82 protein-coding genes and 1 pseudogene (1 of these 83 cut by a window edge) are annotated in these 88,058 nt (G+C 71.1%); 49 read left to right on the forward strand and 34 right to left on the reverse strand.

Annotated features, from left to right (window positions below; genetic code table 11):
• Positions 1 to 904: the 3' portion of an acyltransferase domain-containing protein gene (locus tag ACZ63F_RS11725; RefSeq protein ID WP_469710248.1), read on the forward strand. Its footprint begins 11 nt before the window's first position; only the last 904 of its 915 coding nucleotides appear in the window; its start codon lies beyond the left edge, outside the window; the stop codon is at positions 902 to 904.
• Between the two features lie 127 nt (positions 905 to 1,031).
• A complete protein-coding gene (locus ACZ63F_RS11730) occupies positions 1,032 to 1,721 on the forward strand; it encodes a class I SAM-dependent methyltransferase (RefSeq protein ID WP_469710249.1) in 690 nt (229 codons plus the stop codon).
• A gap of 62 nt (positions 1,722 to 1,783) precedes the next feature.
• Here the strand turns inward: ACZ63F_RS11730 and ACZ63F_RS11735 are convergent, their stop codons facing one another.
• Entirely contained in the window at positions 1,784 to 2,374 is a 591-nt protein-coding gene (locus ACZ63F_RS11735) for an RNA-binding S4 domain-containing protein (RefSeq protein ID WP_469710250.1), read from the reverse strand.
• A gap of 246 nt (positions 2,375 to 2,620) precedes the next feature.
• Here ACZ63F_RS11735 and ACZ63F_RS11740 point away from each other — a divergent pair, with 246 nt between their 5' ends.
• Positions 2,621 to 3,322, forward strand: a complete 702-nt coding sequence (locus ACZ63F_RS11740; protein WP_469710251.1) for a uracil-DNA glycosylase — start codon at positions 2,621 to 2,623, stop codon at positions 3,320 to 3,322.
• A 34-nt stretch (positions 3,323 to 3,356) separates the two neighbouring features.
• Here ACZ63F_RS11740 and ACZ63F_RS11745 read toward each other — a convergent pair whose 3' ends face one another.
• Together ACZ63F_RS11745 and ACZ63F_RS11750 are read right to left on the reverse strand one after the other, a co-directional pair.
• The gene (locus ACZ63F_RS11745) at positions 3,357 to 4,829 is read right to left on the reverse strand and encodes a LamG domain-containing protein (protein WP_469710252.1); all 1,473 of its coding nucleotides are present in this window, start codon (positions 4,827 to 4,829) and stop codon (positions 3,357 to 3,359) included.
• 121 nt (positions 4,830 to 4,950) lie between these two features.
• Entirely contained in the window at positions 4,951 to 5,643 is a 693-nt protein-coding gene (locus ACZ63F_RS11750) for a GntR family transcriptional regulator (RefSeq protein ID WP_469710253.1), read from the reverse strand.
• Positions 5,644 to 5,781: 138 nt separating this feature from the next.
• Here ACZ63F_RS11750 and ACZ63F_RS11755 point away from each other — a divergent pair, with 138 nt between their 5' ends.
• Together ACZ63F_RS11755 and ACZ63F_RS11760 are read left to right on the forward strand one after the other, a co-directional pair.
• Positions 5,782 to 7,257 carry an NCS1 family nucleobase:cation symporter-1 gene (locus tag ACZ63F_RS11755; protein ID WP_469710254.1) on the forward strand — a complete coding sequence of 492 codons (1,476 nt, stop codon included), beginning with the start codon at positions 5,782 to 5,784 and terminating at the stop codon, positions 7,255 to 7,257.
• Between the two features lie 5 nt (positions 7,258 to 7,262).
• Positions 7,263 to 7,991 carry an aspartate/glutamate racemase family protein gene (locus ACZ63F_RS11760; RefSeq protein WP_469710255.1) on the forward strand — a complete coding sequence of 243 codons (729 nt, stop codon included), beginning with the start codon at positions 7,263 to 7,265 and terminating at the stop codon, positions 7,989 to 7,991.
• A 34-nt stretch (positions 7,992 to 8,025) separates the two neighbouring features.
• Here ACZ63F_RS11760 and ACZ63F_RS11765 read toward each other — a convergent pair whose 3' ends face one another.
• Together ACZ63F_RS11765 and ACZ63F_RS11770 are read right to left on the reverse strand one after the other, a co-directional pair.
• Positions 8,026 to 8,478, reverse strand: coding sequence for a GNAT family N-acetyltransferase (locus ACZ63F_RS11765; RefSeq protein WP_469710256.1), 453 nt, complete (start codon positions 8,476 to 8,478; stop codon positions 8,026 to 8,028).
• On the reverse strand, positions 8,475 to 8,888 hold the full coding sequence (locus ACZ63F_RS11770; protein ID WP_469710257.1) for a RidA family protein: 414 nt from the start codon (positions 8,886 to 8,888) through the stop codon (positions 8,475 to 8,477). The genes ACZ63F_RS11765 and ACZ63F_RS11770 overlap by 4 nt, the downstream gene beginning before the upstream one ends.
• A 176-nt stretch (positions 8,889 to 9,064) precedes the next feature.
• Between ACZ63F_RS11770 and ACZ63F_RS11775 the strand changes: the two genes are divergently transcribed.
• The 4 genes from ACZ63F_RS11775 to ACZ63F_RS11790 all read left to right on the forward strand — a co-directional run bounded on the left by ACZ63F_RS11775 (position 9,065) and on the right by ACZ63F_RS11790 (position 13,283).
• Positions 9,065 to 9,832 carry a nucleotidyltransferase domain-containing protein gene (locus tag ACZ63F_RS11775; RefSeq protein ID WP_469710258.1) on the forward strand — a complete coding sequence of 256 codons (768 nt, stop codon included), beginning with the start codon at positions 9,065 to 9,067 and terminating at the stop codon, positions 9,830 to 9,832.
• A gap of 426 nt (positions 9,833 to 10,258) precedes the next feature.
• Complete coding sequence (locus ACZ63F_RS11780) at positions 10,259 to 12,115, forward strand: FUSC family protein (RefSeq protein ID WP_469710259.1); 1,857 nt, start codon at positions 10,259 to 10,261, stop codon at positions 12,113 to 12,115.
• A gap of 166 nt (positions 12,116 to 12,281) precedes the next feature.
• The gene (locus ACZ63F_RS11785; RefSeq protein WP_469710260.1) at positions 12,282 to 12,938 is read left to right on the forward strand and encodes a DUF899 domain-containing protein; all 657 of its coding nucleotides are present in this window, start codon (positions 12,282 to 12,284) and stop codon (positions 12,936 to 12,938) included.
• 165 nt (positions 12,939 to 13,103) lie between these two features.
• Positions 13,104 to 13,283, forward strand: a complete 180-nt coding sequence (locus ACZ63F_RS11790) for a hypothetical protein (RefSeq protein WP_181808251.1) — start codon at positions 13,104 to 13,106, stop codon at positions 13,281 to 13,283.
• Between the two features lie 39 nt (positions 13,284 to 13,322).
• Here the strand turns inward: ACZ63F_RS11790 and ACZ63F_RS11795 are convergent, their stop codons facing one another.
• The 3 genes from ACZ63F_RS11795 to ACZ63F_RS11805 form a co-directional block, all read right to left on the reverse strand.
• A complete protein-coding gene (locus tag ACZ63F_RS11795) occupies positions 13,323 to 15,278 on the reverse strand; it encodes an ABC transporter ATP-binding protein (RefSeq protein ID WP_469710261.1) in 1,956 nt (651 codons plus the stop codon).
• Between the two features lie 300 nt (positions 15,279 to 15,578).
• Positions 15,579 to 16,016 carry a hypothetical protein gene (locus ACZ63F_RS11800; protein ID WP_469710262.1) on the reverse strand — a complete coding sequence of 146 codons (438 nt, stop codon included), beginning with the start codon at positions 16,014 to 16,016 and terminating at the stop codon, positions 15,579 to 15,581.
• On the reverse strand, positions 16,013 to 16,777 hold the full coding sequence (locus ACZ63F_RS11805; protein WP_469710263.1) for an ATP-binding protein: 765 nt from the start codon (positions 16,775 to 16,777) through the stop codon (positions 16,013 to 16,015). The genes ACZ63F_RS11800 and ACZ63F_RS11805 overlap by 4 nt, the downstream gene beginning before the upstream one ends.
• Positions 16,778 to 17,176: 399 nt before the next feature.
• Here ACZ63F_RS11805 and ACZ63F_RS11810 point away from each other — a divergent pair, with 399 nt between their 5' ends.
• Positions 17,177 to 18,037, forward strand: a complete 861-nt coding sequence (locus tag ACZ63F_RS11810; RefSeq protein WP_469710264.1) for a helix-turn-helix domain-containing protein — start codon at positions 17,177 to 17,179, stop codon at positions 18,035 to 18,037.
• Positions 18,038 to 18,313 (forward strand): DUF397 domain-containing protein, encoded by a 276-nt coding sequence (locus ACZ63F_RS11815; RefSeq protein WP_089100964.1) that lies wholly within the window; start codon positions 18,038 to 18,040, stop codon positions 18,311 to 18,313. It begins immediately after the preceding gene.
• A 191-nt stretch (positions 18,314 to 18,504) separates the two neighbouring features.
• Here ACZ63F_RS11815 and ACZ63F_RS11820 read toward each other — a convergent pair whose 3' ends face one another.
• From ACZ63F_RS11820 to ACZ63F_RS11830, 3 genes are all read right to left on the reverse strand, one after another.
• Positions 18,505 to 19,992 carry a glutamate synthase subunit beta gene (locus ACZ63F_RS11820; RefSeq protein ID WP_469710265.1) on the reverse strand — a complete coding sequence of 496 codons (1,488 nt, stop codon included), beginning with the start codon at positions 19,990 to 19,992 and terminating at the stop codon, positions 18,505 to 18,507.
• 233 nt (positions 19,993 to 20,225) lie between these two features.
• Positions 20,226 to 20,705 carry an anthrone oxygenase family protein gene (locus ACZ63F_RS11825; RefSeq protein ID WP_469710539.1) on the reverse strand — a complete coding sequence of 160 codons (480 nt, stop codon included), beginning with the start codon at positions 20,703 to 20,705 and terminating at the stop codon, positions 20,226 to 20,228.
• 192 nt (positions 20,706 to 20,897) lie between these two features.
• Positions 20,898 to 21,599, reverse strand: a complete 702-nt coding sequence (locus ACZ63F_RS11830; RefSeq protein ID WP_469710266.1) for a DUF2293 domain-containing protein — start codon at positions 21,597 to 21,599, stop codon at positions 20,898 to 20,900.
• 170 nt (positions 21,600 to 21,769) lie between these two features.
• On the opposite strand from ACZ63F_RS11830, the gene ACZ63F_RS11835 reads away from it, so the two are divergent.
• Positions 21,770 to 22,402: a nucleoside/nucleotide kinase family protein gene (locus ACZ63F_RS11835; protein ID WP_352355447.1), complete on the forward strand. Its 633-nt coding sequence runs from the start codon at positions 21,770 to 21,772 to the stop codon at positions 22,400 to 22,402.
• 58 nt (positions 22,403 to 22,460) lie between these two features.
• Here the strand turns inward: ACZ63F_RS11835 and ACZ63F_RS11840 are convergent, their stop codons facing one another.
• Positions 22,461 to 23,588 carry a magnesium and cobalt transport protein CorA gene (locus ACZ63F_RS11840; protein WP_469710267.1) on the reverse strand — a complete coding sequence of 376 codons (1,128 nt, stop codon included), beginning with the start codon at positions 23,586 to 23,588 and terminating at the stop codon, positions 22,461 to 22,463.
• Positions 23,589 to 23,828: 240 nt separating this feature from the next.
• Between ACZ63F_RS11840 and ACZ63F_RS11845 the strand changes: the two genes are divergently transcribed.
• Complete coding sequence (locus ACZ63F_RS11845) at positions 23,829 to 24,623, forward strand: methyltransferase domain-containing protein (protein ID WP_469710268.1); 795 nt, start codon at positions 23,829 to 23,831, stop codon at positions 24,621 to 24,623.
• A 34-nt stretch (positions 24,624 to 24,657) separates the two neighbouring features.
• Here ACZ63F_RS11845 and ACZ63F_RS11850 read toward each other — a convergent pair whose 3' ends face one another.
• Both ACZ63F_RS11850 and ACZ63F_RS11855 read right to left on the reverse strand, forming a co-directional pair.
• Complete coding sequence (locus tag ACZ63F_RS11850; protein ID WP_469710269.1) at positions 24,658 to 25,596, reverse strand: carbohydrate kinase family protein; 939 nt, start codon at positions 25,594 to 25,596, stop codon at positions 24,658 to 24,660.
• Positions 25,581 to 26,489 carry a pseudouridine-5'-phosphate glycosidase gene (locus ACZ63F_RS11855; RefSeq protein WP_469710270.1) on the reverse strand — a complete coding sequence of 303 codons (909 nt, stop codon included), beginning with the start codon at positions 26,487 to 26,489 and terminating at the stop codon, positions 25,581 to 25,583. The genes ACZ63F_RS11850 and ACZ63F_RS11855 overlap by 16 nt, the downstream gene beginning before the upstream one ends.
• Positions 26,490 to 26,586: 97 nt before the next feature.
• On the opposite strand from ACZ63F_RS11855, the gene ACZ63F_RS11860 reads away from it, so the two are divergent.
• Positions 26,587 to 27,015 (forward strand): VOC family protein, encoded by a 429-nt coding sequence (locus ACZ63F_RS11860; RefSeq protein WP_469710271.1) that lies wholly within the window; start codon positions 26,587 to 26,589, stop codon positions 27,013 to 27,015.
• Positions 27,016 to 27,060: 45 nt separating this feature from the next.
• On the opposite strand, the gene ACZ63F_RS11865 is transcribed toward ACZ63F_RS11860, so the two are convergent.
• Together ACZ63F_RS11865 and ACZ63F_RS11870 are read right to left on the reverse strand one after the other, a co-directional pair.
• Positions 27,061 to 27,615, reverse strand: coding sequence for a methylated-DNA--[protein]-cysteine S-methyltransferase (locus ACZ63F_RS11865; RefSeq protein WP_469710272.1), 555 nt, complete (start codon positions 27,613 to 27,615; stop codon positions 27,061 to 27,063).
• 51 nt (positions 27,616 to 27,666) lie between these two features.
• Positions 27,667 to 28,536: a glycerophosphodiester phosphodiesterase gene (locus ACZ63F_RS11870; protein ID WP_469710273.1), complete on the reverse strand. Its 870-nt coding sequence runs from the start codon at positions 28,534 to 28,536 to the stop codon at positions 27,667 to 27,669.
• Positions 28,537 to 28,813: 277 nt separating this feature from the next.
• Between ACZ63F_RS11870 and ACZ63F_RS11875 the strand changes: the two genes are divergently transcribed.
• From ACZ63F_RS11875 to ACZ63F_RS11905, 7 genes are all read left to right on the forward strand, one after another.
• On the forward strand, positions 28,814 to 29,680 hold the full coding sequence (locus ACZ63F_RS11875) for an MHYT domain-containing protein (RefSeq protein ID WP_469710274.1): 867 nt from the start codon (positions 28,814 to 28,816) through the stop codon (positions 29,678 to 29,680).
• Between the two features lie 40 nt (positions 29,681 to 29,720).
• On the forward strand, positions 29,721 to 31,868 hold the full coding sequence (gene uvrB, locus ACZ63F_RS11880; protein WP_469710275.1) for an excinuclease ABC subunit UvrB: 2,148 nt from the start codon (positions 29,721 to 29,723) through the stop codon (positions 31,866 to 31,868).
• A 157-nt stretch (positions 31,869 to 32,025) separates the two neighbouring features.
• Positions 32,026 to 32,604 (forward strand): TerD family protein, encoded by a 579-nt coding sequence (locus tag ACZ63F_RS11885; protein ID WP_093504447.1) that lies wholly within the window; start codon positions 32,026 to 32,028, stop codon positions 32,602 to 32,604.
• A 143-nt stretch (positions 32,605 to 32,747) separates the two neighbouring features.
• Entirely contained in the window at positions 32,748 to 34,847 is a 2,100-nt protein-coding gene (locus ACZ63F_RS11890; protein ID WP_469710276.1) for a TerD family protein, read from the forward strand.
• A gap of 223 nt (positions 34,848 to 35,070) precedes the next feature.
• Positions 35,071 to 36,072, forward strand: a complete 1,002-nt coding sequence (locus tag ACZ63F_RS11895; protein WP_469710277.1) for a TerC family protein — start codon at positions 35,071 to 35,073, stop codon at positions 36,070 to 36,072.
• A 128-nt stretch (positions 36,073 to 36,200) separates the two neighbouring features.
• The gene (locus ACZ63F_RS11900; protein ID WP_352355469.1) at positions 36,201 to 36,503 is read left to right on the forward strand and encodes a hypothetical protein; all 303 of its coding nucleotides are present in this window, start codon (positions 36,201 to 36,203) and stop codon (positions 36,501 to 36,503) included.
• Positions 36,504 to 36,618: 115 nt separating this feature from the next.
• Positions 36,619 to 37,719, forward strand: coding sequence for a calcium:cation antiporter (locus ACZ63F_RS11905; protein WP_469710278.1), 1,101 nt, complete (start codon positions 36,619 to 36,621; stop codon positions 37,717 to 37,719).
• A 35-nt stretch (positions 37,720 to 37,754) separates the two neighbouring features.
• Here the strand turns inward: ACZ63F_RS11905 and ACZ63F_RS11910 are convergent, their stop codons facing one another.
• Entirely contained in the window at positions 37,755 to 39,065 is a 1,311-nt protein-coding gene (locus ACZ63F_RS11910) for an MFS transporter (RefSeq protein WP_469710279.1), read from the reverse strand.
• 195 nt (positions 39,066 to 39,260) lie between these two features.
• On the opposite strand from ACZ63F_RS11910, the gene aroQ reads away from it, so the two are divergent.
• Positions 39,261 to 39,734, forward strand: coding sequence for a type II 3-dehydroquinate dehydratase (gene aroQ / locus ACZ63F_RS11915; RefSeq protein ID WP_352355474.1), 474 nt, complete (start codon positions 39,261 to 39,263; stop codon positions 39,732 to 39,734).
• A gap of 4 nt (positions 39,735 to 39,738) precedes the next feature.
• On the opposite strand, the gene ACZ63F_RS11920 is transcribed toward aroQ, so the two are convergent.
• The 5 genes from ACZ63F_RS11920 to ACZ63F_RS11940 all read right to left on the reverse strand — a co-directional run bounded on the left by ACZ63F_RS11920 (position 39,739) and on the right by ACZ63F_RS11940 (position 44,038).
• The gene (locus ACZ63F_RS11920) at positions 39,739 to 40,491 is read right to left on the reverse strand and encodes an amino acid ABC transporter ATP-binding protein (protein WP_352355476.1); all 753 of its coding nucleotides are present in this window, start codon (positions 40,489 to 40,491) and stop codon (positions 39,739 to 39,741) included.
• On the reverse strand, positions 40,488 to 41,417 hold the full coding sequence (locus ACZ63F_RS11925; RefSeq protein ID WP_457693646.1) for an amino acid ABC transporter permease: 930 nt from the start codon (positions 41,415 to 41,417) through the stop codon (positions 40,488 to 40,490). The genes ACZ63F_RS11920 and ACZ63F_RS11925 overlap by 4 nt, the downstream gene beginning before the upstream one ends.
• The gene (locus ACZ63F_RS11930; protein WP_469710280.1) at positions 41,414 to 42,298 is read right to left on the reverse strand and encodes an ABC transporter substrate-binding protein; all 885 of its coding nucleotides are present in this window, start codon (positions 42,296 to 42,298) and stop codon (positions 41,414 to 41,416) included. The genes ACZ63F_RS11925 and ACZ63F_RS11930 overlap by 4 nt, the downstream gene beginning before the upstream one ends.
• 338 nt (positions 42,299 to 42,636) lie before the next feature.
• Positions 42,637 to 43,293, reverse strand: a complete 657-nt coding sequence (locus ACZ63F_RS11935; protein ID WP_093504467.1) for an MBL fold metallo-hydrolase — start codon at positions 43,291 to 43,293, stop codon at positions 42,637 to 42,639.
• Between the two features lie 55 nt (positions 43,294 to 43,348).
• Entirely contained in the window at positions 43,349 to 44,038 is a 690-nt protein-coding gene (locus tag ACZ63F_RS11940; protein WP_469710281.1) for a maleylpyruvate isomerase family mycothiol-dependent enzyme, read from the reverse strand.
• Positions 44,039 to 44,262: 224 nt separating this feature from the next.
• Between ACZ63F_RS11940 and uvrA the strand changes: the two genes are divergently transcribed.
• Positions 44,263 to 47,310: an excinuclease ABC subunit UvrA gene (gene uvrA, locus ACZ63F_RS11945; protein WP_469710282.1), complete on the forward strand. Its 3,048-nt coding sequence runs from the start codon at positions 44,263 to 44,265 to the stop codon at positions 47,308 to 47,310.
• Between the two features lie 136 nt (positions 47,311 to 47,446).
• On the opposite strand, the gene ACZ63F_RS11950 is transcribed toward uvrA, so the two are convergent.
• Together ACZ63F_RS11950 and ACZ63F_RS11955 are read right to left on the reverse strand one after the other, a co-directional pair.
• Positions 47,447 to 48,364 carry a carbohydrate kinase family protein gene (locus ACZ63F_RS11950; protein WP_469710283.1) on the reverse strand — a complete coding sequence of 306 codons (918 nt, stop codon included), beginning with the start codon at positions 48,362 to 48,364 and terminating at the stop codon, positions 47,447 to 47,449.
• Positions 48,361 to 49,461 (reverse strand): LacI family DNA-binding transcriptional regulator, encoded by a 1,101-nt coding sequence (locus tag ACZ63F_RS11955; RefSeq protein ID WP_469710284.1) that lies wholly within the window; start codon positions 49,459 to 49,461, stop codon positions 48,361 to 48,363. The genes ACZ63F_RS11950 and ACZ63F_RS11955 overlap by 4 nt, the downstream gene beginning before the upstream one ends.
• A gap of 321 nt (positions 49,462 to 49,782) precedes the next feature.
• On the opposite strand from ACZ63F_RS11955, the gene ACZ63F_RS11960 reads away from it, so the two are divergent.
• Entirely contained in the window at positions 49,783 to 50,211 is a 429-nt protein-coding gene (locus ACZ63F_RS11960; protein ID WP_469710285.1) for a Rieske (2Fe-2S) protein, read from the forward strand.
• A 25-nt stretch (positions 50,212 to 50,236) separates the two neighbouring features.
• Here the strand turns inward: ACZ63F_RS11960 and ACZ63F_RS11965 are convergent, their stop codons facing one another.
• A complete protein-coding gene (locus ACZ63F_RS11965; protein ID WP_469710286.1) occupies positions 50,237 to 51,187 on the reverse strand; it encodes a hypothetical protein in 951 nt (316 codons plus the stop codon).
• A gap of 810 nt (positions 51,188 to 51,997) precedes the next feature.
• Here ACZ63F_RS11965 and uvrC point away from each other — a divergent pair.
• The 13 genes from uvrC to pgi all read left to right on the forward strand — a co-directional run bounded on the left by uvrC (position 51,998) and on the right by pgi (position 67,486).
• Entirely contained in the window at positions 51,998 to 54,214 is a 2,217-nt protein-coding gene (uvrC, locus tag ACZ63F_RS11970; protein ID WP_469710287.1) for an excinuclease ABC subunit UvrC, read from the forward strand.
• Positions 54,211 to 55,257 (forward strand): RNase adapter RapZ, encoded by a 1,047-nt coding sequence (rapZ, locus tag ACZ63F_RS11975; RefSeq protein ID WP_469710288.1) that lies wholly within the window; start codon positions 54,211 to 54,213, stop codon positions 55,255 to 55,257. Before uvrC ends, rapZ begins: the two co-directional genes overlap by 4 nt.
• Complete coding sequence (locus tag ACZ63F_RS11980; protein WP_469710289.1) at positions 55,254 to 56,321, forward strand: gluconeogenesis factor YvcK family protein; 1,068 nt, start codon at positions 55,254 to 55,256, stop codon at positions 56,319 to 56,321. The genes rapZ and ACZ63F_RS11980 overlap by 4 nt, the downstream gene beginning before the upstream one ends.
• Positions 56,312 to 57,301 carry a DNA-binding protein WhiA gene (gene whiA / locus ACZ63F_RS11985; protein ID WP_061919442.1) on the forward strand — a complete coding sequence of 330 codons (990 nt, stop codon included), beginning with the start codon at positions 56,312 to 56,314 and terminating at the stop codon, positions 57,299 to 57,301. Before ACZ63F_RS11980 ends, whiA begins: the two co-directional genes overlap by 10 nt.
• Before the next feature lie 168 nt (positions 57,302 to 57,469).
• Entirely contained in the window at positions 57,470 to 60,424 is a 2,955-nt protein-coding gene (locus tag ACZ63F_RS11990; protein ID WP_469710290.1) for a M14 family metallopeptidase, read from the forward strand.
• Positions 60,425 to 60,698: 274 nt separating this feature from the next.
• Entirely contained in the window at positions 60,699 to 61,709 is a 1,011-nt protein-coding gene (gene gap, locus ACZ63F_RS11995; RefSeq protein WP_351705280.1) for a type I glyceraldehyde-3-phosphate dehydrogenase, read from the forward strand.
• A 151-nt stretch (positions 61,710 to 61,860) separates the two neighbouring features.
• Positions 61,861 to 63,072, forward strand: a complete 1,212-nt coding sequence (locus tag ACZ63F_RS12000) for a phosphoglycerate kinase (RefSeq protein ID WP_469710291.1) — start codon at positions 61,861 to 61,863, stop codon at positions 63,070 to 63,072.
• A gap of 5 nt (positions 63,073 to 63,077) precedes the next feature.
• Complete coding sequence (tpiA, locus tag ACZ63F_RS12005) at positions 63,078 to 63,854, forward strand: triose-phosphate isomerase (protein WP_469710292.1); 777 nt, start codon at positions 63,078 to 63,080, stop codon at positions 63,852 to 63,854.
• 130 nt (positions 63,855 to 63,984) lie between these two features.
• Positions 63,985 to 64,215 carry a preprotein translocase subunit SecG gene (secG, locus tag ACZ63F_RS12010; RefSeq protein WP_177233337.1) on the forward strand — a complete coding sequence of 77 codons (231 nt, stop codon included), beginning with the start codon at positions 63,985 to 63,987 and terminating at the stop codon, positions 64,213 to 64,215.
• Between the two features lie 218 nt (positions 64,216 to 64,433).
• Positions 64,434 to 64,769 (forward strand): RNA polymerase-binding protein RbpA, encoded by a 336-nt coding sequence (locus tag ACZ63F_RS12015; protein WP_003976875.1) that lies wholly within the window; start codon positions 64,434 to 64,436, stop codon positions 64,767 to 64,769.
• Positions 64,770 to 64,917: 148 nt separating this feature from the next.
• Positions 64,918 to 65,418: a hypothetical protein gene (locus ACZ63F_RS12020; protein WP_469710293.1), complete on the forward strand. Its 501-nt coding sequence runs from the start codon at positions 64,918 to 64,920 to the stop codon at positions 65,416 to 65,418.
• Positions 65,418 to 65,762 (forward strand): hypothetical protein, encoded by a 345-nt coding sequence (locus tag ACZ63F_RS12025; protein ID WP_469710294.1) that lies wholly within the window; start codon positions 65,418 to 65,420, stop codon positions 65,760 to 65,762. Before ACZ63F_RS12020 ends, ACZ63F_RS12025 begins: the two co-directional genes overlap by 1 nt.
• 71 nt (positions 65,763 to 65,833) lie before the next feature.
• Complete coding sequence (gene pgi, locus ACZ63F_RS12030) at positions 65,834 to 67,486, forward strand: glucose-6-phosphate isomerase (protein WP_469710295.1); 1,653 nt, start codon at positions 65,834 to 65,836, stop codon at positions 67,484 to 67,486.
• Positions 67,487 to 67,558: 72 nt separating this feature from the next.
• Here pgi and pgl read toward each other — a convergent pair whose 3' ends face one another.
• Genes pgl through tkt form a run of 5 tightly spaced genes read right to left on the reverse strand, consistent with a single transcriptional unit; the run spans position 67,559 to position 74,199 of the window.
• Positions 67,559 to 68,341: a 6-phosphogluconolactonase gene (pgl, locus tag ACZ63F_RS12035; protein ID WP_469710296.1), complete on the reverse strand. Its 783-nt coding sequence runs from the start codon at positions 68,339 to 68,341 to the stop codon at positions 67,559 to 67,561.
• Positions 68,338 to 69,435, reverse strand: a complete 1,098-nt coding sequence (opcA, locus tag ACZ63F_RS12040; protein WP_469710297.1) for a glucose-6-phosphate dehydrogenase assembly protein OpcA — start codon at positions 69,433 to 69,435, stop codon at positions 68,338 to 68,340. The genes pgl and opcA overlap by 4 nt, the downstream gene beginning before the upstream one ends.
• Entirely contained in the window at positions 69,432 to 70,955 is a 1,524-nt protein-coding gene (gene zwf, locus ACZ63F_RS12045; RefSeq protein WP_469710298.1) for a glucose-6-phosphate dehydrogenase, read from the reverse strand. Before zwf ends, opcA begins: the two co-directional genes overlap by 4 nt.
• Before the next feature lie 4 nt (positions 70,956 to 70,959).
• On the reverse strand, positions 70,960 to 72,078 hold the full coding sequence (tal, locus tag ACZ63F_RS12050) for a transaldolase (protein WP_469710299.1): 1,119 nt from the start codon (positions 72,076 to 72,078) through the stop codon (positions 70,960 to 70,962).
• 33 nt (positions 72,079 to 72,111) lie between these two features.
• Positions 72,112 to 74,199: a transketolase gene (gene tkt, locus ACZ63F_RS12055; protein WP_469710300.1), complete on the reverse strand. Its 2,088-nt coding sequence runs from the start codon at positions 74,197 to 74,199 to the stop codon at positions 72,112 to 72,114.
• A 378-nt stretch (positions 74,200 to 74,577) separates the two neighbouring features.
• Between tkt and ACZ63F_RS12060 the strand changes: the two genes are divergently transcribed.
• The 4 genes and pseudogenes from ACZ63F_RS12060 to ACZ63F_RS12075 all read left to right on the forward strand — a co-directional run.
• The gene (locus ACZ63F_RS12060) at positions 74,578 to 75,534 is read left to right on the forward strand and encodes a heme o synthase (protein ID WP_469710301.1); all 957 of its coding nucleotides are present in this window, start codon (positions 74,578 to 74,580) and stop codon (positions 75,532 to 75,534) included.
• Between the two features lie 58 nt (positions 75,535 to 75,592).
• Positions 75,593 to 75,928 (forward strand): hypothetical protein, encoded by a 336-nt coding sequence (locus ACZ63F_RS12065; RefSeq protein WP_469710302.1) that lies wholly within the window; start codon positions 75,593 to 75,595, stop codon positions 75,926 to 75,928.
• Positions 75,929 to 76,096: 168 nt separating this feature from the next.
• Positions 76,097 to 77,203 carry an amidohydrolase family protein gene (locus ACZ63F_RS12070; RefSeq protein ID WP_469710303.1) on the forward strand — a complete coding sequence of 369 codons (1,107 nt, stop codon included), beginning with the start codon at positions 76,097 to 76,099 and terminating at the stop codon, positions 77,201 to 77,203.
• A gap of 156 nt (positions 77,204 to 77,359) precedes the next feature.
• A pseudogene (locus tag ACZ63F_RS12075) lies at positions 77,360 to 77,608 on the forward strand (nucleotidyltransferase); the annotation flags it as partial.
• Here the strand turns inward: ACZ63F_RS12075 and ACZ63F_RS12080 are convergent.
• The 4 genes from ACZ63F_RS12080 to ACZ63F_RS12095 form a co-directional block, all read right to left on the reverse strand.
• Positions 77,563 to 78,582, reverse strand: coding sequence for a COX15/CtaA family protein (locus ACZ63F_RS12080; protein ID WP_469710304.1), 1,020 nt, complete (start codon positions 78,580 to 78,582; stop codon positions 77,563 to 77,565). The pseudogene ACZ63F_RS12075 and the gene ACZ63F_RS12080 sit on opposite strands and share 46 nt — an antisense overlap.
• A 67-nt stretch (positions 78,583 to 78,649) precedes the next feature.
• Positions 78,650 to 79,426, reverse strand: a complete 777-nt coding sequence (locus ACZ63F_RS12085) for an ABC transporter permease (protein ID WP_469710305.1) — start codon at positions 79,424 to 79,426, stop codon at positions 78,650 to 78,652.
• Positions 79,423 to 80,346: an ABC transporter ATP-binding protein gene (locus ACZ63F_RS12090; RefSeq protein WP_093504525.1), complete on the reverse strand. Its 924-nt coding sequence runs from the start codon at positions 80,344 to 80,346 to the stop codon at positions 79,423 to 79,425. Before ACZ63F_RS12090 ends, ACZ63F_RS12085 begins: the two co-directional genes overlap by 4 nt.
• A gap of 46 nt (positions 80,347 to 80,392) precedes the next feature.
• On the reverse strand, positions 80,393 to 81,196 hold the full coding sequence (locus tag ACZ63F_RS12095) for an AAC(3) family N-acetyltransferase (protein ID WP_469710306.1): 804 nt from the start codon (positions 81,194 to 81,196) through the stop codon (positions 80,393 to 80,395).
• Positions 81,197 to 81,380: 184 nt separating this feature from the next.
• On the opposite strand from ACZ63F_RS12095, the gene ACZ63F_RS12100 reads away from it, so the two are divergent.
• From ACZ63F_RS12100 to ACZ63F_RS12135, 8 genes are read left to right on the forward strand one after another with little or no spacing between them, the layout of a single operon-like run.
• Positions 81,381 to 82,115 carry a helix-turn-helix transcriptional regulator gene (locus tag ACZ63F_RS12100; protein WP_351958415.1) on the forward strand — a complete coding sequence of 245 codons (735 nt, stop codon included), beginning with the start codon at positions 81,381 to 81,383 and terminating at the stop codon, positions 82,113 to 82,115.
• The gene (sufB, locus tag ACZ63F_RS12105; RefSeq protein WP_093504531.1) at positions 82,112 to 83,533 is read left to right on the forward strand and encodes a Fe-S cluster assembly protein SufB; all 1,422 of its coding nucleotides are present in this window, start codon (positions 82,112 to 82,114) and stop codon (positions 83,531 to 83,533) included. Before ACZ63F_RS12100 ends, sufB begins: the two co-directional genes overlap by 4 nt.
• A 55-nt stretch (positions 83,534 to 83,588) precedes the next feature.
• A complete protein-coding gene (gene sufD, locus ACZ63F_RS12110; protein WP_352355526.1) occupies positions 83,589 to 84,773 on the forward strand; it encodes a Fe-S cluster assembly protein SufD in 1,185 nt (394 codons plus the stop codon).
• Positions 84,770 to 85,096: a non-heme iron oxygenase ferredoxin subunit gene (locus ACZ63F_RS12115; protein WP_352355528.1), complete on the forward strand. Its 327-nt coding sequence runs from the start codon at positions 84,770 to 84,772 to the stop codon at positions 85,094 to 85,096. Before sufD ends, ACZ63F_RS12115 begins: the two co-directional genes overlap by 4 nt.
• Before the next feature lie 7 nt (positions 85,097 to 85,103).
• A complete protein-coding gene (sufC, locus tag ACZ63F_RS12120) occupies positions 85,104 to 85,868 on the forward strand; it encodes a Fe-S cluster assembly ATPase SufC (RefSeq protein ID WP_351958418.1) in 765 nt (254 codons plus the stop codon).
• Complete coding sequence (locus tag ACZ63F_RS12125; RefSeq protein ID WP_469710307.1) at positions 85,865 to 87,121, forward strand: cysteine desulfurase; 1,257 nt, start codon at positions 85,865 to 85,867, stop codon at positions 87,119 to 87,121. Before sufC ends, ACZ63F_RS12125 begins: the two co-directional genes overlap by 4 nt.
• 18 nt (positions 87,122 to 87,139) lie before the next feature.
• Complete coding sequence (sufU, locus tag ACZ63F_RS12130) at positions 87,140 to 87,607, forward strand: Fe-S cluster assembly sulfur transfer protein SufU (protein WP_093504541.1); 468 nt, start codon at positions 87,140 to 87,142, stop codon at positions 87,605 to 87,607.
• Complete coding sequence (locus tag ACZ63F_RS12135) at positions 87,604 to 87,936, forward strand: metal-sulfur cluster assembly factor (RefSeq protein ID WP_031166063.1); 333 nt, start codon at positions 87,604 to 87,606, stop codon at positions 87,934 to 87,936. The genes sufU and ACZ63F_RS12135 overlap by 4 nt, the downstream gene beginning before the upstream one ends.
• Positions 87,937 to 88,058 lie beyond the last annotated feature (122 nt).

Raw genomic sequence — 88,058 nt, forward strand, 5'->3', positions numbered from 1 at the left:
CGCCGCCGACCTGCCCGACCTGCTCCTCGACCTCGCCGTGCCGCACGAGGACATCAACGAGGTGGTGGCCCTGCGCCGGGCCGTGGCCGCCGACCCCGCGGTACGGCGGCTGGTGGAAGAGGGCGCCGAGGACGTGACCGGTGTCGTCCGGGAGGTGGACGACCCGTCCGGGCTCGCCGACCGGGTCGCCCGGGCCCCGGCCGCCCTGGGTGAGTACTTCCTCGTGTACGTCTTCGTCGCGGCGGTGCCGCACGTCCGCGCGGTGCACCGGGCGCGCGGCATCCCCGACGACGTCTCCCGCCACACGCTCGCCGACCTCGGCCGCAACATGGCGCTGCACCGTAGGCGGCACGGCAGGGGAGGGCTCGGAGCGCACCAGGGACACTGGCTCAGCCGGCACTTCGGCGGGCGGCTCTACCAGCTGGGACGGCTGCAGTACGAGCGGACGGGACTCGGCGAGCGCACGGCGCAGGCGATCAGATCGGCCGGTACCGAGGTGACCGGCGGCGAGCCCTCCCTGAACCTGCACATCCCCGACTTCCTCGGGCCGCTCACCCCGGCCGCCTGCGACCGTTCCGTGGACCACGCCCGGGAGTTCTTCGCCCGGCACTTCCCCGAGGAGCCCCACGCCGTCGCGACCTGCCACTCCTGGCTGCTCGATCCCCAGCTGCGCCGGCACCTCAAGGCGGACTCCAACATCGTGCGCTTCCAGGAGCGGTTCCGGCCTGGCTGGCAGGACCCGGAGCCGGCCGACACCACACCGGTCGGCTTCGTCTTCGGCGACCCGGACCTGCCGGTAGCGGACCTGCCCCGCCGGACGTCGGTGGAGCGGGCGGTCGGCGACCACCTGCGAGCCGGCGGCCATTGGTACGTCGGGCACGGATGGTTCCCGTGGGACCAGTGACGGCCGTCAACCGCTGCCTTCCACGGGAAAGTTCCCGCCGGGCCTTCGAACTGCTCGAACGAGTGAACCGCCGGGGTGCGGGAACGGCGGTGCGGCGACCGGCCGTTGTCCGGGCATGACGGTTGACATGCGTGAGGGGTACGAGGGGACGGGTCCCGGAGCGATCACCCCGGACGGCTGCGCGGTCGAGTTCTACTCGCGCCTGACCGCGGGCACCGAGCCGGACATCATCGAGGCGGCGGTCCCGGCCGGCGCCCGCATCCTTGAGCTGGGCAGCGGGGTGGGGCGCATGACGCACCCGCTCCTGGAGCGCGGGTTCACGGTCACCGCGGTGGACGAGTCGGCGGAGATGCTGGCGCGTGTACGCGGGGCGCGCACGATACGCAGCACCATCGAAGGTCTCGACCTGGGCGAGAAGTTCGACGTGGTGATACTCGCGTCGTTCCTGGTGCACACCGGGGACGCGGAGGTGCGGCGGGGCATGCTGCGCACCTGCGCCGCGCACGTGGCGGACGGCGGCTGCGTGCTCGTCCAGCGGGAGGGTGCGGACTACCACACGAAGGTGCCGAGGGAGCGGGTCGACCCCGGCGGCTACACCGTCCGGATCCTGTCGGCCGAGCCGGTCGGGGACGGGGTGAACTCGGTGCGCGCGGAGTACGAGTTCCCGGACGCGACCTGGACCCAGACCTTCCTGGCCCGGCCGCTCACACCGGAACAGTTCGAGGCGGCGCTCGCGGAGGCGGGACTGGAGGTGGCCGAGTATCTGACCGAGGACGGGACGTGGGCGAAGGCGGTACCGGCGACCCGGCTCGGGTGACCCTGCCGAGCGGGCGTGGAGCCGGGTCCCCCGGCCGGACCTCGCCGGGCCGGCCGGGTGGATCACCGTCCGCCGGGGCGTCCACCGCTCGGCCGGCCTGCCGAGCCCGTCCCACCCGTGCCGGCCCCACCCGCGCCGCCCGGGCCACCCATGCCGCCGAGGCCGCGCAGCCGTTCCAGCTCGCGGCGGTCGCGCTTGGTGGGGCGGCCGGTACCGCGGTCGCGGATGCCGATGGGCGAGAAGGCCTCGCGGGGCGGGGGCGGCGGGGAGTTGTCGATGTAGCACACGGCGGCCACCGGGGCGCCGACCCGCTTGCGGATCAGCCGCTTCACGATGACGACCCGCTCCCGCCCCTCGTGACGCAGCCGAACCTCGTCGCCGACGCGCACGGAGTGGGCGGGCTTGACCCGCTCGCCGTTCACCTGGACGTGTCCGCCCCGGCAGGCGGTGGCTCCCAGGGAGCGGGTCTTGATCAGTCGGACGGCCCAGATCCAGCTGTCGATCCGCACGTTCTCACCGGGGGCGGGACCCGCGGCCTCGGCAGCGGCGACGGCCGCGGCGATCGCGGCGGGGTCCGGAGCCGGGGACGCGGAGGCCTCGGCTTCCTCACCGCTCGCGTGCTCCCTGCCGTCGTCCGCATCCTCAGAAGCCATGTCCCGACCTTAGCTCCCCGGGCCGAAGGCGACGGAACCGTTTTCCCACGCCCGCCATCGCGTCCCAAGGACCCGGGGGGACCGACGCCCGCCATCGCGCCCCTTGGGGGCGCGGGGAACTGCGCGATCAGCCACACACAACCCGTGGCCGCCACCTTGCACAGACCACCTCGGCGCTCCCGCGCACCCGCGCCACCCCACCCCGAGCCGCTCCGGCAAGCCTCGCTCCGGCCCTACCGTTGAAACGTGAACCGCACCCCTCGCACCCAGCTCGCCCTCCTCGACCAGCGCGTGAGCGGCTGCCGGGCGTGTCCCCGCCTGGTCGCCTGGCGGGAGGACGTGGCGCGTACCAAGCGGGCCGCGTTCGCCGACTGGACGTACTGGGGCCGGCCCGTCCCCGGCTTCGGGCCCGCGGACGCCCGGCTGCTGATCATCGGCCTCGCCCCGGCCGCGCACGGCGGCAACCGCACCGGCCGGATGTTCACCGGCGACCGCTCCGGCGACGTGCTGTACCAGGCGTTGTACGACGTCGGGCTCGCCTCGCAGCCGACCTCGGTGAGCGCCGACGACGGCCTGGAGCTGTACGGCGTACGCGTCACCGCGCCCGTGCACTGCGCCCCACCCGCCAACAAGCCGACCCCCGAGGAGCGCGACACCTGCCGTCACTGGCTGACCGAGGAGCTCACGCTGCTGCGGCCGACGCTCCGCGCGGCTGTCGTGCTCGGCGCCTTCGGCTGGCAGGCCGCGCTGCCGGCGTTCGCGGCGGCGGGCTGGACCGTGCCCCGGCCCCGCCCGGCCTTCGCCCACGGCACCCGGGTCGGCCTCGACGGCGTGGACCTCTTCGGCTGCTTCCACGTCAGCCAGCGCAACACCTTCACCGGCCGCCTCACCCCCGAGATGCTCCGCGCGGTGCTGCGGACGGCGGCGGAGGCGGCCGGACTGGGTTGAGGCCGGGCGTGGCGGCCGGGGTGAGCGTCGGGGCTCAGACGATCCGGGCCGCCGCCACCGGGCGGTCGTCCACCGTGTGGGTGCCGGTGGTCGCGGAGGAGTTGACGCTCCAGCGGTACCGGGAGAACTCGCCGGTGGCGTCGGAGGCGTAGAACATCATGTGGCCGATGCCGACGCCCTGGAAGTTCTCGCCGGTCACGTTGCTGACCATGCGGGTGTCGGGGTAGCGCGGGTAGTTGCTGAGCCCGTAGACGCCGTGCGGGTCGGAGGTGCAGTCGACGATCTCCACGGCGTACTGGGTCTCGCCGGTGAAGTCGGCGACCCCGCTGAAGACTCCCTTGACCTCGCGGACCATGACGATGTGCCCGGTGTTCTCCGCGTCCTGTCCGTTGTAGTCGACGGCGATCAGGTCGCCCGGCCGCAGGTCGGCGACCTTGCGTATGCGGCGGAAGCGCGGGCCGGCCGTGTGGTTGCGGAACGCCGAGCAGTAGTCGGCGGCCTCCGGGCCCTTCTCCTGGAAGTACTGGAGGAAGTAGGCGTCGGTGGCCCAGCCGTAGGTGTGCCTGAGGACCGCGGTGACGAAGGACGAGCAGCGGGCCCGGGCCACCCAGCCGGCGAGGTCGTCCGGGCGGCCCCAGGTCACGGTCGCCGCCGTGTCCATCAGATAGACGTTGTTGGCGCGAGCCGTACGCCCGCTGACCAGGGCGATCTCGTCGGCGCCGAGGGCACGGCCGTAGGCGCGGACGTCGTCGACCGCGCCCTTGAAGCGGTTCACGTAGCCGCCGTCCCAGCGGGCCCGGCCGATGCTGAAGCCCTGGGGCGCGGCCCAGGACAGGGTGGTGTCGGCGCTGCCTTCCAGGACGCCGTTCACATAGAGCTGGACGCGGGTGCCGTCCCAGACGCCCGCCAGGTGGGTCCAGACGCCCGTCTTCGTCACCCGCGTGGCGGCGAGCGCCGAGACCTTGGTGCTCTGGTCCTCGCTGCGCACCTTGAACGCCCAGGTCCCGGCCGTGTCGTCGTACTGGAGCAGGAAGCGGCTGACGCTGCCGCCGTCCTGGCTCACGGCCGTGTACATGTTCGTGAGCACGGCGTCGTCGGCCAGCCGGACCCAGGCCGTGACCGTGAACGGGGCGGTGGTGTCCAGGACGGAGGCGGTGGCGGCGTAGGCGCCGGCGGTGCCCTCGAAGCTCAGTTCGCCGCCCGCGCGGAGGCTGGTCCAGCTCGCTCCCGGGCCCAGGGTGACCGGGTGCTCCAGGCCGGAGCGGTCGGCGCCGGTGCCGTCCAGCGGCCAGTGCCCGGCCAGTCCCGTCGGCAGGTAGCCGGCCGCCAGCAGCCGCTGGTAGCGCACCAGCTGCTCGGCCTCGGCCAGATGCGGTGCGGCGACCGGGGTGAACGGCGTGTCCAGCGGCTCGTCGGCGGCGGCGCTCCCCGTACCCACCGTCATACCGGCCACTGCGCCCATCCCCACCAGCGCGGCTCCGCTCAACAGCCCCCGCCTGCTCACCATGGTCATGCCCTCCCCGTCCGGTCCGCTCGATCCGTGTCCGGGCCGTGCGGATCCGTTTCGATCTTCGCTGGTGAGGAGAACTCTAAGAGATTTCTGTGCGAACTGGTGTTCCTGTGGATGACTACCGGACGGCCGGATCCCGCAGGTGGCCGTCGGTGTCCTCGCCGAACAGGTGCCGCACGGTCGAGCGGTAGTTGGCCTGGACGTGGCCGAGCGCGCGGGTGCGGGCGCGGTCCGGGTCGCCGGAGGCGATCGCGTCGTACAACTCGCGGTGTTCCTCGAGGAGCTGGGGCCACTCCTCGTTGCGCCGGGTGAGCCAGCGGAGCCGGCCGTCGACCGGTTCCATGACCGAGATGAGCAGGCTGTTGCCGGCCAGGGCCAGGATGCGGTCGTGGAAACGGGTGTTGATGTCGGTGATGGTCTCGGCGTCGTCCGCCTCGGTCGCCCCGGCCGCGCGGTCCAGCAGCTCCCGGAGCTCGGCCAGCGCCTCCGGGGTCGCCCGGGCCGCCGCCAGCCCGGCCGCGTACACCTCCAACGCCTCGCGCAGCTCGAAGAGTTCCTTGACGTCGGTCGGGGTCAGCCGGCGCACGACCGTGCGGCGGGCCGACTCGAAGAGGACGAAGCCCTCGGCGACCAGGGCCCGGATCGCCTCCCGGACCGGTACCCGGGACACCCCGAACCGTTCGGCGAGTTCGCGTTCCACCAGCCGGTCGCCAGGGCCCAGCCGCCCCGCGATGATGTCCTGCCGCAGGGTCGCGAGGACGCGTTCGCGTACCGCGCCCAGGGGTTCGATCTTCGTGGTGGGGGAGCCCATGAGGTCATTTTCGCCGACCCGGGGGGCTTTTACGGAGCCGTAACGGGACGGACATCGGTCGGGACGCTTGACGGGAGCACTATGACCGCAGTTTGGTATACCAAAAGCTGGTACACCGGTTGGTTCCCTGGAGGCCCCGTGTCCCTCGCCGACCGCGCCGAAGCCACCGGCGCAACCGTGTTCGTCCCCGACCCCCGGCTCACCAACGAAGACCTCGCCCCCGCCGAGCGGCGGAACTGGAAGGTCTTCGACCTCTTCGCGATGTGGATGTCCGACGTCCACAACCTCGGCAACTACACCTTCGCCGCCGGCCTGCTGGTCCTCGGCATGAACGTCTGGCAGGTCTTCACCTCCCTCCTCGCCGGCTTCGTGCTCATCTACGTCGGCATGAACTGGATGGGCCGCATCGGCCAGCGCCACGGCGTGCCGTTCCCGGTGGTCAGCCGGATCAGCTTCGGCGTCTGGGGCGCCAACATCCCGGCGCTCATCCGGGCCGTGATCGCCATCATGTGGTACGGCATCCAGACCTACCTGGCGTCCGTCGCCGTCAACGTGATGCTGCTGGCCGCCTGGCCGGGCCTGAAGTCCCTCACGGAGAGCTCCTTCCTGGGCCTCGACACCCTCGGCTGGATCTCCTTCGTCTCGCTGTGGCTGATCCAGGCCGCGATCATCAGCCGGGGCATGGAGACGATCCGCAGGTTCCAGGACTTCTGCGGCCCGGCGATCTGGCTGGTCATGATCGCCCTCGCCGTCTGGATCCTGGCCAAGGCCCACTGGACCATCTCGCTCACCTCCACCCCGCACCCGGTCTCCACCGGCGAGCAGTGGCGGCAGTGGTTCGGTGCGATCGGCCTGATCCTCGCCACCTACGGCACCCTGATGCTCAACTTCTGCGACTTCTCCCGCTTCGCGCCCGACTACCGCACCGTGCGCCGCGGCAACTTCTGGGGCCTGCCGATCAACTCCACGGCCTTCGTGGTCGTCTCCGTGATCGTCACCGCCGGCTCCCTGGAGGTCTTCGGCGAGGCCATCACCGACCCGGCCGAACTGGTCGCCAAGGTCGGCAACACCTGGGTCCTGGTCGTGGCGGCACTGACCTTCGCGGTCGCCACCATGGGCGTCAACATCGTCGCCAACTTCGTCTCACCGGCGTACGACCTGGCCAACGTCTGGCCGCAGAAGATCAGTTTCCGGGTCGGCGGCATGATCAGCACGGTCGCCGCCCTGGCCGTCACGCCCTGGAACCTCTTCTCCAACCCCACCGTCGTCAACTACTTCCTCGGCGGCCTCGGCGCTTTCCTGGGCCCGCTGTTCGGCGTGATCATGGTCGACTACTACGTGATCAAGCGCGGCAAGGTGGACGTCCAGCAGCTCTTCGACGCGTCCCCGGGCTCGCCGTACCACTACCGCAAGGGCGTCAACCCCAAGGCACTCTGGGCGTTCCTGCCCGCGGCGGCGGTCGCGGCCGCGCTCGCGCTGGTGAAGACGTTCAGCGACGTGGCGCCGTACTCCTGGTTCATCGGCACCGCCCTGGCCGCGGGCCTGTACCTGGCACTGTGCCGCCATGACCGCGCACCGGCCGCCGCCCCTACCCCCGTGATCGAGGAGGTCTGAAGAACGTGCGGATCGTCGTCACCAACTGCAACACCACGCAGGAGATGACCGAGGAGATCGTACGAGGTGCCCGGGCCGCCGCAGGCCCGGGCACCGCCGTGACCGGGCTGACCCCGCACTGGGGGCCCGAGTCGGCGGAGGGCTGGCTCGACAGCTACCTGTCGGCGGCGGCGGTCCTGGACGCGCTGCGGACGTACACCGGTCCGCCGTACGACGCGGTGGTCATGGCCGGTTTCGGCGAACACGGGCGGGAGGGCGTCCGGGAACTGGTGGACGTACCGGTCGTCGACATCACCGAGGCCGCCGCCCACCTCGCCTGTCTGCTGGGCCGCCGCTACGGCGTCGTCACCACCCTGGACCGGTCGCGCGGGCAGATCGAGGACAGCCTGGAGACCGCCGGGGTGGCCCGCAACTGCGTCGCCGTCGCTGGCACCGGACTCGGCGTCCTGGACCTCGCCGACGACCCCGCGCGCACGGAGGCCGCGTTCCTCGCCGCGGCCGAACGGGTCCGGGACGCCGGCGCCGAGGTCCTGGTCCTCGGCTGCGCCGGGATGACGGGGCTGCAGCGGGCGGTGGGGGAGAAGCTGGGGGTCCCCGTGGTGGACGGGGTCGGGGCGGCGGTGAAGCTGGCCGAGTCGCTGGTGACGCTGGGGCTCACGACCAGCCGGGCGGGCAGCTACCGCAAGCCGCGGCCGAAGAGCCGGGTGTGGGGGGCCGCGCCGGGGCGGCCGTAGGGCGTGCCCGCCCGGGAGCGGAGCCGGGACCGGCTCAGGGCCGCCACACGTACCGCACGTCCGGTTCCCGCTCCTCGTTCCCGCTCCCGTCCGTGTGCTCGACGGCGACGAAGCCGTGCCGCTCGTAGAACCGGTGCGCGGGCTTGTTGACCTGGAAGGTCCAGAGCGTCAGCCCCGACGGCGAGCGCTCCTTGGCCAGCGCCACGAAGCGGTCACCGATGCCGCGCCCCCGCCACTCCGGGGCCAGATACAGCTGGGACAGCAACTCCTCCGCGAGCACCATCATGCCCACGACGCGCCCGCCCGCCTCCGCGACCCACGTCTCCCGCGCCGGCACCACGACGTCCCGGATGTACGCGCGCACCTCGTCGTCCGAACGCGGCCGGACGACGGTCGGCAGGGCGGCGTCGAACGAGCGCAGCCAGACATCGGCGACCCCGGCGGCGTCCGGCCCCCCGGCGCGGCGCAGTACCGCCCCCGCGCTCACGCCCGCGCCCCCTCGGGTACGACGGCCGTGGCCGTGATCTCCACCAGTTGCCCGGTGTAGCCGAGACAGGCGACCCCGACCAGAGTCGAGGAGTGCGGCCCGGTGCTGAGCCCGGAGGCCTCGACGACCTCCCACACGCCGGACAGCACCGCGGGCTCACTGCTCACGACGTACACGTCCGTCGCCAGCACATGCTCCAGGTCGCTGCCGACCGAACGGAGTTGCTCCCGCAGGTTGGCGATCACTTGTTCGGCCTGCCGCGGCGGATCCCCCTCGCCGACGAGCTTCCCCTCGTCGTCCAGCGGCACGGAACCGGCGAGGAACGCGAGCTTCGTTCCGGCCTCCACGACGGAGACGTGCGAGTAGCCGGGCGGCGGGAAGAGAGCCGGGGAGGTGACGCGCTGGATCACGGGGGCTCCTGAGGTGACGGCGGACAACCTGTCGATCATCCGCGCCCGTGCCGGGTGATCGCACCTGAATTTCCCGCACGTCGCACCGCGGCGGACACGCCGGCCGAACCCGGCCGCCGACGACTTCATGGATAACGCATGGCACTGACAACGGGCCGCGGGAGATGCTGCGAGCCATGTCCGCCACGAACGCCGACGACGACCAGACCTTCCTCACGGCCACCACCGCCCGTCTCGCCGCTCTCCCCACGGTCCGTGCCGTCGCCCTGGGCGGCTCGCGCGCCCAGGGCACCCACCGGCCCGACAGCGACTGGGATCTGGCCGTCTACTACCGGGGCGCCTTCGATCCCGCCGACCTGCGTGCCATCGGGTGGGAAGGCGAGGTCTCCGAGGTCGGAGGGTGGGGCGGCGGTGTCTTCAACGGCGGGGCCTGGCTCACCGTCGACGGCCGCCGTGTGGACGTCCACTACCGTGATCTCGACGTGGTCGAGCACGAGCTGGCCGAGGCGGAGCAGGGGCGGTTCCGGGTGGAACCGCTGCTGTTCCACCTCGCCGGCATCCCCAGCTACCTGGTCGTCGCCGAACTGGCGGTCAACCGCGTGCTCAGCGGTACGCTGCCCCGCCCGGCGGCCTACCCCGAACGACTGCGCGCCACCGCGCCCGGACGGTGGCGCGGCACCGCCCGCGCCACCCTCGGCTACGCGAAGGCCAACCACGCCCCGCACGGCCGCCTCACCGAGGTCGCCGGCGCCGTCGCCACGGCCGCGCTCCAGGCCGGACATGCCGTGCTCGCGGCCCGCGGCGAGTGGGTGACGAACGAGAAGCGGCTGCTGGAGCGGGCCGGGTTGCGGGAAGTCGACGACATCCTCGGCGGATTGCGCGCGGAATCCGGGGCGCTGTTCCGGGCCGTGACCGAGGCCGAGGTGCTGTTCGGCTTCGCGTGACCTGTTGCCCCGGCCCCTACGGCCGGCATTCGCCGCCGATCGCCGGATCGACCGGGCCCGGCCCCCAGTACGTCGAAATGCAGGTTCAAGTCCTGCCCGCGCAGCTCGATGCGCGGTGGCTCAAAGGAAAAAACGCGGCGACCTCACGACTGACCCGGGCTCTCAAGCGTGCCGGCGTGTGACGAGGGGCGGCGTTCCGGGCCCCGGGGGCGGGCTGCGCCCACAGGCCCGCTCGCGTTCCGCCCCGAACCGGACCCGTGCGGAATTGCGTTCATAAAGAATGCGGCTCTCCGCGGCACTTGTCACATCCGCGCAATGCGAACGCGCCTTTTCGCACCGGAACGCGATCTACCGTGGGCACCGAAGCCAACAGCCCGGCCACCGTCGCCCGAAGGCACACCCCGCCCTCGTCCGGTCAGGAGCCCCGTGTCCCGTCGTATCGCCCTGCCGCCCTGGCTCGCCCACGCCCTGCGCGCCCAGCGCGGGCCTGTGTCCTGGAGCGCGGTGACGAGAGGGGCACTGGCCGCCGGCCCCCTGCTGCTCGCCGCAGTCCTGCTGCACCGCACCTCCCTCGGCGTCGTCGCCGCGATCGCCGCCATGCTCGCCGGGATCAACGACCGGCCGGGAAGCCGCCGGTCCGCCGTACGCCGGCTCGGGTTGCCGGCCGCGGCCGGGGCGCTGGGGCTGCTCGTCGGCACGTACGGCGGGGAGCACCTGACCGCCGTCCCGCTGACCCTGCTGCTCACCGCGCTCGGGCTGGCCGCCGGCGGCATGAGCGCCGTCGGCCCCGTCGCCTCCGGGGCCGGGACCCAGCTGCTGGTCGCCGCCGCCATCGGCGCCGGGATGCCGGTCGCCGAGGCGGGCTGGCAGCGGGCCCTCGCCTTTCTCGCGGGCGCCGGGTGGCTGGTCGTGCTCCGTCTCGCGCTGCCCACCCCCGGCGCGATCGCCGGTGACTTCCGCTTCGACGGGGAGCGGGACGCCGTCGCCGCCGTGTACGACGCCGTCGCCGACCTGCTCGGCGCGGTGGGCGGCGAGACCGCGGGCCGACACCGTGCCGCCCTCACCGCCGCCCTCGACCACGCCCAGGACGCGCTCACCGGTCCCCGGCTGCGGCGGTACGCCAGTTCCGCCGCCGAACGCCGGCTGCACGCCCAGTACGCCGCGGCCCTGCCCCTCGCCGAGGCGGCCACCGCCCTCGCCTGGGCCGGGGAGCCGGTGTCCGCGCGGGCGGCCGAGGGGCCCCGTCGGCTCGCCGCGGCCGTCCGGGAGAACGGCGGTACCGGACCGCTGCCCGCGCCCTCGCGGTCCGCGCCCGCGCTGCGCGCCCTCGACGACGCCCTGCTGCGCGCCGCGGAGGCCTTCGACCGGACCGGGAGCGGCGAGCAGCGGCCACCGGCCCGGCGCCGGCCCGCCCTCGACCTCGTGCGGGCCGCGCTCGGCAGCGGCGGACGGGAGTACGGGCTGCGTGTCGCCCTCTGCTTCGGGGCCAGCGCCGCCATCGCGCAGGCCCTGCACCACGCCCGCTGGTACGGCGAGCACCAGCACTGGTACTGGCTGCCCGCCACCGCCGTCTTCCTCGTCAAACCCGACCTCGGGCCGCTCGCCTCCCGGGTGCTGTGCCGGGCCGCCGGAACCGTGCTCGGCGCCCTCGTCTTCGCGGTCTTCGCGGCCGTACTGCCCCAGCCCGAGGGGCTCATCGCGCTGGTCGCCGTCTGCGGGGCGCTCATCCCGGTCGCCACTCGGCACTTCGGCGCCCAGACCGCCGTCGTCACCGTCCTCGTGCTCGCCCTCGTCATGGTCGGCGGCGAACCCCAGGCCTCCGTCAGCCGGATCGGCGAGACGCTGCTGGCCTGCGCGCTCGTGCTGGTCGTCGGCCACCTGCCGTTGGCGGGGCGGCGGGGCGGCGGCGTACGGGCCCGCCTCGCCTCGGCCGGACGGGCCGCGCATGCCTACCTCGACCACGTCCTGAGCGGGTCCGGCGACCGCGGCGAACGCTGGGCCCTGCGCCGCGAGGCCTACCGCACCCTCGCCGAGGCCCGCGCCGCCATCACGCTCGCCGCCGCCGAACTCCCCGCCCTCGCTCGGCACACCGAGGGCACGGACGCGGTGGCAGCCGTACTCGAACGGCTCGTGGACACGACCACCGCATGCGCCGTGCACCTCGACGAGACGGGACGGCTGACCGCCCGGCACACCCGGCAACTCGAAGATCTGGCCGCGGAGCTGGAGCGCGGTGGGCGGCGGCTCGGGGTCGCGGTGCCGCGGATGCCGGTCGCGGCGTAGGCGACCGCGGACACGGACGGCGCATCCCGGAGTACGACACCTGACGGGCACGCGGCTGCGTCGGCAGGGGGAGCGAGGAAGGTACGGAGAAAACCGCGGCCGCACCGATGAGTTCTCTCCCCTCCCGCGGTCACCACCCGGAACCGACCGTCGTACAGGAGGGCCCATGTCGCTTCCGGAGATCGTCTCGCGTGAGCGGTGGCGTGCCGCGCGTGCGGAGTTACTGCGCAAGGAGGAGGCGGTCACGCGGGCGCGGGCCGCGCTGAGCGCCGAGCGGCGCCGGCTGCCCATGGTCGAGGTGGACCCCGAGTACGTCTTCGAGGGCGGCGACGGCAAGGCGACCCTGCTGGACCTCTTCGACGGGCGGGCCCAACTCGTCGTCCACCACTTCATGTTCGCCCCCGAGTGGGAGACCGGCTGCCCCTGCTGCGCGGCCTTCCTCGACCAGGTCGGCCACCTCGCCCATCTGCGGGCGCGCGACACCTCGTTCGCGGCGGTCTCCCGGGCGCCGTTCACCAGGATCCTGCCGTTCAAGGCGCGGATGGGCTGGACGCTGCCCTGGTACTCGTCCGGCCACACCGACTTCGACCGCGACTTCAACCGGGACTTCGAGGCAACGATCGTCGTGGACGACGAGCCCGTCGAACGGCCCGGCATCAGCTGCTTCCTGCGGGAGCACGACCGGGTCTTCCACACCTACTCGGTGTACGACCGCGGGCTCGACGGACTCGGCCCGACCACCTCCCTGCTCGACCTTACGGCCCTCGGCAGGCCGCCGGAGGGCGGCGACCGCCTCCGTTATCACGACGAGTACGAAGACTGACACAGCCGGTCACGGAAGTGACCGAAACCAAACCGAAAGTCAACGGACCCTCACCGTCCGCGCCGACCGTGTGTCGGGTACGTCTCAGTAGCGTCACCGGGCGAGCCGTTCGCGTTCTCCAGAGCGTTAACTCCTACAGGTACGACGCATTTCTGGAGGTGCAGGATGGTGAACGGGCGAACCGTGCTCGAACGCTTTCCCGCAGGCGGACCGCGAGGATCATGGCCTGCGGAGGAGTTCGCGCAGGCCCGGCGGCTCGAAGGGCTGCCCGCCGAGGTCGTGATGGATCTGGCCACGGACACGTTCCTGGTCATCGTGCGCGGCACCGGCGGTGTCGAGAGCTGACCGCCCGTCGACGGCTGGCGGCTGACCGCCCGTGGACCGCTAACCCGCTTTACGGGCCGGTAGTTTCGCCGTGAACTGATCCGCCTGGAGCGCGTACAGCTCCGCGTAGACCCCGCCGCTCGCCAGGAGTTCGTCGGGGGTACCCGACTCCACCAGCCGGCCCTGGTCGAGGACGTGCACCAGATCCGCGTGGCGGACCGACGCCAGCCGGTGGGTGATCAGCACGACGGTCTGCCCGTTGCCCGCCAGTGCGCGGATCTTCTCGAAGACCTCCAGCTCGGCCCGCGCGTCCAGGGCGGCCGTCGGCTCGTCCACGATCAGGATGTGACCGCGCCGGTAGGCGGCCCGCGCGATCCCCAGCCGCTGCCACTGGCCGCCGGACAGTTCGTGCCCGCCGCTGAAGTGGCGGGCCAGCAGGGTGTCCAGACCGCGCGGCAGGTCCTCGACCACCTCCTGTGCGCCCGCCTCCGCGACCGACGCGGCCAGCCGCTCGTCGGTGAGCGGCGCCGACGAGCGGCCGACGGCCACGTTGACCTTGGCGGTGAACGGCCAGCGCTTGAAGTTCTGGGCGACCATGGCGATCCGTTCGGCGAGCCGCTGCCGGTCGGCCCGGGCCGCGTCGACGCCGTCCCACAGGATGCGGCCGCGGTCCGGCTGGTACAGCCCGGCCAGCAGCTTGACCAGGGTGGTCTTGCCGGAACCGTTCTCACCGACCAGGGCGATGATCCGGCCGAGGGGGATGCTGAGCGTGACGTCGTCCAGGGCGGGGCGGACGGTCTCGTCCGGATGATCACTCGGATAGGTGAAGGTGACGTTCTCGAAGCGGATCTCCTGGGGATCCTCGGGCAGCGGGTCACCGCCGAGCGGGATCGCCCGCTGTGCCGCCTCGACGTACAGCCGCTCCAGGTCGCCCACGAACAGGGCCTCCTCGTGCAGCGTGTTGATCTCCAGCACGAGGGTGTTGAGGCTCGCCGAGCCGCTGCGGATCGCGATCACCGCCGTACCGGCCACCGACAGGGCCATCGCCCCGCTCAGCAGCAGCCCGCCGAGCGTCGCGTACGTCGCGACGGTCGCGAGGCCGGTCCAGGCCGCCGCGATCAGGCCGGTACGGGCCGCGAGCCGGGCCAGCCGGGCCTGTTCCGCCTCCGCCGTCTCCGACATCGCCCGGTAGTGCCGCAGCAGGAACGGGCCGACCCCGTGCACCCGGATCTCCGGCGCCGCCTCGGGCTCGGTGAGCAGGGCGCTGATCAGGTGGCCGGCGCGGGCGTGCTGCACCCAGGTGTGGAACGACTCGTAGCGGCGCCTGGCGTTGGTCAGGGCGCCCCAGGCGCTCGGGATCGTCATCGTGATCAGCAGCGGGAGCAGGGCCGGGTGCAGCACCGTCAGCACCCCGGCCGCGGTGATCAGCGAGATCATCGCGTTCACCACGCGCGTGCCGTACATGATCATGCGGCGCGCCGAGGAGGCGCCGTACTGCGCGGTGTCCAGCAGTTTGTGGAAGGCGTGGTCCTCGATCGCGGCGAGTTCGACGGCCGCGGCCCGTTCCAGGTAGGTCTCGGTCGCCACCCGCTCGACCTTGGGCTCCAGGCGGCCGGTGGCGTACGTGGACGCGGCGCGCAGCAGGGCGGCCACGAACATGACGGCGGCCATGGCCACCAGGGCGGGGGCGGCGCCGCGCAGCCGTTCCCCGATGGTGCCGGTGCCGATCAGCCGGCCGAGCACGCTGTTGACGGCGAGCAGGCTCACGGCCTGGGCCACCCCGACGCCCACCTGCGCGGCCAGCACGATCCGCGTGGCCCCGGCGTCCGCCTGCCGGGCCAGCCGCAGACTGGACGCGAGCATGCCGGGCAGCCGGGTCATCATGGCGCGGAAGTCCAGCTCCAGGAAGGCGTTGCCGTGCTGGCTCCACCCCATGTCGTAGCGGAGCGGCCCGCCGAACAGCAGTTGCTCGGACTCCGACGTCTCGGGCGCCGCCGTGTCCCGCCTCTTCCTCACCGCGATCCTCCCCCGGAGCCGAGACCGTGGCCATGGCCATGCCCGCACCCGTCCGTGTCCGTCGGTGGCAGTGGCCGTGTCCGTGGACGAACGGCCACTATCGCGGGCGCGGCCGCCACCGGGCAGGGCGCGCGACGAGGCTCGCGGGGCGCGGGGGAGTGCGCGAGGGGTACGGACCGAGTCAGGTCCGAGCCGCGGGGGAGCGCGGGAGGGTAGGGCCCGAGGCAGGCGCGAGCCGCGGGGAGTGCACGCGGGTGTGCGGACCGGGACGTCCGCCCTGTGGGCCGAGGCAGCGCAGCGTCACGCGCTCAGGGGGCGGGACCACTCCGGTGTCGTGCCGGTCACCCGGCACAGCGCGAGGTACAGCGGGATCGGCGGGGTGTACGGCACCGTGCCCTCGGGGCGGTGGATCAGGCGGGCGGTGCCGGGAAGCGGGGCGCCCCGGCCGTAGTGGGCCGGGGCGGGCCAGGTGAGGGCGTCGTCGGAGTCCGTCGGGACGATCCACCACCAGCGCGTGCCATCGGCGTACACGCATCCCACCCGCGGCAGCCGCGGTACCACCAGTGGCCCGAGCCGTGCCGGTACCGCCACCGCGTCGCAGCCCAGTGGCGCCGTCATGCCCTCGGGCACCGGGAACGACCCACCGGCACCACCCGCGGACGACGGCCGCCGGTCCCGCCTCAGGCGGATCAGCGTGTCGAGACCCAGCGCGTGGCCGGAGCCGGACGCGCCGTTCACGGCTGCCTCCGCCGGGGCGCCGGCAGCGCCTCGGCCCGCCCCGCCGCGCCGGAGTCCGGCGACGGCCTGGGCGCCGGCGTGTGCGCCGGTTCGTGGGACGAGCCGCGCGACGGACCGGGCTCGGGGCGCGCGCCCCAGCCCAGGTCGTTGCACGGCTCGGCGGCGTCCCGGGCGTCACCGGTCCAGGCGTCACCGGTCCAGGCGGCGCCGGTCCGGGCCACCTCGGTCCGGGCCACGTCGGTCCGCCGCGGCAGCTCCGCCCAGACCAGCAGCCCGGACGCGTGCTCCTGAGCCCCCCAGGCCTGGCACAGCGCCTCGACGAGGAGCAACCCCCTCCCGTGCTCCTCCTCCGGGCGCTGCGGGGACGGGTGGGGCTCGTCGGGCGCACAGCCCTCGTCCTGCACGGCGATGCGCACCGTGTCGTCGTGGTCGTGCAACTCGCACACGACGCGACTGCTCGCGGTGTGCACGATCGCGTTGGTGACCAGCTCGGATATGACGAGAACGGCGGTGTCACAGGTGTCCGCGCAGACCGACCAGCCGGTCAGCCGGGCACGCACCAGGCGTCTCGCCTGGGCGGGGGAACCCGGATGAGCGGCCAGTTCGAACCGGAACCGGCGCCTGGCAGTGCCCTCACCGGAGCCGGCTGCCTCCTCCGCGCTCGAACGAGTTCGCACGGGAGGACCCCCATCAGCGCCGAGACCGAACCGGTCTGCGGCGGCGTCTGTTCCTAAGGGCGCGGACGGAATCACGCTTGCCACTATCTCCCCGCCGTGAACACTTGGCAAGTGTCACTCTGGAAAATGCAGAGTGCTGTGTGACGCGGTGAAGGGCCGTGGCACACTGCTCGCAACAGCATGTCGAGCGGCGCCAGTTGGGATCAGCGAGGATCCGACGGACCGATCCGGCCAATGCGACCGATACGACCGATGCGACCGAGCAGGATGTTCCGGCTGTTCCGGCCCATTCGGTCCTCTTGGTTGCTTCCGGTCATCCTGTCGGATCCTCGAATGAGTCTTCGAATGGCGCCGCTGGGCTGTCAGCATGCGGGGTGACACCTGTAGGTGCGTGACCGCGTGTGTGCGTGACCGTGTATGTGTGTGACGGCCGGGGCGCCGGCGAACCCGGCCCGGGAACAGGGAACTTCGTGGAGGTGGAGCGTGAGCGAGCCGCGGTCCGCGCCGACGGTGGGCCAGGTGGTCCTCGGCCGGCGCCTCCTCGACCTGCGGGAACGCGCGGGGCTCAAGCGTGAGGAGGCCGCCCGCGTGCTGCGCGTGGCGCCCGCCACGGTCCGCCGGATGGAGATGGCCGAGGTCGCCCTCAAGATCCCGTACCTCCAACTGCTCCTGAAGGCCTACGGGGTGAGCGACGACGAGGCCGACCTCTTCGTCCGCCTCGCCGAGGATGCCAACAGGCCCGGCTGGTGGCAGCGGTTCCACGACATCCTGCCGAGCTGGTTCTCGATGTACGTGAGCCTGGAGGGCGCGGCCGCCCTGATCCGCTCCTACGAGCCGCACTTCGTGCCCGGACTTCTGCAGACCGAGGACTACGCGCGCGGGGTGCTGAAGTCCGGCGCCGTCGGCCAGACCGAGCCGGAGGAGATCGAACGCCACGTCGCCCTGCGCATGCAACGCCAGCAACTGCTCACCCGTACCGACGCCCCCCGCTTCTGGGCGGTGATGGACGAGACCGCCCTGCGCCGCCCGGTCGGCGGTCCGGAGGTGATGCGCGCGCAGATCGACCGACTGCTCGACGTCACGAAGCTGCCCAATGTGACGCTCCAGGTCGCCCCGTTCTCCAACGGGCCGCACCCGGGGACGTACGGGCCCTTCGTGCTGTTCCGATTCGCCATGCCCGAACTGCCGGACATGGTCTACAGCGAGTACCTGACCGGCGCCGTCTACCTGGACGCGCGCACCGAGGTGGCGACCCACCTCGAAGTCATGGACCGCATGGCGGCGCAGGCCGCTACGGCACAACGCACGAAGGAGATCCTGCGGGATCTCCGCAAGGAGCTGTGAATGGATCGCATAAAGCCCCAGTCCGGGCCGCGGAACCGCACCGAGCGGATCTACAACGGCATGCCTGCCCGGGAACTGGGCAGCGAGGGCTGGCACAAGCCGTGGAGCGGCGGCAACGGGGGCAACTGCCTGGAGGCGATGAAGCTGGCCGACGGCCGGATCGCCGTCCGCCAGTCGACCGACCCGGACGGCCCGGCGCTGATCTACACCACGGACGAGATGACGGCCTTCATCGAGGGCGCCAAGGCGGGGGAGGCCGACTTCCTGCTCTCCTGACTTCCCTGTCTCCTTCTGCCTGCTTTCCCGCCTTTCGTGTCTTCTCTTTGTTCTTGTTCACGTTCTTTGTAATGGTGCTGAATTGATCATCGTCCGTGTCAGACGTCTACGGAGTGCCTCGTGATCTGGCACCCGGAGCTGGGGGGCACGAGCGTCACCGTGCCTCCCTGTGCCGGTGCCTCCCTCGGCGGCTACACGGTCATCGGCCGGTCGTGCGGCGATATGGGCCAGGGCAGTTGCGAACTCCCCGTCAGGTAGTGGTCGACGGCCGCCGCCACCGCCCGCCCCTCGGCGATCGCCCACACGATCAGCGACTGCCCGCGAGCCGCGTCCCCGGCGGCGAACACGCCCGGTACGTTCGTGGCGAACCCCGCGTCCCGGGAGATGGTGCCGCGCGGCTCCGTCGCCACCCCCAGCTGGTCGATGAGCCCGTCCTCCCGGTCGGGCCCGGAGAAACCGAGCGCCAGCAGCACCAGGTCGGCCGGGAGCGTCCGTCCGGTCCCCGGCACCGGCAGCCGCGCCTGGTCCACCTCCACCAGGTGCAGCGACCGCACGTGCCCGCTGCCGTCACCCGTGAAACGGAGCGTCGAGGCCGCGAACAACCGGGCGTCCGCGTCCGCCGAGGGCGCCGTCTCCAGGTCCCGCGCCTCCTCGTGCGCCGCCGACAGCCGGTAGATCTTCGGATACGTCGGCCACGGCTCGATGTCCTCGTCCCGCTCCACGCCCGGCTGCGCGTAGATGTCCAGCTGGGTCACCGACGCGGCCCGCTCCCGCAACGCCGTCCCCAGACAGTCCGCCCCCGTGTCACCCCCGCCCACGATCACCACATGTTTCCCGGCCGCCGACATCGGCGACTCGGCCAGATCGCCCTCGCACACCCGGTTGGACAGCGGCAGATACTCCATCGCCTGGTGTACTCCGTCCAACTCACGGCCCGGCACCGAAAGTTCCCGCCACGCCGTCGCCCCGGTCGCTATCACGACCGCGTCGTACCGGGCCCGCAGTTCCGCCGCCCGCAGGTCCCGCCCGACCGCCACCGACGTACGGAACTTCGTCCCCTCGGCCCGCATCTGGCCCAGCCGCCGCTCCAGATGGCGCTTCTCCATCTTGAACTCCGGGATGCCGTACCGCATCAGCCCGCCGAGCCGGTCGTCCTTCTCGTACACGGCCACCGTGTGCCCGGCCCGGGTCAGCTGCTGTGCCGCCGCGAGCCCCGTCGGCCCGGACCCGATCACCGCCACGGTCCGCCCGGACAGCCGGTCCGGCGGCCGCGGCGAGGCGAACCCCTCCGCCCAGGCGCGGTCCGCGATGGCGCACTCGACGTTCTTGATCGTGACCGCGGGCTGGTTGATCGCGAGCACACACCCCGCCTCGCACGGCGCCGGGCACAACCGTCCGGTGAACTCGGGGAAGTTGTTCGTGGCGTGCAGCCGGTCGCTCGCCGCCCGCCAGTCCTCCCGCGACACCAGGTCGTTCCACTCCGGGATGAGGTTGCCCAGCGGACACGCGTCGTGACAGAACGGCACCCCGCAGTCCATGCAGCGGTCCGCCTGCTTGCTGATGATCGGCAGCAGCGCGCCGGGGACGTACACCTCGTCCCAGTCCCGGACCCGCTCCTCGACGGGCCGCCGCGGCCACTCCTCGCGCGGCGTGGTCATGAACCCCTTGGGATCGGCCATGGTCGTCTTCCTCGCGTGCGGTACCCCAGGCCGTGCGTCATCGGGCGGCACTCTTTCGGCCACGATACGTCCCCTCGGGTACGCCCGCAGAGTGGCCGAGAGCGCTTTCTGGCGGGGGTTTCCTCAGCGGGGAGCCAGCCGGCTGCCAGGCCGGTGCCAGACGGGATCCAGCCCCTGTCCAGCCTGTGTCCGGGCGGGGGCCGACGGGCTCCCACGCCACCCTCAGGCCACCCTCAGGACAGGGCCAGAACATAGACGACCGCCGCCGCGGCCGCCGCGACCGTGCGCACGTGGTTCCAGAACGTCCACTCACGCACGTACACCGGCCAGTAGGAGACGGCCTCCGGGGTGCCCGGCTCCAGCCTGGCCAGCGCCTCGTTCCGCGGCACGTTGGCCACCACGGTCAGCCCGAAGGAACCGAACAGATACAGTCCGCTCCCCAGCAGCAGCGCCACCTTCCCGTCATCCGGCCAGACCACGAACGTGACCACCGCGATCATCGCGCACACCACCGCCGACCCCGCGAACACCAGCATGAACACCGGGGTCAGGGCCGCCCGGTTGATCGCGTTCATCGCGGTGACCCCCTCCGTCGGCGGCAACGAGGTCAGTCCGCGCATCACGAAGGTCGAGAACCCGCAGAACACCCCCGCCATCAGCCCGGCCCCCAGCACCCCCAACAGGACCAGCACGTAATACGGCCCGTCGATCACGACCACCACACCCACTCTCGCCCCGGGAAGCCTCCGCCTCTTTGATCAATGCCCATGGGTCACCCCTCCCCATGACTGTGAGGCCCGTCCACATACACATCCGACCGGATTCACCTCCACCTCCGTCCCTGCTCGTGTCGGCCACCACGGCCCGGTTCCTGCCCGCCACCGCGTCCGGGTCCCCGCCCGCCGTCACCCGGTGAGGCGGATCGTCACCCCGGCCTCCCACTCCCGCAGCACCGCCTCCACCGTCCGCGCGATCCGCCGCCGCGCCTCGTACCGCGGCACCCCGCTCATCAGCAACTGGTCGTACGGCGTGTCCACGTGTCGTACCCCCGCCACCACCGCCGAGACCACCGCTCCCTGCGTCAGCGCCCGCCCGGCCGCGGTCCGCCCGACCCGCCCGCTGCCCCGTACCGACGCGTGGGCCGCGATCGCCCTCGCCCGCTCCACCGGGCAGCCCGGGAACAGACGCAGGATCTCCGCCGCGAACGCCTCCGTGAACCGCACGTCCTCGGCCGCCCGCCGCTTCGCGTCCCGCGCCCGGCGTCGCCGCCGTGCCTCGGCGTCGGCCAGGCACCGCGTCTCGGCCCGGGCCAGCGCGGCCTCCTCGACCAGGACGCCCTGTCGCTCGTACCGGCTCCTGCGACGGTTGAACCGGACCACCACCGCCGACAGCGTGCTCTCCTCCCGCGACCGCCGGGTCAGCGCCGCGTCGCCCCGGGGCAGGAACACCAGATGCCCGAGATCGGCGCACTCGAGGCACCGCGGCACGCCGTCCTCCACCACCAGCAGCGACAACGGCCCCCGCCTGCATGCCGCACACCGTTTGTGCCGCAGCGGCTGAACAACCAGAAGTCCGCCGTGGTGTGGGGGAGTTGCGAGGCGCGTCATATGCGGTACTTTCCCCTCCCCGAGGACTGATCTCACGTCGTTCGCGCCCCTGCCGGGCCGGCGCCGGCAGCCTCCCGCCCGGCTCGCGGTCCGTCCCGCCGACCGTCACCGGTGTCCCGCTCCGCAACCACCCACGGCCTCCCGAACGGCCGACCCGGCATCATGATCCTGTGCGACTCGAAGCGATCACCTGGGACCGGCTCGCCGAGCGTCTCGCCGAGCGGCTGGCCGAACTGAAGCCCGCCGACGGGAGCGCCTGGCCACGCGTCGCCTTCGACGGCGCCCCGGCCGCCCGGCCCGGCGACCTGGCGGAGCGCGTCGGTGAGGCGCTGCGCGTACGGGGCCGGCCGTCGCTCGTCGTGGGCGCCGAGGGTTTCCTGCGCCCCGCCTCGCTGCGCCTGGAGCACGGCAGGCGCGACGCGGAGTCGTACTACGGCGGCTGGTTCGACACCAACGCCCTGTGGCGGGAGGTCTTCGGCCCTCTCGACCCCGGCGGGACCGGCCGCGTGCTGCCCGATCTGTGGGACCCGGCCACCGACCGCGCCACCCGCAGCCCCTATGTCCAACTCCCTCCCGGCGGCCTCCTGCTGCTGCACGGGCCGCTCCTGCTGCGGCACTGGTTCCCGTTCGACCTGACCGTCCACCTCCTCCTCACTCCGGGCGCCCTGCGCCGCCGTACCCCCGAGGCCGATCACTGGACCCTCCCCGCCTTCGAGCGTTACGCGGCCGAGACCGACCCCGCCGGCACGGCCGACGTCCTGGTCCGCGCCGACGACCCGCGGCATCCGGCGTGGAACGGCTGAGCGACCCCGCGGCGGGACCGGACCGGGGCCCCGCTCAGGACGGGTGCGGCCGGGCGGCTCAGAGCCAGCCGTTGCGCCTGAAGCCGCGGTACAGCACCAGGCACGCCACGGATATGACGCCGATGACGAGCGGGTAGCCGAACCGCCAGTGCAGTTCCGGCATGTGATCGAAGTTCATGCCGTACACACCGCACACCATCGTCGGCACGGCGATCACCGCGGCCCAGGCCGTGATCTTCCGCATGTCCTCGTTCTGCGCGACCGTCACCTGCGCCAGATGCGCCTGGAGGATGGAGTTGAGCAACTCGTCGAAAGCCGCGATCTGCTCCTTCGCCCGCATCAGATGGTCGAGCACATCCCTGAAGTAGGCCTGTATCTCCGGGGAGATCACCCGTATCGGCCGGGTGGTCAGCTCCTCCATCGGCCGGCCGAGCGGCACCACCGCCCGCTTCAGCTCCAGGAGCTCCCGCTTCATCTGGTAGATCCGGCCCGGGTCGGTCCGCGCGCCGTTCTCCGCGAAGACGGCCGCCTCGACCTGGTCGATGTCGCCCTGCACCGCGTCCGTGACACTCAGGTAGTCGTCGACCACGTGGTCCGCGATGGCGTGCAGCACCGCCGCAGGCCCCTTGGCGAGCTGGCTCGGCGTGGCCTCCAGCTCCTCGCGCAGCGGCCCCAGCGAGCCGTGCCGGCCGTGCCGCACCGTGATCACGAAGTCCTCGCCGACGAACACCATGATCTCGCCGGTGTCCACCACCTCGCTGGTCGCGGTCAGCTTCTCGTGCTCCACGTAGCAGACCGTCTTGAACACCGCGAACAGCGTCTCGCCGTACCGCTCCACCTTCGGTCGCTGATGGGCCTCGACGGCGTCCTCCACGGCCAGCGGGTGCAGGTCGAACAGCTCGGCGATGCCCGCGAACTCGCTGTCCGTCGGCTCGTGCAGCCCCAGCCAGACGAACCCGTCGCCCCGCTTGCGCACCCGCTCCACCGCGGAGAACAGGTCGCTGCACTCCGGAACCCGCACCCCCTCCTCGTACGTCACGCAGTTGACCACCGAGGAGCCCAGCGGGGACCGTGCGTGATGGTTCAGGTCGACGCGGGGCCGCCGCCGGGCCAGCCGCGCGACCCTGCGCAGGCCGCCGGTCCTGCCCAGTCCCGTGACCTTCCGCAGATTCCCTGCCATCGTCATCCGGATCTCCTTGCATGGATCCACTCGCGCAACGCTTCCCGCCCTGCCCGGCCAGTCTGCCAGCCCGGTGTGAGACGCGGGTAAGCCTGTGGGAACGGCGAGTTCCGGTTGGTTCCCGCCTGTGGACACCCGGACTCCCGGCCCGTGTTCCGGACCGTGTTCCCGAGCCGGAATACCGGCCGCCCGCACTCCCGCCCCGGGTTCCCGAGCCGTGCGCCGGGCAACTGAAATCATCGCGTCATGACACAGGCCGACGGATATCTTCTCGACAACCGCCAGAACGAGGCCGGACAGCGTTTCGACGCCTTCGCGGACCTCTTCGATCCGACCACCTTCCGCCACCTCGACGCGTTCGGCCTCGGACCGGGCTGGCGCTGCTGGGAGGTCGGCGCCGGCGGCACCTCCGTGGTGTCCTGGCTGGCCGGGAAGGTGGGGCCGACGGGACGCGTCGTCGCCACCGACACCGACACCTCGCTGCTCGCCACGGCCGCCCACCCGCCCGTCGAGGTCCGCACCCACGACGTGGGCGCCGAGGAGCCACCGGGGGAAGGCTTCGACCTGGTGCACGCCCGGCTCGTCCTGGTCCATGTGCCGGACCGGGAACGGGCGTTGCGTGCCATGATCAAGGCCCTGCGTCCCGGCGGCCGACTGCTGATCGAGGACGCCGACCCGGCCCTCCAGCCCCTCACCTGCCCCTACGAGTACGGCCCCGAGCAGCAGCTCGCCAACCGCCTGCGCCAGGGCTTCCGCAAGCTCCTCGCCGAACGCGGCGCCGACCTGTCGTACGGCCGCAAACTTCCGCGGCTGCTCCGCGAGGCCGGGCTGCACGACGTGGCGGCCGACGCCTACTTCCCCGTGGCCTCGCCCGCCTGCACCGCCCTGGAGACCGCCACCGTCCAGCAGATCCGGGACCGGCTCGTCGCGGCCGGCCTCGCCACCGACGAGGACATCGACCAGCACCTGGCCAACGTGGCGACGGGCAGCATGGACCTCGCCACCGCCCCGATGATCTCCGCGTGGGGCCGCAAGGCATAGACCCACCGCTCGGGGCGGGAGCGCAGCGCCCGGGTCAGTCGCGGGCGGGCGGTCTCGCACCCACGCGTTCCACCGCCCGTGCGCCCGCCCGGCAGCCCAGCGCCGCCGCCTCCCGGGCGTCCGCGCCGGCGACCAGCGCGGCGAGGAACGCCCCGGTGAAGGCGTCACCGGCGCCCGTGGTGTCCCGGGGCGTCGCCGACGCGGCCGGAACGCGTGCGAGGACGCCGCCCGCCCGCGCCACCAGCGCGCCGTCGGCCCCCGCCTTGGCCACCACCAGCGGCACCTGGCGGCTCAGCTTGGCCGCGGCGTCCGCCGGATCGGGCAGCCCCGTCAGCAGACAGGCCTCGTCCCGGCTCGGCAGCAGGACGTCGACCCCCTCGACGAGCGCCAGAAAGCGGTCCACGCCCAGTGCCACGAGGAACCCGGCCGACGCCGGGTCCAGGCTCACCGGTACGCCACGCGCGCGGGCCGCCGCCAGCGCCGTCGCCACCAGGGCCCGGCTCGGCTCGGAGAACAGCAGATAGCCCGAGAGATGCAGCCGGACCACCCCGTCGAGCAGCGTGTCCGACCAGTCGGCGGGCTCCAGCCGCAGGGACGCCCCGCTGTCCGTGAGGAAGGTCCGCTCGGCCGAGGCACCGTTGTCGACCAGGCAGATCACCGTCCCCGTCGCGGCCTCGGGGTCCACCACGAGCCGGGACCGCACCCCGGCGGCGGCCAGTTCCCGCTCGTGCCACCGCGCCGAGTCCGCACCCACCCGACCCAGCAGCCGTACGTCCGCACAGCCCGTGTGCGCCGCCCAGCAGGCCACATTCGCGCCCGCCCCGCCCGGCAGGGTCCGGATCACGGCGGCCGTGTCGGTGCCGACCGCGAGCGGCCCCCGGTACCGCGCCACCACATCGGTGACGACGTCCCCGACGACCAGCAGTGCCCCTCCCGGCGCCGCCGCCCGTTCGGTCGTCACCCCCTGGCCCACGCCGAGGCGATCCGTGCCGCCAGCCCGACATTGCCGCGCACGGCCGCCAGGTTGGCCTCCAGCGAGGCGCCGTCCGTGTGCCGCACCAGATAGTCGAGCAGGAACGGCGTGACCGCCTGGCCGGTGATCCCTTCCGCCTCGCACGCGTGCAACGCGTCGGCGAGCACGCGCGCGTGCAGCGCGGGGTCGAGCTGCTCCGCCTCCGGGACGGGGTTGGCGACGATCAGCGCCGAGTCCGCCGCGTCCAGCGCGTCCTGTGCCCGCATCACGTCCGCGACCTGCTCCGGGGTCCGAAGCGTCCAGTCGACCGGATGCCCGGAGTCGGACAGGTAGAAGCCGGGGAAGCGGTCCGTGCCGTAGCCCGCGACGGCCACACCCAGGGTCTCCAGACGCTGAAGGGTCGCCGGCACGTCGAGGATCGACTTCACACCCGCGCACACCACCGTGATCCGGGTGCGTGCCAGCAGACCCAGGTCGGCGGACTCGTCCTGGGTCGCCGTCCACTCACGGTGCACTCCGCCGAGGCCGCCCGTCGCGAACACCCGGAGGCCGGCCAGCGCCGCCAGCTGCGCCGTCGCCGACACGGTGGTCGCCCCGCTCGCCCCCGCGGCCACGGCGAGCGGCAGGTCGCGGTGGCCCAGCTTGCGGATCCCGTCCTCGTTGGCGATGCGCTCCAACTGGTCCTTGTCCAGACCGACATGGGGTCGCCCGTCCAGCACCGCGATGGTCGCGGGCACCGCGCCCGCCCGCCGTACCGTCTCCTCCAGCTCCAGTGCCACCTGGAGGTTGCGCGGGCGCGGCAGCCCGTGCGCGATGATCGTGGACTCCAGGGCCACCACCGCGCGGCCCGCGCCGAGCGCTTCCCCGACCTCTTCCGACATCACCAGCACCACGCCTGCCTCCTGTCCGTCGGTCTTCCCTCATCCCTGGCGGGGGCCGTACCCGGATAAACGCTTGCGGCCTGTGGGGGATGCCACCAGCCTGGGCGGCATGACGAATCACCCGGTACGTCTGGACCACGTCGTCCTCTGGGTCGCCGACCCGGCCGCCGCGGCCGGCTTCTACGAGCGGATGCTCGGCCTGGAGCCGCTGCGGGTCGCCGAGTTCACCGCCGGCGAGGTGCCCTTCCCCTCCGTACGTGTCACCGAGGAGACCATCATCGACCTCGCGCCGCGCACCCTCGCCGAGCGCATGCCGGCCCTTCCCGGCGCCGACGGCAGCGCGGGCCACCCCGTCAACCACGTCTGTCTGTCCCTGCCGTCGGACGCCTTCGACGCCCTGCGCGCCCGCCTCGCCGAGCACTCCGTCCCCATGAGCGACATCGGACACGACTCCTTCGGCGCCCGCGGCCCGGCTCCGCGCAACTTCTACTTCAGGGACCCCGACGGCAACGTCGTCGAGGCACGGCACTACGGCTGACCGCATCGGCGGGGGGCCGCACGGCCGGAGTCCGGAGGCCGCGCCTCAGAACAGCGGCTCGGGCAGCACGCCCTCCAGGGCGAGCAGCTTCCGCTTGGTCTCCAGACCGCCCCCGAACCCGCCGATCCCGCCGTCGCTCTCCACCACCCGGTGACAGGGCACGACGACCGGCAGCGGATTGGCGCCCATCGCCGCGCCCACCGCCTGCGCCCCGCCGGGCTGCCCGACGCGACCCGCCAGGTCGCCGTACCCGACCACCGTGCCGTACGGGACACCGGCGGCCAGTTCGCGCAGCACCTGGAGGTTGAAGCCGGAGATCAGCGACCAGTCCAGCGGCAGGTCGAAGTCCTGCCGCCGGCCCGCGAGGTACGCCCGAAGCTGGGATATCGCCTCGGCCAGCACCGGCTCCGTGGGATCCTCGACGGGCTCGGCGCCCAGCCGGGCCGCCAGCCGCTCCACCGTCCGCTCCCGTACCGCCTCGGTGGCGTGGAACACCACGTTGACCAGGCCGCTGCCGGTCGCCGCGAGCAGCAGCGGACCGATGTCGGTGCCCACGACGGCCCACACCACCCGCTGCCCGTACTGCCCTTCGCTGTCCATGGGACCCACCGTACGGCCCGCCACTGACAATGCCCGCCGCCCCGGCCCGGGTCAGCTCGCGCACAGCGCGGCCCGCACCACGTCCGGCTTGTTGGTGATGATGCCGTCCACCCCGTAGCCGACGGCCTTCCAGGTGGTGACCGCGTCGTCCACCGTCCAGGTGAAGACCCGCAGCGGCCGGCCGTGCGGCCCCTTGAGCGCGTGCACGTTCCGTACGTAGCCGGCGGAGACCGAGTTCACCGAGGGGTTGATCAGGTCCACGAAGCCGGCGTACCGCCGCAGGGAGCCCACGGCCGGTGTGCCGAGGTAGCCGGTCGTCACGGCCGGCCGGAGAGCGTGCACGGTGCGCAGGCTGTCCGCGCTGAAACTCTGCACGACGAGCCGGTCCAGATGCCGGCGGTCCAGCCAGCCCTCGCTGCCCAGCAGCTGGAGGACCTGCTGCTCGATGCCGGGATACAGCTCGGGGTTCTTGATCTCCAGGAGCAGCTTCTCGTGGTTGTGCTCGACCCGCCGCATGTACTGCGCCAGCGTCGGAACCCTCGTGCCCCGGTACGACGGGGAGAACCAGCTGCCCGCGTCCAGCCGGGCGACCTCGGCCGCGGTGAAGTCCTTCACCTTCCACGGCGCCCGGCCGGGGAAGACCTTCGCGGCGTCGGTGGTGCGCCGGAGGCTGTCGTCGTGGATGACGACGAGCCGGCCGTCCTTGGTGCGCTGGACGTCGTTCTCGACCCAGGTGAAGCCCAGTGCGGCGGCCTTGTCGATGGCGGCCAGTGTGTTCTCCGGGGCGTAGGCGGAGGCGCCACGGTGCGCGAGCACCGTGGGTTCTGCGGCGTCGCCCGCCCGGGCGGCGGGGACGGGGCTCAGCAGGGCTGCCGTTCCCAGCAGCGCGGTGGCCGTGGCGGCGACTGCGCGCGCGTGCATGCGCACTCCTCACGTGGAACGAATACGGACAGCACAAGAGTGACAGCAGGGAGTCAACAGCTCACGGGTGCGGGATGACCACAGATGGAATGGAGTCGCCCAAGCCCGCTCACCGTTGCCGCACAACTGGGGCAAGGGCGTGTTTCTTTGCCGGAAAATCGTTCGACCATTCCGGTGCGGGTCATACTCTCTGCGTCAACCCTGACCGCTCGGGCGGTCCTGGGACGGGGGCGTATTGCACATATTCCGGGACGCAAAGGGTGAAGGGCAGCCGCGCATGCAGGGCACGGTCGACGGATTCAGCTACGGGGTCGTCACCCCGCTGGTGGCCTATCTGATGGCCTGCCTCGGTGGCGCCCTCGGGCTGCGCTGCACGACCCGTGCGATGCTGGTGGCCCACTCCTGGCGCCCCGCCTGGCTCGCTCTGGGCTCGGCGGCGATCGGCTCCGGCATATGGACCATGCACTTCGTCGCCATGATGGGCTTCAGCGTCAAGGAGACGCCGATCCACTACGACAAACCCCTCACGTACGCGAGCCTCGGCCTCGCCATCGTCATGGTGGGCGTCGGGATCTTCATAGTCGGCTACCGGGGTGCGACCGGAACCGCGCTCTTCACGGGCGGCACCATCACCGGTCTGGGCATCGCCTCGATGCACTACCTGGGCATGGCCGGCCTGCGCCTCAACGGAACCCTGCAGTACGACACCTTCATGGTCGCCGCGTCGGTCGTGATAGGGGTCGTCGCCGCCACCTCTGCCCTGTGGGCGGCCGGGCAGGTCCGCGGCTTCCTGTGGAGCGTCGGCGCGAGCCTCGTCATGGGGCTCGCCGTCAGCGGCATGCACTACACCGGCATGGCCGCCCTCACCGTCCACCTGCACGGCGCCGACGTGACGTCCCCGGGCGACTCTCCCGCCTCCCTGCTCGCCCCCATGCTGATCGGCCCGCTGGCCTTCCTCTGCCTGGCCGCCGTCGTCGTGATCTTCGACCCGCTGATGGTCACGGGCAAGCCCGACCAGCTCCGCGTGGCGCACAAGCCGGGCGTCCCGGCCGACGAGGTCACCCACCACCCGAGCCGCCGCCCGCAGCTCCGCGTCAGCCGCCAGCAGAGCCACCACAGCGCGCACGCACCGCAGAACCGCTGATCAGAGCCGGTTGTCAGTGCGGGGTCGTACGGTGGAACCCATGCGGCCCGTTTCCCACATCGAACGCACGGTGGCGCCCTTCGAGGTCGTCAGCCCGTACCAGCCCAGCGGCGACCAGCCGGCGGCCATCGCCGACCTGGCCAGGCGCATCGAGGCCGGGGAGAAGGACGTCGTCCTCCTCGGCGCGACCGGCACCGGCAAGTCCGCCACCACCGCGTGGATGATCGAGAAGCTCCAGCGCCCCACCCTGGTGATGGCGCCGAACAAGACGCTGGCCGCCCAGCTGGCCAACGAGTTCCGCGAGCTGCTCCCGAACAACGCGGTCGAATACTTCGTCTCGTACTACGACTACTACCAGCCAGAGGCGTACGTCCCGCAGTCGGACACCTACATCGAGAAGGACTCCTCGATCAACGAGGAGGTCGAGCGGCTGCGTCACTCCGCCACCAACTCACTGCTCACGCGCCGCGACGTGATCGTGGTCGCCTCGGTCTCCTGCATCTACGGCCTCGGTACCCCGCAGGAGTACGTCGACCGGATGGTCCCGCTGAGGGTCGGCGACGAGATCGACCGCGACGACCTGCTGCGCCGCTTCGTGGACATCCAGTACACGCGCAACGACCTCGCGTTCACCCGCGGCACCTTCCGCGTCCGCGGCGACACCATCGAGATCTTCCCGGTCTACGAGGAGCTCGCCGTCCGCATCGAGATGTTCGGCGACGAGATCGAGGCGCTGTCCACCCTGCATCCGCTCACCGGCGAGATCATCAGCGACGACCGGCAGCTGTACGTCTTCCCGGCCTCCCACTACATCGCGGGACCCGAGCGCATGGAGCGGGCCGTCAACGACATCGAGAAGGAGCTGGGGGAGCGCCTGGCCGAGCTGGAGAAGCAGGGCAAGCTCCTGGAGGCCCAGCGGCTGCGCATGCGCACCACGTACGACATCGAGATGCTCCGCCAGATCGGCACCTGCTCCGGCGTGGAGAACTACTCGATGCACTTCGACGGCCGACTGCCCGGCTCCCCGCCGAACACCCTGCTCGACTACTTCCCGGACGACTTCCTCCTGGTCATCGACGAGTCGCACGTCACCGTGCCGCAGATCGGCGCCATGTACGAGGGCGACGCCTCCCGCAAGCGCACCCTGGTCGACCACGGCTTCCGGCTGCCCTCGGCCCTGGACAACCGCCCGCTGAAATGGGAGGAGTTCCAGGAGCGGATCGGGCAGGCCGTGTACCTGTCGGCGACCCCCGGCGCGTACGAGCTCTCCCGCGGGGACGGTGTCGTCGAGCAGATCATCCGCCCCACCGGTCTCGTCGACCCCGAGGTCGTCGTCAAGCCGACCGAGGGCCAGATCGACGACCTGGTGCACGAGATCCGCAAGCGCACCGAGAAGGACGAGCGCGTCCTGGTCACCACCCTCACCAAGAAGATGGCCGAGGACCTCACCGACTACTTCCTGGAGCTCGGCATCCAGGTGCGCTACCTGCACAGCGACGTCGACACCCTGCGCCGCGTCGAGCTGCTGCGCGAGCTGCGCTCCGGCGAGTACGACGTCCTGGTCGGCATCAACCTCCTCCGGGAGGGCCTCGACCTGCCCGAGGTGTCCCTGGTGGCGATCCTCGACGCCGACAAGGAGGGCTTCCTGCGCTCGGGCACCTCGCTGATCCAGACCATCGGCCGCGCGGCGCGCAATGTCTCCGGCGAGGTCCACATGTACGCCGACAAGATCACCCCGGCGATGGAGAAGGCCATCGACGAGACCAACCGGCGCCGGGAGAAGCAGGTCGCGTACAACAAGGCCAACGGCATCGACCCGCAGCCGCTCAGGAAGAAGATCAACGACATCGTCGCGCAGATCGCCCGCGAAGAGGTCGACACCGAACAGCTGCTCGGCTCGGGCTACCGCAAGCAGAAGGACGGCAAGGGGGCCAAGGCTCCGGTGCCGTCGCTGGGCGACAAGGCGGCCAAGGGTGCGAAGGCCGGCAAGGCGGCCAAGGGCAAGGCCAGGGAAGCGGTGCCCACGGACCGCCCGGCTGCCGAACTCGCCGAGCAGATCGAGGAGATGACCGAGCGCATGCGTGCCGCCGCCGCCGATCTGCAGTTCGAGATCGCAGCCCGGCTGCGTGACGAGGTCTCCGAGATGAAGAAGGAACTGCGCCAGATGAGGGAGGCGGGCCTGGCCTGACCTCTGATCCCCTGCCGAACCCCGGCAAGTACGCGAAGTGTTGCAAGACCGACACAAAGCACGGGCCGGGGTTCGGCACTGTCAGCGGCGCTGCATAGGGTTTTGGTCAACCGCGGACTCCGCGGCAGCAGGGGACAACCGACGAGGGGAAACAGCCGTGACCGTCAACATGACCAAGGGTCAGGCCATCAGCCTGGAGAAGAAGGACGGCGGCTCCCTGAGCGCGGTCCGCATGGGTCTTGGTTGGAAGGCGGCGCCCCGCCGCGGGCTGTTCGGCTCGCGCACCCGGGAGATCGACCTGGACGCCTCGGCGGTGCTGTTCGCCGACAAGCAGCCCGTTGACGTGGTGTTCTTCCGGCACCTGGTGAGTGACGACGGCTCCGTCCGCCACACGGGCGACAACCTCGTCGGCGGCGCGGGTCAGGGCGGCGACGACGAGGCCATCCTCGTCGACCTCGCGCGCGTGCCGGTCCACGTCGACCAGATCATCTTCACCGTCAACTCCTTCACCGGGCAGACCTTCCAGGAAGTGCAGAACGCCTTCTGCCGGCTCGTCGACGAGACCACCGGCCAGGAACTCGCCCGTTACACGCTCGACGGCGGCGGCGAGTACACCGCCCAGATCATGGCGAAGGTGCACCGGTCGGGATCCGGCTGGACGATGACGGCCCTGGGCGTCCCGGCCAGGGGCCGCACCTTCCAGGACCTGGTACCGGCGATCCTCCCGATCCTCTGAGCGCTTCACCTTAAAAAAGGGGCGCGGGGAACTGCGCGACAGGCCACGACGGCGCCGCGGTCGACCGACGGCATACCGGGGCACTCCCGGCTAAGCGCTCAGTCCCGGCACACGAGGACACGACACACAGGGGGACGTGGGCCATGGCGGCCGAGCTGGTGCGCGGGCAGAACCACCCGCTCTCGCGGAACCGGATCGAGATCCGGATCTCGGCCGACGTACCGGTCGTGGCCGGGGCCACCCTCGCCGACGAGAGCGGCCGGGTACGGGGTACCGACGGGGTGGCCCATCCGGGCGCGCCCACCCTGCCCGGGATCGAGGTCTCCCGGCAGGCGGCAGCCGAACACCGGCTGGCCGTCGACCTCGACGCCATGCCCGTGGCGGTGCACCGGGTCAGCGTCCTGATCGCCCTGCCCGCCACGCCCGGCGCTCCGTCCCGCTTCGGCGCCGTCGCCGCACCGCGTGCCGCGGTCACCGGCCTCGACGGCACCGAGATCGCCGGCTATACCCTCATCGGCCTGGACGCCGAGTCGGCGGTCGTCGCCCTGGAGCTGTACCGACGCCAGGGCGCCTGGAAGATGCGCGCGGTGGGCCAGGGCTATGCGGAGGGCCTGACGGGGCTCTTCGCCGTTCAGCGCCTGCCCGGCGCCGCCGAACTCGCCCGCGGGATCGAGCAGGCGGTGGCGCGCGGCCTGGCCCGCGCGGTCCCGGCCCGCACCGCGGACACCGACCGCTCCCGGTGTAAGGCCGCCTCCGTCACCGGCGCCGACCTGCCGGGCACCGCTTCCGCAGCCGGATCTCCCTACGATGCCCAGCCACCCGACGACACGGCCGGCCGACGTGCGACCTCCGACGGGCCCGCCGAGTCCGAGCCGACGCCAGGCGACGACGGCAGGCTCCCGGGTTCCGGCGGAGCCGGTGCCCCGGCGACCGCCACCTCCGCCGGTGGCCCCACCGGCGGTCCCGTCGACTACACGCATCCGAAGCGCCGCCAGGCGTCCCGGCCCCCGGCCCCCGAGACTCCGGCCCCCGAGACTCCGGCCCCCGAGACTCCGGCCCCCGAGACTCCGGCCCCCGAGACTCCGGCCCCCGAGACTCCGCTCCCGGCAGACGGGCCCGCGCCGCCCGTCGCCGGTGACGCCGCCGGGTGGTCCATGGACGAGCGGCTCTACAACCAGGTCTGGGGCATGTTCGAGGACCTGGCCCGCGCCACCGCCGCCTACCGCAGCGCTGTCGACTTCGCCGAGACGCGCATGGAGAAGGAGCTCGACCAGGTCCTCTCCGACCCGCGCAGCCGCCTGGGCACGGCGGGCGACGCCGCACGCGAGGCGGCCCAGGCCCGGCAGGCCCAGCTGGTCGATCAGGCGCGAGCCGCGTTCGACCGGGACCTCGCCCAGCTCATCGCCGAGTCCGAGGTCGTCGAGCCCGCGCTGCCACCCGCGTACGCGCGCTGGGACAACCCGGTCTGGCACGGACACCGGGTGCCGACGGAGTCGCCGATGGCCGTCCGGCTGGGTGACCTCCACCTTCCGGAGAGCGCCCCGCTGCGCATCCCGATGCTGGTCCGGCTGCCCCTGGAGCGGGGCCTGTGGATCGACAGCGGTGTGCCCGACGCCTCCCTGTCCGAGGAGGCGGGCGAGTCGCGGCACCTCGCCCTGCAGACGGCGGTGGCGCTCGCGGCCCGGCTGCTCGCCGTCCACCCGGCGGGGGAGTTCGGCGTGCAGGTCGTCGATCCGGCGGGGGCCGGTGCGTCCGCGTTCGCACCACTGACGGGAGCCGGTGTGCTGGACGCGCCGCCCGCGGCGGGCGCCGCCGGTGTGGCGGGAGTGCTGGGGCGGCTCACCGAGCGCGTCGACCTGGTGCAGATGGCGGTGCGCGGTGGTTCGTCCGACGCGCTTCCGCCCGGTCTGGACACCTCTCGGCAGCTCCTGATCGTGCACGACTTTCCGCACGGCTTCGACGACCGGGCCGTCAACCAGCTTCGCTATCTCGCGGACGAGGGCCCCGAAGTCGGCGTCCATCTCCTGCTGGTCGCCGATCGCGAGGACGCCGCCGTCCACGGCCCGTTGCTCGATCCTCTGTGGCGTTCACTGATGCGACTCACCCCGGTACCGGACGACCACCTGGCCGACCCGTGGGTGGGGCATGCCTGGACGTACGAGCCCGGCCTCGTGCCGCCCGGCAGTCAGGTGCTCCAGCAGGTGCTCGCCAGGGTCGCGACAGCCCGCACCAAGCATAGGTAAAAGCCGCTGAACAGCAGACTTGGCCTTTCTTTTGCCAGTTGCTTTACCTTTCCTTGGTAATTGGGGTACTGTTTTCCGTACGGAGGGGAGTACTCCCTGTCTGCTGCGGCGTACCCGTCAATACGGATCCGGTCGGATCCCGGGGCGTCGGCCCGTCCCGGGTGGAAGAGACCTCCGGTAGCGCAACGCCGAATCTTTGCCGTTCACTAACCGGAGGCAACCAGTGGATGTATCCGTGACCCTGTGGGTCCTCACCATCCTGGGGCTCGCCGCCCTGATCGCGGTGGACTTCTTCATCGGCCGCAAGCCGCATGACGTGTCCGTCAAGGAAGCCGGAATCTGGACCGTCGTCTGGATCGCCCTGGCCGGACTCTTCGGCCTCGGCCTGCTCGTCTTCGGCGGCGGCCAGCCCGCCGGCGAGTTCTTCGCGGGCTTCATCACCGAGAAGTCGCTGAGCGTCGACAACCTCTTCGTCTTCGTCCTGATCATGGCGAAGTTCGCCGTGCCCTCGCAGTACCAACAGCGGGTGCTGCTCGTCGGTGTCCTCATAGCCCTGGTGCTGCGGGCCGTCTTCATCGCCGCGGGCGCCGCGATCCTCGCCAGCTTCTCGTGGGTCTTCTACCTCTTCGGCGCCTTCCTGATCTGGACCGCCTGGAAGCTGATCCAGGAGGCCCGGGCCGACCAGGAGGAAGAGGAGTTCGAGGAGAACAAACTGCTCAAGGCCGCCGAGCGCAGGTTCGGCGTGGCCGACCGCTACCACGGCACCACGCTGTGGATCCAGCAGAACGGCAAGCGGGTCATGACCCCGATGCTGGTCGTGATGCTTGCGATCGGTACGACCGACGTCCTGTTCGCGCTGGACTCCATCCCCGCGATCTTCGGCCTGACGCAGGACCCGTACATCGTCTTCACGGCCAACGCCTTCGCGCTGATGGGTCTGCGGCAGCTGTACTTCCTCATCGGCGGACTGCTGAAGAAGCTGGTCCACCTCTCCTACGGCCTGTCCATCATCCTCGGCTTCATCGGCGTCAAGCTGGTGCTGCACGCGCTGCACGAGTCCGGCGTCCACGTGCCAGAGATCGGCATCCCGGTCTCGCTCGGCGTGATCTGCGCGGTCCTGATCGTCACCACGATCACCAGTCTCAGGGCGTCCAGGAAGCAGGCGGCGGCCGAGGCGGCGCGGGCCCGGAGCGAAGGCGCTCCGAAGGACAGCATCGACGTCTGACCACGTCGGACGTAGGAACAACCACCCCGCGCAGCGGTGCGAAGCGCATTGCCGACCCACCGCCCCGGATGCTTCGTTGGGTGGCGGACGTCCCCGATCGGGGGCGCCGCCGCCCGGTGGAGGCAACCGTGACATTCGTCCAGATCATCGACTTCGAGACCGACCGTATCGACGAGCTGAAGGCCCTCGCCGACGAGATGGGCAGCCGGCTCGACGGCCGGGAGAACAGCCCCACCCGCCGCCTGATCCTCCGGGACCGGAACCGGCCGGGACGCTACCTCGGCGTGATCGAGTTCAACTCCTACGAGGAGGCCGTGCAGAACAGCGACGACCCCGAGACGAGCAAGTTCGCCGAGCAGATGGCCGCCCTGTGCACCCGGCCGCCGTCCTTCACCGACTGTGACGTCGTGGACCTGACCGACTTCACGTAATCGACCGACCGACCGCACCCGCACGCCCCGGGGGCCGCGCCGCGCCGGCGGCAGGCCCCCGGGAGGCCGAAAGGACCGGAATGCGAAGCCCGTACGCCTCTGCCACCATCGCTGCATGATCACTCGGCTCAGGTCGCTCACCGCCCAGTGGACGCTCCTCGTGCCGGTGCTCGCGGTCGTCCTGCTCCTGTTCACCTGGGGCCGCAACCTGCCCGGCGCGGTCGTCGCGCTGGTCACCGTGGTCCTCGCCGGATCGGTCCTCGCCGCGGTCCATCACGCCGAGGTCGTGGCCCACCGGGTCGGCGAACCCTTCGGCTCCCTGGTCCTCGCCATCGCCGTCACGATCATCGAGGTCGCCCTGATCGTCACCCTCATGGCCGACGGCGGTGCCAAGAGCGCCACCCTGGCCCGGGACACCGTCTTCGCCGCCGTGATGATCACCTGCAACGGCATCGTCGGCCTCTGCCTCCTCGTCGCCTCACTCCGCCACGGCACCGCGGTCTTCAACCCCGAGGGCACCGGCGCCGCCCTGGCGACCGTGGCCACCCTGGCCACGCTCAGCCTGGTGCTGCCGACCTTCACCACCAGCAAGCCGGGCCCGGAGTTCTCAGGGGTGCAACTGACGTTCGCGGCGCTGTCGTCGCTGATCCTGTACGGACTGTTCGTCGCCACCCAGACCGTGCGCCACCGCGACTACTTCCTGCCGATCACCCGGCAGGGCGTCCCGATCACCGCCGACGACCACGCCGCGGCCCCGTCCGCGCGGGCCGCCTGGACCAGCCTCGGCCTGCTCGGCCTCGCCCTCGTCGGGGTCGTCGGACTGGCCAAGGGCGTGTCACCGACGATCGAGTCCGGCGTGGCGGCGGCCGGCCTGCACCAGGCCGTGGTGGGCGTGGTCATCGCGCTGCTGGTCCTGCTCCCCGAGACGATCGCCGCCCTGCGCTCGGCGCGCCGTGACCGGGTGCAGACCAGTCTCAACCTGGCGCTCGGTTCGGCCATGGCCAGCATCGGCCTGACCATCCCCGCCGTGGCCCTGGCCTCCGTCTGGCTCTCCGGCCCGCTGGTCCTCGGTCTGGGCGCCACCCACATGCTGCTGCTCGCGCTGACCGTGGTGGTCAGCTCCCTGACGGTGGTGCCGGGCCGGGCCACACCGCTGCAGGGCGGCGTCCACCTGGTGCTGTTCGCCGCCTATCTGGAGCTGGCGGTCAACCCGTAGCCGGTCGGGCGGTCCTCACCCGGGTCGGGCGGTCCTCACCCGGCGACCGGCTCGACCTCCGCCACCGGCACCTGCACCGGACGGGTCTCGGGCAGCAGCGCGAAGCAGCCCAGGCTCAGCAGTGCGATCGCCGTCAGGTACGCCCCCACGGCCCACGGCACCCGCCCGCTGTGCTCCGCCAGCGCCGTCGCGACGATCGGCGTCAGCGCGCCGCCGAGGACCCCGCCGAGGTTGTAGCCGACGGCGGCACCGGTGCAGCGCACCCGGGGCTCGTACAGCTCCGGCAGATAGGCGGCGACCACCGCGAACATCGTGATGAAGGCGACCAGAGCGCCGGTGAACCCGATGAACATCAGCAGCGGCTGCCCGGTCGCGAGCAGCGCGACCATCGGGAACATCCACAGCGCCGAGGCCGTGCACCCCACCAGGCACAGCGCCCGGCGCCCGTAGCGGTCGCCCAGCAGGGCCATCACCGGCGTGAGCGCCCCCTTCACGACGACGGCGGCCATGACACACGTCAGCATGACGGTACGGCTCACCCCGAGCCGTTCCGTCCCGTACGCCAGCGACCAGGTCGTCACCGCGTAGAACGCCGCGTACCCGACCGCGAGCGCCCCCGCTGTCAGCAGCACCAAGCGCCAGTGGTGCCGTACGACCTCGGCGAACGGCATGCGCGCGGGCTCCTCGATCTCCAGGAACTGCGGACTTTCGGGGAGCGACGAACGCAGCCACAGGCCGCTCAGGGCCAGCACCCCGGCCGCCCAGAAAGGCACCCGCCAACCCCACTGGGCGAACTGGGTGTCCGTCAGGGACGCCGACAGGACCAGCATCACGCCGTTGGCGAGAAGGAAGCCGAAGGCCGGGCCGATCTGCGGAAAGCTCGACCACAGGGCGCGCCGTCCGGCGGGCGCGTGCTCCGCGGTCAGCAGTACCGCCCCGCCCCACTCCCCGCCGAGCCCCAGCCCCTGCAGAAAGCGCAGCACCAGCAGCAGCACGGGCGCGGCCATGCCGATCCTGTCGTACGCCGGCACGAACCCGACCGAGACCGTCGACGCGCCCGTCAGCAACAGGGACGCGACCAGCACCGGGCGCCGCCCGCGCCGGTCCCCGAGGTGCCCGAACAGCACCGAGCCCAGCGGCCGGGCCACGAACCCCACACCGAACGTTCCGAACGCCGCCAGCGTCCCCGCGAGCGGGGAGAACGTCGGGAAGAACAGCGGCCCCAGGACGAGCGCCGCGGCCGTCCCGTAGACGAAGAAGTCGTAGAACTCGATCGCGGTCCCGGTGAGCGAGGCGGCCGCCAGCCGCAGCATCGAGGGGACCCTTACGGTGCGTGTATCAAGCATGCTCCGTCAACTACCCAGGGTGATCGCGGGTTACGGGGGCGCGTGGTGGTGAGGCGCCCCTCGCAGGAGCCGCCGTGCACCGTGATAGACCGGACCGAGCAGCGGTCCTGCCGGGCCGTTCGTCGTTCCCATGGATGTCCCCATGGATGTCCCCATGGATGTCGCACCGAGTTTGTCCCACGGACCGGAGGAATCGTGCCCCGCACCCTGGCCAACGCCCCGATCATGATCCTCAACGGGCCCAACCTGAACCTGCTCGGCCAGCGCCAGCCCGAGATCTACGGCTCCGACACCCTCGCGGACATCGAGGCCCTGTGTGCCAAGGCGGCGGCCGCGCACGGCGGCACGGTGGACTTCCGGCAGTCCAACCACGAGGGCGAACTGGTCGACTGGATCCACGAGGCACGCCTCAGCCACTGCGGCATCGTCATCAACCCGGGTGCCTACTCGCACACCTCGGTCGCGATCCTGGACGCCCTCAACACCTGTGACGGCCTGCCGGTGCTCGAGGTCCACATCTCCAACATCCACAAGCGCGAGTCGTTCCGGCACCACTCCTACGTCTCCCTGCGCGCCGACGGAGTGATCGCCGGATGCGGCGTGCAGGGCTACGTGTTCGGCGTGGAGCGGGTGGCGGCACTGGTCGGCGCCGCCACCGCGGAGGCATAGCGCCTCAGAGCCGCCCGGCCTCCACGATCCGCCGCAGGAAGCGCCGGGTGCGCTCCTGCTGCGGGTCGCCGAACACCTGCTCGGCGGTGCCGCGTTCGAGTACGACACCGCCATCGAGGAAGCAGACCTGGTCGGCCACGTCCCGCGCGAAGCCCATCTCGTGCGTGGCGAGCACCATGGTCATCCCCTCGCCCTTGAGGTCACGGACCACGGTGAGCACCTCGCCCACCAGCTCCGGGTCGAGGGCGGCGGTGATCTCGTCGAGCAGCAGCAGCCGGGGCCGCACCGCCAGGGCCCGCACGATCGCCACCCGCTGCTGCTGACCGCCGCTCAGCCGGTCGGGATAGGCACCGGCCTTGTCGCCCAGCCCGAGGCGGTCGAGCAGCTCCCCGGCCCGCTCCTCGGCCTCCGCGCGGGAGACGCCGTGCACCCGGCGCGGTGCCAGGGTGATGTTGTCGAGCACGGTCATGTGCGGGAAGAGGTTGTACGCCTGGAAGACCACGCCGATACGGCGGCGCACCGCGTCCTGGTCGGCACGCGGGTCGGTGATCTCCTCGCCGTCCAGCCAGATCGCGCCGTCGTCGATCTCCTCCAGCAGGTTGGCGCAGCGCAGCAACGTCGACTTGCCGGACCCGGAGGCGCCGATCAGCGCCGTCACCGTGTGCGGGGCGACCTCCAGGTCCACGTCCCGCAGCACGACCGAGTCCCCGAACGTCTTACGGACGGACTCCATGCGCAGCACAGGCGCGTCGCTCATATGGATCCTCCCTGGGCCCGCCGCCGGTCCATCCGGGCCGTCACCCAGTCCGTGAAACGGGTCATCGGGATGGTCAGCGCCACGAAGACCAGCCCGGCGACGATGTACGGCGTGTAGTTGAGGCTGCGCTGGGCGATGATGTCGGACGCCCGTACGGCGTCGATGGCGCCGCCGATGGAGACCAGCCCCGTGTCCTTCTGCAGTGACACCAGGTCGTTGAGCAGGGGCGGCACCTGACGGCGCACGGCCTGGGGGAGCACCACGTACCGCAGCGCCTGCCGGTTGGTCAGCCCCAGCGAGCGGGCCGCGGCGCGCTGCGAGGGGTGCACGGACTCGATGCCCGCGCGGAACACCTCGGCGACATAGGCGGAGTACGTCAGCGTCAGCGCCGTACCGCCCAGCAGCACGGGGTCGACGGTCACGCCCTGGAGGCGCAGGGCGGGCACCCCGAAGACCACGATCATCAGGTTGATGATCAGCGGCAGACCGCGGAAGAAGTCCGTGTAGGCCGCCGCCAGCGCGCGCAGGGGGAAGAAGACGGGCCCCGGCAGCGTACGGGCGATGGCGATCAGCATGCCCAGGACGAGCACCAGTACACCGCAGATCAGCAGCAGCCGTACGTTCAGCCACAGGCCTTCGAGGACCTTGGGGAACGCCTCGCGCGCGTACTGCCCGTCGAAGAAGGTCTCCTTGGTGCGTTCCCAGCCCGGCGCGCTGACCACGACCAGGTAGAGGACGACGGCCGTGACCAGGGTCGACAGCGCGGCGATCGCCGTCGCGCGACGGGCGCGGGCACGCTGGTAGCGCTCCCGCTCCAGCCGCCGTTCGGAGGGGGTGTAGCCGTCGGCGCCGCCAGGGGCACCGGCGGGCATGTCGCCCTTGTCGTCCGCGCCCTCCTGGCCGGACTCTTCCTTGGTGACCGTCACTTGAGCACCGGAGCGTCGACGGCGTCGGACAGCCACTGCTTCTCCAGCTTCGCCAGGGTGCCGTCCTTGCGCAGGGCGTCCACGGCCGACGTCACGCAGGAGGTGAGGCCGCTGCCCTTGTCGAGTACGAGCCCGAACTGCTCGGGGCTACCGCTCTGGTTCTCGAACTGACCGACGATCTTGGCGTTCGTCACCTGCGCCGCGGTGACGTAGAAGGCGGTCGGCAGGTCGACGACGATCGCGTCCACCTGGCCGTTCCTGAGCGCCGAGATGGCCTGGTCGTTCTTGGAGAACGCGGCTGCCTCCTGCGACGGCTTCACCACGTCGCTGATGTAGTTCAGGCTGGTCGTGCCGACCTGGGCGCCCAGCTTGAGGCTCTTCAGGTCCGCGATGCCGGTCGCCTTCGCGGCCTTGCTGCCCTTGAGCGCGACGACCGCCTGGCGCACGTCGTAGTAGCCGGACGAGAAGTCCACGGCCTTCTTGCGCTCGGCGCTGATGGACACCTGGTTGATGTCGAAGTCGAAGGTCTTCACACCGGGCGCGAACGCCTTGTTGAACGGCACGCTCTGCCAGACGACCGCGCTCTTGTCGTACCCCAGCTGCTTCGCCACGGCATAGGCGACCGCAGACTCGAAGCCCTCGCCGTTGGCCGGCTTGTCGTCCTTGAACCACGGCTCGTAGGCCGGTTCGTCCGTCGCGATGGTCAGTTTGCCGGCGGTCCGGGTGGCCAACTTGCCCTTGGCACAGGTGGTTCCGGCCGACGAGGAGGACCCGCCGGACGCCTTGTCGTCCGGCTGCGGAGCGCAGCCGACGGCGGTGGCGAGCAGGGCTATGGTGGCAGCGGCGGCAGCGCGGCGCAGTGCGCTCGGGGCAGGGTGCATGGCGGGAGAGTGACAGCGAACGCCGCGTTTGTCCACGTCAAACGGGTGTTTGTCCGCATAGTGGGAACGGGTGTTGCGGTCTTGTGAACGCTGCGCGTGGAGGAGCGGACACGCCGGGGCCGCCGGCCGAGGGCGGGGAATGATGACCGGCGGCCCGTACCGCGCAGGAGCCGTCATCCTGTGCGGGGCTGCCACCAGTTGACCGCGCGACGGCGCGCGCGGGGAGCGTGCGCCGGAGGCCGGTGCGTGCGAACTCTTCACACGGGGCGCGCGACGGGCCTGCGCGCCCCGTGCTCACCACCGTCGCGCCCTGGACTCACCACCCTCGCGCCCCGCACTCACCACCCGCGTGCGTGCCACTCCGGCAGGTGCGGGCGTTCGGTGCCCAGCGTGGTGTCGTTGCCGTGGCCCGGGTAGACCCAGGTCTCGTCCGGCAGCTCGCCGAAGATCTTCGTCTCGACGTCGTGGATCAGGCTGGCGAACGCCTTGGGATCCTTGCGCGTGTTGCCGACGCCCCCGGGGAAGAGGCAGTCTCCGGTGAAGACGTGCGGATGGCCGTGCGGGTCGTCGTAGACCAGGGCGATGGAGCCCGGGGTGTGGCCGACCAGGTGGCGGGCGGTCAGTTCGACGCGGCCGACCCGGATCACGTCGCCGTCGCCGACCAGGACGTCGGTGGTGACCGGGATGCCGGGGGCGTCCTCGCGGCCGGCGTACGTCCGGGCGCCGGTCGCGGCGACGACCTCGGCCAGCGCCTGCCAGTGGTCGCCGTGCTGATGCGTGGTGACGACGGACGCGATGCCGTCGTCACCGATCATGCCGAGGAGCGTCTCCGCGTCGTTGGCCGCGTCGATCAGCAGCTGCTCGTCGGTGGCGCGGCAGCGCAGCAGATAGGCGTTGTTGTCCATCGGCCCGACCGCGATCTTGGTGATCATCAGGTCCTTGAGCTCGTGCACGTCCGCCGGTCCGCCGACCGTCACCTCTCCGCTGTACGTCATGGCGATCAGCCTATAGCGGGGAGCGCGTGCCGATGTGCCGCGCGCCGCACGCGCGCTACAGCGGCGGAAGCGCGGGCAGGACGCCGCCCTTCACGGCCAGGGCCGAGCCGTCGCGGCGGCCGGCAAGCCAGCCCAGCAGGTCGGCGGCGGAACCCTCGACGGCGACCGGATCTCCCGGCGTGCCCCCGCCCGTCGTCCAGGTCCGGCCGCCGTCACTGCGCAGAGTGGTCGACGGGACTTCCCGGTGCCCGTCGAAGCGGTCCACAAGGAAGTCGATCTCCCGCTCGGTGAACTCCGCCGGGAGGTCCTCCAGCTCGTACCCGATCCCGAGATCGACATGGTGCAGCTCGACCTCGGCCCAGCGCCGGAACGGCACCCGGGAAGCGCTGTCGGTGACCCCGTTGCGCAGCTCCACCGTGCGTGTCCAGTCCGCGGGCTCGGCCGCCCGGGCCCGGAATCCGGCATGGCTCGCGCGCAGGTCGTCGATCTGGACGTCGAGCGGGCGCGGCGCGTCACGCTCGATGTCGGCGTCGCGGGCCTCGGCGGAGACGTACATGGGACGTCCGGCCAGGACGTTGCCGAGCGCGTCCGCATTGCGGGCGAGGTGGGCCAGGACATGGCCGACCGTCCAGCCGGGCAGCCGTGACGGTCGCGCGCCGGCCGCGTTGTCCAGTGCGGCGACTGCGGTGAGGAGCCGTTCGGTCGCTTCGTGTACAGACGCCAGGTCATGAGCGTGATCAATCATGGGGCTGACAGTAGCTCCGCCACCCCTTCGGGTGAAGGTTTCGCACGAGCTCCGTAAATCGAATGGGCGTGCTATATCGTCGGTGGCGGCGTCGGGCATGCTTGATGGTCCGGGATTGTTTACGCATCCAGGAATCCGACCGGCGTTGTCAGTGGCTCCCCCTAGTCTGAAGAAGCACGGGGCCCTGCCCCTGTCACTTCTCTCAAGAAAGGTGCGGACCGGCTGTGGCCGACCGTCTCATCGTCCGTGGCGCGCGCGAGCACAACCTGAAGAACGTCTCGCTCGACCTGCCTCGTGACTCGCTCATCGTCTTCACGGGTCTGTCCGGGTCGGGCAAGTCCTCCCTGGCCTTCGACACGATCTTCGCCGAGGGCCAGCGCCGCTACGTGGAGTCGCTCTCCTCGTACGCCCGCCAGTTCCTCGGGCAGATGGACAAGCCGGACGTGGACTTCATCGAAGGCCTGTCCCCCGCGGTGTCCATCGACCAGAAGTCGACCTCGCGCAACCCGCGCTCGACGGTCGGCACCATCACCGAGGTCTACGACTACCTCCGGCTGCTCTTCGCGCGCATCGGCAAGCCGCACTGCCCCGAGTGCGGCCGCCCGATCTCCCGCCAGTCGCCGCAGGCCATCGTGGACAAGGTCCTGGAGCTGCCGGAGGGGAGCCGCTTCCAGGTGCTCTCGCCGCTGGTGCGCGAGCGCAAGGGCGAGTTCGTCGACCTCTTCGCCGACCTCCAGACCAAGGGCTACTCCCGCGCGCGCGTGGACGGCGAGACCATCCAGCTCTCCGAGCCGCCGACCCTGAAGAAGCAGGAGAAGCACACCATCGAGGTGGTCGTCGACCGCCTCACGGTGAAGGGCACCGCCAAGCGCCGCCTCACCGACTCCGTGGAGACCGCGCTCGGCCTGTCCGGCGGCATGGTCGTGCTCGACTTCGTCGACCTCCCCGAGGACGACCCGGAGCGCGAGCGCATGTACTCGGAGCACCTCTACTGCCCGTACGACGACCTGTCCTTCGAGGAGCTGGAGCCCCGTTCCTTCTCCTTCAACTCGCCCTTCGGCGCCTGCCCCGAGTGCACCGGCATCGGCACGCGCATGGAGGTCGACCCGGAGCTGATCGTCCCGGACGAGGACAAGTCGCTCGACGAGGGTGCCATCCACCCCTGGTCTCACGGCCACACCAAGGACTACTTCGGCCGCCTGATCGGCGCCCTCGCGGATGCGCTGGGCTTCCGCACCGACATCCCCTTCGCCGGGCTGCCGCAGCGTGCCAGGAAGGCCCTGCTCTACGGCCACAAGACCCAGATCGAGGTCCGCTACCGCAACCGCTACGGCCGCGAGCGCGTGTACACCACGCCCTTCGAGGGCGCTGTGCCGTTCGTCAAGCGCCGGCACAGCGAGGCCGAGAGCGACGCCAGCCGCGAGCGCTTCGAGGGCTACATGCGCGAGGTGCCCTGCCCGACGTGCCAGGGCACGCGCCTGAAGCCGATCGTCCTCGCGGTCACGATCATGGACAGGTCGATCGCCGAGGTCGCGGCGATGTCCATCAGCGACTGCGCCGACTTCCTGGGCGAGCTCAAGCTCAACGCCCGTGACAAGAAGATCGCCGAGCGTGTGCTCAAGGAGGTCAACGAGCGGCTGAAGTTCCTGGTCGACGTCGGCCTGGACTACCTCTCGCTGAACCGCGCGGCCGGCACCCTCTCCGGCGGCGAGGCCCAGCGCATCCGCCTGGCCACCCAGATCGGCTCCGGCCTCGTCGGCGTCCTGTACGTCCTCGACGAGCCGTCGATCGGCCTGCACCAGCGCGACAACCACCGGCTGATCGAGACCCTCGTCCGGCTGCGTGACATGGGCAACACGCTCATCGTCGTCGAGCACGACGAGGACACCATCAAGGTCGCCGACTGGGTCGTCGACATCGGCCCCGGTGCCGGCGAGCACGGCGGCAAGGTCGTGCACAGCGGCTCCCTTAAGGAACTGCTGGCGAACGAGGAGTCGCAGACCGGCCAGTACCTGTCGGGCAGGAAGTCGATCCCGCTGCCCGACATCCGGCGCCCGCAGGACCCGTCCCGCCGGCTCACGGTGCACGGCGCCCGCGAGAACAACCTCCAGGACATCGACGTGTCCTTCCCGCTGGGCGTGTTCACGGCCGTCACGGGGGTGTCAGGATCCGGCAAGTCGACGCTGGTCAACGACATCCTGTACACGCACCTGGCCCGCGAGCTGAACGGCGCGCGGAACGTCCCCGGCCGGCACACGCGCGTGGACGGCGACGACCTCGTCGACAAGGTCGTGCACGTCGACCAGTCGCCCATCGGCCGCACCCCGCGGTCGAACCCGGCGACGTACACCGGCGTCTTCGACCACATCCGCAAGCTGTTCGCCGAGACCACCGAGGCGAAGGTCCGCGGCTACCTGCCGGGCCGGTTCTCCTTCAACGTCAAGGGCGGCCGCTGCGAGAACTGCGCGGGCGACGGCACCATCAAGATCGAGATGAACTTCCTCCCGGACGTCTACGTCCCGTGCGAGGTCTGCCACGGTGCCCGGTACAACCGGGAGACCCTGGAGGTCCACTACAAGGGCAAGTCCATCTCCGAGGTCCTGAACATGCCGATCGAGGAGGCCACGGCATTCTTCGAGGCCGTCCCGTCGATCGCCCGCCACCTGAACACGCTGAAGGACGTCGGCCTCGGCTACGTCCGCCTCGGCCAGTCCGCGACCACCCTGTCCGGCGGCGAGGCGCAGCGGGTGAAGCTCGCGAGCGAACTGCAGAAGCGCTCCACCGGCCGTACGGTCTACGTTCTGGACGAGCCGACCACCGGTCTGCACTTCGAGGACATCAGCAAGCTGCTGAAGGTCCTCGGGGGGCTGGTCGACAAGGGCAACACGGTCATCGTCATCGAGCACAACCTCGACGTGATCAAGACCGCGGACTGGGTCGTCGACATGGGACCGGAGGGCGGCGCCGGCGGCGGACTCGTCGTCGCGGAGGGCACGCCCGAGGAGGTGGCCGGCGTCCCGGCCAGCCACACCGGCAAGTTCCTGCGCGAGATCCTCGGCGCCGACCGCATCAGCGATGCCAGCTCGGTGAAGGCGCCGCGCAGGGCGGCGGCGAAGAAGACGGTCGCGGCGAAGAAGACCGTCGCGGCCAAGTCGACGGCGAGAAGGACGGCGACCGCCACGACCGCCGACAACACGGCCACGAAGAAGGCGGCCGGAGCCACCAAGAAGGCGACCACCGCGAAGAGGACGACGCGGGCCGGCAAGGCCTGAGGCCGCTGGGCGAGAGGTTCGGAAAAATCCAGAAAAGTGCGGCGCCCCACGGGAACTTCCCGTGGGGCGCCGCCCGTTCCACGATCAGCCGTCGGATCTCCACGGCCACGACGGACCTTGACCCCTCAACAGCGAGTCAGAGAGCGAAGCCTTCGAGTTCGGAGGCGTACGGCGGTTCGGCACCCGCCCGGGAGCACGTGATCGCGGCCGCCCGCGCCGCGAATCGCAGCAGCCTCGTCCACCCGTCGGCACCCAGTCCCAGGAGCGCCCCGGCGGACAGGGCGTCCTGGGCTGCCAGTCCATGCAGCAGAGCCGCGTTGACGGTGTCACCGGCGCCGATCGTGTCCACGACGGCGACCTCCTCACCGGGAACGGAGTACACGGTGCCGTCCCGGGTGAAGGCGCTGAGACCGTCACCGCCGTGGGTGATCACCACGGCCGAGGGCCCCGCCGCCAGCCATTCGTGCGGGGTGCCACCCAGCCACAGGGCGTCCTCCTCCGAGAGCTTGAGGAGGGTCACCGAGGGCAGCCAGCTCTTGAAGCGGCCCCGATAGGCGTCAGGATCCGCGATCAGACCAGCCCGGATGTTCGGGTCGAGTGCGGTGAACAGGCCCTGCCCGGCCGCGTCGCGCATCAGCTCCTCGTAGGCGCTCGCCCCCGGTTCCAGGACGAGCGAGAGTGTGCCGAAAGAGACGGCCCGGGTCGTTGCGGGGAGGCCGGGGGGCGGGGTGAACAGGCGGTCCGCCGTGCCTTCGACGTAGAAGGAGTAGGAGGCGGAGCCCCGTGGGTCGATCGTGGCGGCCGCGAGGGTGGTCGGTTCCGGGCCGCGCTCCACCAGGGAGACGTCCACACCGGCCCGCCGCAGCCCGTCCAGCAGGGCCTCGCCGAAGGCGTCGTCGGAGGCGCGGGAGCAGAACGCGGTGGCGGAGCCCAGGCGGCCGAGGGCCACGGCCGTGTTGTACGGGCCGCCGCCGAGCGCCGGCTGCAGGGCCGCGAGGGCGCCCGTGCCCTGCGGTACCAGGTCGATCAGTGCTTCACCGGCGACGACGATCACGAGAGGGTTCCTTTCCCGGGGTGCTGAAGGGCGCTGGACGTGCTGGGGGTGGCGGGTACGAGAGGGTCCTCGGCGGTGTCCTCCTCCCGGCACCCGCAGGACGTCCGGTGCACGAAGGCGCAGGGGAGCCGTACGGTCCGGGCGGCCCGGCCGGGCGAGGCCAGCCGTTCCAGGAGCACCCGGACGGCCTCGGCGCCGAGGTCCCTGCTGGGCTGGGCGATGGCGGTGAGCCGGGGCGAGAAGAGGTCGGCCCAGGCGAAGTCGTCGAAACAGCACAGGGCGATGCCCTCCGGTACGGAGAGGCCCCGCGTGCGCAGGGCACGCAGGGCGCCGATGGTCATCGCGTTGTTGGCGGTGACCAGTGCCGTGGGCGGGGCGGCGAGCGACAGCAGGGCGGCGGTGGCCTGCTCGGCACCCGAGGCCTCCGAGTTGCCCGGGACGATCAGGTCCTCGTCGAGCGGCAGCCCGGCCGCGGCCAGCCCCTGCCGGTAACCGGCGACCCGCTCGCCGGTGGTGCTCAGCCCGGGCAGCCCCGCGACCAGGCCGATCCGGCGGTGCCCGAGACCCGCGAGGTGGGTGACGAGCCGGGCTGTCGGCCCGGTGTTCTCGGCGCAGACCTGGTCGAAGGGCGAGGCAGTGCCTGCGTGGTCGTCGACGATCCGGTCGAGGAGGACGGTCGGTACGGCATGACGGCCGAGGTAGGCGAGAAGCGCACGCGGGTCGGCGGAGGGAGCGACGATCAGGCCGTCGACGCGGCGCTCGTGGAGGAGCTGGACGACCTTGCGTTCATGCGCGGGGTCGTCGTGCGGGTCGGCGATGAGCAGGCTGTAGCCGTGCTCCAGGACGGCTGCCTCGACGCCCTGGAGGATCTCCGTGAAGTAGGGGTTGCTGATCGCCGACACCGCGAGCCCGATGGAACGGGTGCGGGACGTGACCAGGGAGCGGGCGAGGGTGTTGGGTGTGTAGCCCAGTTCCTCGATGGCGTCGAGCACGGCCTGACGTGTGTGGGGCAGCACCGGGCGGGTCTCGTTCAGCACATGGGAGACGGTCGCCACGGACACACCGGCGCTGCGGGCGACGTCGGCCATGGTGGGCATGAGGCTCCCTTGTCGGTTCCCGCCCCGGGCAGGAGCTGTGTTTTCAGGGCTCGGGCCGCCGGGCCGGTTCGGTAGGTGATCGGTGCGTCGGTTCCCGCTCGGACCGCCGCGCGGGGCCTCCGGCCGGAAGCTACCCCATCCGCCACGTCCGCGTAAACGCTTACGCAAGCGTTTACGCGCGATTGAGTGAGCCTTCCCCCGCTCCGCCCCCACCCCGAAGCGGGACGATCCGCCCAGGTACTGTCTTCCCGCGCGGTTCCCGCCGGCTGTCCTCCGGAATCCCGCCCCGACCCACCCCGCCCCGACCCACCTGGAGCCCCAGTGCCCGCCCGCCCCTTCACGAGTCGCCGTACCCTCCTGCGCGGAGCGGCCGTCACATCGGTCGCCGGACTGGGGGCGGCCGCCTGCCAGGCACCCGGCGGTGCGGCGACGGCGGACGCCACGCCGACCGGGCCCGTCGACCTCGGAGCCGGCAGCGAGGTCGCCGAGGGCGGAGCCCGGCTCTACCGGGAGCACAACGTGGTCGTCAGCCGGTCCGCGGACGGTGTGCTGAAGGCGTACAGCACGATCTGCACGCACGCGGGGTGCCCGATCGACAGACTCCAGGGCACGACCCTGGTCTGTCCCTGCCACGGCAGCGAGTTCGACGCCGTGACCGGGAAGGTGGTGCGGTCACCGGCCACCGAGCCGCTGAGCGGACTGCCGGTCAAGGAGTCGAACGGCCGGATCGTGGCGGGACCCGGCGCCTGAGCCGGGACCGGTCGTCAGCGCCGGTTCATTCCCAGTCCCAGGCGATCCCCAGCAGTCCCGGCCGCACCCGGGGCTCGACCAGGTGGACGGAGCGGTGCAGCCCGCTGAGCGGCAGGGTCTGGCGGCCGGTGCGGGGGGCCGCCGCCGAGTGCTGGGCGAACCGGTGGCAGCGGGTCGGCAGCGCGTCGGCGGCGAAACGCACCTGAAGGGTGTACTGGCCGCCCGGAAAGCCGAAGCCGCGGACGTACTCGCGTGAGACACCGGCCGTGCCGTCCTCGACGGCGTAGCGGAAGAGGAAGGTGTCGCCGGAGCGCAGACGCGTGCCGAAGAGGAGTTCGGCGACGAGGAGGCCCGTCTCCTCGTCCGCACGGACGCGTCCCGCGCGGCAGTTCTCCAGTGCGCGCACGGTCATGTGCTGCGGGGCGCAGCCGGGGTCACCGTGGTGGACGGCCACGAAGCGGTCGACGCCGTCCCGGTGGGCGCGCACGATGTGCTGCGACTCGCGGGCGGCCAGTTCCCGGTGGGTGCCGATCCGCACCCGCTCGTGGTGCCCGAGGGTGTGCAGGCCGCCGTCGAGGGACCAGCCGAGTTCGGCCTGCAGCCGGTCGAGGACGTCGCATGCCTCGATCAGTGAGCGGTAGGAGCGGGTGGCGGGGCGGCGCGTGGCGGGCTCCTGGTCGGTGGTCTCGGCGAGCAGCCGGATCAGGGACTCGTCCGGGAGCTGGAGTATCTCCTCCAGCGCGCGGACGGCCCGCAGCGACTCCGGTCGCTGCGGCCGGCGGGCCCCCTGCTGCCAGTAACTCAGGCTGGTGACGCCGACTTTGACGCCGTAGCGGGACAGGTGGTGCTGCACGCGCTGGAGCGGCAGCCCGCGGGCGGCGATCGCGGCGCGCAGAGCCACGTGGAAGGGGCCGCCGCGCAGGGCCGAGTCCAGTTCCGCGGTCGCGACGTCCGCGTGCTGTGTGCCGTGCCGCATGCAGGGGGCCTTTCTGTCGGGGGGTTCAACGGCTGGTCAGGCCGTTGGCGCGGTTCGGGGCCACCCCGTCGGCGCCGGGGCGGCCGCACCTGGGCGGGCCGCGTCCGCAGGCCGTCGCTCACGGCCCCGAGTTCCCCCGCATTGAAGCGTGTTGACCAATCCCCGACAACACCTTCGGCCGGTCCGGGGTGCCCACCTGGCCGGGGCGCGACCCCGTCCACCGGCGGGAGGGTACGGGCGTGGCAGGGCCGCTCTCGGCCAGCAGGCCGGAGATCGTTCGTGGACGAGGGGTCGATTTGGGGAGGAAGCGGAGCAAGATCCGTCACGAGCGGCCGAGCCGCGCCGGGTCGGTCGCGCGCCGGGTCTCTGTCCGAGGTGTGCCGGAACCACTCGCGAGGTCGCCGAGGTGTCCGATTCCGCGATCCGCCCGCCGGGTGGGCAGCGGCAGCGAGCGGGAGGCCGCGGGGGCCGGCTGCCCGCTGCGCTCGCCTGGAGGCGCGGAGCCCCCGCCCTGACCTCCGGCAGTGCGTCGCCGTTCCTCCGCGATCCCGCCTCCCGTCGATGTGCGCCTCCCGCCGGTGTAGCCGCTGCGCGCACGGGCCGCGGAATCCCCGGCGTCCTCTCGGCCGGGCGTCCGAAAGCCCTGGCAGGCCTGCTGCCTCCCCGTGGCCCGTAGGCTCGGCCTCCCTCTCCCGCCGGCCCGTCGGCCCTGTCTCCGGCGTCCCTGGCGCCCCCGCCGCCCCTCCCGGCCCGCCGACGGTTGTCCACAGGCTCGTCGCGGTGTCGGTGCTCGCCAGTAGGGTGTGAGACATGGCCGACCCCTCCAGCTACCGCCCCAAGCCGGGACAGATCCCGGACACTCCCGGGGTGTACAGGTTCCGTGACGAGCACCGCCGGGTGATCTACGTCGGAAAGGCGAAGAGCCTGCGCCAGCGCCTGGCGAACTACTTCCAGGACCTGGCGAGCCTGCACCCCCGCACCCGGACGATGGTCACCACCGCGGCGTCCGTGGAGTGGACCGTGGTGTCCACTGAGGTCGAGGCGCTCCAGCTGGAGTACTCCTGGATCAAGGAGTACGACCCCCGGTTCAACGTGAAGTACCGCGACGACAAGAGCTACCCCTACCTCGCGGTGACGATGAACGAGGAGTTCCCGCGGGTCCAGGTGATGCGCGGTCACAAGAAGAAGGGCGTGCGCTACTTCGGGCCGTACGGCCACGCGTGGGCGATCCGGGACACCGTCGACCTGCTGCTGCGCGTGTTCCCGGTGCGCACCTGCTCGGCCGGGGTGTTCAAGAACGCCGCCCGCACCGGCCGCCCCTGCCTGCTCGGCTACATCGGCAAGTGCTCGGCGCCCTGCGTCGGCCGGATCGAGCCGGAGGAGCACCGCGAACTGGCCGAGGAGTTCTGCGACTTCATGGCCGGCCGCACCGGCACCTACCTCCGCCGTCTGGAGCAGCGGATGACGGAAGCCGCCGAGGAGATGGAGTACGAGCGGGCCGCCCGGCTGCGCGACGACATCGAGGCCCTGAAGAAGGCCATGGAGAAGAACGCGGTCGTGCTCGCCGACGCGACCGACGCCGACCTCATCGCCGTCGCCGAGGACGAGCTGGAGGCGGCCGTGCAGATCTTCCACGTGCGCGGCGGACGCGTACGCGGCCAGCGCGGCTGGGTGACGGACAAGGTCGAGGACGTCACCACGGGTGCCCTCGTCGAGCACGCCCTCCAGCAGCTCTACGGCGAGGAGACCGGCGACGCGGTCCCCAAGGAGGTGCTGGTCCCGGCCCTGCCCGAGCCGGTCGAGCCGGTCCAGGAGTGGCTCACCGACCGTCGCGGGTCGAACGTCTCGCTGCGCATCCCGCAGCGCGGCGACAAGAAGGCCCTGATGGAGACCGTGCAGCGCAACGCCCAGCAGTCGCTCGCCCTGCACAAGACCAAGCGCGCCTCCGACCTCACCACGCGTTCGCGCGCGCTGGAGGAGATCGCCGACGCCCTGGACCTGGACAGCGCCCCGCTGCGCATCGAGTGCTACGACATCTCGCACCTGCAGGGCGACGACGTCGTGGCCTCCATGGTCGTCTTCGAGGACGGTCTGCAGCGCAAGAGCGAGTACCGCCGCTTCCAGATCAAGGGCTTCGCCGGCCAGGACGACGTGCGTTCCATGCACGAGGTGATCACCCGCCGCTTCCGCCGCTACCTCGCGGACAAGGAGCGGACCGGCGAGTGGGTGGAGGACGGCGCAGAGGACGCCCTCACCGAGTCCGGCGGCACCGCAGCGACGGCCTCCGCCACCCTGGCACCTTCCGGCACCCCCGCACCTTCCGGCACCCCCGCACCTTCCGGCCTCCCCGCACCCTCCGGCACCCCCGCACCCTCCGGCACCGCACCCGACCGTGACGCCGCCCCCGTCAACGGTTTCAAGGACGAGGACGGCCGTCCCAGGAAGTTCGCCTACCCGCCCCAGCTCGTGGTCGTCGACGGCGGCCGGCCGCAGGTCGCCGCTGCCAAGCGGGCGCTCGACGAGCTCGGTATCGACGACATCGCCGTCTGCGGCCTCGCCAAGCGCCTCGAAGAGGTCTGGCTGCCCGAGGACGACGACCCGGTGGTCCTGCCCCGCACCAGCGAGGGCCTCTACCTGCTCCAGCGCATCCGGGACGAGGCGCACCGCTTCGCCATCACCTACCAGCGCGCCAAACGGGCCAAGCGTTTCCGTGCCAGCCCCCTGGACGACGTACCGGGGCTGGGCGAGACCCGCAAACAGGCGTTGATCAAGCATTTCGGCTCGGTGAAGAAGCTGCGGTCCGCCACAATCGAGCAGATCCAGGAAGTGCCCGGGATAGGCCGCAAGACGGCCGAGACCATCGCCGTGGCCCTCGCCCAGGCGGCCCCGGCCGCACCCGCCGTGAACACGGCGACCGGAGAGATCATGGATGACAGGGAAGACGAGGCGCCCGAGACGACGGCGGACGCCTCGGGGGAGCCCGTACCCGCGGGCGCCCCGGACGATCGACGGGGCCAGGAGAGATGACCGAGCGCGACGCACAGCCCACAGCACAGCGAGATCCGGCGTTCAGCGAAACGCAGGGCGAGCCCCAGGAAACGCACCACGAGGCGCGCCAGGATCAGCCGCAGGAAGCGCGAGCCGAAGCGGGCCAGGAAAACGGAGCAGAAGTGAGTACGGACGCCACCGCCGCCGGGGTGCCCGAGGCGGCCATTCCCGAGCTGGTGATCATCTCCGGCATGTCGGGAGCCGGCCGTTCCACGGCGGCCAAGTGCCTGGAGGACCTCGGCTGGTTCGTCGTGGACAACCTCCCGCCGGCCCTCATCCCCACCATGGTCGAGCTGGGCGCCCGCTCCCAGGGCAACGTGGCGCGGATCGCGGTCGTGGTCGACGTGCGCGGCCGGCGCTTCTTCGACAATTTGCGCGAGTCCCTCGCCGACCTCGACAGCCGGGGCGTGACCCGGCGGATCGTCTTCCTGGAGTCCTCCGACGACGCGCTGGTCCGCCGCTTCGAGTCGGTGCGCCGTCCGCACCCCCTCCAGGGCGACGGCCGGATCGTGGACGGCATCGCCGCCGAGCGGGAGCTGCTGCGCGAGCTGCGCGGCGACGCCGACCTGGTGATCGACACCTCCAGCCTCAACGTGCACGAGCTGCGCGCCAAGATGGACGCCCAGTTCGCCGGCGAGGAGGAGCCCGAGCTGCGGGCCACCGTGATGTCGTTCGGCTTCAAGTACGGCCTGCCGGTCGACGCCGACCTGGTGGCCGACATGCGGTTCCTGCCCAACCCGCACTGGGTGCCGGAGCTGCGCCCGTACACCGGCCTCAACGAGGAGGTCTCGGCGTACGTCTTCAACCAGCCGGGCGCCAAGGAGTTCCTCGACCGGTACGCCGAACTGCTGCGGCTGATCGCGGCAGGCTACCGGCGTGAGGGCAAGCGGTACGTGACGATCGCCATCGGCTGCACGGGCGGCAAGCACCGCTCGGTCGCCGTGTCCGAGAAGCTCGCCGCCCGCCTGGCCGCCGAGGGAGTGGAGACCGTAGTCGTGCACCGGGACATGGGGCGCGAGTGACCGAGCGCAGTCCACGGCTGAGCAGGCTGCGCCGGACGGTGCCCGAGTCCCGCGCGGGCCGTCCCGTCGAGGCCCGCGGTGCCCGGCCGCGCCGCCGCGGTGCCCAGCCCAAGGTGGTCGCCCTGGGCGGCGGCATGGGCCTGTCCGCCTCGCTCGCCGCCCTGCGGCGGATCACCGGCGACCTCACCGCCGTCGTCACCGTGGCCGACGACGGCGGCTCCAGCGGTCGCCTGCGCGACGAGCTGGGTGTGCTCCCGCCGGGTGATCTTCGCAAGGCTTTGGCTGCCCTGTGCGGTGACGACGACTGGGGGCAGACCTGGGCCCGGGTCATCCAGCACCGCTTCCAGTCCAAGGGCGACCTGCACGAGCACGCGGTAGGTAATCTGCTGATCGTCGCCCTGTGGGAGCAGCTCGGCGACCACGTCCAGGCCCTGGACCTGGTCGGCAGGCTGCTCGGCGCGCACGGGCGCGTGCTGCCGATGTCCGCCGTGCCGCTGGAGCTGCAGGCCCTGGTCAAGGGGCACGACCCGGAGCGGCCCGAGGAGGTGGACCTGGTCCGCGGGCAGGCCACCGTGGCGCTCACGCCCGGCGAGGTGCAGTCCGTGCACCTGGTGCCGCACGACCCGCCGGCCGTGCCGGAGGCGGTGGCGGCCGTCCTGGACGCGGACTGGGTGGTGCTCGGCCCCGGCTCCTGGTTCTCGTCGGTGATCCCCCACCTGCTCGTCCCCGATCTGCTGGACGCGCTCACCGAGACCAAGGCCCGCAAGGTCCTCTCGCTGAACCTGGCACCGCAGCCGGGAGAAACCGAAGGCTTCTCACCGCAGCGTCATTTGGAGGTTTTGGGGCGACACGCCCCTAAACTCGCCCTGGACGTGGTGCTGGCCGACGAGGCCGCCGTGCCCGACCGCGACTCGCTCACCGAGGCCGCCAAGCGGCTGGGAGCCGCGGTCGAGCTGAGCCCCGTGGCCCGGACCGACGGTTCACCCCGGCACGACCCGGAGCTGTTGGCCGCCGCGTACGACCGTATTTTTCGGATGCATGGAAGGATCGGCCCATGGCGATGACGGCAGCGGTGAAGGACGAGATCTCCCGGCTACCCGTCACCCGGACCTGCTGCCGGAAGGCGGAGGTCTCCGCCATTCTGCGGTTCGCGGGCGGCCTCCACCTGGTGAGCGGGCGCATCGTGATCGAGGCGGAGCTGGACACCGCGATGGCGGCCCGGCGCCTCAAGCGGGACATTCTGGAGATCTTCGGCCACAGCTCCGAGCTGATCGTGATGGCGCCCGGCGGGCTGCGCCGCGGCTCACGGTACGTCGTGCGGGTGGTGGCGGGCGGCGACCAGCTGGCCCGCCAGACCGGCCTGGTGGACGGCCGGGGCCGGCCGATCCGGGGCCTGCCCCCGCAGGTCGTCTCCGGGGCCACCTGTGACGCCGAGGCGGCCTGGCGCGGCGCCTTCCTGGCACACGGCTCGCTGACCGAACCCGGCCGCTCCTCCTCCCTGGAGGTGACCTGCCCGGGCCCGGAGGCCGCGCTTGCGCTGGTCGGCGCCGCCCGCCGGCTGTCCATCGCCGCGAAGGCCCGTGAGGTGCGCGGGGTGGACCGGGTGGTCGTCCGCGACGGTGACGCGATCGGCGCCCTGCTGACCCGCCTCGGCGCGCACGAGTCGGTGCTGGCCTGGGAGGAGCGCCGGATGCGCCGCGAGGTCCGCGCCACCGCGAACCGCCTCGCCAACTTCGACGACGCCAACCTGCGCCGCTCCGCCCGCGCCGCCGTCGCGGCCGGAGCCAGGGTCCAGCGGGCCCTGGAGATCCTCGGCGAGGAGGTGCCCGAGCACCTCGCGGCGGCCGGCCGGCTGCGCATGGAGCACAAGCAGGCCTCCCTGGAGGAGCTGGGCGCGCTCGCCGACCCGCCGCTCACCAAGGACGCCGTCGCGGGCCGGATCCGCCGGCTGCTCGCGATGGCCGACAAGCGTGCGTCCGATCTGGGCATCCCGGGCACCGAGGCCAACCTCTCCGAGGAGCTGGCCGACAACCTCGCAGGCTGAGGCACCGTCACCCCACCGGTGCCGGCGGCCGAGACGGTCGTCGGCACCGGTGTTTGCATCCCTTTTGGGCCACCGTGAACTGGCCATGAGGCGCCCTTGACTGGATCATGAAGTGTCATGAGCCTGGCAGGAGTTCGCCGCCGTGGCGAACCACTGCTAGGGGGGTTCATGAGACACAGAGCGAGATCGATCCTCGCTGTCGGCGCGCTCCTGATCGGCTCGGCCGCACTCGCACCCATGGCGCAGGCGCAGACCGGGAGTTCCCCGAAGACCGACCCCGACCCGGTCAAGGTCTTCCACGCCGACGTCACCAGGAAACAGATTCCCCTCCTGCTCGAAGCCGGGCAGGACGGCAACGAACTCGGCGACCAGGTCTCCGGATCCGGCAGGACGGAAGTCGAGCTGTACCTCACCGACCAGCAGGCGAAGAAGCTGGCCAAGCAGGGCGTCGACCTCACCGAGCACAAGGTGTCGGCCAAGGCCGAGGTGCGGGTCGAAGGCGCCTCCCAGGGCGTGTTCCGCCCGTACAGCGGCACCGGCGGCCTCGAACAGGAGATCCTCGCGACCGCCCAGGCCCACCCCGGCCTCACCAAGGTCGAGTCCATCGGCAAGACGGTGAACGGGCAGGACATCCTCGCGCTCAAACTGACCAAGGGCGCGAAGAAGTCGAAGGACGGCTCCAAGCCCTCCGTGCTGTACGTGTCCAACCAGCACGCACGCGAGTGGATCACGCCGGAGATGACCCGCCGGCTGATGCACTACTACCTGGACAACTACAGCACGAACCAGCGCATCAAGAAGATCGTCGACTCGACCGAGCTGTGGTTCGTGCTGTCCGCCAACCCCGACGGCTACGACTACACCTTCAAGAACTCCGACACCCGCCTGTGGCGCAAGAACCTGCGGGACGTCAACGGCGACGGGGTCATCTCCACCGGCGACGGCGTCGACCTCAACCGCAACTTCGGCTACAAGTGGGGCTACGACGACGAGGGATCGTCCCCCAACCCCACCAGCGAGACCTACCGCGGCGCGAGCCCCGAGTCCGAGCCCGAGACCAGGGCGCTGGACGGCTTCGAGAAGCGGATCGGGTTCACGTACGGCATCAACTACCACTCCGCCGCCGAACTCCTCCTCTACGGCGTCGGCTGGCAGGTGGCCACCCCGACCCCGGACGACGTCCTCTACAAGGCGCTCGCCGGCACCCCGGACAACCCGGCGATCCCCGGCTACCACTCGCAGGTCTCCTCGGAGCTGTACACCACCAACGGCGAGGCGGACGGGCACGCGTCGAACGTCAACGGCATGGCGATGTTCACCCCCGAGATGTCGACCTGCCAGACCGCCTCGAACATCGACCCGAACGACGCCTGGAACGCCGCCGACTGCCAGTCGGTCTTCAACTTCCCGGACGACGAGAAGCTGATCCAGGACGAGTTCGAGAAGAACATCCCCTTCGCGCTCTCCGTCGCCGAGACCGCCGCCCACCCCGACCAGCCGGTCTCCTCGGTGGGCCTGAGTGCCGCCGACTTCACCCCGGCCACGTTCTCCACGTCGTACTCGCGCGGCGCCGACCAGGAGGTCTCCGTCGTCGTCCGCAAGGCGATCCGCGACAAGGAGCTCAAGTACCGTGTCAACGGCGGCCGCACCCGGGACAAGGCACTCAAGGCCTGGAAGGGCGGCGAGACCTACGGCGGTGCCGACAACCTCTACTTCGACGAGTACCGGGCCAAGGTGAAGGACGGCGACCCGGGTGACAGGGTCGAGGTGTGGTTCACCGGTGAGACCAGGAGCGGCAAGAAGGTCTCCAGCCCGCACTTCACGTACACCGTCGCCGAGCGGCCCAAGGCGGACACCCTGGTGGTCGCCGAGGAGGGCGCCAAGGCCACCCAGGCGCAGACCTACGTCGACGCGCTGAAGGCGGCCGGGCACAAGGCGGTCGTCTGGGACGTCGCCACCCAGGGCGCGCCCGACGCGCTCGGCGTGCTCAAGCACTTCAGGACGGTCGTCCACTACTCGGGCACGAGCGGGCCCGGCAACGACACACAGCTCCAGCTGCGCGCCTACCTCAACGAGGGCGGCAAGCTGATCGAGGCCGGCGAGCTGGCCGGCGGCAGCGTGAACCTCGCCGACGGCACCCCGTCGGACGACTTCAGCCAGTACTACCTGGGCGCCTACTCCCGTACCTCGACACCCGGGGCCACCGGCTTCACCGGCTCCGGCACCCTGGACGGCTTCAGCGGGCCCCTGAGCGGCACCTCCGCCAACCCGCTCGACAAGGCCGGCACCTACGCGGTCACCTCCGACGAGCTCTCGCCCGGCACGTACCCGCAGTTCGCCAGCGCGGGCGCCGGCCAGTTCGCCGGGACCGTCAACCCGTACGGGCCGTACTCCGGCTCCTACATGGCCGCGGCCGTCCACACCGACGACTCCTACAAGCGCCTCACCCGCACCATCGACCTCAGCGGTGTCACCGCGTCCCAGCAGCCGACCCTCGGCGCCAGGCTGCTGTGGGACACCGAACCCGGCTACGACCACGCGGTCGTCGAGGCGCACGTCGTCGGCACCGACGACTGGACGACCCTGCCGGACAAGGGCGGCGCCACCAGCAGTGCCGTACCGAGCGAGTGCGGCGCGGGCTTCCTGGTCGCCGAGCACCCGTGGCTCAAGCACTACCTGACCATCGCTGACGGCCAGTGCACCGCGAGCGGCACCAGCGGCTCCTGGAACAGCTTCACCGGCAGCTCGGCGGGCTGGCAGCCGGTGAGCTTCGACCTGAGCGCCTACGCGGGGAAGTCCGTCGAGGTCTCCATCGCCTACATCACCGACCCGGGCACCGGCGGCCACGGCGTCCTCCTCGACGACGCCTCGCTCGTGCTCGGCGGCGCGGCCACCGAGACCGAGGGCTTCGAGACCTCCCTCGGCCCCTGGAGCGTGGCCGGCCCGCCGGCGGGCAGCCCGGCCGTCCTCAAGGACTGGGAGCGCACCGGGGCGCTCTTCCGGACGTACGGAGCGGTCACCACCGACCGCACCGTGCTGCTCGGGTTCGGCCTGGAACAGGTCACTTCCGCGGCCGATCGTGCCGCTCTGGTGAAGAAGGCGTTGACAGCACTCGACAACTGACGCCGACGGCACGCGACAAGTGAGCCGACCCGCTCACGAACGAGTGAAACGACGGTGAATACGGGTCGGCATTCCGTGACAAATAGGCATGATCCGGCCACCGATCCGGGACGGTCCGTACCCCTACTGGCGGGTACGGACCGCCTCGCCGTGTATGGGGCATCTGGATGTCACCACGGAAGCCTCAGGGAGGTAGGGTCATGGGTGGTCGGGGACATCCCAAATACAGCTCGCCGGCACCGCATGGCCGGCGTACCAACGAGGAGATCGGTTCGTGACGATCCGCGTAGGCATCAACGGCTTCGGTCGTATCGGTCGCAACTACTTCCGCGCGCTGCTGGAGCAGGGCGCTGACATCGAGATCGTGGCTGTCAACGACCTGGGTGACACCGCGACCACCGCGCACCTGCTGAAGTACGACACGATCCTGGGCCGTCTCAAGGCCGAGGTGTCGCACACCGCCGACACGATCACCGTCGACGGCCACACCATCAAGGTGCTGTCCGAGCGCAACCCCGCCGACATCCCGTGGGGCGACCTGGGCGTCGACATCGTCATCGAGTCGACCGGCATCTTCACCAACAAGGACGACGCCGCCAAGCACATCGCCGGCGGCGCCAAGAAGGTCCTCATCTCGGCTCCGGCCAAGAACGAGGACATCACCATCGTCATGGGCGTCAACCAGGACAAGTACGACGCGGCCAACCACCACGTCATCTCCAACGCCTCCTGCACCACCAACTGTGTGGCGCCGATGGCGAAGGTCCTCGACGAGAACTTCGGCATCGTCAAGGGCCTGATGACGACGGTGCACGCGTACACCAACGACCAGCGCATCCTGGACTTCCCGCACAAGGACCTGCGTCGCGCGCGTGCCGCCGCGGAGAACATCATCCCGACCACCACGGGTGCCGCCAAGGCCACCGCGCTGGTCCTCCCGCAGCTCAAGGGCAAGCTGGACGGCATCGCCATGCGCGTCCCGGTCCCGACCGGCTCCGCCACCGACCTGGTCGTGACCCTGCAGCGCGAGGTCACCAAGGACGAGGTCAACGCCGCGTTCAAGAAGGCCGCCGAGGACGGCGACCTGAAGGGCTACCTGGCGTACACCGAGGACGAGATCGTCTCCTCGGACATCGTCGGCGACCCGGCCTCCTGCACCTTCGACTCCTCCCTGACCATGGTCCAGGAGGGCAACACGGTGAAGATCCTCGGCTGGTACGACAACGAGTGGGGCTACTCCAACCGCCTCGTCGACCTCACGGTCTTCGTCGGCGAACAGCTCTGATCGGCCGAACAGACACCACGATGCGGTAGCAGGGCTCGGGCAGCGCACGGTCGCGCCGCCCGGGCCCTGACGCGCGTAAGGATCGACCCGACGACGTACGGTTCGATCAGTCCTCGTACGATCAAGAGCCCTCCTGTAGGAGTCCCCAACCATGAAGACGATCGACGAACTCCTCGCCGAAGGGGTCGACGGCAAGCGGGTCTTCGTCCGTGCCGACCTCAACGTGCCGATGGCGGACGGTCTCATCACCGACGACGGCCGCATCCGTGCCGTCCTGCCCACCGTCAAGGCCCTCGCCGACGCGGGCGCCAAGGTGGTCGTCGCCTCCCACCTGGGCCGCCCCAAGGGCGCCCCGGACCCGAAGTTCTCCCTGCTCCAGGCCGCCGAGCGGCTCGGTGAACTGCTGGACGCCCCGGTCGCGTTCGCCCAGGACACCGTCGGCCCCGCCGCCCACGACGCGGTCAACGGCCTGCAGCCCGGCCAGGTCGCGGTCATCGAGAACCTGCGCTTCAACGCCGGCGAGACCGCCAAGGACGACACCGAGCGCGGCGAGTTCGCCGACCAGCTCGCCGCCCTCGCGGACGTCTACGTCGGCGACGGCTTCGGCGCCGTGCACCGCAAGCACGCCTCCGTCTACGACCTCCCGGCCCGGCTGCCGCACTACGCCGGCTACCTGATCGCCACCGAGGTCGGCGTCCTGAAGAAGCTCACCGAGGACGTCCAGCGGCCCTACGCCGTAGTGCTCGGCGGTGCCAAGGTCTCCGACAAGCTCGCCGTCATCGACCAGCTGCTCGGCAAGGCCGACCGCATCCTCATCGGCGGCGGCATGGTCTACACCTTCCTCAAGGCCAAGGGCTACGAGGTCGGCAGCTCCCTCCTGCAGGAGGACCAGCTCGCCACCGTCACCGAGTACCTGGAGCGCGCCGAGAAGACCGGCGTGGAGATCGTCCTGCCCGTCGACACTGTGGTCGCTCCCGCCTTCCCGGACCTGTCGGCCAAGACCCCGACCAACCCCAGCATCGTCCCCGCGGACGCCATGCCGGCCGGCCAGATGGGTCTGGACATCGGCCCGGAGACCAGCAAGCTGTACGCCTCGAAGCTCGCCGACGCCGCCACCGTGTTCTGGAACGGCCCCATGGGCGTCTTCGAGCACCCCGACTACGCCGCGGGCACCCGGGCGGTCGCCCAGGCCCTCGTCGAGTCCAAGGGCTTCACCGTCGTCGGCGGCGGGGACTCCGCAGCCGCCGTGCGCATCCTCGGCTTCGACGAGAACGCGTTCGGACACATCTCGACCGGTGGCGGCGCCTCCCTCGAATACCTCGAGGGCAAGACGCTCCCCGGCCTCGCCGCACTGGAGGACTGACCTACATGAGCACGCGCACGCCGATCATGGCGGGCAACTGGAAGATGAACCTCAACCACCTCGAGGCCATCGCGCACGTCCAGAAGCTCGCCTTCGCCCTGGCCGACAAGGACTACGAGGCCGTCGAGGTCGCCGTCCTGCCGCCCTTCACCGACCTGCGTTCCGTGCAGACCCTGGTCGACGGCGACAAGCTCAAGATCAAGTACGGTGCCCAGGACCTCTCGGCGCACGACTCCGGCGCCTACACCGGCGAGATCTCCGGCTCCATGCTGGCCAAGCTGAAGTGCACGTACGCGGTCGTCGGCCACTCGGAGCGACGCCAGTACCACGCCGAGACCGACGAGATCGTGAACGCCAAGGTCAAGGCCGCGTACAGGCACGGTCTGACCCCGATCCTGTGCGTCGGCGAGGAGCTGGACGTCCGCGAGGCGGGCAACCACGTCTCCCACACCCTCGCCCAGGTCGAGGGCGGTCTCAAGGACCTCCCGGCCGAGCAGGCCGAGTCGGTCGTGATCGCCTACGAGCCCGTGTGGGCCATCGGCACCGGCAAGGTCTGCGGCGCCGCGGACGCCCAGGAGGTGTGCGCCGCGATCCGCGCCAAGCTCGCCGAGCTGTACAGCCAGGAGCTGGCCGACCAGGTCCGCATCCAGTACGGCGGCTCCGTCAAGGCCGGCAACGTGGCCGAGATCATGGCGCAGACCGACATCGACGGCGCCCTGGTGGGCGGTGCGTCGCTGGACGCGGAAGAATTCGTCAAGATCGTGCGCTTCCGCGATCAGTGATCGGGGTGAGCGAGTAGGCCCCGGGGACGATCCGTCGTACCCTTGCGGGGACAAGGCGGCCAGCTGCCTTGTCCCCGTGGTTCACCAGAGTCGTTCATCCGCATCCGAGAGAGTTGGTCCAGCCGTGGTTTTGGGGTTCTCGATCGCCCTGATCGTCTTCAGCCTGCTGCTGATGCTGCTGGTGCTGATGCACAAGGGCAAGGGCGGCGGCCTCTCCGACATGTTCGGTGGCGGTATGCAGTCCTCCGTCGGCGGTTCCTCGGTCGCCGAGCGGAACCTGGACCGGATCACCCTGGTGATCGGTCTGCTGTGGCTCGCGTGCATCATCGTCCTCGGCATCCTGATGAAGACGAACAGCTGATCCGCGACTAGCACACACGCACAATCTGTACGTAGGGCCCCATGTTCGGTACGCGCACCTGAGCGCGGCCTATCATGGGGCTTGCGTCTAGGTGCTGGGGCGGTAACGCGGTAACTCCCACCACTGGACGCGCGTTGGGCCTTACGTAGACTGAGGCGCTCGCAACGAAGCGACACGCCGACTCGCTTCGCGGCACCATCACGCAGGGAGTTACGACCGTGGCAAGTGGCAACGCGATCCGAGGTAGCCGGGTCGGGGCGGGGCCGATGGGCGAGGCCGAGCGCGGCGAGTCCGCGCCGCGTCTGCGCATCTCCTTCTGGTGCTCGAACGGGCACGAGACGCAGCCCAGCTTCGCCAGCGACGCGCAGGTGCCCGAAACCTGGGACTGCCCGCGCTGCGGCTTCCCGGCCGGTCAGGACCGGGACAACCCGCCGGACCCGCCGCGCACCGAGCCGTACAAGACGCATCTCGCGTACGTACGGGAGCGGCGCAGCGACGCGGACGGCGAGGCGATCCTCGCCGAGGCGCTCGCCAAACTGCGGGGCGAGATCTAGAAGTTGGGACCGGCCGGGAGCCTGCGGGCGCCTGGCCGGAGCTGTCTCCGTGGCCCGGGCCCGGCCCGTTGTCAGTGGTGCCCTCCACGGTTCGTGCACAGGCGAATCGTGAGGGGGCGGCGGTGACGACGGGCGAGGGGGCACCCGCGTGGCGCGGGGATTCGGGTGGCTGTGGACGGCCGCCGTGATCTCCCGGTTCAGGGACGCGTTACGGTCGTCCGCGCTGCCCCTGCCGGCCGCGCGCCTGACCGCCGACCCGCTCGCCATCGCCTCCGTGACGGCCTGCGGCTACGCGCCGTGGCTGCTGTCCGGCCTGCTCGGCGCCCCCCTCGTGCCGCTGCTCCTGACGGCCGGAGCGGGCATGCCGTTCGCGGCCGACGCGAGCACCTTCCTCGCGGCCGCCGCCCTGGTCGCCTCCCTGCGCACCCGGCCGCCGGAGCGGGCGCCACGCCCGGCCGGCCGCGCCTTGCACACGGAGACCGGCGACGGCCTGCGCGCCCTGTGGCAGGACCGCGCGCTGCGGGCCACCCGCGTGGCCGCCCTGCTCTGCAGCATCGGCACGGGCGCCCTGATCGCCACCCTCGTGCTGCACGGCGGCTGCGGGCCCTGCTGGTCGCCGGCACGGTCCGGACGTCGTCCCTGCTGCTGATGAGGACCGTCCGGCACGTCGGCGCGCTCGTCGCCGGCATGCTGCTGCTCGGCGCGATGACCATGGTGTGGAACGTCAGCCAGGTCACGCTGATGCAGCAACGGGCGCCCGGGTCGATGACCGGCCGGATCGCCGCCGCCTTCCGCACCTCCTCCACCTCCGGCGCGCCGCTCGGCGTCCTCCTCGGCGGAGCCGTCGCGAGAGCCTACGGCCTGAACGCACCAGCGCTGCCGGCCGCCGTCCTCCTCGGCCTTGCCGTCACCTCGTTGATACCGGTGCGCAAGCCGGACGTACCTGTTGTTGCCCCGCGGGACGGCGCGACGGCAGGCCGTGCCCGGAGCTGATCAACTAGGTTGGAACGGCAGCGGCACAGGCACGCAACAGGACAGGTGCAAGGAAGAAGGCTGAAGTCGGAATGAACGCAGACGGCCGTACCAGGCTCAACCAGACGCCCGAGTGGACCGCGCTCGCCAAGCACCGGGAGGAACTCGCCGAGACCCATCTGCGGGACCTGTTCGCCGCCGACCCCGGACGCGGCACGGGCTACACCCTCCAGGTCGGCGACCTCCACATCGACTACTCGAAGCACCTGGTCAACGACGAGACGCTGCGGCTGCTGCGCGAGCTGGCCGCCGCCACCGACGTCTTCGGCCTGCGGGACGCCATGTTCCGCGGCGAGAAGATCAACGTCACCGAGAACCGCGCGGTCCTGCACACCGCCCTGCGCGCCCCGCGCGACGCGGTGATCGAGGTCGACGGCGAGAACGTGGTGCCGCAGGTGCACGCGGTCCTGGACAAGATGAGCGACTTCGCCGACCGGGTCCGCTCCGGCGCCTGGACCGGCCACACCGGCAAGCGCATCAGGAACGTCGTCAACATCGGCATCGGCGGCTCCGACCTCGGCCCGGCGATGGCCTACGAGGTGCTGCGCAGCTTCACCGACCGCGACCTCACGGTCCGCTTCGTCTCCAACGTCGACGGCGCCGACCTGCACGAGGCCACCCGCGACCTGGACGCGGCCGAGACGCTCTTCATCATCGCCTCCAAGACCTTCACCACCATCGAGACGATCACCAACGCCACCTCCGCCCGCAACTGGCTCCTCACCGAGCTGAAGGCCGGTCAGGAAGCGGTCGCCAAGCACTTCGTGGCCCTCTCCACGAACTCCGAGAAGGTCTCGGACTTCGGCATCGACACGGCCAACATGTTCGAGTTCTGGGACTGGGTCGGCGGCCGCTACTCCTACGACTCGGCGATCGGCCTCTCCCTGATGATCGCCATCGGTCCGGACCGCTTCCGCGAGATGCTGGACGGCTTCCACCTGGTCGACGAGCACTTCCGCACTGCCCCCGCCGAGTCCAACGTGCCCCTCCTTCTGGGCCTGTTGGGCATCTGGTACAACAACTTCCACGACGCCCAGACGCACGCGGTGCTGCCGTACTCCCACTACCTCTCCAAGTTCACCGCCTACCTCCAGCAGCTCGACATGGAGTCCAACGGCAAGTCCGTGGCCCGCGACGGCAAGGAGGTCGACTGGCAGACCGGCCCGGTCGTCTGGGGCACGCCGGGCACCAACGGCCAGCACGCGTACTACCAGTTGATCCACCAGGGCACCAAGCTGATCCCGGCGGACTTCATCGGCTTCGCCGAACCCGTCGCCGAGCTGAGCGGTGAACTCAAGGCCCAGCACGACCTGCTGATGGCGAACTTCTTCGCCCAGACCCAGGCACTGGCCTTCGGCAAGACGGCCGACGAGGTCCGCGCGGAGGGCGTCCCCGAGGAGCAGGTCCCGCACCGCACCTTCAAGGGCAACCACCCCACCACGACCATCCTCGCGAAGGAACTCACCCCGTCGGTCCTGGGCCAGCTGGTGGCGTTGTACGAGCACAAGGTCTTCACCCAGGGCGCCGTCTGGAACATCGACTCCTTCGACCAGTGGGGCGTGGAGCTGGGCAAGGTGCTCGCCAAGCGCATCGAGCCCGCGCTGACGGAGGGCGCGGAGGTACCCGGCCTGGACGCCTCCACGACAGCGCTGGTCGCCACGTACCGGGAACTGCGCGGGCGGTAGGCCCGGTCATGGAAGAACCCGTACGGCCGTGGTGGTCGTACGGGTTCCTCCATCAGTGCCGTGCAGGCTCCGTCACGCAGAAGCCGGCGGATACAGCGACCGCGGCAGCTGGGAGGCCGCCGCCGAGTCCAGGAGCCACAGGGTGCGCCGGCGGCCCTGGGCCCCCGCTGCCGGGGCCTGGATCTCGCCCGCGCCGGAGAGGGCGATGGCGACGGCCTCGGCCTTGTCCTCGCCCGCCGCCAGCAGCCAGACCTCGCGGGCCGAGCGGATGGCGGGGAGGGTGAGGGAGATACGGGTCGGCGGGGGCTTGGGGGCGCCGTGGACGCCGACCACCGTGCGTTCCGTCTCGCGGACCGCCGGCAGCTCGGGGAAGAGCGAGGCCACGTGGGTGTCCGGGCCGACGCCCAGCATCAGGACGTCGAAGGTCGGCACCGGACCGTGGTTCTCGGGGTCGGCCGCGGCGGCCAGCTCCGCCGCGTAGGCCTCGGCGGCCGCGTCCACGTCCGTGCCCCAGGGGCCGTCCGACGCGGGCATGGCGTGCACGCGCTTGGGGTCCACCGGGACCTGGTCGAGCAGGGCCGCACGGGCCTGGGTGACGTTGCGCTCCGGGTCGCCCTCGGGCAGGAAGCGCTCGTCGCCCCACCAGAGGTCGAGCCGGCCCCAGTCGATGGCGTCCCGGGCCGGGGCCGCGGCCAGGGCCGCCAGCAGGCCGTTGCCGTTGCGGCCGCCCGTGAGGACCACGGACGCCTCGCCCCGGGAGGCCTGGGCGTCCACGATCTTCGTGATCAGACGGGCCGCGGCGGCCTGCGCCATCAGCTCCTTGTCGCGGTGCACGACCAGCTGGGGAGTGCTCATGTCGCCTTCGCCCTCTTCTTCAGCGGCGGCCTTTCCTGCGGTGCCGCCTCTGTCGTGGGAGCCTCGGCAGCGGCTTCGGGGGCTGCTGCCGGGTGGGTGACCGGTTCTCCTTTGGGGGAGACCTCGGGAGCCGAAGCCTCCGGTACCGGTTCCGTGGCCGGGGTGGCCGGCGCGTTCAGGCGGTCCACGCCGAACCGAAGCGCCGACGCGTAGGTGTCGTCCGGGTCGAGCCGGCGCAGTTCCTCCGCGATCAGCTCGGCCGTGTCGCGCCGCTTCAGCGCCACCGCACGGTCCGGCTGGCCGTCGATCGAGAGCGTCGCGAGGGAGCCGTCGGCGCGGTCGAGCGCGATCGCGCCCTCGCTGGTGGCGAGGCGGACCGCGGTCAGGCCGGGGCCGGCCGAGAGGGAGCGCTTGACGGGGACGTCCAGCCGGTCCGCGAGCCACATCGCCAGCAGCTCGCAGCTCGGGTTGAACTCCTCGCCCTCCACCTCGACCGCCTTGACCTCGCAGACCACCTGGTCCAGGGCCGCCGCGAGCATCGAGCGCCAGGGGGTGATCCGGGTCCAGGACAGGTCGGTGTCGCCGGGAGTGTAGGCGTCCGCGCGGGCGGACAGCTCCCGTACCGGCTGCTCGGAGGAGTAGGTGTCGGTGACCCGCCGCTGGGCGAGGGCGCCGAGGGGGTCCTTCGCCGGGTCGAGCGGGGCGTTGACCGGCCACCAGACGACGACCGGGGCGTCGGGGAGCAGCAGCGGCAGCACGACCGAGTCGGCGTGGTCGGCGACCTCGCCGTGCAGCCGCAGGATCACCGTCTCGCCGGAGCCCGCGTCCGCGCCCACCCGGACCTCGGCGTCCAGACGGGACGCGGTGCGGTCGCGGGGGGAGCGGGAGACCCGCTTGATGACGACCAGGGTGCGCGAGGGGTGCTCGTGCGAAGCCTCCTCGGCGGCCTTGAGGGCGTCGTAGGCGTTCTCCTCGTCGGTGACGATGACGAGGGTGAGCACCATGCCCACGGCGGGCGTGCCGATGGCCCGGCGGCCCTGCACCAGCGCCTTGTTGACCTTGCCGGCCGTGGTGTCCGTGAGGTCTATCTTCATGGGCGGCGCCAGCTCCGTCCGTCTCGTGCCAGCATGTCGTCGGCCTCGGCGGGGCCCCAGGTGCCGGACTTGTACTGGGCGGGCCTGCCGTGCGTGTCCCAGTACTCCTCGATCGGGTCGAGGATCTTCCAGGACAGCTCGACCTCCTCCGTGCGCGGGAAGAGGTTGGCGTCGCCGAGCAGGACGTCCAGGATCAGCCGCTCGTACGCCTCCGGCGAGGACTCGGTGAAGGACTCGCCGTAGGCGAAGTCCATCGACACGTCGCGGATCTCCATCGAGGTGCCGGGCACCTTGGAGCCGAAGCGGACGGTGACGCCCTCGTCGGGCTGGACGCGGATGACGATCGCGTTCTGCCCGAGTTCCTCGGTGGCCGTCTGGTCGAAGGGGGAGTGCGGGGCCCGCTGGAAGACCACCGCGATCTCGGTGACGCGGCGGCCGAGGCGCTTGCCCGTGCGCAGGTAGAAGGGGACGCCCGCCCAGCGGCGGTTGTCGATCTCCAGCTTCACGGCGGCGTAGGTGTCGGTCTTCGACTTGGGGTTGATGCCGTCCTCTTCGAGGTAGCCGATGACCTTCTCGCCGCCCTGCCAGCCGGCCGCGTACTGGCCGCGCACGGTCGACTGGCCGAGGTCCTTCGGCAGCCGTACCGCGCCGAGCACCTTCTCCTTCTCCGCGGCGAGCGCGTCCGCGTCGAAGGAGGCCGGCTCCTCCATGGCGGTCAGCGCCATGAGCTGGAGCAGGTGGTTCTGGATGACGTCACGGGCCGAGCCGATGCCGTCGTAGTAGCCGGCCCGGCCGCCGATGCCGATGTCCTCGGCCATGGTGATCTGCACGTGGTCCACGAAGGACCGGTTCCAGATCGGCTCGTACATCGTGTTGGCGAAGCGCAGCGCCAGGATGTTCTGGACGGTCTCCTTGCCGAGGTAGTGGTCGATCCGGAACACCTGGTCCGGTTCGAACACCTCGTGCACGACCTTGTTGAGCTCCTCGGCCGACTTCAGGTCGTGGCCGAAGGGCTTCTCGATGACCGCGCGCCGCCAGGAACCGCCGGACTGGTCGGCCAGGCCGTGCTTCTTCAGCTGCTGGATGACCACCGGGAAGGAGCGCGGCGGGACGGAGAGGTAGAAGGCGAAGTTGCCGCCCGTGCCCTGCGCCTTGTCCAGCTCCTCGATGGTGGAGCGCAGGCGCTCGAACGCGTCGTCGTCGTCGAAGGTGCCCTGGACGAAGCGCATCCCCTGGATGAGCTGCTGCCAGACCTCCTCGCGGAACGGGGTGCGGGCGTGTTCCTTGACGGCGTCGTGGACCTCGGCGGCGAAGTCCTCGTTGGCCCACTCGCGGCGGGCGAAGCCGACCAGGGAGAAGCCCGGTGGCAGCAGACCCCGGTTGGCGAGGTCGTAGACGGCGGGCATGAGCTTCTTGCGGGAGAGGTCGCCCGTGACGCCGAAGATGACCAGACCCGACGGCCCCGCGATACGCGGGAGCCGTCGGTCGGCGGGGTCACGCAGCGGGTTGCTGCTTGACAAGATGTCAGCCCTCCGAGGGGGCCAGGCGCTCCAGCTCCGCCTGGGTCGACTTGAGCAGGTCGTTCCAGGACGCCTCGAACTTCTCGACGCCCTCGTCCTCCAGAACCTGGACCACGTCGTCGTACGAGATCCCGAGCGCCTCGACGGCGTCCAGGTCGGCGCGGGCCTGCTCGTACGTGCCGGTGATCGTGTCGCCGGTGATCTCGCCGTGGTCCTCGACCGCGAAGAGGGTGGCCTCCGGCATGGTGTTCACCGTGTTCGGCGCCACCAGCTCGTCGACGTACATGGTGTCCTTGTACGCCGGGTCCTTCACGCCGGTGGAGGCCCACAGCGGACGCTGCTTGCGGGCGCCCGCGTTCTCCAGCGCCTGCCAGCGGTCGGAGGAGAAGACCTCCTCGTAGGCCTGGTAGGCGAGCCGGGCGTTGGCGATGGCGGCCTTGCCGCGCAGCGCCTTGGCCTCGTCCGTGCCCAGGGCGTCCAGGCGCTTGTCGATCTCGGTGTCCACCCGGGACACGAAGAACGACGCCACCGAACGGATGAGCGACAGGTCCAGTCCGCGCTCCCTGGCCTTCTCCAGGCCGGTCAGGTAGGCGTCCATGACCTTGCGGTAACGCTCCAGCGAAAAGATCAGCGTGACGTTGACGCTGATGCCGAGGCCGATGACCTCGGCGATCGCCGGCAGACCCGCCTCGGTGGCCGGGATCTTGATGAGCGTGTTGGGGCGGTCCACCAGCCAGGCCAGCTGCCTGGCCTCGGCGACGGTCGCCTTGGTGTTGTGTGCGAGGCGGGGGTCGACCTCGATCGACACGCGGCCGTCCTGGCCGTCGGTCGCGTCGAACACCGGGCGCAGGATGTCGGCGGCGTCGCGGACGTCCGCCGTGGTGATCATGCGGATGGCCTCTTCGACGGTGACCTTGCGGGCGGCGAGGTCGGAAACCTGCTGGTCGTAGCCGTCGCCCTGCGAGATCGCCTTCTGGAAGATCGTCGGGTTGGTGGTGACGCCCACGACGTGCTGCTGGTCGATCAGCTCGGCGAGGTTGCCGGACGTGATCCGCTTGCGCGACAGGTCGTCCAGCCAGATCGCGACGCCTTCGTCGGAGAGGCGCTTGAGTGCGTCTGTCATGGAATTACATCTCCTACGTGTCGTATATGAGCGTCAGCGCTGGGCGGCGGCGATGGATTCCCGGGCCTTGGCGGCCACGTTCTCGGCAGTGAAGCCGAACTCGCGGAAGAGCACCTTGCCGTCGGCGGAAGCACCGAAGTGCTCCAGGGAAACGATGCGGCCGGCCTCCCCGACGTACTTGTGCCAGGTGAGGCCGATACCCGCCTCGACCGACACCCGCGCCCTGACGGACGGCGGCAGGACGCTGTCCCGGTACCCCTGGTCCTGCTCCTCGAACCACTCCACGCACGGCATGGACACGACGCGCGTGGGCACGCCGTCGGCCTCCAGCTGCTCGCGCGCCTCGACGGCGACGTGCACCTCGGAGCCGGTGGCGATCAGGATGACCTCGGGGGTCCCGCCGGACGCCTCGAACAGGACGTAACCGCCCTTGACCGTGTCCTCGTTGGACTCGTACACCGGCACGCCCTGACGGGTCAGCGCCAGGCCGTGCGGGGCGCCCTTGCCGAAGACCTTCGTGTAGCGGCGGAGGATCTCGCGCCAGGCGATGGCGGTCTCGTTGGCGTCGGCCGGGCGGACCACGTTCAGACCCGGGATGGCGCGCAGCGAGGCGAGGTGCTCGACCGGCTGGTGGGTGGGGCCGTCCTCGCCGAGGCCGATGGAGTCGTGGGTCCACACGTACGTCACCGGCAGGTGCATCAGAGCCGAGAGACGGACGGCGTTGCGCATGTAGTCGGAGAAGACGAGGAACGTACCGCCGTAGACACGGGTGTTGCCGTGCAGGGTGATGCCGTTCATCTCCGCGGCCATGGAGTGCTCGCGGATACCGAAGTGGATGGTGCGCCCGTAGGGGTTCGCGCCCGGCAGCGGGTTGTCCGCCGGCAGGAACGAGCTGTCCTTGTCGATGGTCGTGTTGTTCGACCCGGCGAGGTCGGCGGAACCGCCCCACAGCTCAGGGATCACGGCACCGAGAGCCTGGAGCACCTTGCCGGAGGCCGCACGGGTGGCGACGCCCTTGCCGGGCTCGAAGACCGGGATCTTCTCCTCCCAGCCCTTGGGCAGCTCGCACGCGGCGATCCGGTCGAACTCGGCGGCCCGCTCGGCGTTGCTGTCCCGCCACTGCTGGAACGACTTCTCCCACTCGGCCTTGGCCGCCGCGCCGCGCTCGCCGGCCTGCCGGGTGTGGGCGAGGACCTCCTCGGCGACGTCGAAGCTCTTCTCCGGGTCGAAGCCGAGGACGCGCTTGGTGGCCGCGACCTCGTCGTCGCCCAGCGCCGAGCCGTGCGCGGCCTCGGTGTTCTGCGCGTTCGGGGCGGGCCAGGCGATGATCGAGCGCATCGCGATGAAGGACGGCCTGTCCGTCACCTTCTTCGCGGCCTCGATCGCGTTGTAGATGGCGTGCGGGTCCAGGTCGCCGTCCGGCTTCGGGGCGATCCGCTGCACGTGCCAGCCGTAGGCCTCGTACCGCTTGACGGTGTCCTCGGAGACGGCGGTCTCGGTGTCGCCCTCGATCGAGATGTGGTTGTCGTCCCACAGCAGGATCAGGTTGCCGAGCTTCTGGTGGCCGGCCATCGAGGACGCCTCGGCGGAGATGCCCTCCTGGAGGCAGCCGTCACCGGCGATGCAGTAGATGAAGTGATCGAAGGGCGACTCGCCCTGCGGCGCGTCCGGGTCGAACAGGCCGCGCTCGTAACGGGAGGCCATGGCCATGCCCACCGCGTTGGCGACACCCTGGCCCAGCGGACCCGTGGTGGTCTCCACGCCCTTGGTGTGGCCGTACTCCGGGTGACCGGGGGTCTTCGAGCCCCAGGTGCGGAAGGCTTCGAGGTCTTCCAGCTCCAGACCGAAGCCGGCCAGGTAGAGCTGCGTGTAGAGGGTCAGCGACGAGTGACCGGCGGACAGTACGAAGCGGTCGCGGCCCACCCAGTCGGGGTCGGACGGGTCGTGCCGCATCACCTTCTGGAAGAGGGTGTACGCGGCCGGCGCCAGGCTCATCGCCGTACCCGGATGGCCGTTGCCGACCTTCTGTACGGCATCGGCGGCCAGGACGCGGGCGGTGTCTACGGCCCGCTGGTCCAACTCGGTCCAGTCGAGGTCTGTGGTGGTCGGCTTGGTGCTCACCCTGGGTCAGGGCTCCTCTCCACATGTTCGGTTACCGGTCCCCGGGCACGTGCCCGCACCGGCTGCCGGTGCACTGGGTGCCCACCGGCCGTTGTCGAGCCTACCCCCGTGAGGACGTGCATTTTTTCGAGTGTTTCCAGACTGCCGGGACTCTCGGGGATCCGCCTCCCGACTGGCCGAGAAGGCATTCGGCACATGAATACGGAACCGCTCATCTGACTGCTCAATCGAGCCGCCCCACCCCTCTTCCGAGACGCCCGCCAACACGACCCCACCCCCGCGAAGGCCGGGGTATGGGCAACGTCTAAAGTGGCGTGGTACGCGCGAGCCTTTACCGTGAGTTCACACGGCGGGGCTCGCTGGGAGTCTCTGTCAGGGGTGTGCGTGACGGCCGTCGAATCCCGTCCAGCCGGGGTGCTCGGTGCGAGCGAGAGCCCGAGTCACCGGCCGCCGATCGGGGCCCGTGTCAAGGCTTTCGTGGCGCTGACCAAGCCGCGGATCATCGAGCTGCTGCTCATCACCACCGTTCCGGTGATGTTCCTGGCGCAGCAGGGCGTGCCCGACCTGATGCTGGTGCTGCTCACCTGCGTCGGCGGGTACCTCTCGGCGGGCGGCGCGAACGCGCTGAACATGTACATCGACCGGGACATCGACGCGCTGATGGACCGGACCTCGCAGCGTCCGCTGGTGACCGGCATGGTCAGCCCGCGCGAGTGCCTCGCCTTCGGCATCACCCTGGCGGTCGGCTCCACCCTGCTGTTCGGTCTCACCGTCAACTGGTTGAGTGCCTGGCTGTCACTCGGAGCGCTGCTCTTCTACGTCGTCGTCTACACGATGATCCTCAAGCGCCGTACCGCGCAGAACATCGTGTGGGGCGGCATCGCCGGCTGCATGCCGGTGCTGATCGGCTGGTCGGCCGTCACCGACTCGCTCTCCTGGGCGCCGCTCATCCTCTTCCTTGTCATCTTCTTCTGGACGCCGCCGCACTACTGGCCGCTGTCCATGAAGGTGAAGGAGGACTACGCGCGCGTGGGCGTGCCGATGCTGCCGGTCATCGCCTCCAACAAGGTGGTCGCCAAGCAGATCGTCATCTACAGCTGGGTGATGGTCGCCGTCTCACTGCTCCTCACCCCCCTCGGCTACACCGGCTGGTTCTACACCCTGGTCGCGCTGGCGGCGGGCGGCTGGTGGCTGTGGGAGGCGCACGCGCTGCAGAACCGCGCGAAGGCCGAAGTGACGGGCGGCAAGCTCAAGGAGATGCGGCTGTTCCACTGGTCGATCACCTATGTGTCGCTGCTCTTCGTGGCCGTGGCGGTCGACCCCTTCCTGCGCTGACACAGGTCACACCGCCCTGCCCTCGCCAGTGGATCTACTCGTGAGTAGCATCCTGTCCATGGCAGACACGCAGCAGGTTGACACGCAGAAGGCTGACCAGAAGGCCGAGCGCAAGGTCGCGCGCCTCGCCAAGCGGATCGGTGCCTTCGCCAAGGCCCACGGCGGCGCCGAGGGCCAGGTGGCCTACATCGGCGAACGCGGCGCCCGTATCGTCCTCGTCGGCGAGGACGGCGGCTGGGGCGACCTGGTGGCCCCGACGTACGAGATCGCCGAGCAGGCCGTCGCCAAGTCCGGCATCACCGTCCACGAGTCCTTCGACGGCGAGTTCGCGGCGAAGGTGACGACGGGCCCGTACGAGTGGAAGCGCATGGCGGGCATCCAGATCGGCGGCTGATGCGACGCTCCCGTGTGAGCGCCCCGTCAGGGGCGCGGGGAACTGCGCGAGCAACCACACACCGGCCCGCGGCCGCCGAATGACCGGTACCACCCGCCCCCGACCGCGACCTCCATCCCCGTTCACCCGTTAACACGGTCAAGCAACCGTCGTCCACGGGGAGCCCGGATGATCGAAACGCCGTCCCTGGTGGACCAGTACTGCCACGGCGTCCTCCGTACGGAGCTGGGCCTGGGCACCTTCGAAGCCCAGCTCGCCCGCACCGAAGGCCCCCCGGCCGCCGGCACCACCCTCTTCGACACCCAGACCGGTTTCGCGGTACGGCGCTGGTGCCCGCCGCTCCTCGGCCTGGAGCCCCACTGCGCGCCGGCCCGCTACCTGGCCCGGCGCCGCGAACTCGGCGTCCTGGAGGCCGGCCGCCGGCTCCTGCGCGGCTCCGGCATCACCACCTACCTCGTCGACACCGGCCTGCCCGGCGACCTCACCGGACCCGCCGAGATGGCCTCGACCGGCGCCGCCGCGGCCCGCGAGATCGTCCGTCTGGAACTCCTCGCCGAACAGGTCGCCGACACCTCCGGCACCGTCGAGTCGTTCCTCGCCAACCTCGCCGAGTCGGTGCACGGCGCGGCGGCGAACGCGGTCGCCTTCACCTCCGTCGCCGGTCTCCGGCACGGCCTGGCCCTGGCCCCCGAACCTCCCGGCCCCGGTGAGGTGCGAGGCGCGGCCGGCCGCTGGCTTGCGGGACGCCGGGTCGGCGGCGAGCTGGCCGACCCGGTCCTGCTGCGCCACCTGCTCTGGATCGCCGTGGCCTCCGGTCTCCCGCTCCAGCTGCACGCCGGACTCGGTGAGCCCGGCGCCCGGATCGACCGCACCGACCCGGTCCTGCTCACCGACTTCGTCCGGGCCACCGCCGGCCTCGGCACCGACCTGGTCCTGCTGCACGGCTACCCCTACCACCGCCACGCCGCCCACCTCGCCGGCGTCTTCCCGCACGTGTACGCCGACTCGGGCGCGGCCCTGGTGCGCACCGGCGCCCGCGCCGCGACGATCCTCGCCGAGATCCTGGAACTGGCCCCCTTCGGCAAGATCCTCTTCTCCAGCGGCGCCCACGGCCTGCCCGAGCTGCACGTGGTCGGCGCCCACCTCTTCCGCGAGTCCCTCGCCCGGGTCCTCGGCACCTGGGTCGCCGAGGGCGCCTGGTCGCTCGGCGACGCCCAGCGCGTGGCCAGGCTGATCGCGGCGGGCAACGCGCAACGGGTGTACGGGCTGGAGTGAAACGGGTGCACGGGCCGGAGTGAGCTGTCCACAGCGACCTGGACCTGATCGCGGTGCTGCCGGGCGCGGTGTCCCCGGCCGTCGTGTGGAAGGTCGCGGTGGCGCGCGCCCGCTTGCGCGCGCGGGCGCTCGCCCCGTCCTGCACTGCACCTGTCGGTGGACCTCGGACTGATCACCTTCGCCCGCGCCACGGTCACCGCCCGCGAGGGCCGCCTGATCTCCAAACGCGAGGCCCTGGACCTGCTGCCCGCGCCGGGCGCGCCCGCCGAGGTCGTCGAGGACATCCGGAGCCGCCGCTACGGCGACCCCGCCCCGGCCACCGAGGAGTGGACGGCGCGCCGGGCCCGGCTGACCCGGGACTACTTGGGCCCGGCGATCGACGCGCTCACGGCCTCGTACGCCTGAGCGGGGACGCCGGCCGCGGCCTCGGCGCGTTCCCGCAGCGAGAGCAGGACCCGCAGGACGCCGATCCACACCAGGCAGGAGCCGAACATGTGCAGGCCGACCAGGACCGTGGGCAGGTGGGTGAAGTACTGGACGTACCCGATCACGCCCTGACCGAGCAGGATCAGGAACAGGTCACGGACGCGGTCCCGCGGTCCCTGGGGCGCACCGACGCCCTTGAGGAAGAACCACAGCGCAAAGGTCAGCGACACCACGATCCAGGCGAACACCGCGTGCAGTTCGGCGACACCGGACCAGCTGACGTCGATGCGCTCGACGTCGCCGGAGTCGCCCGGGTGCGGTCCCGCGCCGGTCACCACCGTGCCTGCGGTGATCAGCAGGAGGGTCACGGCCACCAGGGCCCACACCAGCTGCTGCACCGCCTTGCCGACCAGCGGACGCGGCTCGCCGTCGCCCTCGCGGGTGCGCTGCCACATCAGGGCGGCGACCGTGATGAGCGCCGTCGCCAGCAGGAAGTGCGCGGCGACGGTGTAGGGGTTCAGGCCGACGAGGACCACGATGCCGCCGAGGATCGCGTTGCTCATCACGAGCCAGAACTGCGCCCAGCCCAGCCGGGTCAGGCTGCGCCGGAACGGCTTCTGGGACCGGGCCGCGATGATCGCCCAGCCGACGGCCGCGCACAGCACGTAGGTCAGCATGCGGTTCGTGAACTCGATGGCGCTGTGATAGCTCAGCGCGTCGGTCGGGGTCAGCGAGCCGGCGGTGCACTCGGGCCAGGTCGGGCAGCCGAGCCCGGAGCCGGTGAGCCGCACCGCACCGCCGGTGACCACGATGACCACCGACATGACGAGCGCGGCGAGGGCCGCCCGCCGGACGGTCCGGGGATCCGGTGTCCAGCGATCGGCGATGAAGGCGAGCGGGTTGCGCACCGCCGCTACGAGGTCGGTGGGGGTCAGCTTTGGCACGGGCACCATGGTAGGGGGCAGCTTGTGCATGCGTTCACGAGGGTCGGGATCCGGCCGGGGCGTCGCTCCCGGCTCGTCACTCCCAGCGGAAGAACCGCCCCGCGGTGGCCAGCCCCAGCACCGCCCACGTCGCGAGGATCCCCAGGTCCCCCCACGGTGTACCCGCCCCGTGCTGCAGCACGTCCCGCAGGCCGTCCGAGAGGGCGGAGATGGGGAGGAGCCCGAGAGCGGACTGGGCCCCGCCGAACTTGTCCAGCGGGACGATGACCCCGCCGCCCACGAGCAGCAGCAGGAACACCAGGTTGGCGGCGGCCAGGGTCGCCTCCGCTTTCAACGTGCCCGCCATCAGCAGGCCGAGGCCGGAGAAGGCGGCGGTGCCGAGGACCAGCAGGAGCAGGACGGCGAGGGGGTTGCCGTGCGGGGACCAGCCGAGGGCCAGGGCGATCACCGTCAGGAGGAGCACCTGGAGGATTTCCGTCACCAGGACGGACGCGGTCTTGGCCGTCATCAGACCCCAGCGGGGCAGCGGGGAGGAGGCGAGGCGCTTCAGGACGCCGTAGCGGCGCTCGAAGCCGGTCGCGATGGCCTGGCCGGTGAACGCCGTGGACATGACGGCGAGGGCGAGGACGCCGGGGGCCAGGAAGTCGACCGACCTGCCGGATCCCGTGTCGACGATGTCCGCCGAGCTGAAGAGCACGAGGATGAGGGTGGGGATCACCACCGTCAGCAGGAGCTGCTCGCCGTTGCGGAGCAGCATCCTCGTCTCCAGGGCCGCCTGCGCCGCGATCATGCGGGGGAGCGGGGCGGCACCCGGCCGGGGGGTGAAGGTGCCGGTGTCGGTCGTGGTGGTCATGAGCGCAGCTCCCTGCCGGTCAGCTCCAAGAACACGTCCTCCAGCGTGTGACGCTCGACCGAGATGCGGTCGGGCATCACGCCGTGCTGGGCGCACCACGAGGTCACCGTCGCCAGCAGCTGCGGGTTGACCTTGCCGACGACCCGGTAGGAGCCCGGGGTCAGCTCGGCGGCCGTGGAGTCGGCCGGCAGCGCCTTCAGGAGCGAGCCGACGTCGAGGCCGGGGCGGCCGGTGAACCGCAGGGTGTTCTCCGCGCCGCCCTTGCACAGTTCCTCGGGGGAGCCCTTGGCGATCACCCGGCCGGCGTCGATGACGGCGACGTCGTCGGCGAGCTGCTCGGCCTCCTCCATGTAGTGCGTGGTGAGGATGACCGAGACCCCGTCGGCGCGCAGGTCCCGGACCAGGTCCCAGGTGGCGTGGCGGGCCTGCGGGTCCAGGCCCGCGGTCGGCTCGTCGAGGAAGACCAGCTCCGGGCGGCCGACCACGGCCATGGCGAGCGCGAGGCGCTGCTGCTGGCCGCCGGAGAGGCGGCGGTACGACGTCCGCCCGCAGCTGCCGAGGCCCAGCCGCTCCATCAGCGCGTCCACGTCCAGCGGATGCGCGTGCAGCTTCGCCACGTGCCGCAGCATCTCGTCGGCACGGGCGCCCGAGTAGACGCCCCCGGACTGGAGCATCACGCCGACTCTGGGGCGCAGCTCGGCGGACTGCCGCACGGGATCGAGGCCCAGGACGCGTACCGCGCCGGAATCCGGCTTGCGGTACCCCTCGCAGGTCTCGATCGTGGTCGTCTTGCCCGCCCCGTTGGGGCCGAGTACGGCGGTCACGCCCGCCTCGGCGGTCAGGTCGAGGCCGTCCACAGCGGTCTTGGCGCCGTACCGCTTCACCAGGTCCCGCACCTGGACCACCGGCTCACTTCGCATGGAGACAGAGTCTAAGGACGCCTGCCGTCACCCGGACGGCCGGGTGCTAGATCTCCTCCTCACGGGGGCGATGTACGGCCAGCCACCGCTCGGCGTAGGCCACGGCTTCCGCCACCGGGAAGAGCCGGGCCTCCGCCGCGCCGGCCCTGCCGCGGACGACGACGTTCCGGTCGCGTTCGAAGTCGTACCCCAGTTCGTCGAAGCGGTCGGAGGTGATCGACACCTCGGTGACCTCCTCCCAGCCGCCGCCGGGGGCGGGGCGGCCGACCCGGACGCGCGGGGAGGGGATCCGGTACTCGGCGAGATGGAAGCAGGTGCAGGTGGCGTAACCGGTGCCCAGCATGAGCACGCGCGCGTGCATCTGCTCCAGCCGGGCCAGCGGGCTCCGCTCGCCGAGCCGGCAGTCGGGGGCGTGCGCGTCGACGATCTCCGCCGCGCGGGGGCCGACGGCCGCGAAGGAGGTCTGCGGGTGGGCGCTGCGCAGGGCGCCCGGCCAGGTCCGCACGGTCTCCGGGATCACGCCGACCCCGCGGGCGGGGGTGGTCCGGGGGTCGTACGGCGGCATGGTGGCCCGGATCGTCCCCCACCACTCCTCGGGCACCGGCGGGTTCCGCCACACCGCGGGGTCCGAGAGGTCGCCGGTCTGGGTGGGGACCACCAGGGTCCCGTCCGGGCCGAGGGCGTCGAGGAGGGCCTGGACGACGGCGACGGCTCCGCCGTTCACCCAGCCGAGGGAGCTGAGCGAGGTGTGTGCGAGGAGGGTCTCGCCGGGCGTGACACCGAGCAGGCTGAGCTGCTGCGCGAGGGCGTCCCGGGTGACAAGAGGGCCGGTCGGAGGGGGTGTGGACATGGTTCGGGAGTGTTCCGGAGGGGGCCGCCGCGCGCTACCGAATTGGCTGAGGGATGATCGATCAAAGATCGTTTCCGCAGGTCAGGGCGGATGTCCGGTTAGGTATGCCTAAGTGATGCAGGGCACCGTCCTGTCCCCCGGACGCCGCTTGCCTGGCTCTGAGGAATTACGCAACAATGGCGTTGTGAAAAACGTCGGCGAGGCTCGGGAGACCCCCACGGGGGCCCCGCAGGAAGAGCTCGCGACCGGGGAGCGCTCGACGCGCAACCGGGTCGCGCGGTCGATCCTGGACCACGGGCCCTCGACCGTCACCGAGCTGGCCGGACGCCTCGGCCTGACCCCCGCGGCCGTGCGCCGTCATCTGGACGCGCTGGTGGCCGACGACGTCGTGGCCCCGCGCGAGCAGCGGGTGTACGGCGCGCGCACGCGCGGCCGGCCCGCCAAGGTCTTCGCGCTCACCGACTGCGGCCGGGACGCCTTCGACCAGTCGTACGACAAGCTCGCCGCCGATGCGCTGCGCTGGATCGCCGAGCAGGGAGGCGGCCAGGAGGCGGTCGCCGCCTTCGCGCGGGCCCGGATCGCCGCCCAGGCGAGCGTGTACCGCAAGGCGATCGAGGGCGTGGATCCCGACGAGCGGACCGAAGCGCTGGCCAAGGCCCTGAGCCTGGACGGGTACGCTGCAACGGCGCGCACCGCACCGGTCGGCGAGCAGCTGTGCCAGCACCACTGCCCGGTCGCCCATGTCGCGGAGCAGTTCCCCCAGCTGTGCGAGGCGGAGACGGAGATCTTCGCCGAGCTGCTCGGAACGCACGTCCAGCGACTGGCGACCATCGCGCACGGCGACGGCGTCTGTACGACGTTCATCCCCAAGATTTCCACTGATGCATCTGCTAGCACGGCCGGGAGGAACCCCGCATGACTCTCCCCACGGAGACTGCCCACCCTGAGCTCGAAGGCCTGGGCAAGTACGAATACGGCTGGGCCGACTCCGACACGGCCGGCGCCTCCGCCAAGCGCGGCATCAACGAGGACGTCGTCCGGGACATCTCCGCGAAGAAGTCCGAGCCCGAGTGGATGACCAAGCTCCGCCTCAAGGGCCTGCGCCTCTTCGAGAAGAAGCCCATGCCGAACTGGGGCTCCGACCTCTCCGGCATCGACTTCGACAACATCAAGTACTTCGTGCGCTCCACGGAGAAGCAGGCGGAGTCCTGGGAGGACCTGCCCGAGGACATCAAGAACACCTACGACAAGCTGGGCATCCCGGAGGCCGAGAAGCAGCGCCTGGTCGCCGGTGTCGCCGCCCAGTACGAGTCGGAGGTCGTCTACCACCAGATCCGCGAGGACCTGGAGGAGCAGGGCGTCATCTTCCTGGACACCGACACCGCCCTGAAGGAGCACCCGGACCTCTTCAAGGAGTACTTCGGGACCGTCATCCCGGTCGGTGACAACAAGTTCGCCTCCCTGAACACCGCCGTGTGGTCGGGCGGCTCCTTCATCTACGTCCCGCCGGGCGTCCACGTGGAGATCCCGCTCCAGGCCTACTTCCGCATCAACACGGAGAACATGGGCCAGTTCGAGCGGACCCTGATCATCGTCGACGAGGGTGCCTACGTGCACTACGTCGAGGGTTGTACCGCTCCGATCTACAAGTCGGACTCGCTGCACTCCGCGGTCGTCGAGATCATCGTCAAGAAGAACGCCCGCTGCCGCTACACGACCATCCAGAACTGGTCGAACAACGTCTACAACCTGGTCACCAAGCGCGCCGTCGCCTACGAGGGCGCCACCATGGAGTGGATCGACGGCAACATCGGCTCCAAGGTGACGATGAAGTACCCGGCCGTCTACCTGATGGGCGAGCACGCCAAGGGCGAGACCCTCTCCATCGCCTTCGCGGGCGAGGGCCAGCACCAGGACGCCGGCTCCAAGATGGTCCACATGGCGCCGAACACCTCCTCCAACATCGTCTCCAAGTCGGTGGCGCGCGGTGGCGGCCGTACCTCCTACCGCGGCCTGGTCGAGATCGGCGAGGGCGCCGCCGGATCCAAGTCGAACGTGCTGTGCGACGCCCTGCTCGTCGACACGATCTCCCGCTCCGACACGTACCCCTACGTGGACGTCCGCGAGGACGACGTGTCCATGGGTCACGAGGCGACCGTCTCCAAGGTCTCCGAGGACCAGCTCTTCTACCTGATGAGCCGCGGTCTGACCGAGTTCGAGGCGATGGCGATGATCGTGCGCGGCTTCGTCGAGCCGATCGCCAAGGAGCTGCCCATGGAGTACGCCCTCGAACTCAACCGGCTGATCGAGCTCCAGATGGAAGGCGCGGTCGGCTAAGCGACCGCCGTCACCGTCACGCCACTCACGTAAGAAAGCGAGCAGACCGACAGCCATGGCTGAGGCTCAGAACTCCCCGGTGGGCTCCACCACCGCCGGCGCCATCGCGGTGGCCGCCGAGTCGACCGTCGCCACCCGCATGAGCGCGCCCCCGTCCTTCGACGTCGCGGACTTCCCGGTCCCGCACGGCCGCGAGGAGGAGTGGCGATTCACCCCGCTGGAGCGCCTGCGCGGGCTGCACGACGGCACGGCGGTCGCCACCGGCGACAGCCTGAAGGTCACGGTGGAGGCCCCCGAGGGCGTCACCGTCGAGCTGGTCGGCCGCGACGACCCCCGGCTCGGCCGGGCCGGCGCCCCGGTGGACCGGGTCGCCGCCCAGGCGTACTCCGCCTTCGAGCAGGCCGGCGTGGTCACCGTCCCCAAGGAGACGGTGCTCACCGAGCCGATCCGGATGAACGTGCACGGCCAGGGCGGCGTCGCCTTCGGCCACCAGGTCATCGAACTGGGCGCCTTCGCCGAGGCCGTCGTCGTCATCGACCACACCGGTGACGTGGTCACCGCCGCCAACGTCGAGTACGTCCTCGGCGACGGCGCCAAGCTCACCGTCGTCTCCGTCCAGGACTGGGACGACAAGGCCGTCCACGTGGCCCAGCACAACGCCCTGGTCGGCCGCGACGCCAGCTTCAAGTCCGTGGTCGTCACCTTCGGCGGCGACGTCGTACGGCTGCACCCGCGCGTCGCCTACGCCGGCACCGGCGGCGAGGCCGAGCTGTACGGCCTGTACTTCACCGACGCCGGGCAGCACCAGGAGCACCGCCTCCTCGTCGACCACAACACCCCGCACTGCAAGTCCAACGTCGCCTACAAGGGCGCGCTCCAGGGCGACGACGCGCACGCGGTGTGGATCGGCGACGTCCTCATCGAGGCAAAGGCCGAGGGCACCGACACCTACGAGATGAACCGCAACCTGGTCCTCACGGACGGCGCGCGGGTCGACTCGGTGCCGAACCTGGAGATCGAGACCGGCGAGATCGTCGGCGCCGGCCACGCCTCCGCCACCGGCCGCTTCGACGACGAGCAGCTCTTCTACCTGATGGCCCGCGGCATCCCGCAGCACGAGGCCCGCCGCCTCGTCGTCCGCGGCTTCTTCGCCGAGCTGGTCCAGCAGATCGGTGTCGCCGACATCGAGGAGCGCCTGCTCGCCAAGATCGAGGAGGAGCTGGAGGCCTCGGTCGCATGACGTCGACTGCGTACGTACGCGCCTGCGGGCTGAGCGAGCTGGAGGAGGACACCCCGAAGCGGGTGGAACTCGACGGCACGCCGGTCTCGGTCGTGAAGACCGAGGGAGAGGTGTTCGCGATCTACGACATCTGCTCCCACGCCAACGTCTCGCTCTCCGAGGGCGAGGTGGAGGACTGCCAGATCGAGTGCTGGCTGCACGGCTCCAGCTTCGACCTGCGCACCGGCAAGCCGTCCGGCCTCCCGGCCACGCGCCCCGTCCCCGTATACCCCGTAAAGATCGAAGGGGACGACGTGCTCGTCTCCCTCACCCAGGAGTCCTGAGGCACCCATGGCAACGCTTGAAATCCGAGACCTGCACGTCACCGTCGAGGCCGACAACGCCACGAAGGAGATCCTCAAGGGCGTCGACCTCACCGTGAAGCAGGGCGAGACGCACGCCATCATGGGCCCCAACGGCTCCGGCAAGTCGACCCTCGCCTACTCGCTCGCGGGTCACCCGAAGTACACGATCACCGGCGGCACCGTCACTCTCGACGGCGAGGACGTCCTGGAGATGTCCGTCGACGAGCGCGCCCGCGCGGGCCTGTTCCTGGCGATGCAGTACCCGGTCGAGGTCCCCGGTGTCTCGGTCTCCAACTTCCTGCGCACCTCCGCCACCGCCGTGCGCGGCGAGGCCCCCAAGCTGCGTACCTGGGTGAAGGAGGTCAAGGAGGCCATGGAGCGCCTCAACATGGACCAGTCCTTCGCCGAGCGCAACGTCAACGAGGGCTTCTCCGGCGGCGAGAAGAAGCGCCACGAGATCCTCCAGCTCGAACTGCTCAAGCCGAAGATCGCGATCCTCGACGAGACCGACTCCGGCCTCGACGTCGACGCCCTTCGCATCGTCTCCGAGGGTGTCAACCGCGTCCGTGAGACCGGCGAGGTCGGCACCCTGCTGATCACGCACTACACGCGCATCCTGCGCTACATCAAGCCCGACTTCGTCCACGTCTTCTCCGCCGGCCGGATCGTCGAGTCCGGCGGCGCCGAGCTCGCCGACAAGCTGGAGGACGAGGGCTACGAGGCATACACGAAGGGTGGCGTATCCGCGTGACGCAACTGCCGGGCCTCCTCGACACCGAGGCGATCCGCAAGGACTTCCCCGTCCTGGACCGCCTGGTCCACGACGGCAAGAAGCTCGTGTACCTGGACAACGCGGCGACCAGCCAGAAGCCGCGCCAGGTACTGGACGTCCTCAGCGAGTACTACGAGCGCCACAACGCCAACGTCCACCGCGGTGTGCATGTGCTCGCCGAGGAGGCCACGGCGATGTACGAGGGCGCGCGCGACAAGGTCGCCGAGTTCATCAACGCGCCCAGCCGCGACGAGGTGATCTTCACCAAGAACGCCTCCGAGTCGCTGAACCTCGTGGCGAACATGCTCGGCTGGGCCGACGAGCCCTACCGGGTGGACCACGAGACCGAGATCGTCATCACGGAGATGGAGCACCACTCCAACATCGTGCCGTGGCAGCTGCTCGCGCAGCGCACCGGCGCGAAGCTGAAGTGGTTCGGCCTCACCGACGACGGCCGCCTCGACCTGTCCAACATCGACGAGATCATCACGGAGAAGACGAAGATCGTCTCCTTCGTGCTGGTCTCGAACATCCTGGGCACGGTCAACCCGGTCGAGGCGATAGTGCGCCGCGCCCAGGAGGTCGGCGCCCTCGTCTGCGTCGACGCCTCCCAGGCCGCGCCCCACATGCCGCTGGACGTGCAGGCCCTGCAGGCCGACTTCGTGGCCTTCACCGGCCACAAGATGTGCGGCCCGACCGGCATCGGCGTCCTCTGGGGCCGCCAGGAACTCCTGGAGGACCTGCCGCCGTTCCTCGGCGGCGGCGAGATGATCGAGACCGTGTCGATGCACTCGTCGACGTACGCCCCGGCGCCCCACAAGTTCGAGGCGGGTACCCCGCCGGTCGCCCAGGCGGTCGGCCTCGGCGCGGCCATCGACTACCTCAACGCCCTCGGCATGGACAAGGTCCTCGCCCATGAGCACGCGCTGACCGAGTACGCGGTGCAGCGCCTCCAGCAGGTCCCGGACCTGCGGATCATCGGCCCCACCACGGCCGAGGACCGGGGCGCGGCGATCTCCTTCACCCTCGGCGACATCCACCCGCACGACGTGGGCCAGGTCCTCGACGAGCAGGGCATCGCGGTCCGGGTCGGCCACCACTGCGCTCGGCCCGTCTGCCTGCGGTACGGAATTCCTGCGACCACGCGAGCGTCGTTCTATCTGTACTCCACTCCGGCCGAGATCGACGCTCTGGTCGAGGGCCTGGAGCACGTACGGAACTTCTTCGGCTGAAGGGCGTGAGCTGAGACCGTGAAGCTGGACTCGATGTACCAGGAAGTCATCCTGGACCACTACAAGCACCCGCACGGGCGTGGTCTCAGGGATGGCGACGCCGAGGTGCACCATGTGAACCCGACGTGCGGCGACGAGATCACCCTCCGAGTGAAGTACGACGGCACGACGATCGAGGACGTCTCGTACGAGGGCCAGGGCTGCTCCATCAGCCAGGCCTCGGCCTCCGTGCTGAACGACCTGCTGGTCGGCAAGGACCTGGCGGACGCGCGGAAGATCCAGGAGACCTTCCTGGAGCTGATGCAGTCCAAGGGCAGGATCGAGCCCGACGACTCGATGGAGGAGGTCCTGGAGGACGCGGTCGCGTTCGCCGGGGTCTCCAAGTACCCGGCCCGGGTCAAGTGCGCCCTCCTGAGCTGGATGGCGTGGAAGGACGCGACGGCCCAGGCGCTGGGTGGCGCCGACGCCGAAAGGAAGACGGCATGAGCGAGACCGCTGAGATGAAGCCGGCCTCGGAGGAGGAACTCCGCGAGGCGCTGTACGACGTCGTCGACCCCGAGCTGGGCATCGACGTGGTCAACCTCGGGCTGATCTACGGCATCCACATCGACGACGCGAACATCGCGACGATCGACATGACCCTGACCTCGGCGGCCTGCCCGCTGACCGATGTCATCGAGGACCAGGCCAAGTCCGCCACGGACGGCCTCGTCAACGAGCTGCGCATCAACTGGGTCTGGATGCCCCCGTGGGGCCCCGACAAGATCACCGACGACGGCCGCGAGCAGCTGCGGGCGCTCGGGTTCAACGTCTGAGACCGGACACGGGAAGGGGGGGGGGGGGGGGAGGGGGGGGGGTGGGGGGGGTCGGGGGGGGGGGGGGGGGCACGCGAGGCAGCAACAAAACACAAAGAGAACAACGCGGACACACACACCCC

This window comes from Streptomyces sp. NPDC104761 (assembly GCF_055583445.1).

What these genes read in the sequence shown, in the direction of transcription:
- ACZ63F_RS11730 (WP_469710249.1), top strand. Translation starts at nt 1,032, where the DNA reads ATGCGTGAGGGGTACGAGGGGACGGGTCCCGGAGCGATCACCCCGGAC.
- ACZ63F_RS11735 (WP_469710250.1), bottom strand. Translation starts at nt 2,374, where the DNA reads ATGGCTTCTGAGGATGCGGACGACGGCAGGGAGCACGCGAGCGGTGAG.
- ACZ63F_RS11745 (WP_469710252.1), bottom strand. Translation starts at nt 4,829, where the DNA reads ATGGTGAGCAGGCGGGGGCTGTTGAGCGGAGCCGCGCTGGTGGGGATG.
- ACZ63F_RS11750 (WP_469710253.1), bottom strand. Translation starts at nt 5,643, where the DNA reads ATGGGCTCCCCCACCACGAAGATCGAACCCCTGGGCGCGGTACGCGAA.
- ACZ63F_RS11775 (WP_469710258.1), top strand. Translation starts at nt 9,065, where the DNA reads ATGTCCGCCACGAACGCCGACGACGACCAGACCTTCCTCACGGCCACC.
- ACZ63F_RS11785 (WP_469710260.1), top strand. Translation starts at nt 12,282, where the DNA reads ATGTCGCTTCCGGAGATCGTCTCGCGTGAGCGGTGGCGTGCCGCGCGT.
- ACZ63F_RS11790 (WP_181808251.1), top strand. Translation starts at nt 13,104, where the DNA reads ATGGTGAACGGGCGAACCGTGCTCGAACGCTTTCCCGCAGGCGGACCG.
- ACZ63F_RS11815 (WP_089100964.1), top strand. Translation starts at nt 18,038, where the DNA reads ATGGATCGCATAAAGCCCCAGTCCGGGCCGCGGAACCGCACCGAGCGG.
- ACZ63F_RS11820 (WP_469710265.1), bottom strand. Translation starts at nt 19,992, where the DNA reads ATGGCCGATCCCAAGGGGTTCATGACCACGCCGCGCGAGGAGTGGCCG.
- ACZ63F_RS11830 (WP_469710266.1), bottom strand. Translation starts at nt 21,599, where the DNA reads ATGACGCGCCTCGCAACTCCCCCACACCACGGCGGACTTCTGGTTGTT.
- ACZ63F_RS11840 (WP_469710267.1), bottom strand. Translation starts at nt 23,588, where the DNA reads ATGACGATGGCAGGGAATCTGCGGAAGGTCACGGGACTGGGCAGGACC.
- ACZ63F_RS11845 (WP_469710268.1), top strand. Translation starts at nt 23,829, where the DNA reads ATGACACAGGCCGACGGATATCTTCTCGACAACCGCCAGAACGAGGCC.
- ACZ63F_RS11860 (WP_469710271.1), top strand. Translation starts at nt 26,587, where the DNA reads ATGACGAATCACCCGGTACGTCTGGACCACGTCGTCCTCTGGGTCGCC.
- ACZ63F_RS11865 (WP_469710272.1), bottom strand. Translation starts at nt 27,615, where the DNA reads ATGGACAGCGAAGGGCAGTACGGGCAGCGGGTGGTGTGGGCCGTCGTG.
- ACZ63F_RS11870 (WP_469710273.1), bottom strand. Translation starts at nt 28,536, where the DNA reads ATGCACGCGCGCGCAGTCGCCGCCACGGCCACCGCGCTGCTGGGAACG.
- ACZ63F_RS11875 (WP_469710274.1), top strand. Translation starts at nt 28,814, where the DNA reads ATGCAGGGCACGGTCGACGGATTCAGCTACGGGGTCGTCACCCCGCTG.
- uvrB (WP_469710275.1), top strand. Translation starts at nt 29,721, where the DNA reads ATGCGGCCCGTTTCCCACATCGAACGCACGGTGGCGCCCTTCGAGGTC.
- ACZ63F_RS11890 (WP_469710276.1), top strand. Translation starts at nt 32,748, where the DNA reads ATGGCGGCCGAGCTGGTGCGCGGGCAGAACCACCCGCTCTCGCGGAAC.
- ACZ63F_RS11905 (WP_469710278.1), top strand. Translation starts at nt 36,619, where the DNA reads ATGATCACTCGGCTCAGGTCGCTCACCGCCCAGTGGACGCTCCTCGTG.
- ACZ63F_RS11910 (WP_469710279.1), bottom strand. Translation starts at nt 39,065, where the DNA reads ATGCTTGATACACGCACCGTAAGGGTCCCCTCGATGCTGCGGCTGGCG.
- ACZ63F_RS11920 (WP_352355476.1), bottom strand. Translation starts at nt 40,491, where the DNA reads ATGAGCGACGCGCCTGTGCTGCGCATGGAGTCCGTCCGTAAGACGTTC.
- ACZ63F_RS11930 (WP_469710280.1), bottom strand. Translation starts at nt 42,298, where the DNA reads ATGCACCCTGCCCCGAGCGCACTGCGCCGCGCTGCCGCCGCTGCCACC.
- ACZ63F_RS11935 (WP_093504467.1), bottom strand. Translation starts at nt 43,293, where the DNA reads ATGACGTACAGCGGAGAGGTGACGGTCGGCGGACCGGCGGACGTGCAC.
- ACZ63F_RS11940 (WP_469710281.1), bottom strand. Translation starts at nt 44,038, where the DNA reads ATGATTGATCACGCTCATGACCTGGCGTCTGTACACGAAGCGACCGAA.
- ACZ63F_RS11955 (WP_469710284.1), bottom strand. Translation starts at nt 49,461, where the DNA reads ATGCCCACCATGGCCGACGTCGCCCGCAGCGCCGGTGTGTCCGTGGCG.
- ACZ63F_RS11965 (WP_469710286.1), bottom strand. Translation starts at nt 51,187, where the DNA reads ATGCGGCACGGCACACAGCACGCGGACGTCGCGACCGCGGAACTGGAC.
- uvrC (WP_469710287.1), top strand. Translation starts at nt 51,998, where the DNA reads ATGGCCGACCCCTCCAGCTACCGCCCCAAGCCGGGACAGATCCCGGAC.
- rapZ (WP_469710288.1), top strand. Translation starts at nt 54,211, where the DNA reads ATGACCGAGCGCGACGCACAGCCCACAGCACAGCGAGATCCGGCGTTC.
- whiA (WP_061919442.1), top strand. Translation starts at nt 56,312, where the DNA reads ATGGCGATGACGGCAGCGGTGAAGGACGAGATCTCCCGGCTACCCGTC.
- ACZ63F_RS11990 (WP_469710290.1), top strand. Translation starts at nt 57,470, where the DNA reads ATGAGACACAGAGCGAGATCGATCCTCGCTGTCGGCGCGCTCCTGATC.
- ACZ63F_RS12000 (WP_469710291.1), top strand. Translation starts at nt 61,861, where the DNA reads ATGAAGACGATCGACGAACTCCTCGCCGAAGGGGTCGACGGCAAGCGG.
- tpiA (WP_469710292.1), top strand. Translation starts at nt 63,078, where the DNA reads ATGAGCACGCGCACGCCGATCATGGCGGGCAACTGGAAGATGAACCTC.
- ACZ63F_RS12025 (WP_469710294.1), top strand. Translation starts at nt 65,418, where the DNA reads ATGAGGACCGTCCGGCACGTCGGCGCGCTCGTCGCCGGCATGCTGCTG.
- pgi (WP_469710295.1), top strand. Translation starts at nt 65,834, where the DNA reads ATGAACGCAGACGGCCGTACCAGGCTCAACCAGACGCCCGAGTGGACC.
- pgl (WP_469710296.1), bottom strand. Translation starts at nt 68,341, where the DNA reads ATGAGCACTCCCCAGCTGGTCGTGCACCGCGACAAGGAGCTGATGGCG.
- opcA (WP_469710297.1), bottom strand. Translation starts at nt 69,435, where the DNA reads ATGAAGATAGACCTCACGGACACCACGGCCGGCAAGGTCAACAAGGCG.
- tal (WP_469710299.1), bottom strand. Translation starts at nt 72,078, where the DNA reads ATGACAGACGCACTCAAGCGCCTCTCCGACGAAGGCGTCGCGATCTGG.
- ACZ63F_RS12065 (WP_469710302.1), top strand. Translation starts at nt 75,593, where the DNA reads ATGGCAGACACGCAGCAGGTTGACACGCAGAAGGCTGACCAGAAGGCC.
- ACZ63F_RS12070 (WP_469710303.1), top strand. Translation starts at nt 76,097, where the DNA reads ATGATCGAAACGCCGTCCCTGGTGGACCAGTACTGCCACGGCGTCCTC.
- ACZ63F_RS12080 (WP_469710304.1), bottom strand. Translation starts at nt 78,582, where the DNA reads ATGGTGCCCGTGCCAAAGCTGACCCCCACCGACCTCGTAGCGGCGGTG.
- ACZ63F_RS12085 (WP_469710305.1), bottom strand. Translation starts at nt 79,426, where the DNA reads ATGACCACCACGACCGACACCGGCACCTTCACCCCCCGGCCGGGTGCC.
- ACZ63F_RS12090 (WP_093504525.1), bottom strand. Translation starts at nt 80,346, where the DNA reads ATGCGAAGTGAGCCGGTGGTCCAGGTGCGGGACCTGGTGAAGCGGTAC.
- ACZ63F_RS12095 (WP_469710306.1), bottom strand. Translation starts at nt 81,196, where the DNA reads ATGTCCACACCCCCTCCGACCGGCCCTCTTGTCACCCGGGACGCCCTC.
- sufB (WP_093504531.1), top strand. Translation starts at nt 82,112, where the DNA reads ATGACTCTCCCCACGGAGACTGCCCACCCTGAGCTCGAAGGCCTGGGC.
- sufD (WP_352355526.1), top strand. Translation starts at nt 83,589, where the DNA reads ATGGCTGAGGCTCAGAACTCCCCGGTGGGCTCCACCACCGCCGGCGCC.
- ACZ63F_RS12115 (WP_352355528.1), top strand. Translation starts at nt 84,770, where the DNA reads ATGACGTCGACTGCGTACGTACGCGCCTGCGGGCTGAGCGAGCTGGAG.
- sufC (WP_351958418.1), top strand. Translation starts at nt 85,104, where the DNA reads ATGGCAACGCTTGAAATCCGAGACCTGCACGTCACCGTCGAGGCCGAC.
- ACZ63F_RS12135 (WP_031166063.1), top strand. Translation starts at nt 87,604, where the DNA reads ATGAGCGAGACCGCTGAGATGAAGCCGGCCTCGGAGGAGGAACTCCGC.